The 115,343-nt window shown below is 52.8% G+C and carries 106 protein-coding genes and 6 tRNA genes (2 of these 112 cut by a window edge); 36 read left to right on the top strand and 76 right to left on the bottom strand.

Going from position 1 to position 115,343, the window contains the following annotated elements; all coding sequences use genetic code 11:
- The 9 genes from glmS to Q7K71_04600 all read right to left on the bottom strand — a co-directional run.
- Positions 1 to 1,170, bottom strand: the 5' portion of a protein-coding gene (gene glmS, locus Q7K71_04640; protein ID MDO8675385.1) for a glutamine--fructose-6-phosphate transaminase (isomerizing). 660 nt of this gene lie to the left of the window's left edge; only the first 1,170 of its 1,830 coding nucleotides appear in the window; its start codon is at positions 1,168 to 1,170; its stop codon lies off the left edge, out of view.
- Positions 1,171 to 1,172: 2 nt separating this feature from the next.
- Positions 1,173 to 1,418, bottom strand: a complete 246-nt coding sequence (locus Q7K71_04635; GenBank protein MDO8675384.1) for a 50S ribosomal protein L27 — start codon at positions 1,416 to 1,418, stop codon at positions 1,173 to 1,175.
- A 67-nt stretch (positions 1,419 to 1,485) separates the two neighbouring features.
- The gene (locus tag Q7K71_04630; protein MDO8675383.1) at positions 1,486 to 2,253 is read right to left on the bottom strand and encodes a thioredoxin domain-containing protein; all 768 of its coding nucleotides are present in this window, start codon (positions 2,251 to 2,253) and stop codon (positions 1,486 to 1,488) included.
- Between the two features lie 111 nt (positions 2,254 to 2,364).
- Positions 2,365 to 3,171: a serine hydrolase gene (locus tag Q7K71_04625; GenBank protein MDO8675382.1), complete on the bottom strand. Its 807-nt coding sequence runs from the start codon at positions 3,169 to 3,171 to the stop codon at positions 2,365 to 2,367.
- 7 nt (positions 3,172 to 3,178) lie between these two features.
- Positions 3,179 to 4,129 carry a hypothetical protein gene (locus tag Q7K71_04620; GenBank protein MDO8675381.1) on the bottom strand — a complete coding sequence of 317 codons (951 nt, stop codon included), beginning with the start codon at positions 4,127 to 4,129 and terminating at the stop codon, positions 3,179 to 3,181.
- 39 nt (positions 4,130 to 4,168) lie between these two features.
- Positions 4,169 to 4,912: a DNA alkylation repair protein gene (locus Q7K71_04615; GenBank protein ID MDO8675380.1), complete on the bottom strand. Its 744-nt coding sequence runs from the start codon at positions 4,910 to 4,912 to the stop codon at positions 4,169 to 4,171.
- 11 nt (positions 4,913 to 4,923) lie between these two features.
- Entirely contained in the window at positions 4,924 to 5,214 is a 291-nt protein-coding gene (locus Q7K71_04610) for a type II toxin-antitoxin system RelE/ParE family toxin (GenBank protein MDO8675379.1), read from the bottom strand.
- Positions 5,215 to 5,442, bottom strand: a complete 228-nt coding sequence (locus Q7K71_04605) for a ribbon-helix-helix protein, CopG family (GenBank protein ID MDO8675378.1) — start codon at positions 5,440 to 5,442, stop codon at positions 5,215 to 5,217.
- 74 nt (positions 5,443 to 5,516) lie between these two features.
- A tRNA-Glu gene (locus tag Q7K71_04600) sits at positions 5,517 to 5,591 on the bottom strand.
- 165 nt (positions 5,592 to 5,756) lie between these two features.
- On the opposite strand from Q7K71_04600, the gene Q7K71_04595 reads away from it, so the two are divergent.
- The 3 genes from Q7K71_04595 to Q7K71_04585 are packed head-to-tail and all read left to right on the top strand — an operon-like array spanning position 5,757 to position 9,421.
- Positions 5,757 to 6,941, top strand: coding sequence for an FIST N-terminal domain-containing protein (locus tag Q7K71_04595; protein ID MDO8675377.1), 1,185 nt, complete (start codon positions 5,757 to 5,759; stop codon positions 6,939 to 6,941).
- 3 nt (positions 6,942 to 6,944) lie between these two features.
- Positions 6,945 to 8,492: a GAF domain-containing sensor histidine kinase gene (locus Q7K71_04590; GenBank protein ID MDO8675376.1), complete on the top strand. Its 1,548-nt coding sequence runs from the start codon at positions 6,945 to 6,947 to the stop codon at positions 8,490 to 8,492.
- On the top strand, positions 8,489 to 9,421 hold the full coding sequence (locus Q7K71_04585) for a response regulator (GenBank protein MDO8675375.1): 933 nt from the start codon (positions 8,489 to 8,491) through the stop codon (positions 9,419 to 9,421). The genes Q7K71_04590 and Q7K71_04585 overlap by 4 nt, the downstream gene beginning before the upstream one ends.
- On the opposite strand, the gene Q7K71_04580 is transcribed toward Q7K71_04585, so the two are convergent.
- The 30 genes from Q7K71_04580 to Q7K71_04435 all read right to left on the bottom strand — a co-directional run bounded on the left by Q7K71_04580 (position 9,418) and on the right by Q7K71_04435 (position 52,924).
- The gene (locus Q7K71_04580; GenBank protein ID MDO8675374.1) at positions 9,418 to 9,759 is read right to left on the bottom strand and encodes a class III signal peptide-containing protein; all 342 of its coding nucleotides are present in this window, start codon (positions 9,757 to 9,759) and stop codon (positions 9,418 to 9,420) included. The genes Q7K71_04585 and Q7K71_04580 overlap by 4 nt on opposite strands.
- A 24-nt stretch (positions 9,760 to 9,783) precedes the next feature.
- Positions 9,784 to 10,437, bottom strand: coding sequence for a ribulose-phosphate 3-epimerase (gene rpe, locus Q7K71_04575; protein MDO8675373.1), 654 nt, complete (start codon positions 10,435 to 10,437; stop codon positions 9,784 to 9,786).
- Between the two features lie 20 nt (positions 10,438 to 10,457).
- A tRNA-Leu gene (locus Q7K71_04570) sits at positions 10,458 to 10,539 on the bottom strand.
- Positions 10,540 to 10,545: 6 nt separating this feature from the next.
- Positions 10,546 to 12,159, bottom strand: a complete 1,614-nt coding sequence (locus Q7K71_04565) for a CTP synthase (protein MDO8675372.1) — start codon at positions 12,157 to 12,159, stop codon at positions 10,546 to 10,548.
- A gap of 97 nt (positions 12,160 to 12,256) precedes the next feature.
- Positions 12,257 to 13,633 (bottom strand): amidophosphoribosyltransferase, encoded by a 1,377-nt coding sequence (purF, locus tag Q7K71_04560; GenBank protein ID MDO8675371.1) that lies wholly within the window; start codon positions 13,631 to 13,633, stop codon positions 12,257 to 12,259.
- Between the two features lie 2 nt (positions 13,634 to 13,635).
- Entirely contained in the window at positions 13,636 to 16,926 is a 3,291-nt protein-coding gene (gene carB, locus Q7K71_04555) for a carbamoyl-phosphate synthase large subunit (protein ID MDO8675370.1), read from the bottom strand.
- Entirely contained in the window at positions 16,919 to 18,016 is a 1,098-nt protein-coding gene (carA, locus tag Q7K71_04550) for a glutamine-hydrolyzing carbamoyl-phosphate synthase small subunit (GenBank protein MDO8675369.1), read from the bottom strand. The genes carB and carA overlap by 8 nt, the downstream gene beginning before the upstream one ends.
- Before the next feature lie 177 nt (positions 18,017 to 18,193).
- Positions 18,194 to 18,577, bottom strand: coding sequence for a Rid family detoxifying hydrolase (locus tag Q7K71_04545; protein ID MDO8675368.1), 384 nt, complete (start codon positions 18,575 to 18,577; stop codon positions 18,194 to 18,196).
- 13 nt (positions 18,578 to 18,590) lie between these two features.
- Positions 18,591 to 19,550 carry a class I SAM-dependent methyltransferase gene (locus Q7K71_04540; protein ID MDO8675367.1) on the bottom strand — a complete coding sequence of 320 codons (960 nt, stop codon included), beginning with the start codon at positions 19,548 to 19,550 and terminating at the stop codon, positions 18,591 to 18,593.
- On the bottom strand, positions 19,547 to 21,055 hold the full coding sequence (locus Q7K71_04535; GenBank protein ID MDO8675366.1) for a glycerol-3-phosphate dehydrogenase/oxidase: 1,509 nt from the start codon (positions 21,053 to 21,055) through the stop codon (positions 19,547 to 19,549). The genes Q7K71_04540 and Q7K71_04535 overlap by 4 nt, the downstream gene beginning before the upstream one ends.
- Positions 21,052 to 22,530 (bottom strand): glycerol kinase GlpK, encoded by a 1,479-nt coding sequence (glpK, locus tag Q7K71_04530; GenBank protein MDO8675365.1) that lies wholly within the window; start codon positions 22,528 to 22,530, stop codon positions 21,052 to 21,054. Before glpK ends, Q7K71_04535 begins: the two co-directional genes overlap by 4 nt.
- A 51-nt stretch (positions 22,531 to 22,581) precedes the next feature.
- Positions 22,582 to 23,079 carry a hypothetical protein gene (locus Q7K71_04525; GenBank protein MDO8675364.1) on the bottom strand — a complete coding sequence of 166 codons (498 nt, stop codon included), beginning with the start codon at positions 23,077 to 23,079 and terminating at the stop codon, positions 22,582 to 22,584.
- Positions 23,076 to 24,584 carry a glutamate synthase subunit beta gene (locus Q7K71_04520; protein MDO8675363.1) on the bottom strand — a complete coding sequence of 503 codons (1,509 nt, stop codon included), beginning with the start codon at positions 24,582 to 24,584 and terminating at the stop codon, positions 23,076 to 23,078. Before Q7K71_04520 ends, Q7K71_04525 begins: the two co-directional genes overlap by 4 nt.
- Entirely contained in the window at positions 24,577 to 29,076 is a 4,500-nt protein-coding gene (gltB, locus tag Q7K71_04515; GenBank protein MDO8675362.1) for a glutamate synthase large subunit, read from the bottom strand. The genes Q7K71_04520 and gltB overlap by 8 nt, the downstream gene beginning before the upstream one ends.
- Before the next feature lie 49 nt (positions 29,077 to 29,125).
- Complete coding sequence (locus Q7K71_04510) at positions 29,126 to 29,839, bottom strand: glycosyltransferase family 2 protein (protein MDO8675361.1); 714 nt, start codon at positions 29,837 to 29,839, stop codon at positions 29,126 to 29,128.
- Between the two features lie 3 nt (positions 29,840 to 29,842).
- Positions 29,843 to 31,480, bottom strand: a complete 1,638-nt coding sequence (locus Q7K71_04505) for an NAD+ synthase (protein MDO8675360.1) — start codon at positions 31,478 to 31,480, stop codon at positions 29,843 to 29,845.
- A 4-nt stretch (positions 31,481 to 31,484) separates the two neighbouring features.
- The gene (locus tag Q7K71_04500; GenBank protein MDO8675359.1) at positions 31,485 to 32,813 is read right to left on the bottom strand and encodes an AAA family ATPase; all 1,329 of its coding nucleotides are present in this window, start codon (positions 32,811 to 32,813) and stop codon (positions 31,485 to 31,487) included.
- A gap of 178 nt (positions 32,814 to 32,991) precedes the next feature.
- Positions 32,992 to 36,333 carry a hypothetical protein gene (locus Q7K71_04495; GenBank protein ID MDO8675358.1) on the bottom strand — a complete coding sequence of 1,114 codons (3,342 nt, stop codon included), beginning with the start codon at positions 36,331 to 36,333 and terminating at the stop codon, positions 32,992 to 32,994.
- 110 nt (positions 36,334 to 36,443) lie between these two features.
- Positions 36,444 to 38,468: a glutamine synthetase III gene (locus Q7K71_04490; protein ID MDO8675357.1), complete on the bottom strand. Its 2,025-nt coding sequence runs from the start codon at positions 38,466 to 38,468 to the stop codon at positions 36,444 to 36,446.
- 230 nt (positions 38,469 to 38,698) lie between these two features.
- Positions 38,699 to 39,040 (bottom strand): P-II family nitrogen regulator, encoded by a 342-nt coding sequence (locus Q7K71_04485; protein ID MDO8675356.1) that lies wholly within the window; start codon positions 39,038 to 39,040, stop codon positions 38,699 to 38,701.
- A gap of 47 nt (positions 39,041 to 39,087) precedes the next feature.
- Positions 39,088 to 40,326: an ammonium transporter gene (locus Q7K71_04480; GenBank protein ID MDO8675355.1), complete on the bottom strand. Its 1,239-nt coding sequence runs from the start codon at positions 40,324 to 40,326 to the stop codon at positions 39,088 to 39,090.
- 172 nt (positions 40,327 to 40,498) lie between these two features.
- On the bottom strand, positions 40,499 to 41,728 hold the full coding sequence (locus tag Q7K71_04475) for a GAF domain-containing protein (protein MDO8675354.1): 1,230 nt from the start codon (positions 41,726 to 41,728) through the stop codon (positions 40,499 to 40,501).
- Positions 41,729 to 41,797: 69 nt separating this feature from the next.
- The gene (locus Q7K71_04470; GenBank protein MDO8675353.1) at positions 41,798 to 42,829 is read right to left on the bottom strand and encodes a P-loop NTPase; all 1,032 of its coding nucleotides are present in this window, start codon (positions 42,827 to 42,829) and stop codon (positions 41,798 to 41,800) included.
- Between the two features lie 151 nt (positions 42,830 to 42,980).
- Positions 42,981 to 44,225, bottom strand: a complete 1,245-nt coding sequence (locus tag Q7K71_04465) for an ATP-binding protein (protein MDO8675352.1) — start codon at positions 44,223 to 44,225, stop codon at positions 42,981 to 42,983.
- A 139-nt stretch (positions 44,226 to 44,364) separates the two neighbouring features.
- Positions 44,365 to 45,198, bottom strand: a complete 834-nt coding sequence (locus tag Q7K71_04460; GenBank protein ID MDO8675351.1) for a hypothetical protein — start codon at positions 45,196 to 45,198, stop codon at positions 44,365 to 44,367.
- Positions 45,199 to 45,235: 37 nt separating this feature from the next.
- On the bottom strand, positions 45,236 to 45,844 hold the full coding sequence (locus Q7K71_04455) for a hypothetical protein (GenBank protein MDO8675350.1): 609 nt from the start codon (positions 45,842 to 45,844) through the stop codon (positions 45,236 to 45,238).
- An 8-nt stretch (positions 45,845 to 45,852) separates the two neighbouring features.
- Complete coding sequence (locus Q7K71_04450; protein MDO8675349.1) at positions 45,853 to 47,709, bottom strand: Eco57I restriction-modification methylase domain-containing protein; 1,857 nt, start codon at positions 47,707 to 47,709, stop codon at positions 45,853 to 45,855.
- Positions 47,710 to 47,723: 14 nt separating this feature from the next.
- Positions 47,724 to 49,535, bottom strand: coding sequence for a hypothetical protein (locus Q7K71_04445; protein MDO8675348.1), 1,812 nt, complete (start codon positions 49,533 to 49,535; stop codon positions 47,724 to 47,726).
- A 3-nt stretch (positions 49,536 to 49,538) separates the two neighbouring features.
- A complete protein-coding gene (locus tag Q7K71_04440; GenBank protein MDO8675347.1) occupies positions 49,539 to 52,736 on the bottom strand; it encodes a helicase-related protein in 3,198 nt (1,065 codons plus the stop codon).
- Complete coding sequence (locus Q7K71_04435) at positions 52,733 to 52,924, bottom strand: helix-turn-helix domain-containing protein (GenBank protein MDO8675346.1); 192 nt, start codon at positions 52,922 to 52,924, stop codon at positions 52,733 to 52,735. The genes Q7K71_04440 and Q7K71_04435 overlap by 4 nt, the downstream gene beginning before the upstream one ends.
- A gap of 206 nt (positions 52,925 to 53,130) precedes the next feature.
- Here Q7K71_04435 and Q7K71_04430 point away from each other — a divergent pair, with 206 nt between their 5' ends.
- The 5 genes from Q7K71_04430 (at position 53,131) to Q7K71_04410 (ending at position 58,858) form a co-directional block, all read left to right on the top strand.
- Complete coding sequence (locus Q7K71_04430; GenBank protein ID MDO8675345.1) at positions 53,131 to 53,652, top strand: NADH-quinone oxidoreductase subunit J; 522 nt, start codon at positions 53,131 to 53,133, stop codon at positions 53,650 to 53,652.
- Entirely contained in the window at positions 53,649 to 53,951 is a 303-nt protein-coding gene (gene nuoK / locus Q7K71_04425) for an NADH-quinone oxidoreductase subunit NuoK (GenBank protein ID MDO8675344.1), read from the top strand. Before Q7K71_04430 ends, nuoK begins: the two co-directional genes overlap by 4 nt.
- Positions 53,945 to 55,810, top strand: a complete 1,866-nt coding sequence (nuoL, locus tag Q7K71_04420; protein MDO8675343.1) for an NADH-quinone oxidoreductase subunit L — start codon at positions 53,945 to 53,947, stop codon at positions 55,808 to 55,810. Before nuoK ends, nuoL begins: the two co-directional genes overlap by 7 nt.
- Complete coding sequence (locus Q7K71_04415; GenBank protein ID MDO8675342.1) at positions 55,807 to 57,291, top strand: NADH-quinone oxidoreductase subunit M; 1,485 nt, start codon at positions 55,807 to 55,809, stop codon at positions 57,289 to 57,291. Before nuoL ends, Q7K71_04415 begins: the two co-directional genes overlap by 4 nt.
- A 118-nt stretch (positions 57,292 to 57,409) precedes the next feature.
- On the top strand, positions 57,410 to 58,858 hold the full coding sequence (locus Q7K71_04410; GenBank protein ID MDO8675341.1) for an NADH-quinone oxidoreductase subunit N: 1,449 nt from the start codon (positions 57,410 to 57,412) through the stop codon (positions 58,856 to 58,858).
- Positions 58,859 to 58,872: 14 nt separating this feature from the next.
- On the opposite strand, the gene Q7K71_04405 is transcribed toward Q7K71_04410, so the two are convergent.
- Both Q7K71_04405 and Q7K71_04400 read right to left on the bottom strand, forming a co-directional pair.
- Entirely contained in the window at positions 58,873 to 59,193 is a 321-nt protein-coding gene (locus tag Q7K71_04405; protein MDO8675340.1) for a helix-turn-helix transcriptional regulator, read from the bottom strand.
- 12 nt (positions 59,194 to 59,205) lie between these two features.
- Positions 59,206 to 59,559 carry a type II toxin-antitoxin system RelE/ParE family toxin gene (locus tag Q7K71_04400; protein MDO8675339.1) on the bottom strand — a complete coding sequence of 118 codons (354 nt, stop codon included), beginning with the start codon at positions 59,557 to 59,559 and terminating at the stop codon, positions 59,206 to 59,208.
- A 228-nt stretch (positions 59,560 to 59,787) separates the two neighbouring features.
- On the opposite strand from Q7K71_04400, the gene Q7K71_04395 reads away from it, so the two are divergent.
- Positions 59,788 to 59,982, top strand: a complete 195-nt coding sequence (locus Q7K71_04395) for a CPXCG motif-containing cysteine-rich protein (protein ID MDO8675338.1) — start codon at positions 59,788 to 59,790, stop codon at positions 59,980 to 59,982.
- Here Q7K71_04395 and Q7K71_04390 read toward each other — a convergent pair.
- The 17 genes from Q7K71_04390 to sucC all read right to left on the bottom strand — a co-directional run bounded on the left by Q7K71_04390 (position 59,963) and on the right by sucC (position 78,370).
- Positions 59,963 to 61,036 (bottom strand): sodium:proton antiporter, encoded by a 1,074-nt coding sequence (locus Q7K71_04390; GenBank protein ID MDO8675337.1) that lies wholly within the window; start codon positions 61,034 to 61,036, stop codon positions 59,963 to 59,965. The genes Q7K71_04395 and Q7K71_04390 overlap by 20 nt on opposite strands.
- 9 nt (positions 61,037 to 61,045) lie before the next feature.
- Positions 61,046 to 62,866 carry a glycoside hydrolase family 15 protein gene (locus Q7K71_04385; protein MDO8675336.1) on the bottom strand — a complete coding sequence of 607 codons (1,821 nt, stop codon included), beginning with the start codon at positions 62,864 to 62,866 and terminating at the stop codon, positions 61,046 to 61,048.
- Positions 62,863 to 63,657, bottom strand: a complete 795-nt coding sequence (gene otsB, locus Q7K71_04380) for a trehalose-phosphatase (GenBank protein MDO8675335.1) — start codon at positions 63,655 to 63,657, stop codon at positions 62,863 to 62,865. The genes Q7K71_04385 and otsB overlap by 4 nt, the downstream gene beginning before the upstream one ends.
- Complete coding sequence (locus Q7K71_04375; GenBank protein ID MDO8675334.1) at positions 63,654 to 65,912, bottom strand: trehalose-6-phosphate synthase; 2,259 nt, start codon at positions 65,910 to 65,912, stop codon at positions 63,654 to 63,656. The genes otsB and Q7K71_04375 overlap by 4 nt, the downstream gene beginning before the upstream one ends.
- Before the next feature lie 9 nt (positions 65,913 to 65,921).
- Positions 65,922 to 66,506 (bottom strand): NADH-quinone oxidoreductase subunit I, encoded by a 585-nt coding sequence (locus Q7K71_04370; GenBank protein ID MDO8675333.1) that lies wholly within the window; start codon positions 66,504 to 66,506, stop codon positions 65,922 to 65,924.
- 54 nt (positions 66,507 to 66,560) lie between these two features.
- Entirely contained in the window at positions 66,561 to 67,649 is a 1,089-nt protein-coding gene (locus Q7K71_04365) for an NADH-quinone oxidoreductase subunit H (protein ID MDO8675332.1), read from the bottom strand.
- A 3-nt stretch (positions 67,650 to 67,652) separates the two neighbouring features.
- The gene (locus Q7K71_04360; GenBank protein ID MDO8675331.1) at positions 67,653 to 69,224 is read right to left on the bottom strand and encodes a 2Fe-2S iron-sulfur cluster-binding protein; all 1,572 of its coding nucleotides are present in this window, start codon (positions 69,222 to 69,224) and stop codon (positions 67,653 to 67,655) included.
- Positions 69,212 to 70,471 (bottom strand): NADH-quinone oxidoreductase subunit NuoF, encoded by a 1,260-nt coding sequence (gene nuoF, locus Q7K71_04355; GenBank protein ID MDO8675330.1) that lies wholly within the window; start codon positions 70,469 to 70,471, stop codon positions 69,212 to 69,214. The genes Q7K71_04360 and nuoF overlap by 13 nt, the downstream gene beginning before the upstream one ends.
- An 88-nt stretch (positions 70,472 to 70,559) precedes the next feature.
- The gene (locus tag Q7K71_04350) at positions 70,560 to 71,024 is read right to left on the bottom strand and encodes an NAD(P)H-dependent oxidoreductase subunit E (GenBank protein ID MDO8675329.1); all 465 of its coding nucleotides are present in this window, start codon (positions 71,022 to 71,024) and stop codon (positions 70,560 to 70,562) included.
- 1 nt (position 71,025) lies between these two features.
- On the bottom strand, positions 71,026 to 72,351 hold the full coding sequence (locus Q7K71_04345; GenBank protein ID MDO8675328.1) for an NADH-quinone oxidoreductase subunit D: 1,326 nt from the start codon (positions 72,349 to 72,351) through the stop codon (positions 71,026 to 71,028).
- Positions 72,351 to 72,884 carry an NADH-quinone oxidoreductase subunit C gene (locus tag Q7K71_04340; GenBank protein ID MDO8675327.1) on the bottom strand — a complete coding sequence of 178 codons (534 nt, stop codon included), beginning with the start codon at positions 72,882 to 72,884 and terminating at the stop codon, positions 72,351 to 72,353. The genes Q7K71_04345 and Q7K71_04340 overlap by 1 nt, the downstream gene beginning before the upstream one ends.
- On the bottom strand, positions 72,881 to 73,447 hold the full coding sequence (gene nuoB / locus Q7K71_04335) for an NADH-quinone oxidoreductase subunit NuoB (protein MDO8675326.1): 567 nt from the start codon (positions 73,445 to 73,447) through the stop codon (positions 72,881 to 72,883). Before nuoB ends, Q7K71_04340 begins: the two co-directional genes overlap by 4 nt.
- Before the next feature lie 4 nt (positions 73,448 to 73,451).
- On the bottom strand, positions 73,452 to 73,805 hold the full coding sequence (locus Q7K71_04330) for an NADH-quinone oxidoreductase subunit A (protein ID MDO8675325.1): 354 nt from the start codon (positions 73,803 to 73,805) through the stop codon (positions 73,452 to 73,454).
- A gap of 77 nt (positions 73,806 to 73,882) precedes the next feature.
- Positions 73,883 to 74,980 (bottom strand): AAA family ATPase, encoded by a 1,098-nt coding sequence (locus Q7K71_04325; protein MDO8675324.1) that lies wholly within the window; start codon positions 74,978 to 74,980, stop codon positions 73,883 to 73,885.
- The gene (locus tag Q7K71_04320; protein MDO8675323.1) at positions 74,977 to 76,260 is read right to left on the bottom strand and encodes an ATP-binding protein; all 1,284 of its coding nucleotides are present in this window, start codon (positions 76,258 to 76,260) and stop codon (positions 74,977 to 74,979) included. Before Q7K71_04320 ends, Q7K71_04325 begins: the two co-directional genes overlap by 4 nt.
- Positions 76,261 to 76,311: 51 nt before the next feature.
- Positions 76,312 to 77,181, bottom strand: coding sequence for a succinate--CoA ligase subunit alpha (gene sucD, locus Q7K71_04315; protein ID MDO8675322.1), 870 nt, complete (start codon positions 77,179 to 77,181; stop codon positions 76,312 to 76,314).
- Between the two features lie 58 nt (positions 77,182 to 77,239).
- Positions 77,240 to 78,370 carry an ADP-forming succinate--CoA ligase subunit beta gene (gene sucC, locus Q7K71_04310; protein MDO8675321.1) on the bottom strand — a complete coding sequence of 377 codons (1,131 nt, stop codon included), beginning with the start codon at positions 78,368 to 78,370 and terminating at the stop codon, positions 77,240 to 77,242.
- A 164-nt stretch (positions 78,371 to 78,534) separates the two neighbouring features.
- Here sucC and Q7K71_04305 point away from each other — a divergent pair, with 164 nt between their 5' ends.
- Positions 78,535 to 80,184: a tetratricopeptide repeat protein gene (locus tag Q7K71_04305; GenBank protein MDO8675320.1), complete on the top strand. Its 1,650-nt coding sequence runs from the start codon at positions 78,535 to 78,537 to the stop codon at positions 80,182 to 80,184.
- Here Q7K71_04305 and Q7K71_04300 read toward each other — a convergent pair.
- Positions 80,162 to 80,821, bottom strand: coding sequence for a hypothetical protein (locus tag Q7K71_04300; protein MDO8675319.1), 660 nt, complete (start codon positions 80,819 to 80,821; stop codon positions 80,162 to 80,164). The genes Q7K71_04305 and Q7K71_04300 overlap by 23 nt on opposite strands.
- A 53-nt stretch (positions 80,822 to 80,874) precedes the next feature.
- Between Q7K71_04300 and Q7K71_04295 the strand changes: the two genes are divergently transcribed.
- On the top strand, positions 80,875 to 81,513 hold the full coding sequence (locus tag Q7K71_04295; GenBank protein MDO8675318.1) for a DedA family protein: 639 nt from the start codon (positions 80,875 to 80,877) through the stop codon (positions 81,511 to 81,513).
- Here the strand turns inward: Q7K71_04295 and Q7K71_04290 are convergent.
- The 16 genes from Q7K71_04290 to rpmH form a co-directional block, all read right to left on the bottom strand.
- The gene (locus tag Q7K71_04290) at positions 81,495 to 82,319 is read right to left on the bottom strand and encodes an FTR1 family protein (GenBank protein MDO8675317.1); all 825 of its coding nucleotides are present in this window, start codon (positions 82,317 to 82,319) and stop codon (positions 81,495 to 81,497) included. The two genes, Q7K71_04295 and Q7K71_04290, sit on opposite strands and share 19 nt — an antisense overlap.
- A gap of 1 nt (position 82,320) precedes the next feature.
- On the bottom strand, positions 82,321 to 83,709 hold the full coding sequence (locus Q7K71_04285; protein ID MDO8675316.1) for an HD domain-containing protein: 1,389 nt from the start codon (positions 83,707 to 83,709) through the stop codon (positions 82,321 to 82,323).
- Positions 83,710 to 83,736: 27 nt separating this feature from the next.
- Positions 83,737 to 84,342, bottom strand: a complete 606-nt coding sequence (locus Q7K71_04280; protein ID MDO8675315.1) for a hypothetical protein — start codon at positions 84,340 to 84,342, stop codon at positions 83,737 to 83,739.
- 9 nt (positions 84,343 to 84,351) lie between these two features.
- Positions 84,352 to 84,425: transfer RNA gene (locus Q7K71_04275), tRNA-Val, on the bottom strand.
- Between the two features lie 10 nt (positions 84,426 to 84,435).
- A tRNA-Leu gene (locus tag Q7K71_04270) sits at positions 84,436 to 84,519 on the bottom strand.
- 6 nt (positions 84,520 to 84,525) lie between these two features.
- A tRNA-Cys gene (locus tag Q7K71_04265) sits at positions 84,526 to 84,600 on the bottom strand.
- Between the two features lie 2 nt (positions 84,601 to 84,602).
- Complete coding sequence (locus Q7K71_04260) at positions 84,603 to 85,139, bottom strand: flavoprotein (protein ID MDO8675314.1); 537 nt, start codon at positions 85,137 to 85,139, stop codon at positions 84,603 to 84,605.
- Positions 85,139 to 85,378 carry a DNA-directed RNA polymerase subunit omega gene (gene rpoZ, locus Q7K71_04255; GenBank protein ID MDO8675313.1) on the bottom strand — a complete coding sequence of 80 codons (240 nt, stop codon included), beginning with the start codon at positions 85,376 to 85,378 and terminating at the stop codon, positions 85,139 to 85,141. Before rpoZ ends, Q7K71_04260 begins: the two co-directional genes overlap by 1 nt.
- Positions 85,379 to 85,493: 115 nt before the next feature.
- Positions 85,494 to 86,108 carry a guanylate kinase gene (gene gmk / locus Q7K71_04250; protein MDO8675312.1) on the bottom strand — a complete coding sequence of 205 codons (615 nt, stop codon included), beginning with the start codon at positions 86,106 to 86,108 and terminating at the stop codon, positions 85,494 to 85,496.
- Positions 86,098 to 86,919, bottom strand: coding sequence for a YicC/YloC family endoribonuclease (locus tag Q7K71_04245; GenBank protein MDO8675311.1), 822 nt, complete (start codon positions 86,917 to 86,919; stop codon positions 86,098 to 86,100). Before Q7K71_04245 ends, gmk begins: the two co-directional genes overlap by 11 nt.
- Positions 86,920 to 86,935: 16 nt before the next feature.
- The gene (locus Q7K71_04240) at positions 86,936 to 87,796 is read right to left on the bottom strand and encodes a ParB/RepB/Spo0J family partition protein (GenBank protein MDO8675310.1); all 861 of its coding nucleotides are present in this window, start codon (positions 87,794 to 87,796) and stop codon (positions 86,936 to 86,938) included.
- 106 nt (positions 87,797 to 87,902) lie between these two features.
- Positions 87,903 to 88,670, bottom strand: coding sequence for an AAA family ATPase (locus tag Q7K71_04235; protein ID MDO8675309.1), 768 nt, complete (start codon positions 88,668 to 88,670; stop codon positions 87,903 to 87,905).
- 22 nt (positions 88,671 to 88,692) lie between these two features.
- Positions 88,693 to 88,881, bottom strand: a complete 189-nt coding sequence (locus tag Q7K71_04230) for a Jag N-terminal domain-containing protein (GenBank protein MDO8675308.1) — start codon at positions 88,879 to 88,881, stop codon at positions 88,693 to 88,695.
- Position 88,882: 1 nt separating this feature from the next.
- On the bottom strand, positions 88,883 to 90,169 hold the full coding sequence (locus tag Q7K71_04225; GenBank protein ID MDO8675307.1) for a YidC/Oxa1 family insertase periplasmic-domain containing protein: 1,287 nt from the start codon (positions 90,167 to 90,169) through the stop codon (positions 88,883 to 88,885).
- 332 nt (positions 90,170 to 90,501) lie between these two features.
- Positions 90,502 to 90,720: a membrane protein insertion efficiency factor YidD gene (gene yidD, locus Q7K71_04220; GenBank protein MDO8675306.1), complete on the bottom strand. Its 219-nt coding sequence runs from the start codon at positions 90,718 to 90,720 to the stop codon at positions 90,502 to 90,504.
- A complete protein-coding gene (gene rpmH / locus Q7K71_04215) occupies positions 90,721 to 90,858 on the bottom strand; it encodes a 50S ribosomal protein L34 (GenBank protein ID MDO8675305.1) in 138 nt (45 codons plus the stop codon).
- Between the two features lie 159 nt (positions 90,859 to 91,017).
- Here rpmH and dnaA point away from each other — a divergent pair, with 159 nt between their 5' ends.
- From dnaA to gyrA, 5 genes are all read left to right on the top strand, one after another.
- Complete coding sequence (gene dnaA, locus Q7K71_04210; GenBank protein ID MDO8675304.1) at positions 91,018 to 92,346, top strand: chromosomal replication initiator protein DnaA; 1,329 nt, start codon at positions 91,018 to 91,020, stop codon at positions 92,344 to 92,346.
- Between the two features lie 154 nt (positions 92,347 to 92,500).
- Entirely contained in the window at positions 92,501 to 93,589 is a 1,089-nt protein-coding gene (gene dnaN, locus Q7K71_04205; GenBank protein ID MDO8675303.1) for a DNA polymerase III subunit beta, read from the top strand.
- Positions 93,590 to 93,616: 27 nt separating this feature from the next.
- The gene (locus Q7K71_04200) at positions 93,617 to 93,880 is read left to right on the top strand and encodes a hypothetical protein (GenBank protein MDO8675302.1); all 264 of its coding nucleotides are present in this window, start codon (positions 93,617 to 93,619) and stop codon (positions 93,878 to 93,880) included.
- Between the two features lie 16 nt (positions 93,881 to 93,896).
- On the top strand, positions 93,897 to 96,344 hold the full coding sequence (gene gyrB, locus Q7K71_04195; protein ID MDO8675301.1) for a DNA topoisomerase (ATP-hydrolyzing) subunit B: 2,448 nt from the start codon (positions 93,897 to 93,899) through the stop codon (positions 96,342 to 96,344).
- Positions 96,345 to 96,445: 101 nt separating this feature from the next.
- Positions 96,446 to 98,905, top strand: coding sequence for a DNA gyrase subunit A (gene gyrA, locus Q7K71_04190; GenBank protein ID MDO8675300.1), 2,460 nt, complete (start codon positions 96,446 to 96,448; stop codon positions 98,903 to 98,905).
- A gap of 4 nt (positions 98,906 to 98,909) precedes the next feature.
- Here the strand turns inward: gyrA and Q7K71_04185 are convergent.
- Positions 98,910 to 98,983: transfer RNA gene (locus Q7K71_04185), tRNA-Glu, on the bottom strand.
- Between the two features lie 83 nt (positions 98,984 to 99,066).
- Here Q7K71_04185 and Q7K71_04180 point away from each other — a divergent pair.
- The 20 genes from Q7K71_04180 to Q7K71_04085 all read left to right on the top strand — a co-directional run.
- The gene (locus Q7K71_04180; GenBank protein MDO8675299.1) at positions 99,067 to 99,702 is read left to right on the top strand and encodes a glutathione S-transferase family protein; all 636 of its coding nucleotides are present in this window, start codon (positions 99,067 to 99,069) and stop codon (positions 99,700 to 99,702) included.
- Between the two features lie 100 nt (positions 99,703 to 99,802).
- A complete protein-coding gene (locus Q7K71_04175) occupies positions 99,803 to 100,603 on the top strand; it encodes a carbon-nitrogen hydrolase family protein (GenBank protein ID MDO8675298.1) in 801 nt (266 codons plus the stop codon).
- Between the two features lies 1 nt (position 100,604).
- Positions 100,605 to 101,585, top strand: coding sequence for a malate dehydrogenase (locus Q7K71_04170; GenBank protein MDO8675297.1), 981 nt, complete (start codon positions 100,605 to 100,607; stop codon positions 101,583 to 101,585).
- A 169-nt stretch (positions 101,586 to 101,754) separates the two neighbouring features.
- Entirely contained in the window at positions 101,755 to 102,657 is a 903-nt protein-coding gene (locus Q7K71_04165) for a peptidyl-prolyl cis-trans isomerase (protein MDO8675296.1), read from the top strand.
- 32 nt (positions 102,658 to 102,689) lie between these two features.
- On the top strand, positions 102,690 to 103,544 hold the full coding sequence (cpaB, locus tag Q7K71_04160; protein MDO8675295.1) for a Flp pilus assembly protein CpaB: 855 nt from the start codon (positions 102,690 to 102,692) through the stop codon (positions 103,542 to 103,544).
- Between the two features lie 3 nt (positions 103,545 to 103,547).
- Entirely contained in the window at positions 103,548 to 105,194 is a 1,647-nt protein-coding gene (locus tag Q7K71_04155) for a TonB family protein (GenBank protein ID MDO8675294.1), read from the top strand.
- Positions 105,195 to 105,203: 9 nt separating this feature from the next.
- Positions 105,204 to 107,360, top strand: a complete 2,157-nt coding sequence (locus Q7K71_04150) for an ATPase, T2SS/T4P/T4SS family (protein ID MDO8675293.1) — start codon at positions 105,204 to 105,206, stop codon at positions 107,358 to 107,360.
- Complete coding sequence (locus Q7K71_04145) at positions 107,357 to 107,698, top strand: DUF192 domain-containing protein (protein ID MDO8675292.1); 342 nt, start codon at positions 107,357 to 107,359, stop codon at positions 107,696 to 107,698. The genes Q7K71_04150 and Q7K71_04145 overlap by 4 nt, the downstream gene beginning before the upstream one ends.
- Before the next feature lie 200 nt (positions 107,699 to 107,898).
- Entirely contained in the window at positions 107,899 to 109,203 is a 1,305-nt protein-coding gene (locus tag Q7K71_04140; GenBank protein ID MDO8675291.1) for a helix-turn-helix domain-containing protein, read from the top strand.
- Between the two features lie 68 nt (positions 109,204 to 109,271).
- A complete protein-coding gene (locus Q7K71_04135) occupies positions 109,272 to 109,424 on the top strand; it encodes a hypothetical protein (GenBank protein ID MDO8675290.1) in 153 nt (50 codons plus the stop codon).
- A gap of 33 nt (positions 109,425 to 109,457) precedes the next feature.
- The gene (locus Q7K71_04130) at positions 109,458 to 109,712 is read left to right on the top strand and encodes a hypothetical protein (protein MDO8675289.1); all 255 of its coding nucleotides are present in this window, start codon (positions 109,458 to 109,460) and stop codon (positions 109,710 to 109,712) included.
- A gap of 29 nt (positions 109,713 to 109,741) precedes the next feature.
- On the top strand, positions 109,742 to 110,116 hold the full coding sequence (locus Q7K71_04125) for a hypothetical protein (protein MDO8675288.1): 375 nt from the start codon (positions 109,742 to 109,744) through the stop codon (positions 110,114 to 110,116).
- 30 nt (positions 110,117 to 110,146) lie between these two features.
- On the top strand, positions 110,147 to 110,479 hold the full coding sequence (locus tag Q7K71_04120; GenBank protein ID MDO8675287.1) for a hypothetical protein: 333 nt from the start codon (positions 110,147 to 110,149) through the stop codon (positions 110,477 to 110,479).
- Between the two features lie 47 nt (positions 110,480 to 110,526).
- Positions 110,527 to 110,715: a hypothetical protein gene (locus Q7K71_04115; GenBank protein MDO8675286.1), complete on the top strand. Its 189-nt coding sequence runs from the start codon at positions 110,527 to 110,529 to the stop codon at positions 110,713 to 110,715.
- A gap of 13 nt (positions 110,716 to 110,728) precedes the next feature.
- Positions 110,729 to 111,136 (top strand): hypothetical protein, encoded by a 408-nt coding sequence (locus Q7K71_04110; protein ID MDO8675285.1) that lies wholly within the window; start codon positions 110,729 to 110,731, stop codon positions 111,134 to 111,136.
- Complete coding sequence (locus Q7K71_04105; protein ID MDO8675284.1) at positions 111,126 to 111,470, top strand: hypothetical protein; 345 nt, start codon at positions 111,126 to 111,128, stop codon at positions 111,468 to 111,470. Before Q7K71_04110 ends, Q7K71_04105 begins: the two co-directional genes overlap by 11 nt.
- A gap of 38 nt (positions 111,471 to 111,508) precedes the next feature.
- Positions 111,509 to 111,841 carry a hypothetical protein gene (locus Q7K71_04100; GenBank protein ID MDO8675283.1) on the top strand — a complete coding sequence of 111 codons (333 nt, stop codon included), beginning with the start codon at positions 111,509 to 111,511 and terminating at the stop codon, positions 111,839 to 111,841.
- The gene (locus Q7K71_04095; GenBank protein ID MDO8675282.1) at positions 111,838 to 113,295 is read left to right on the top strand and encodes a hypothetical protein; all 1,458 of its coding nucleotides are present in this window, start codon (positions 111,838 to 111,840) and stop codon (positions 113,293 to 113,295) included. The genes Q7K71_04100 and Q7K71_04095 overlap by 4 nt, the downstream gene beginning before the upstream one ends.
- Complete coding sequence (locus tag Q7K71_04090) at positions 113,292 to 113,543, top strand: hypothetical protein (GenBank protein ID MDO8675281.1); 252 nt, start codon at positions 113,292 to 113,294, stop codon at positions 113,541 to 113,543. The genes Q7K71_04095 and Q7K71_04090 overlap by 4 nt, the downstream gene beginning before the upstream one ends.
- A gap of 2 nt (positions 113,544 to 113,545) precedes the next feature.
- Positions 113,546 to 115,343: the 5' portion of a hypothetical protein gene (locus tag Q7K71_04085; GenBank protein MDO8675280.1), read on the top strand. The gene runs 1,295 nt beyond the window's last position; the window shows 1,798 of its 3,093 coding nt (coding positions 1–1,798); the start codon lies at positions 113,546 to 113,548; its stop codon lies beyond the right edge, outside the window.

The following is a 115,343-nucleotide window of genomic DNA, read 5'->3' as shown; positions in this document are numbered from 1 at the left end:
GTACAGCACCCCGTCGGACTCACGCGCCAGCGACGAGCCGATGACATTGCACACGGCAATGACCCTGGCCCCTTTGGCTTTGGCCTCGCGCAGGGCGGCCAGGGTATCCGCGGTCTCACCCGACTGACTGACCGCAATGACAAGCGTATTTTTATCCACGATGGGGTCGCGGTAACGGAATTCACTGGACGTATCCACCTCAACCGGCAAACGGGCCCAATGTTCCATGGCGTATTTGCCGACCAGCCCCGCGTGATACGCCGTGCCGCAGGCCACGATCATCACCTTGCGCAGGCGCGCCAATACACCGTCGGAAATGGCCAGCCCTTGCAGGTCCAAACGGCCGCCCTTGACACGCGCAGCGAGCATGGCCGCCAAGACCGCGGGCTGTTCATGAATTTCCTTTAACATGAAATGCGCGTACCCGTCCTTCTGGGCAGACCCGGAGGAAAAAGATACGGTGTCAATTTTCGCCGGCACTTTTTTGCCGTCAAACGTCATCACATTAACTTTATCTTTGGTCAAGACCGCCATTTGTCCGTCTTTGAGGTAGATCACACGGCGGGTGCGCTGCAGAATGGCGGGCACGTCGGAGGCGATGAAATTCTCCTGGTCGCCCACCCCGACGATCAGCGGTGACCCGACGCGCGCGGCCACCAGCATGTCCGGATGATCAGAGCTGATGATCCCTAGGGCGAACGCGCCTTTGAGATGGCGCACGGCCTTTCGCACGGCCGCAACGAGATCGCCCTTATAAACAGAGGCGATCAGATGCGCGATGACCTCGGTATCGGTTTCGGAAATGAATTTGCAGCCCTGTTTTTTCAGGGACTCTTTGAGGGCCAGGTAATTTTCAATGATGCCGTTGTGGACGACGGCGATGCGGTTTTTACCGTCGGTATGCGGATGCGCGTTGCGGTCGCTGGGCAAACCGTGGGTGGCCCAGCGGGTATGGGAAATGCCCACCCGGGCCAAAGGCACGTGCCGCGCGCGGATGAGCTCTTCTAAATTGCGGATCTTGCCTTTGGATTTACGGACGACCAAACCGGCGTCGCGGCATAACAGGCCGACACCGCTGGAATCATACCCGCGGTATTCGAGCTTCTTAAGCCCCTCGACCAAAACGGGCAACGCGTCCTTGGTGCCGACATAGCCGATGATTCCGCACATAGTTACGCTGGTTTGATGTTGATGAGCGTGATGACGGCTTTGTAGCCGTTCTTCTTGCGGGTAAAATAGACCTCTCCGTCACAGGCCGCTGTGAGAGAGGCGCGGCCGATGACGTTAAGCCCCGGCTTCCAACGGTCCCCCTGACGGGTCAAGATAGTGCCGGAGGTGACCTTCTGGCCGCCTGACACCTTGATCCCGCGGGTTTCAACATAATATTTGCTTGTAATGCCGCCGACACGACCGCCCATAATAATGCTCCTTAATTGAAATTTGAGCCCTTAATATACAATAAAACAGCTTTTTTGCAATCAAAAGTTACTTACCGGCCAAGAGGGCATCGATCTGGGCCTTAAAACCGTTGAAGTCGCGCGCCGTGGTCTTTTTGCCGTTGATATAAAAAGTCGGCGTGCCGCGCACGTCCACCTGCGCTCCCAGGTCCATGTCCGCCTTGATCTGGGCCTCGTAGCGGGCGTCATTATTTTTAAGGTCGTCCGTCAACTTCTGTTCATTGAGCCCCAGTTGTTTGACATACTCTTTCATTTTGTCCGCGCTGACGTTGGCACCGTTGGCCAAAAGCAATTCCACCATCTCAATATACTTGCCCTGCTCATGGGCGGCCATGGCCACTTTCGCGGCAGGACGCGCGTTGGGATGGAAATTCAAAGGAAAATTCTTGATGATGAAATTGACCTTGTCCGGATAGGCCTTGAGCGCTTCCTTGACCGGCGGATAGAACCGGTTGCAGAACGGGCATTGCAGGTCAACAAACTGCACAATGGTCACGGGCGCGTCCTTTTTGCCTACGACTACTGAATTCCCGACGGGGATCGTATAAACCTTGTTGTGGTCTTCCGATGGGGGCTGCTGCCCTGCCGACGGACCCTTTTCCAGAGCCGCCAAACGGACGTTGATGGCGTCCAGCTTGCGGCCGATGTCATTCTGTTTGGCAACGACCGATTCGGCTTTTTCAACCAGCGGCATCATGGCCACCTTCATGGCATTGCCAACACCGGACAATAACCCGGCCCCGAACAAAACAGCGATCAAAACAACCAGCAAAACGATAACGACATTATTTTTCATTGACCCCTCCATATACCCCATCAGCTAATAAAAATCATCTTACCTCAAAACAGGCAAAACCACAAGGTAGGGACAGGTTTCACCTGCCTACCGGCAGGCAGGAACCTGTCCCTACAGATCTGTTTTGCCATAACGCTCGATCATGAATTTGATGTCTTCCCAGCGTTTGCGGCACCCGAACACCGCGATGATGCAGGTATGGCCGCCTTTGTTAAAATATCCCACAAAACAGGACCGGGCCTGCCGGGTGTAACCGGTCTTGCCGTACACGTCCCTTTTCCAGTTTAAAAATAATGACTTGTTATGGGACTTGAGAAAATGCCTGCGCCCGTCCTTGGAATAAATAACGCGGTATTTGAAAATGAGGACCTTTCTGAAAAAATTGTTTTTAAGGGCTTCCTTAAAAATGCGGGCCATGTCACGGGCGGTTGAATATTGTCTGGTCTTGGACGGCAAACCGTGGGAATTGGCGAAACGGGTGTGCCGGGCGCCGAGGGCCCTGGCACGCCGGTTCATCAGGACGACGAATTTCGCTTCGGAGCCGGCTACGGCCTCGGCCAGGACAATGCTGGCATCATTGGCGGATTTTAAGACCACCCCGTAGAGCAGATCGCGCACCCGGTAGCGTTCGCCGGCCTTGAGGCCAAGCTTGGTCGGCTGGACCCGGGTGGCCCGCTCGGACACGGTGACATAGCTCTCAAGCGGCAATTTTTCCAGGACCAGAAGCACGGTCATGATCTTGGCGGTGCTCGCCGGGAATATCCAGCGGTTGGGGCTTTTGGCGTAATAAGTACGGCCGTCGGTCGCGTCCCACAAAAACGCGGATGTGGCAGTGATGCCGCGGGCCGAGGCCTCGGAGGGACAGACCAGGGCAATGGCCAGCGCCAACAATAATATGCGACGACACAATTTCATCATGATCCATTCACGGGCGGGCACGGGGGCCCGCCCCTACGCTCGCCAGCGCGGCCTGATGCACACATTCCAGGGCCTTGGCAACGCCGGCCGTGGGCATCAGCAAAGAGCCCTGCGCCAGATTCACATGCCATCCGCCCTTGCCCTCGGTGATCACGACGCGAATGTTCTGCAATAAATGCTCTTCATTGACCAGGACATGGACCATGGCTGTCTTGCGTTTGGGGTCGTAGAGAAAATCTTTGCACACCACCGCGATGCCGTCGGCCGAGTGGTCGGGCATGGAAAAACGGTCGGGATCAAAACGCTCCATCACATAATGCTGCACGGCAACGTCCTCCTTGCGCGCGACCTCGGCATGTTCTTTTTTAACCAGCGTAAGTTCATAAAATTCCTTTTGTCCGCCCTCGGTCCATTTGCGCTCAAACTTGGTGTCATAACGCGCCGGGACTTTTTCCAGGCGAAGGTCAAACCCGGTGCCGGGCACATTGTCCGTTATCCATCCGGCGTACGGGCGGTGGTCGGTGACGATCTTTAAGGTCCCCTTGTCGCGCAGGCGATTGTTGGCCAGGCGCAGGAACGCTGTGTCAAACAACCGGTGCTTGACGCCGGATTTTTTCGGCCACGGCGGCGGAAAAAGGCAATGGATGAACCGGACGGTCTTGGGCGCGAACAAAAACTCAAACCCCGGACGCACATCCATACGCAGAACACGCGCGTTCACAGCGCCGGCGCGGCCGATCTTCCTCAACGTGCGCTGGATGCGTTCGCAATACTCCTCAAAACCGACATAATTGACCTGCGGATTTTCCGTGCTCAAACGCGCCAGATATTCTCCGTTGCCGAAACCTATTTCCACTTCCACAGGCCGGTCATTGCCGAAAATTTTTTCCCAATGGGCGGGACGGGACAGGGCCTGATGGTCCAAAAACGGCTTAAGAGAAATGTAAAACGGCTTCATGTCCCCCTATTATATTGAAATCCAATCCCGACGCCAGTATTAATGTCGGACTTGTCCAAGCAAATAGGCCTGCCGCCGGGCTTGAGGAAAATGTTCAATGGCATAGCGCAGCGCGGTGCGCGGCATGTTTTTGTAATGGCGATGCAGGAATTTTTCCAGAATGTCCCGGGAAACGTGCTTGCCTGTCTCGCGCAGCATCCACCCCACGGCCTTGTGGATAAGATCATGCTCGTCTTTAAAAAGGATCCGGGCGACCATGAACGCCTCCCGGGCGCTTTTGCGGCGGATAAAATAAAACGTGGCCACCATGGCCGCCCGGCGCTCCCACAAATTTTTGGAACGCGCCAGGCGCATCAAAACATCGATCCCCTGCCGTCCCTGTCCATAAAGATACGCGCCGAGGATCTGCGGGGCGGTCAGGTCCACCAGGTCCCAGTTATTGACGCGCTTGAGATTTTTCAGGTAAAAAACGGCGATGCGTTCACGGTCAGCGCCCTGTGCCCTTTCAAATTTCCCGACGAGAATGATCAGCGCGGTCAGCCGCTCCTCGTGGACGGGGCTTTGCAGCAAAACGGCGATGTCTTTGAGGGGCAGGGCGGAAAATGACCGGGCAACAACACGCTGGGTCGGGACCGTGATGCCCAAAAACTGGTCACCTTGGGCATATTGGCCGGGTCCGATCTTGAAAAATGCGGCAAGGGTCTTTGCCTTGGCAGGCGAAGCGCGGCGTTTGAGCGCCGCGCGCAGTTGGACGGCAGATGCGCTATATGGAAGACATGTCAAAAATCGCTCAATTATGCTTTGACTGGTTTAGTTAAGCGAACCAATGCTTGAGGATAAACGCTCTTACGATGTCCAATTTTGAGAATAATGACTTGCCTGCCTTCAATGCGATAAATGACCCTGTAATCACCGACCCGCAATTTACGATGACCACGCAAACTTTTGCGTAATGGCAGGCCGTAGCTGATGGGGTCTGCTAAAAGACGCGTCTCGATCGCTCGTTGAATGCGTCCTTTTATATTGGCAGGAATGCCACCTAGATCATCCGGTATCTCATGATGATAGATCGGCCGATAATCCATTTACCCCCAAACCTCATCATGGGAAAGGGACTTTTTGTGAGAAAAAGTGGTTTCACGTTTTTGAGCGATTTTCTGCCATTGGCCATCTTCATAGATATTCAAGGCCTCTTTGATCAAATCCCGTGCCATGGTGGACAAAGACACCCCCTGCGCCTTGGCCAAATGATCGACCCCCTTCATGAGGGTTGGTTCCAACACGACGTTCAATCTTGGGTTTTTAGTAGCCATATTCTTATCCTCCTAAAGAAAGTGTATCATAAGTGATGAACTATGGCAAACGAAAATTCTGCGGCGTAGCAGAGTAGCCCCAACCGGATTTGAACCGGTGTTTTCTGCCTGAGAAGCAGACGTCCTGGACCAGGCTAGACGATGGGGCCTCGTAAAATTCGCTTTGCTCATCACGAGGCCAATCCCGTGATGCCGTAAGGCATTTTACGGGATGGGGCCAAAATTTTGTGAAAGGGAATATAAAATATAACACACGCCCATTTAACGTCAACAAGTTATTGACCCCCGCCGTCCCCGTCTATAGAATGTCATCTATGCCGACACACATCGCCATCGGCGCCAGCCAGGCCGCGGACCCGCAGGAAGCCGCCTACCAGGCCTGCATGGCGGCCAAGAACAGCCTCAACAGCGCGCAGACGGACCTGGTCCTCCTTTTTACCGGCGAAAACTGCGCCCGCGACGAGGTCTTAAACGTCATCCACACCATTTTGCGGCCCAAACGGCTCACGGGTGCTTGCGCCGGCGCGATCATCGCCCCTGACGGCATTTTAAAGAACGGGCTCGTCCTTTTGGCCGTCAATTCCGACGAGATCTCTTTCGGCCTGGCCGCGGTCAACACGCCGGCTTCCGCCGACCTGCGCCAGGCCGGGTTTGAGCTGGGGCGCAAACTCACCGGCGACCTCAAATCCGCCGGCCGCCAGGCAGGCATCATCTTCACCGACGGGATGTCCCAAAACAATTCCCTGCTGGTGCGCGGCATCCAGGAGGTCCTGGGGTCCGGCTTTCCTTTGCTCGGGGCGGTCAGCAGCGACGATTTCAAATTCAAGAACAGGTGCTCGTTCCACCAGAAACAGCGGCTCGCCAACGCGACCGTGGGCCTCTTGATCGGCGGCGCGCACGTGGCCGTGGGCAGCCGGCACGGGTTCAAACCCCTGGGCAAACCGCGTTTCATCACCAAGGCCGAAGGCCATGTCCTGCGCACCATCGACGACAAACCGGCGGTGGGGCTCTACGAAGAATTTTTGGGGAATGAAGCGCGGGACCTCAAGAAAAATGTCTTTGCCTCCCACGTCCTGCTTTACCCTCTGGGCATTTATCTGGAGGACGAACGCCAATACCTGCTCAAAAATGCCGTTGACATATTGGACGACGGGAGTATTGTATGTCAGGGAGAAGTTCCCGAGGGTGCGGAAGTGCATTTGATGATCGGCAACCGCGATTCCTGCGTGCAAAGCGCCATTGACGCGGCCCAGGAAGTCAAGGACGGCCTGGCCGGCAAACAGCCCAAATTCGTCCTGATCATCGAGTCCATGGCCAGGCACAGGATCCTCGGCCGGCGCTCCTGGCTGGAAATACAGGCGGTCAAAGACGTCCTGGGATACACGACTCCTCTTATCGGCATGTATGCTTTCGGGGAAATTTCCCCGTTCGGGTCCCTGGATAATGTCAAAAACACGCACATGCACAACGAAACCATCCTGATCGTTGCTATCGGCTGACCTATGGCGGATATCACGCTCACCCTGCCGCAAACATTCCTCCTGTTAGTCACGGTGCTCATCGCGATCCTGGCCGGCGCCGGATACCTGCTCGCCCAGATGGCCGGCAAGGACGAAACCATCCGGCAAATGCAAAACGCGCACAATAAACTGATGCGCTCTTTCAATGAACTCGACGAGCAGGCCAAACTCATCGTCCGCACGGACCTGGAGCTCAACAGGGCCCACGAAGAACTCGACAAGCGCCTCAACGGCCTCAACGCCCTGCAGCGCACCTCGCGCCAGATCAGCCAGGCCCTCAACGAAAACGAAATTTACAAAAAACTAAAACCGTCCCTGTTCGACGAACTGGGCTTCACGCGCGTTTTGGTCGCTTCTCTCGAGGAGGGCCAGACCATGAGGCCGCGGGTGACCATCGGGTTTGACGCGCCCCAGGCCGACACCATGCTCACCCAATTGCTTGAGGACGAGCATTTCAAGACCGCGCTGGGCGAAAGCCACACCTTCTCCTCCATCAACGTTTCCCGAAAAACCAAGGAGAAACTCGTCGCCATCTTTGAAGCCGAACATTTTGTCCTCTCTCCCATCCTCACGCAAAACGGCTGCATCGGGTTCGTCTTCGTGGGCAACCGCTACACGGCGCCGGCCGTGACCCAGGGTGACGAAGAACTCATCGCCATTTTAGCCAGCCAGATCGGCCAGAGCATTGAGAACGCCCAACTGTTCGAAAAAGTGTTCCGCTCCAGCCAGGAACTGGAACTCAAGGTCAAAGAACGCACCAAACAATTGGCCCTGGCCTTGGAACAGGTCAAAGAGATCAGCCAAAAGAAAACCGAATTCATCTCGGCGGTGTCCCACGAATTGAGGACGCCCCTGACCTCCATCAAGGGATACGCCTCCATCCTCATGACCGGAAAGATCGGCGAGGTCCCCCTGGCGGTCAAGGAACGCCTGGCCAAGATCAACACCCATTCGGACAACCTGGTGAACCTGATCAACAATCTTCTGGACATCGCGCGCATCGAATCCGGCAGGGTCGAGATGAAATTCGCCCTGCACAGCGTGCGCTCGGTCGTGGACAATATCGTCGATCTGCTCAGCCCCCAGATCAGCGGTAAAAACATACAGCTCAACGTCAACATTCCCCTTGCCGTCGAAGAATTCTACGTGGACATTTCCCAGGCGGAAAGGATCTTCATCAATTTGCTGAGCAACGCCATCAAGTTCACCCCCAAAAAAGGGACCATCACGGTTGCGGCGTCGTCGGCCCTGAAGCGCGGGATCATCACCTTTTCGGTATCGGACACCGGTATCGGCATCGCCGAAGACGACCTTAAAAAATTGTTCGACGAATTTTACCGCGTGGAAAATGAGATCAACCAGAGCGTCAAGGGCACGGGACTGGGGCTGGCCCTGGCCAAAAACATCGTCGAGGCCCATCATGGCAAAATATGGGTCAACAGCCAGCCGGGCGTCGGGACGACGTTCACCTTCACCCTGCCTGCTTCCCAAAAGGCCTACGACGACATGGGGGGAGACCAACAAAAATGATGCGCAAAGCTAAGGTCCTCGTCATAGACGATGACCCCGACATCCTGGACGTCCTGCAGTTGACCCTCAACGAACATTACACGGTCTTTGCCGCCAACAACGGCACGGAAGGCCTCGAATTGGTCAAGGCCAAGGCGCCGGACATCATCATCACGGACTATATGATGCCTGTCATGAACGGGCCGGAATTCTGCCGGAATTTAAGGAAGGACATCCTCCTGCAGCATTTGCCGGTCATCATGCTTACCGGCAAAGGCGAGACCAAGGACATGGTCACCGGCATTGAATCCGGCGCCGACGATTACCTGATCAAACCCTTCGACCCCGAGACCTTGCTGGCGCGCATCCGCATGATCCTCAAACGCACCTCCCGTTCTTTGGACGCCAGCCCGCTGACCCATTTGCCGGGCAATTCTTCCATCATGGAAGAATTGCAAAACCGCATCGATTCCGGCAAGACGTTCGCCGTCGGATACGCGGATCTGGACAAATTCAAGATCTACAACGATGCCTACGGGTTTGAACGCGGCGACGAGCTCATCCGCACCGCCGCCCGCGTGCTCATTGACAGCGTCCGGCAAGTGTGCGGGGCAGAAGGGTTTGTGGGCCATATCGGCGGGGATGATTTTGTTTTTATCTGTGACGACGAAAAAGCGGACGCGGTCAGCCAGAAGGTTATTGATGCCTTTGACGCCGCGGTCCCGGCCTTTTACAATGAAAAGGACCGCAAAGCCGAATTCATCACAGGCAAGGACCGCCAGGGCAATCCCACCAGGGCCGCCTTCGTCGCGATCTCCATCGGCATTGTCAGCAACCGCGGGCAAAAGATCACCCACGTGGCCCAGATCGGCGAGATCGGCGCGGAACTCAAAAAATACGCAAAGAGTTTAGATAGAAGTAACTACGTGCGCGACCAGAGGAAGGCCTAGGGACAGGGCGCTTGGCCGGCACCGGGACCGCCAGGGCAATCATTACCGCCAAAGGCGGGCGCGGGGCATTGACAGGTGCGGAATTTCTGGCTGACGCCGGGAGGACAGGCTGAGTAGTCGCACCAGCCACCGTCGATGGGATCGGGTTTTTCCCCCATGATGACGCGGGTCACATTATTGTAATACCCTTCGGAGGAATCGCGCGCTTGGGGAAGCAAATATCTGAAAGCGGCCAAAACCGCCGCGGCCACAATGCCGAATAAAAGCAGATATTCCAGCGCGGTTTGCCCTGAGCCATGTCGAAGGGTCTGCCCGATTTTTGAACGGGTGAATTTCATAGGCAATTTAAATATACCATATCCCTACAGGGCTTTCAAACCAGCCACAACCCCTTTAAGGTCTTTGGAGCCGTACAAATAACTCGCCGTGATCAGCACCCGCGCCCCGGCCTTGACGCATAAAGGCGCCGTGTCCCCGTTGATCCCCCCGTCGACACCGATGTCCCCTTGGAAGGTCTTTGCTAAATGTTCGATCTTCGGCAGCGCCTGGGGCATGAACTTCTGGCCCGCGTAACCGGGGTTGACCGACATAACAAGGACCCCGTCGCAGTCCCCCAGGACATCAGTGATCAAAGGCGTGCCCGGGTTGATGACGATATGGGCCTTTTTCCCCAAAGACCTGATCTTCTTTAAGTCCGCGCGCAATTTGCCCGCGTCAATGCTGTCGACGTAACACTCAACCTGGATCTGGATAATGTCCGCCCCGGCTTTCACGTAGGCCTCGATGTAGTCCCAGGGATGCTCGATCATCAGGTGCGCTTCCACGGGCAAACGCGTGTGCCTGCGCACGGCCTCGACGATGACCGGGCCGATGGTTAGATTCGGCACAAAATGGCCGTCCATGACATCAACGTGGAAACGGTCCACGCCGGCGTCCTCGCTCTTCTTGATCTCGTCCGCCAGATGGGCAAAATCAGCGGCGAGAATGCTTGCGGAAACTTCAATGAGTTTTTTCATAAAAAATGCGTGGATAAAAATGCGCGGGGAGGGAATTGAACCCTCACGCCTTACGGCATACGCCCCTCAAACGTACGCGTCTACCAATTCCGCCACCCGCGCGTATATTTATTTATCTCCCTTTGTCTGCTTCAGTGCCGCGGCGATAAATTCCCGGAACAAAGGATGGGCCGCGTCGGGTTTGGACTTGAATTCCGGATGGAATTGACAGCCGACGAACCAGGGATGGTCTTTGATCTCAATGATCTCCACCAGGTCCCGCTCCGGATTAATGCCGGCAAACACCAGGCCGGCCTCTTCCATCTGGACGCGGTAATGGTTGTTGAACTCATAACGGTGCCGGTGGCGTTCGGAGATCTTTGACGTCTTATAGGCCTCAAAACTGTTGGTCCCCTTCTCAAGGGAACATGGATAGGCCCCCAGACGCATGGACGCCCCCATGTTCTCCACCTGCTTTTGTTCTTCAAGCAAACTGATGACCGGCTGGGGCGTTTGTTTGTCAAATTCCGTCGAATTGGCGTTCTTAAGGTCGCAGACGTTGCGGGCGAATTCAATGGTGGCGATCTGCATGCCCAAACAGATCCCGAAAAACGGGATCTTGTTCTCGCGCACATACCCGACGGCGTTGATCTTTCCCTCAATACCGCGCGAACCAAAGCCCCCGGGGATCAAGACCCCCTGGATGCCTTTCAGGATCTTTTTAGGGTCATGCTTTTCCAGTTCCTCGGAATCGACCTTGACGATGATCACCCGCGCGTTGTTGGCGATGCCGCCGTGCACCAGCGCCTCATAAATGGACTTGTACGCGTCCTGCAGGGTGATGTATTTGCCCACGACCGCGATCCTGACCTCTTTGGCGGGACTGCGCAGGCGCTTGACCACGCCCTCTTCCCAGCTTTTGATCCCTTTGTCCGGCAATTTGATGTTGAGTTTCTTGAGGATCAGCTCATCGAGTTTTTGTTTCTTCAAGGCCACGGGAACTTCATAAATGTGTTTGACGTCAATGGCCTCAATGACGGCCTCCACGTCCACGTTGCAAAACAGCGCTATCTTCTCCCTCTGGTCCTGGGAAATGGGCCGTTCGGTGCGGCACATCAGGATCTGCGGGATGATGCCGATCTCGCGCAGGCGCCCGACGCTGTGCTGGGTGGGTTTGGTTTTCTGTTCGCCGGCGGACTTGATATAAGGCAGCAGGGTGACGTGAATATTCAGGGCATACCCTTCGCCCAATTCCCAGCGCAGCTGGCGGATGGCTTCCAGGAACGGCAGGCTCTCAATGTCCCCGACGGTGCCGCCGATCTCAACGATGGTGACATCCACGTCATTGCCCTTGGAGACCTTCTTGATGCGTTCCTTGATCTCATCGGTGATGTGCGGGATGATCTGCACCGTCTTGCCCAGGTAATCACCGCGGCGTTCCTTGGTGATGACCGCATAATACACCTTGCCCGCGGTGATGTTGCTGTCCTTGGACAACACCGTGTTGGAGAAACGCTCGTAGTGGCCAAGGTCCAGGTCGGTCTCGGCCCCGTCCTCGGTGACATACACCTCGCCGTGCTGGTAAGGGTTCATGGTGCCCGGGTCCACGTTCAAATACGGGTCGCATTTAATGATGGCGGCCTTCAGGCCCCGGGCCTCCAGCAGTTTACCGATGGAGGCCGCGGCAATGCCTTTTCCTAAGCTCGACACCACACCACCGGTGATAAAAATGTATTTACTCATATTGATTGCCGTGTCCGACGACCAAGAAAGTACTGCTCAAGCCTTTTACCTTTGCCTAAACTGGAAACTACTCCACCGGTGATAAAAATGTATTTGCTCACTGTTTCTCCATCATCAATTTATCGGCGTTGGGCGGGATATGCAGAGGATATTTGCCGGTAAAACACGACGTGCAGAAGTCCCCCTTGTTCTTCATCACCGACATCATCCCCTCCAAACTCAAATAAGCCAGGGAATCCACCTTGATGAAATCCGCGATCTCCTGGACTGACTTGTTGTGCGCGATCAATTCCCTGGTGCTGGGAAAATCAATGCCGTAAAAACACGGGGAAATGATGGGCGGGCAGGAAATGCGCATATGGATCTCTTTGGCCCCAGCCTCGCGGATCTCTTCAATGCGGTTGCGGGACGTGGTTCCGCGCACGATGGAATCTTCGACCACGATGATCCTTTTTCCCTTGATCATTTCCCGGATGGGATTGAGTTTGACGCGCACCCGGAATTCACGCAAAAATTGCGTGGGCTGGATGAAGGTGCGCCCGATGTAATGGTTGCGGATCATCCCGATCTCAAAGGGCATTTTCAATTCCTGGGCATAGCCCAGGGCCGCGTAATTGCCTGAATCCGGGATGCCCATGACAAAATCGGCTTTTGCCGGATGCTCCCTGGCCAATTGCGCGCCCAGGCGCTTGCGCACCTGATAAACGTTGTCGCCGAAAATATGGCTGTCGGGACGGGCAAAATAAATGTTCTCAAAAACGCAATGCGCCCTGACGGCTTTTTTAGCGCCGGGCAAAAACACGGATTCAATCTTATTGCCCTTGATGATGACCACTTCACCCGGCTCTATCTCGCGGACGAATTCCGCTTTCATCAGGTCGAACGCGCAGCTTTCGCTGGCCAAAATATACCCATCGCCCAACTTCCCCAGCGACAACGGCCGAAATCCGTGGGGATCGCGCGCGCCGATGAGGGTGTCCTCGACGAGGAAGATCAGCGAGAACGCGCCTTTCAACTGCGAGAGAACATTCACAAACCATTGTTTCAGATCACCATTGGGGGCCTTGGCCAGCAAGTGGACAATGACCTCGGAATCCATGGACGTCTGGAAAATGGCCCCCTCTTCTTCCAGACGGGAATACAATTCCTCGGTATTGGTCAAATTCCCGTTATGGGCGATGGCCATGGGTTTCTTGCGGTGAGTGACCACGATGGGCTGTACGTTCTTGGCCGCCGAGGCGCCCGTCGTGGAATAGCGCGTGTGGGCGATGGCCACATGGCCTTTCAATTTCCCGATCGTGCTCTCGTCAAAATTGTCCACCGCCAGGCCCATTTTCTTGATGACATGGGTTTCCTTGCCGTCATAGGTCACGATGCCGGCGGATTCCTCCCCGCGGTGCTGCAGGGCATACAGGCCCAAAAAGGCCATTTGCGACGCTTCTTTATGATGGCTGATGCCTACAATGCCGCACATAATTATCCTGCTCCTGCGACCGTACGGGCGACCCGGCGGGTCGTCCCTGTGCGCCGATAAAGATTCTGCAGTGATTCGACGGTGAATTCGTCTTTGATGCCGGCTTCAATGCCGTTGACCGCGGCCCAGGCGCCCTGCAGTGTTGTGATACAGGGGATGTTGTGCAAAATGGCCGCCGCCCGTATGGCGCGCATGTCCGACTGGCTTTTTGGTCCAGAAGGAGTATTGATGATTAAATTTATCTCATTTTTCTTGAGCAATGTCAACGCGTTATTTTCCCCTTCGTGATGCTTGTCCGCGACCGTGACCGTGACCCCGTCGGCGCGCAACACTTCGGCCGTGCCCCTGGTCGCGAAAAGTTTGAATCCCAGGCCTTCCAACTTCCTGGCGACGGCGGCGACCTGGCGTTTGTCTGCTTCGTTGACGCTGATAAAAACGCTCCCCACCTGCGGCAGGGCCTGGCCGGCACAAATTTGGGACTTGGCAAAGGCCACGCCAAAAGTCGGGGCAATGCCCATGACCTCGCCGGTGCTTTTCATTTCCGGGCCAAGGATAATGTCCACGCCGGAAAAACGGCTGAACGGCAGCACCGATTCCTTGACACAAACGTATTTTAACTTGCCGGGGTCGGGCAGGTCAAAATCACCCAGTTTCTTGCCTGCCATGATCTGCGCGGCCACCTTGGCCAAAGGCACGCCGGTGGCCTTGCTGACAAAAGGCGCCGTGCGCGAGGCGCGCGGATTGACCTCCAGCACATAGACCCGGCCGCCCTTGACCGCGAACTGTATGTTCAAAAGGCCGATGACGTTAAGGACCTTGGCCAAACGCACGGTATGGTCCTTGATGACGGCCACAACGTTTTCGCTCAAGGTATGCGGCGGCAGCACGCAGGCCGAGTCCCCGGAATGGATGCCCGCGTTCTCAATATGCTCCATGATCCCGGCCACATAGACATCTGTGCCGTCGCTGATCGCGTCCACGTCCACTTCCTGCGCGTCTTCCAAAAATTTATCAATGAGCACGGGGTGCCCGCGCGAGACGCTATGCAGCTCGTCCAGAAACGCCTTGAGGAATTCTTCATCATAAACAATGCGCATGGCGCGCCCGCCCAAAACATAAGAAGGCCTGACCAAAACCGGATAGCCGATCGAGCCCGCCGCGGCCAGGGTCTCTTCCTTGGTCGTGGCCGACGCATTGGCCGGCTGGTCGATCTTCAATTCATTGATGAGCGCCGCGAAGCGTTCGCGATTCTCCGCCAGATCGATGGAATCAACGGACGTGCCGATGATGGGCACCCCGGCCTGCTGCAGGCGCCGGGCCAGGTTCAACGGCGTCTGTCCGCCGAACTGGACAATGACCCCGTCGGGTTTTTCCACGTCCACCACGTTCATCACGTCCTCAAAGGTCAGCGGCTCAAAATACAAACGGTCGGAGGTGTCATAATCGGTGGAAACGGTCTCCGGGTTGGAATTGACCATGATGGTCTCAAACCCCATCTCTTTGAGCGCGAAGGACGCGTGGCAGCAGCAATAATCAAATTCAATGCCCTGGCCGATGCGGTTGGGGCCGCCGCCTAAGATCATGATCTTCTTTCGGGGCCCTTGTTCGGCCAGCCGCTTTTGTGCGTTCAAAAGCGCCTCGTCCTCGGTCTCATACGTTGAATAATAATACGGGGTATAGGCCTCAAATTCCGCGGCACAGGTGTCCACCAGTTTGAACGTGGCCACGATGCCCAATTCCTTGCGCAGGGCCCGGACATCTTTTTCACTGCGGTCCATCAGTTCCGCCAATTGCGCGTCGGAAAACCCGTTTGCTTTGGCGCGGCGCAACAACGAAGAATTCAATGTCCCTCCCGCAGTGACCGCGGCCTTTATTTCATTCTCCAGTTCCAGGATCTGGGCGATCTGGTCAATGAACCACACGTCGATCCGGCTTAAGGCCGCCACCTCGTCGATGGTGATGCTTTTTTGCAAAGCGTATTTGAGGTAAAAAACGCGCGAGGCATTGGGCTCTTTCAAACGCAGGCGTATTTTTTCATCCTCGATGTAACGGTAGTCCTGTTTGTTGTCCAGGCCGGCATGGTCGATCTCCAGGCCCCTCAAGCCCTTTTGCAGGGCTTCTTTGAAGGTGCGGCCGATGGCCATGGTCTCCCCCACGCTTTTCATCTGCACGCCCAGGATGTCCTTGGCTTCGGGGAATTTCTCAAAAGTAAAACGCGGGATCTTGACCACACAATAATCAATGGTCGGCTCAAAACACGCCGGGGTCTCGCGGGTGATGTCGTTTTGGATCTCATCAAGCGTATAACCCACGGCCAGTTTGGCGGCGAATTTGGCAATGGGAAAGCCCGTGGCCTTGCTGGCCAGCGCCGAGGAACGCGACACGCGCGGGTTCATTTCAATGACGACCATGCGCCCGTTCTTGGGATCAACGGCGAACTGGATGTTGGACCCGCCGGTCTCAACGCCGATCTCGCGGATGAGCCGTATTGAAGCGTCCCGCATGTTCTGGTACTCCACGTCCGTCAGGGTCTGCACCGGGGCAACCGTGATGCTGTCCCCGGTGTGCACGCCCATGGGGTCCATATTCTCGATGGAACAAATGATGACCACATTGTCTGCGGCATCACGCATGACTTCCAGTTCATATTCTTTCCACCCCTCAATGCTCTCCTCAATGAGAATTTCGTGGATCATACTGCTCTCGATCCCCAGCGCCGCAACGCGCTCAAATTCTTCCATGTCAGGCGCGATCCCGCCGCCGGTGCCGCCCAGGGTGAAGCTCGGGCGGACAATGCAGGGAAAGCCGATCTGGCTGACCGCTTTCTTGGCTTCTTCCAAATTGTGGGCAAAAACACTTTTGGGCACGTCAAGACCGACCTTGAGGGCCGCGGCCTTGAATTCACTGCGGTCTTCGGCTTTTTTGATCACATCATGTTTCGCGCCCAGCATTTGGACCCCGTATTTCTCCAGGATACCCTGCTCGTGCAATTGCATCGCTAAATTCAACGCCGTCTGTCCGCCCAAGGTTGGTAAAATAGCGTCGGGCCGCTCTTTGCGGATGATGTATTCCAGGAATTCCGGGGTCAATGGTTCAATGTAGGTGGCATCCGCTATTCCAGGGTCGGTCATGATGGTGGCGGGATTGGAATTGACCAGAACAACGCTGAAGCCCTCTTCTTTGAGCGCTTTGCAGGCCTGGGACCCGGAATAATCAAACTCGCACGCCTGGCCGATGACGATGGGCCCCGCGCCGATGATCAAAATTTTCTTTATGTCCGTGCGTTTAGGCATTCTTTTTATGGACGTCGATCATGTCGAGAAATTGTTTGAACAAATACCGCGCGTCATGCGGGCCGGGCGCCGCTTCAGGGTGGTATTGAATGGAAAAAACCGGGAATTTCTTGTGGCGCAGGCCCTCGCCGGTATGGTCATTGAGATTGGCGTGGATCATTTCGGCTTCGGCGGGGTCCAAACTTTTTGTGTCCACGCAAAAACCATGGTTCTGCGACGTGATGCCGATGCGCTGGCCTTCAAGGTCCTTGACCGGATGATTGGCGCCGTGATGACCGAATTTCAATTTATACGTTTTTCCGCCCAGCGCGAGCCCCAGGATCTGGTTGCCTAAACAGATGCCGAAAACCGGCAATTTGCCGATGCTTTGTTTGACGGTGTCGATCACATAGGTCACGACCGCCGGATCGCCGGGGCCGTTGGAGAGAAAAAGCCCGTCGGGTTTGATGGCCAAAATGTCTTTGATCGTTGCGGTCGCCGGAAAAACATGGGTTTCGCATCCTAAGTCCGCGAAGATGCGCAAAATGTTCCATTTGATGCCGCAGTCAATGGCCGCGATCTTATAGCGGCGGGGACCTTTGGCCTTCCACACGTATTTTTTGGGCGTCGTGACGCCGCGCACAAGATCCGCGCCTTCCATGGACGGCAAGGCATCGAGTTTTGCCTGCAAACTTTTAGGATCAAAATCCTCCGTTGAAATGATCGCTTTCATGGCGCCGGCCATGCGCAAATGGCGGGTCAAGGCGCGGGTGTCGACACCTTCCCTCGCGATGATCGGGTTCTGGTTGAGGTATTCGGTCAGGGACCTGGTGGCGCGCCAGTTGGAGGGCCTGCGGCAGAATTCTTTGGCCACGAACCCTTTGACGTGGATCTTGTCGCTTTCCACGTCGTCGTTATTGACGCCGGTATTTCCGATGAGGGGATAGGTCATCACGACGATCTGGCCGGTATAAGAAGGGTCGGTGAGAATTTCCTGATACCCGGTCATCGCCGTGTTAAAAACGGCCTCTCCCGCGGTTTCTCCGGTTTGCCCTAAAACATGCCCCCGAAAAGCCGCGCCGTCTTGCAGATATAGGATGGCTTCTGTCATACATGGTTGGGGACACAAAACTTAATTCCCAGCTAAATACATGGCAAGAATTAAGTATTGTGTCCCCATATATTTGTGGGATAACGTCACAATATAGACAATTGACCGCCGAATGTCAAGCATGGATAAAGGGATAAAGTTAGCACCTGCCTTCTTGAAAGAAGGCAGGTGCTACCTTTATTGAATCTGCGCTACAACTTCGATCTCGACGAGCGAGTCCTTGGGGATGCGGGAAACCTGAAGGGTACTGCGCGCCGGCGCAATGGCGGCCTTGAAATATTTGGCGTACACCTCGTTCATGCCGGCAAAATCATTGAGGTCTTTGAGGAACACGGTGGCCTTGACCACCTTATCCAGCGACGACCCGGCTGTGCCCAAGACCGCGATCAAATTCTGAATGACCTGTTCGGTCTGTTCCTTGATGCCGCCGGGAACCATGTTGCCCTGTTTATCCAACGGGATCTGTCCGGCAGTATAAACGAGACCGCCGATGGCTACCGCCTGATTGTACGGCCCCACCGGCAGCGATACTTTATCGGTTTTGATGACCTTCTTGTTCATGACGGCTCCTTGTCTATGTGAATGAAACCAGGGCGGCTGCCAGATGGCTCTCTTTGCTTGTGCCGCTTCCCGGAAAATCCTTGTCCTGGCCCAAGGCCCTCATCCCCTTAACCTTCAAACCACGGGATACGGCGGCTATTTTAACATATTTCGTCAGGTCCGCATAGGTCAGGGCGCTGCAGTTGGTGGAAACAAAAAGATATCCGCCGGGACCCAAGACCCCAAGCGCCGCCTCAACCAAACGCGGCATGTCTTTTTTGACCTGAAAGGCCTTGCCCTCATGGCGGGCAAAAGACGGCGGATCCAGGACAATGACATCAAAGCGCTCCCCCCGTTTGGCCAGACGTTCGCAATAACGCACGGCATCCGCGCGCACGAATTCTCCTGATGCCGGGGTTAAACCGTTGAGAGCGTCATTGGCCCGGCCGCGTTCGAGGACTTTCTTGCTGACATCCACGTTGACGACAGCGGCAGCGCCGGACGCGCGGGCATGCACGCCGAAAGAACAGGTGTACGCGAAGGTGTTCAGCAGCCGCTTGCCTTTGGCCAGCCCGGCGACGAGGCAGCGATTGGCGCGCATGTCCAAAAACAATCCTGTGTTTAACGTATCATTCAGGTCCACATGGAATTGGACGCCCCGTTCCCTGACAATGGTCCGGGGCCCGTCTCTATCAACGATCACATATACTTTAAATGCATCCGGCGTCGCGGCGGCAGAGGCACTGCGGTCCTTTAAAATAAAATACTCGCAAGGAAAATGGTCCGACAGAAAATCCCGCAGCCAGTCGGCGCGCTTTAACCACGCCGTCTCAAAAATATGGGCGCAAAAATGCGCACTGTACTGTTCCAGAGTCAGTCCCGGCAAGCCATCGCCCGCGCCATTGACCAGGCGTATAGCGTCGGTGGTCTTCCTTAAAGACGCGCGTTTACCGACGGCAGAAACTAAACGTTTGAACGCTTCGTCGCGGGTCATGTGTCCCTTAACATTTCTTCAATGGTCAAACGGCATTGGCGGGTGGGACAATCCGTATAGACAAGACCAAGGCGGCGCTCAAACACGTCCTCAACAGTGCGGGCCATTTCAACCTTGATCGCGTAGACGACCTGCGCGCGGATGGCCGGCGAACAGGAGCACAATTTCTCTTTTAAAGAAGGGTCTTGGCGGGTCAGGGTAAGGACATCGGCAAAACGGCTGCCGTAAACGCCCATCAGATGCTCAACAATGTCTATGCCGACGCTGTAATGCTCTGCCGCGGCCTTGGCGTCCTCCTGCCCCTGCTCGGGACTGCCATACAAAGGATGTTGGTCACCAGTGCCCAGGCGCCGCCCGGCCTCGGGCAGGACCTTGGCCACGCATTCGCGGGCAATGGCACGGTAGGTCGTATATTTACCACCCAGCACATAATAGACGCCGGACAATGCGCGCTTGATGACATGCCGGCGTGACACCTGCGATGGCGTGCCGCGGTCATAGACCAGGGGCCGGATGCCCGCGAAGGTCATGATCACGTTCTCTTTTTGAAGTGTTCGGCCGGACAGGATACGGTTTGCCTCGCCCAGCAGATACGCAACATCGTCCTCGTCACAGCGGACATCATCAGGATTATCGGCATGATCCGTATCGGTCGTGCCGATGAGGGTGTTGCCTTTGAAAGGAATAATAAAAATGACCCTTTTGCCGGTACGCGTCGGGACCAAAAGCGCGCGATCGCTCAAACGGCCGCGGTAAACGACATGCGCACCCTTGGTGCCCCTTAAACAGGGTTTGGCGCGCGGCGCGTCTTTATGAAGAATCATGTCCGACCACGGCCCCGCGGCCACAACGATTTGCCGCGCTAAAACGTCAAATGAGGTCCCAGCCCGGGCGTCCTGCACGCGGGCCCCGACGGTGCGGTCGTTGTTCTTTAAAAATCCTGTCACCTCAACATGGTTGGCCGCGTGCGCGCCGTGCTTGTCCGCCATCAGCACGTTTTCCAGGCAAAGCCGGGCATCGTCCATCTGCGCATCAAAATATTCAACCCCGCCCACAAGCCCTTCGGGGTTGATGCCCGCAACGTGCCGGATCACCTCTTTTTTGCTTAAAGTCCGGCGTCCTCCCAGCGTATAAGCGCCGCTTAAAGCATCATACAGCCACACCCCCAAACGCATCTGCCACAAACCCCGGGGGTCGCCGCGGTAAACCGGAATGATGAACGCCATGGGTTTGACCAGATGCGGCGCGCTTTTCCACTGGATATAGCGTTCTTTGAGCGATTCAGCGACGAGGTCAAACTCAAGATGTTCCAGGTAACGCAAACCGCCGTGCATCAATTTTGTACTTTTGCTGGAGGTGCCGCCGGCAAAATCGCCTTTTTCCAAAAGCGCCACCGACGCCCCGGTTGAAGCGGCCAGATAAGCGATGGCCGCACCATTGATGCCCCCGCCGATGACAAGCAGATCGTAAGTTTTTCTGGAAAAACGTTTGAGGTCGCGGATCATGCCATGGTCTTCCGGACAGCTTTTTGCCACCCTTCATATTTGGCTTGCGCGACTTTCAAAGGCATGGCGGGTCTGAAGATCCGCTCAACCGTCTGCATCGCCGTAATGTCTTTAGGGCGCCACAACCCGACGGTGATCCCCGCGAGATACGCAACACCCGCGGCCGTTGAGTCCAGTAATTTCGGCCGCACCACGGGAATGCCCAAAAGGTCGGATTGGAATTGCATCAAAAGATCATTGGCGGCCGCCCCGCCGTCCACCCGCAAACGGCGGATGGGACAATACAGCGACTTGCGCATCAGGGTAAAAATATCCCTGGTCTGATACGCGATGGCTTCCAGCGCGGCGCGGACAATATGCGCGCGCATACTGCCGCGGGTCAGGCCCGTGATGGTCCCGCGGGCCTGCGGGTCCCAATACGGGGCGCCCAGGCCTGTGAAAGCCGGAACAAAATACACGCCCCCGCTGTCCTTGACACTGGCCGCCAGACGTTCGCTCGACGCGGAATCGGGAATGATCTTCAATCCGTCGCGCAGCCATTGCACCACCGCGCCGGCAACGAACACCGCGCCCTCCAGGGCATACACCGGTTTTCCCAAAGCATCGCAGGCCACGGTCGTCAATAACCCGTCGGAAGAACGGACCGGCTGTTTGCCCGTATTCAAAACCATGAAACAACCGGTCCCATAGGTATTCTTGATGGTGCCGGCTTCCCAGCATCCCTGGCCGTAGAGCGCGGCCTGCTGGTCCCCCATGATCGCGGTGATGGGAATACCGGCAGGCAATCCGGCAACGCCGGCCGTGAGCCCGAACACGCAGCCCGAGGGCTTCACCTGCGGCAATACCGACGGGGGAATACCGAAAATATCCAACAGGGAACGGCTCCATTTTTGGGAATTGATATCAAACAGCATAGTGCGCGAGGCGTTGGTGGGATCTGTGGCATGGACCTTGCCGTTGGTGAGTTTCCACAAAAGCCAGCTATCCACGGTGCCGAAACATACGCGTCCCCGGGCGGCCTTGCGTTTAAGCCCGGGAACATGGTCCAGGATCCATCGAATTTTCGTGGCGCTAAAATACGGGTCTAAAACAAGCCCAGTCGCGCGACGGATGAAGGCCGCCCTGCGGCGCAATGCGGGAGCCGCGCAGAGATCGGCGGTGCGCCGGCATTGCCAAACAATGGCGTGATAAAAGGGTTTGCCTGTGACACGGTCCCAAAGGATGGTTGTTTCGCGCTGGTTCGTGATCCCTATGGCAGTGATGCGTTTGGGATCAATGCGGCCCCGGGCAACAGCCTTGCGGATGACCCGCGCGCAGGACGACCAGATCTCGTCGGCATCATGCTCCACCCATCCGGGTTTTGGATAATATTGTTTGAATTCCTGATACGCCCTCGCGCGGACATGCCCCTTGCTGTCAAAAATGAACGCGCGCGAACCCGTGGTCCCCTGATCGATGGCCAATACATATTCCATGCGGTTATTATAACAAAAGCAGTGCGGGCGGGAAAAACAGAAGAAGATATTTTACGGCATCTGCTGCAAAGCGGCTTTGGCGCCTTCGTGGTCGTAAAAAGAGAGGGATTTTTTGTAATATTCTTTGGCTTTCGCCGTGTCCGCGAAACCGTTGCGTTCGATCTCGCCGAGCAGGAAATAGGCCTGGCCCAAGAACATGACGTCCTTGGTCTTGTCAAAACCATCAACCGCCTTGAGCAATTGTTCGCGCGCCTCGGCCAGGACCTTTCGGCCCTTGTCCTTTTGGCCGCTCTTAAAAAGCGATACGCCGTTGCCGAAAAGGATGCTCCCGTAATTCAGCTGGCGCGACGGGGCCGCGTCCAGGGCGATCGCCTGGCGCATGAGCGACAAGCCCCTGTCCATCCGTCCCGCGTCAACGGCCGCTACGGCCTGATTTTCCATCTGGTCGGCCTGCTGTGTGCGGGAAGCGTCGCCCTGCACGGGCGCCTGTTCGTCGGAAAGCACGGGTACGGCGAAAAAAAAGAGAAATATTAAGAACCAGCGGATCATTTCTTCACCGCCTTGGCCGCCAGATAACGGTGCGCCCCTTCGGCAGCGGCGCGTCCTTCCTGGATGGCCCACACGACCAGCGACTGGCCGCGGGTCATGTCCCCCGCGGTAAAAATACCGGGAACATTGGTCATCTTGTCGGCGTCGGCAGTGACATTGCCTCTGGCGTCCAAAACAACACCCAACTCTTCCAGCATGCCTTTTTTGACAGGCCCCGTAAAACCCATGGCCAGCAAAAGCATGTCGCAATCCATGTCAAATCCCGATCCGGGGATCTCCTGCATGATCATTTTGCCTGCCCCGCCTACGGCGGGGCCCGTGGCCGGGTCTTTGGTCCACTGCAGGCGCACGCCGTGCAATTTCTTTAATTTGCCGTCGACGCCGCTCAAACGTTTGGTCATGATCGAATAATCGCGGACAACGCCTTCCTCGTGCGACGTGGACGTGCGCAGGATGAACGCCCAGTTGGGCCAGGGATTGTCCATCGCGCGCTGCTCCGGCGGTTTAGGCATCAGTTCAAATTGATGCACGGATGCCGCGCCCTGGCGGTTGACCGTGCCCAAGCAGTCGGAGCCCGTGTCCCCGCCGCCTAAGATCACCACTTTTTTACCCTTGGCTGTCACGGGTCCCTGATCGTGCGGCCGGACCTGCAAAATATTCTCCGCGTACCTGGCCATGTACCCGTCGATAGGATAATTGTTGTTGCGCAAATTCTGCTGGGGCAGAAAATACATGGCCTGATACACGCCTTCCAGCTCGCGGCCCGGGATGGGCAATTCGCGGGGACTTTCCGCGCCGCCGCACAAAACAATGGCATCGTATTGGGCGGCCAATTCTTTGGCGTTGACATTGACCCCGATGTATTGGCCGGTCTTGAAGGCGACCCCTTCCGCGGCCATGCGGTTGACGCGCCGTTCAACGATCCATTTTTCCAGTTTAAAATCAGGGATCCCCAGCGTCAAAAGTCCGCCGATGACCTCGTTTTTTTCATAGACAACGACCTTGTGTCCTTTTTTATTGAGTTGGTCCGCGCAGGCCAGTCCCGCCGGGCCCGAGCCGATGACCGCGACCTTCATGCCGGTGCGGTGCTTAGGGGGCTGGGGCTTGATCCATCCCTTGTTATACGCGTGCTCAACGATGGCCAGCTCAATGTTCTTGATGGTCACGGCCGGGGCATTGATCCCCAGGACGCAGGCGTTCTCGCAGGGCGCCGGACAGATGCGTCCGGTGAATTCCGGAAAATTATTGGTCTTATGCAGGCGCTCAATGGCCTCATCCCAGCGGTCACGGAAAACAAGGTCGTTCCAGTCGGGGATGATGTTGCCGATGGGACAGCCGCTCTGGCAGAACGGCACGCCGCAATCCATGCACCGCCCGCCCTGGACGCGCAGGTCTTTCTCGGCGGGCAGGTCAATGAATTCCTTAAAATGTTTGACGCGCTGGGTCACCGGCTCTTTTTTGTATTCCTGCCGGCCATGTTTCATGAACCCTTTGATGTCACCCATTGGCGGCCTCTTCCAGGACCCGGCGGTAATCGCGCGGGAACACCTTGACGAACTGCGGCAAAATGCCCTCCCAACCTTTCAGGACCCCTTCTGCCACCGCACTGCCGGTATGGTTCAAATGCCGCTCGATCAAATTTTTAAGTTCGGCGATGTCTTGCTCTTCCTCGACGGGAAGCAGGTCCACCATGCCTGTGTTGCAGTTTTTCCCAAACGCATGGTCCTTGTCCCAGACATAGGCAATGCCGCCGCTCATGCCCGCGGCAAAATTCCTGCCCGTCGGGCCCAACACAACGACCCTGCCGCCGGTCATATACTCGCACCCGTGATCGCCCACACCCTCAACAACGGCATCGGCGCCGGAGTTGCGCACGGCAAAACGCTCGCCGGCCAGGCCGCGCAGGAACATGGTGCCCATGATCGCACCGTACAGCACGACATTGCCGACGATGATGTTCTGCTCCGGAACGAACTTGGCCCCCTTCGGGGGAAAAATGACGATCCGTCCGCCGGAAAGGCCTTTGCCCGTATAATCATTGGCCTCGCCTTCCAGGGTCAAAGAAACCCCGTGCGCTAAAAACGCGCCGAAACTCTGGCCCGCCGACCCCTCAAATTTGATCTGGATGGTATCGTCCGGTAACCCCGCCAAACCGTATTTGCGGGCGATGACCGATGACAACATGGTCCCCACCGTGCGGTTGGTGTTCTTGATGGGGTTCGCCAAGCGCACGGGCGTCTTGTTTTCAATGGCGTCCTTACAGCGTTCGATCAGGGTGTTGTCCAATGCCTTTTCCAAACCATGGTCCTGGGTGCCCGTGTGACGGATGGCCGTGCCCTTGGGAACGTCGGGTTTGTGCAAAATGTTGGTCAGGTCAACACCTTTGGCCTTCCAATGGTCAATGGTGTCCCTGGCGTCCAGCATGTCCACGCGGCCGACTAAGTCCTCAAATTTCCGAACACCCAATTCCGCCATGATCTCGCGCGCTTCCTCGGCGATGAATGTGAAAAAGTTCATCACGTATTCCGGCTTGCCTTCAAATTTCTTTCTTAACTCGGGATCCTGGGTCGCGATACCGACGGAACAGGTGTTCAAATGGCATTTGCGCAACAGGATGCACCCCAGGGTCACCAGTGCGGCCGTGGAAAACCCGAATTCGTCGGCGCCAAGCATGGCGGCGATGACAACGTCCCTGCCGGTCTTCAACTGCCCGTCGGTCTGCACGCGGATGCGGCCGCGCAGATCGTTCATGACCAAAACCTGCTGGGTCTCGGCAATGCCCAATTCCATCGGCAGGCCGCCGTGTTTGATGGACGTTTGCGGAGACGCGCCGGTGCCGCCCTCAAACCCGGAAATGAGCACGTGGTCCGCCTTGCCTTTGGACACGCCAGCGGCAACAGTGCCCACCCCGACCTCGGCGACCAATTTGACGCTGATCATGGCCTGCGGATTGGCATTTTTAAGGTCATGGATCAGCTGGGCCAGATCCTCAATGGAATAAATGTCGTGATGCGGCGGCGGGGAGATAAGCCCCACCCCCGGCATGGTGTAGCGTGTCTTGGCGATCTCTTTGGAAACCTTGTGCCCGGGCAATTGGCCGCCCTCGCCGGGCTTGGCGCCCTGCGCCATCTTGATCTGCAATTGGTCCGCGTTGACCAGATATTCAATGGTGGCCCCGAAACGGCCCTGCGCCACCTGCTTGATGCGGCTGCGCTTGCTGTCGCCGTTAGGTTCTTTCTTGAAACGTTCAGGGTCTTCCCCGCCTTCGCCGGTGTTGGAAAAACCGCCCAGACGGTTCATGGCAATGGCCAGCGTTTCATGCGCTTCCTTGGAAATGGACCCGTAACTCATGGCCCCGGTCGCGAAACGCTGGACAATGGCGGAGGCCGGTTCAACCTCGTCGATGGAGATGGGATGGCCGGTCTTAAATTTCAAAAGCCCGCGGATATTGGCCAGGCCCCTGTTTTGCTCATTGATCGTTTTGGCGTATTGCTTAAAGACCCTGTAATCGCCGCTTTTGGTTGAATGCTGCAAAAGCGCGATCGTCTGCGGGTTGAGCTGGTGGAATTCCCCTTCCTGACGCCAGTAATAATCCCCGCCCTCCTCAAGCATATGGTCTTCGCCTGGAAAAACAGGATACCCCTGGGCATGGCGTTTTAAGACCTCCTGGGCGACAACGGCAATGCCGATGCCGCCGATCCTCGAGGGGGTCGCGGTAAAATATTTCTCCACCAAATCGTCCCCCAGCCCCACGGCCTCAAAGATCTGGGCCCCGCAATAGGACTGGATGGTGGAGATGCCCATCTTGGAAATAATTTTATACAGTCCTTTATGGCAGGCCTTGAGGAAATTCTTCTCGGCGTCCTTCCAAGCGATCTTTTCCTCAAGTTTTTCCCCGTCGATGAGCGCCTCAATGGTCTCAAAAGCCAGATACGGATTGACGGCATTGGCCCCGTAACCGATCAGGGCTGCGAAGTGGTGCATTTCCCTCGCCTCGCCGGTCTCGACGACGATGCTGGCCCTGGTGCGCGTGCCCCGGCGAACCAAATGATGGTGCAGCCCCGCGCAAGCCAGCAAAGCCGGTATGGGCGCGTTCTTCGCGTTCATCGTCCGGTCGGAAAGGACAAAAATGCTGATGCCCGCGGCAATGCCTTCGTCCGCTTTTGCGAACAAGGTCTCCAGCGCGGCCTCCATGCCCTTGGCCCCGTCTTCTTTCTTAAAAACAATGGGCAGGACAGCGCTTTTGAGATTGCCGGTATTGACATGGGCGATCTTTTCCAGCTCTTCGTTGGTCAGGGTCGGCCGCTGGATCCACAGGCGATGACAATGGGCCGGTGTCTCGTCGAGTAAATTGCCCTCGGCCCCCAGCATCATGTCCTCGGCCATGATGATCTCTTCACGGATGGCGTCGGTGGGCGGGTTGGTGACCTGTGCGAACAACTGTTTAAAATAACTGTATAGCAATTGCGGCCGGTCGGAGAGCACGGCCAAAGGCGTGTCCGCGCCCATGGACCCTGTGGCCTCTTCCCCCAACAAAGCCATAGGCATCAAAATTATTTTAATGTCTTCCAGCGTATAGCCGAAGGCGCGCTGGCGTTCAAGGAGCGTCTTGGTGTTAAGGCCATGGACTTTTTTGGGTTGAGGCAGTGTGCGCAGATCAACGATATTGTCCTTGAGCCATTGTCCGTACGGCTGGCGGGACGCGGCCTGGTCCTTGATCTCTTTGTCGTCAATGATGCGACCTTCTTTAGTATCCACCAAAAACATCTTGCCCGGCTGCAAACGGCCCTTGGTGATGATCGTCTCTGCCGCGACCGGCAAAACACCCGCTTCGGAAGCCATGATGACAAGGTCGTCGGTGGTGACGATATAACGTGACGGGCGCAGGCCGTTGCGGTCCAGCACCGCACCGACGTAGCGCCCGTCGGAAAACGCGATGGAAGCCGGCCCGTCCCACGGTTCCATCAGACAGGAATGGTATTCGTAGAACGCGCGCTTTTTGGGGTCCATGTCCTGGTGGGCGCTCCACGCTTCCGGGATCATCATCATGACCGCGTGCGGCAAAGAACGGCCGGACAAGACGAGCATCTCCAGCACATTGTCAAACGTGGCGGTGTCCGAACCATGCGGCACCACAATGGACAGGACCTTTTCCAGATCGTCGCCGAAAGCCCTGGAAACAAATTGCTTTTCGCGGGCATGGATCCAGTTGATGTTGCCGCGCAGGGTGTTGATCTCCCCGTTATGGGCGATCATCCGGTAGGGATGCGCCAAAGCCCAGCTGGGGAACGTATTGGTTGAATAGCGCGAGTGGATGAGCGCGATGGCGGAAGTCATCAGCGGGTCAGCCAGGTCCAGGAAAAAGCGGTCCAGCTGCTCGGACATGAGCTGGCCTTTGTACACCAGGGTATGGCTGTTCAAACTGCAGAAATAGTAATAATTTTTCTGGGGCAGTGTGGAATAATAGACCTTGTTCCACAGCCGTTTGCGGATGACGTAAAGTTTGCGGTCAAAATCCTCCGCCTTGGTCTTCCTGCCGCGGGCGATGAACAATTGTTTGAATACCGGCTCGACGGAACGGGCCACGCGCCCGATCTTTGTTGAGTCATGCGGCACTTCGCGCCAGCCCAAAAGTTTCTGGCCTTCTTCATGGATGATATGCTCGGTCCACCCTTCAATGGTGTTGCGGTCTTCCGAGTTGGGCGGCAAAAAAACAAGCCCGGCGCTGTAATCGCCCGCGGGCGGCAGGGTGATGTCTTTTTTAGCCATTTCCTTGCGCAAAAAAGCATCGGGCATCTGGATCATGATGCCCGCACCGTCCCCGGTTTCGGGATCACAGCCGCAGGCCCCGCGATGGGTCAAATTTTCCAGGATCTGGATGCCGGAACGGATAATATCATGGGTCTTGCGGCCCTTGATATTAACAATAAAACCGACCCCGCAGCTGTCGTGCTCATTTTGCGGATCGTAGAGTCCCTGTTTGGGCGGTAAAGACATTCTCTTCCCCATTTATCCCATTATTACGACGAGACAAAACCTTCATATTTTAACTTTTTCTACCTAAAATACAATTAAAATTGAAGCGCTGGTACAGGATGGGCCAGAACATTTGCAATGCCGTGCCCCAGCGGATCTTCTTGCCTTCTTGGCGGGTGCGGGCCGCGTAATGGATGGGGACCTCCTTGATGAAGAGGCCTTTTTGGATGAATTTGACCGTGATCTCGGTCTCAAAGGCAAAATTGCGGGCATTCATGGTAATGCCTTCCAGGGCTTTGCGGGTGAACGCCTTGTAACAGGTGTTGATGTCGGTGATCACTGCCCCGTAAAGCCAACGGAACATGGTATTGGAAACGTTATTGGCGAAGCGATCGATCCGGGACATGTTCTGGATATTGCCCAAAAATCGTGAGCCATAGACCACCTGGGCCCGGTCTTCAAGGATCGGTTGCAAAAGCCCGGGATACTGCGCGGGATCATATTCCAGATCCGCGTCCTGGATGAGCAAAATATCGCCGGACGCCTGCTTCATTCCCGTCCTGATGGCCCCGGCCTTGCCCTGATTGGCCTGATGGATGATCGTGATAGGTGAGTGGCCGGCCCAACTTTTCAGCGCCTGCTCTGTCCCGTCGGTGGATCCGTCATTGACCACAATGATCTCGCGAGTCAAACCGCCGGGCAAAGGCACAGCCAGGACTTTTTCAAGGACAGCGCCGATGGTGACGGCCTCGTTATAGGCCGGGATGATGATGGAAAGCGTCACGGTTTATTCCCTGTAGCGGTTGGTGATGGGCAGGCGCCAGTCCCTGCCGAAGGCGCGAGAGGTAATCTTCACCCCGGGCGGGGCTTGGCGGCGCTTATACTCGTTGCTGTCCACGAGCCGCGCCGTCTTTTGAACATATTTTAAGGGTAGGGTCGTGCCGGCAATATCCTGGACCGACCGGTGGCCCTCCACATAAGCGGACAGCACGCGGTCCAGGTCCGCGTAAGCACCCAGGGTTTGTTCATCAGTTTGACCCGGCCTTAACTCCGCCGACGGGGCGCGCAGGACAACACTCTTGGGAATGATCGATTCCCCGCTTCGGATATTACGCCAACGCGCCAATTCATAGACCCTGGTCTTGAAAATATCTTTCAGCACCGCGAACCCGCCGGACATGTCGCCGTAAAGCGTACAATAGCCGACCGCCATTTCACTCTTGTTGCCGGTGGTCAGGACAAGCCATCCGAATTTATTGGAAAATGCCATGAGGAGATTGCCGCGGATGCGCGCCTGCAGGTTTTCCTCGGCAGTGCCTGGTGATCCACCGTTGAAATGGCCTCCGGCCCTATCGGGCCGTAGGCCCGGAGGGCCTTTGAGCGCCTTAAGGAACGCGGCAAAAACGGCCTTGATGGGAATTTCCTTGAACTCAATGCCGAGGTTACGCGCCAGCCGGCTCGCGTCGGCGCGCGTCGCCTTCACGTTAAATGGGGACGGCATGGAGATCCCGACGACATTGTCCTTGCCCAAAGCATCCACGGCGATGATGGCCACCAGGGCGGAATCAATGCCACCGCTTAGGCCAACCGCGACCTTGGCAAACCCGTTCTTGCGCACATAATCGCGCGTTCCGGTAACCAGGGCATTGTATATTTCCTCATTTTCATCCATGAGCGGCAAAACGCCGCCTGCCGTCTTCGTGCAATCCGTGAGCAAAAGATCTTCACTGAACTGTTTGGCCCGGGCCGCGACCTTGCCGTCAACAGCGATGACCATGCTGGCCCCGTCAAAGACCAATTCATCCTGCCCGCCGACCATGTTCACATACACCATGGGAATTTTGGTCTCCCGCACGCGGCGGCGCAGCAACGCTTCGCGCACACGCGGCTTGCCGGTCTCATAAGGCGAAGAGGAAATGTTGATCATGACCGCGGGCCTGCGTTTAGCCTGAACCGCATACACGCTTTTATTCACCCAGATGTCCTCGCAAATATTAACAGCGATGGTCACGCCTTTGAGCGTAAAGATCCCCTCGTCGGTGCCGGGCGTAAAATACCGGCGCTCGTCAAAAACCCCGTAATTGGGCAGTTCCCGTTTGCGGTACACGCCTTTGAGCGCACCGTCCACGATGAACGCGGCGGCATTATAGATCCGGCCCGCCCCGTCGGTATCCACAAAACCGACGATCGCCGCGATGCCGGTCATCTTCTTGACCAAAGCATCCAGGGCCTTGACCGTGTTGGCGACAAAATGTTTCTTAAAAAGCAGGTCTTCAGGAGGATACCCGCACAGGGCCAGTTCAGGAAAAACGACCAGGTCTGCTTTGGCCTGGCGGGCGCGGGCGGCATAGTCGGCGATCATGCGGGCATTGCCCGCAAGGTCTCCGACGACGGCATTCATCTGGGCGATGGCTATTTTTAACATTTTCCTAATTTCCCGCTGTCTGCGCGTGCGTTGTTCCTTCGATGCAAAACACCGCGTACAGCGGCACAGATTTTATATTATTCTCGAACCCAAAATTCCTTGCCGATATCCTTATCGCGTAAGGCGGGGAATACATTTTCTTATACACCGACAAACTCCTGGACTTAGTGTGCGCGCTGGCTTTGACTTCCACAGGAATGATCTTGTCTCGATCTTGAATAATAAAATCTATTTCGGCAGTATGGGCGGAATCCCAATAATAAAGATCGTTCCAATTGACCCGCAACTGGTCCGCCACATAATTCTCAGCGATCGCGCCTATAAAAGTATTGTTGCTTTCAATGGGTGTTAAAATATTGTGCGTCGACATCCCCGACTTTAAGGTCAACAACCCGACATCCCCCATATACAATTTAAAGCTTGAAAAATCCTGATGGACCGCCAGCGGCGATTGCCCGCGTTCAACCTTGTTGCATTTAATGACCAGCCCGGCGGCGCACAACCAGTCGATCGATGCTCCAAATATCGAAGCAGAACCGCCGCGCTGAACAACCTTGTATTGGAATTTCCTGTTATCCTTGGCCAACTGGGCCGGTATGGATTGGAACGCCGCCATTATTTTTGTCGTTTCCCCAGGAGTAGCATATTTTGCCATATCCGCTATATAGGTGTCAACGATCAGCGATTGCACATTGGCCGCGTCCAATAACCGATGGCTCTTGCAATACTCATTGATAACGGCCGGCATCCCCCCGACAATTAAATACTCCTTATACAAACTTAAGCCCGCGTCATGAAGCATGGAGGACAACGGCCTGTTATCCGCGTAACAAGCGCGTATTTCGTTTGCCAACGGCTCTCTGCCCATTGCCCATAAGAATTCTTCCATGTCCAACGGATACATATGCAGCAGGTCAACCTTCCCGACAGGAAAAGAATATTTCTCCCGGTTAAGCGCGACGCCCAAAAGGCTTCCTGCCGCGATAATATGATATTCGGGGGCGCTCTCACAGAAATACTTTAAAGAGGTCAACACCCGCTCGCACGATTGGATCTCATCAAAAAAAATAAGCGTTTTCCCGGGGACTATTTTTTGTTTATAAAACATTTCCAAACAATTGATAATGTGTTGCGGTGAAATATCATTATTGAAATCCGCGGCAACGGTCAAATTCGTTTCAAGATTAACATAAATGATATTCTCATAATTGTTCCGGCCGAACTCATCAATAACATAGGTCTTGCCCACCTGTCTTGCCCCATACATGAGCAAAGGCTGACGCCGGCCGCTATTCTTCCATTGAAGTAATTTTATAGTGATTTTTCGTTTCATAATAAGAAACTTACCATATTAATGCAGTTAAGTCAAGTAAAGTATGTCTAAATCATACTTTAATTGAATTAAGTATATAAATAAAAACCATCGCCAGGCGTATGCCCAACGAAGGGATAATGTTTAGCAGTTAGAGAAACGTATTCCCTCCCCCTTGTGGGGAGGGTACGGGAGGGGGTTATATCTTCGCCTGCTGCATTCCTGCAACCTGCAGTTCGGAGAGTAACGGGGTGGCCATGGCGGGCTTGATCTCGAGGATGATCGGCACCAAGCCGTCGAGCTTGATGTTTTCTAGGTCCTGCTGACTGACCGGCAGCGGCACGCCCTTGCCGTCGCGCCTGATCTGCAAATTCAAGTTCGCGGCGTTCATGTCAATACCGCCTCGAGTGAACGGTTTGGTAACATCAGCCACTGCGGCTTTATCCGCACCCGTCATCGCCGCGTTGGTGTGATCACGATTAAGCGCCTCAATACCCTGTCTCCATGTAAGTTCTTGTAAACCAGGCAATGTTACTTCTATGCTTGCCTGACCTTGACCGTTGCCCCTCCACACTATGCGAGTATTCTTTTTCTCAAGATTTAATTCAACTTTCAATGTGCCAGCTAATTGTCTCTCAGGAGACCCCATCCGTACCAATTCATAGGTTGTTACTCTTCCCGTAATACTGGGCCCCCACCTCAATTCAAGCTGATTCGGATCAATGACCGTGCCAGCCGTCATCGCCGCGTCTATTGGTCGAACGCTGAATCTGTACAGCGCGCTTGAAAGATAACGCTCATTCCCTTGGCCATCATAATCAATAACAAATTGACGGCCGGTGTCTACTATTGCTCGGGCTGGTGACAATAAGTGTTGGACGATTTCTTCCACATTCTCCGGAGAGAACTCCAAGTAGTGCCCATATTGCACATTGATACGTTGTCTGATGTCCTCTGCCACCGTCATCGCCGCGTCGGGCTTGGCAGAAGAAGCCAATTCTGCAATGAATTTAGGATCATAGTTCCTCGCCGCAATAATGGCCGGAACGGTGGCTTCAATGCTCCCGAATGGAAAATGGTTTGGCCATGGAGCTTTGGTGTCCTGCCCATAAGCTTCTGTAACCGCACCGGATCCTTGTTGCAAGAAATTCAAGGTCCGAAATAATTCCTGCGCCTCTGCCCGCCGGCCAAGCAGGCTAAGTGCGGCAGCTGCTTCCGCGTTCCCCTTTCCCCATAATGAAGAAGCGCCCTTCCAGCGCGATACCCCTTTGTAGGTGATGCCGTTTACCGTCACCGTACTTAAATTTTTCAGGAGCCAATCGATCCCTCGCGCAAAATCCCGAGGATTTAATCCGGCAACATGGGCCATTACAGGGGCCAGGTATTGCGTATACCCCCATTGTTCATTATCAGAGGTCAAAAGCTGTTCTGTTGCAAAATTTTCATAGCCGGCCTGATAACGACCCAGTTTAGCATCCCACATTTTATTCTGGATCCAAAATATAATTTTATCGGCGCGTGATTTCAGGCCACCCACATCGAGGCTGTTGCGATATTTCTCGAGAATGGCCCTGTGTTTGTGTTGCTGGTTGTTAAACACATTATAAAGCTGGTAATAAAACGCAAAAGCCCGCTCATTGTGTTCGGTTGTGGCCCGGCGCGATCCTGAAGCAGTGACCACAAACCCGTAATTGTTACGGTCCTGAAACAGTCCGTTGAGAAAACGAGACACGCCAACAGAGGCTTTTAACAAATCTTCAGCTAGACCAGCATCGGAAGTTTGCTCCAAAAGGTTTAAGAAGGCATGGCCGAGCACTGCCGCGGGGCCGACCTGGCTTTGAGTTTGCTCCGCTAGTTTTGTTGCTGGATCACCGGTTTGGGTCATATACCCGTCAAACCAGACATTCCCGTTCCGGCGCAATCGCAGAATTGCCTTTGCCAAACGTTCAGCTGTTGCAATGTCTCCCATGGCTAAAAAAGCTTGAATGGCCTGCCCCTGGTTATACATCCAGGTCACTCCGCTGGATGGATCTGCCTGATGAAGACCGGTGAATGAAGCAATAAGCCCGTTTGTGTTGATCTGTGCTTTAAGCCAGTTGGCGGCTTTGGTAGCATCCAAAGTCTTTGCTGGCTGGTTTTGCTGAATAGAAAAAATATTTAATGCATCTACAGGTTCTGTAAGCAATAGGCCAGCACCGCCGGCCAAAAGACCCACCGCCTCTCTGCGGCTCATCATCGCCGCGTCGGGCTCTTCCAAAGCCACTGCAGCCATGTCCATTTTATTTGCAATATCTTCCCGAATAGTCGAGGCCTGCGCAAAGTCAACAGAGGTAACCCTGCTTATTTGTGCCTGGTCAAACCCTCTTGTTCCCCCCGAAAAATACTTCCTGGGAATGACCTGTTTGGTGTATTTGTCGGTGTCTTCCTTGATATAATTGTAGACGCCTTTTTTGAAGGCCTGGAGGTAGCGCTGGTAAATGCCCTCTATGTCGTCCTTGGACTGGATTCCCGCCTTCGCGGGAATGACAGAGGTATACTCCATTCCTTTGAGTTTCGCTTTATCGGCATAGATCTTGCCTAATAGTGATTCTTTTAAGGCCCGTTTGTACCAGGCGGCTAAGATCATGCCGGAGTAGACCTGGCGGAGCATGGCGAAGTTCTTGCCTTCATTGACTTCTTTCTCAAGGGCGGGGAGGATCACTTCGCGGACGATTTGGGAGCCGAGGGCATTGACTTGCTTGTCTCCCCCCTCCCTGACCCTCCCCACAGAGGGGGAGAGAATAGTATTTTTGTTAAGCGCTAAATAATCCTCTTCCAGCATGACCTTCAGATGGTTCTTTAAGACATAAGCGGTATTGCCCTTTTCATAGATAACGGCATTGTCCGGGACGATCCAGACCTTGTTGAAGGTGTTGACCCGGATGTTGGTGTTGCCGTATTGCTTAAAGGCCTGTTCATAGACCTTATCCCAGAACTTCTGGCCAAGGCCTTGTTCGGGGTATATCAGGGATGCTGTGATCTGCTTAAGCAGATAGTCCTGGGAGAGAAGATCACGTCCCATCTCGGTTTTGCCGAAATCATCCTTGATAATGCGGTCTTTCTCATAAGGAGAGAGGTTCACCCACTGATTTTCATCGGGAACAGCCAAGGAGGCCAGGAAATACTTGATCAATTTCTTGTATTCTTCCTGTTTCTCTTGCCCAGCGAGGTTGGAATCGCCTTTATGGATGATAAAGTCGAACTTAAGGGCATTGTCCGGGTGAATGGTGATACCTTTAAGGTGGGCGGGGGTAAATTCAGGGCTTAAGGACACCATGACGCCGGGCTCAGGCATGTAGGGGCGATTAATAATCGCCCGTACGTCAGCATAGGCCGGCATGGGGCCAAAGGTATTAAGCAAAAAGGCGGCAACAAAAACAACATTCAGGGATTTTTTAATCATACCAAGTATGTGCTTAGTCGGGATTTTATCTAAGGCTATCTTAGGAAAATGTTCTAAGGCTATCGAGAAAAAGTATAACACATATTTTTTGATCGGCAAGCCGACGACAACAATAGTTATAACTTTATTATTTGCAATTAGTTACAACAGAAAAATAAAAGGTGGATCCTTTCGAATCCACCTTCTTGGTCATGCCATTGCAATATTTCCTACGCATTCATCAAAAGCATTTCCGCGTAGGACGGCAAAGGCCACAGATTGGCCGGGACCAGCGCTTCCAGAGCATCCACGGCCTCACGCAGTTTGACCATACCGGCATTGGTCTTGGCCGCGTCATGTGCGGTCAAAGCCGCGTCCAAACCATCAGCGCAGGACAAGGCCTCATCCACCAGCCGGGAGACCTCCTTAAGCAATTTCTTGACGCCTGTGGTTTTGCCGCCGCTGCCCACGGTCTTGATCGTTTCGGCCAATTCCATTTGATAGGAAACGGCCGCGGGGATCAATTGCGTGCGCGCCATGGTGGACGCGCAATCGCCCTCGAGGGCGACCACGGTCTTGTAAGCGTGTTTATTGATCTCATAGCGGGACGCGAGCTCTTTTTCCGATAAAACGCCGTGCTTGACGAGCACCCGGATGTTCTTTTTTTCCTTGAGGACTTCCAGGGCTTCGGGCGTATTTTTCAAATTGGGCAAACCGCGCTTCTTGGCCTCGGCATGCCACTCGGGAATGTAATTGTCCCCGTTGAACAGCACGCGCTTGTGTTTCTTGATGATCTCCTGCAGGACCTTCTGCAAAGAAGCGTTGAAATCCTTACCGGCTTTCTTGTCGGCTTCCAGTTGGTCGCAGATGTCGCTGATGGCGTCCGCGACGATGGTGTTGAGCACCATGTTGGCGGCGGAAGGGTTCTGGTTGGAACCGACCGCGCGGAATTCAAATTTAGCGCCGGTGAAAGCGAACGGCGAGGTGCGGTTGCGGTCGGTGGTGTCTCTGGCCAAAGGAGGCAGGGAATCAACGCCGACATGCAGAATACCGCCCTGTTTGGAGGATTTGGCCCCTCCCTTTTCGATCTGCTCGCAAATATCGTATAACTGCTCGCCCAAAAAGATGGAAACGATGGCCGGGGGCGCTTCATTGGCGCCCAAACGGTGATCATTGCCGGCGGAAGCGACCGAGGCGCGCAAAAGATCGGCATAGGTGTCCACCGCCTTGATGATCGCGCACAAAGTGGTCAAGAATTTGGCGTTCTCGTGCGGGGTCTTTCCCGGATAAAGCCAGTTCTTTCCGTCGGGACCGACAACAGACCAATTGTTGTGCTTGCCGGAACCATTGATGCCGGCGAACGGTTTTTCATGCAATAAACAGACAAGCCCGCGCTTGTCGGCCAGGGTGCGCATGATCTCCATCATCATCATGTGATGGTCAATGCCGGTGTTGAGATCTTCGTAGATCGGGGCGATCTCATACTGGGCCGGGGCCACTTCATTGTGGCGTGTTTTTGCCGGGACCGCGAGTTTCCACAGGGTGCGGTCCAGGTCTTCCATGAACGCCATGATGCGCGGTTTGATGGCGCCGAAATAATGGTCTTCCTGTTGCTGGTGTTTGGCCGGCTTGAGACCGAAGAGCGTGCGGCCGGTCTCGATCAGGTCCAAACGGGCCTGAAAATGGGCCTTGTCAATAAGGAAATATTCCTGCTCGGGGCCGACGGTGCAGTAAGCACGTTTGCCCTTGGTGTCAATGCCGAACAGTTCGGCCAGACGGCAGATCTGTTTGGAGAGGGCTTTCATGGAACGCAATAAAGGCGTCTTTTTGTCCAGGGCTTCGCCGTGATAGCCGATGTAAAACGTCGGGATGCACAACGTCGCGCCTTCCGGGCCTTCTTTGATAAAAGCCGGGGATGTCGGGTCCCAGCCAGTATAACCGCGGGCCTCAAAAGTCGCGCGCAAGCCCCCCGACGGGAACGAAGACGCGTCCGGTTCGCCCTGGATGAGCTCTTTGCCGGAAAAACTTAAAACAACGCCCCCTTGGCCGTCCCAGGCGATAAAAGAATCGTGCTTTTCAGCGGTCGTGCCAGTCAAGGGCTGGAACCAGTGCGTAAAGTGGGTGGCCCCCTTGGCAATGGCCCATTTCTTCATGGCCTCGGCCACTTCGTCAGCAATGCCCTGGTCTAATTTGCCGCCTTCTTGAATGGTCCGGGCAATGGATTCATAGGCCTTGGGCGAAAGGACTTCCTTCATTACCTTCAGGCCAAAGACGTTCTCGCCGAAATGTTCCGGCAAGGTCTCGCTGAAATTCCGGCACCCGCAATCGTCGCTGTGATTTTCCATGATCTCCTCAGAAATGCGTTTGTTCATACCCACCTCTCTGTATTTATCATATGGGACCCCTCAAACACATTTTCCCCCAAATTTGAGGCATATTACCTTTGGGGGAAAAATGTGTCAAGAACTAAAAACAGGTCAAAGCCCTACCCGATGGCCTTGGACCCTTCTTCACCGGTGCGGATACGGATGCAGCGCGGCAGGTCCACGACGAAGATCTTGCCGTCGCCGATCTTGCCCGTGCGGGCACCTTTGATGATGGCCTTGACCGTCGGCTCAACGAAGTCCTCGTTGACCGCGATATCTATCCGGACCTTGCGCAACAAATTACCGATTTCCTTGACCCCGCGGTAAAACTCATCCACGCCGATCTGGCGGCCGTGACCCAGGACTTCGGACACGGTGATGAGGTTCACCTGCGCGGCGTATAATTCTTTTTTAACTTCCTCCAGCCGGTGCGGCTGGATGATGGCAGTGACCAATTTCATTGATATCCTCCCTTCGTAGAGACGCAAAATTTTGCGTCTCTACATCATTAATCTAAAATCGTATAAGCGCGTTCGTGATGCTGGGTCAGATCCAGGCCCATGATCTCTTCTTCCTGCGCAACACGAATGCCGATGACCTTATCCACGACAAAACAGATCACGAACGTGGCAATGGCCGTATAAGCGATCGTGGTGGCGCAAGCGATAAACTGGATCCAAACCTGTCCGGGATTGCCCAACAGCAAACCATCCGCGCCGGCAGAATTCACCAGTTTGGTGGCAAAAAGACCCGTGGCCATGGCCCCCCAGAAACCGCCGATGGCGTGCACGCCGAACGCATCCAGGGTATCATCATAACCTAATTTCGGCTTCACAATGCTCACCATAAAGAAGCTGAACACGCTGGCCAGGGCCCCGATCCAAAGCGCCCCTGTCAGATCCACGAAACCGCAAGCAGGAGTGATGGCGACCAAACCAACCACGGCGCCGGAAGCAGCACCCAGCGTCGTGGGTTTGCCCGCGAAGATCCACTCCATCACGCACCAGCTAAGGACTGCCATAGCGGTGGCTGTATTGGTGGCCACAAACGCATGAGCGGCCAAACCATTGGCGGCCAGGGCAGAACCGGCATTGAAACCGAACCAGCCAAACCACAATAAGGATGCCCCTAAGACAACAAAGGGTACATTATGCATGCCCGGCTTCTCTACTCCCACGCGCTTCCCTAAATATAAAGCGGTGACCAAACCGGCAACGCCCGCGTTAATATGAACGACGGTACCGCCGGCGAAGTCCAAGGCGCCCATACTGCGCAAAAACCCTCCGACGCCCCAAACCATATGCGCGATCGGGCAATACACAAAGGTCAGCCACAAGGCCGTGAAAGCCAAGAACGCGGGAAATTTCATGCGTTCGGCAAAAGAGCCGATGATCAAGGCCGGGGTGATCACCGCAAACATGGCCTGGAAGATCATGAACGCCAGGTGCGGAATGGTCCCCGCGTAATCCATGTTTGGATCTTGTCCGACGCCTTTGAGCATGAACCAGTCCAAGCCCCCCATAAAAGGACTGCCTTTGCCGAAGGCCAGGCTGTAACCGTACACAACCCATAAGACGCTGACCAGCGCCAAACAGATAAAACATTGCATCAAAACACCCAGAACGTTTTTACGCCGGACCATGCCTCCGTAAAATAAGGCCAAACCTGGCGCCGTCATCAGCAAAACCAGGGCTGACGCAACCAGTACCCACGCCGTATCTCCGGCATTGATCGGATTTGTTCCCATTACGTTCACCCTCCCTTTTACTTTTGGTTAATACGGATAAAATAAAAAATCCTCCGGCGCTTTTAGCGGCCAGAGGACTATCTTTGTCCTTTACTGCTGTCCGGGACATCCATGCCCCGAACGGACCAAATTTCAAACTACAAATGGAAGTATACCGGATAAAAAAAAGCTGTCAAGAAATATTTTTTTGCAGATCCGCCATGAGGATGATGGATTCGGCGATGTCCTTCATGCTCCGGCAGGTGTCCATGCTCTTTTTATGGATGAGCCGGTAGGCGGCATCTTCCGAAAGGCGGTTCATCGTCATCAGGATGCCTTTGGCGCGTTCCACGAGTTTGCGGGTCTCTAGGGCTTCCCTGGCCTTGAGGGCCTCCTCCATCAATTTGGTGTTCTCCACCGCGACCGCGGCCTGGTTGGCCACGATCTGCAGGACATCAATTTCTTCGCCGGTAAAATGATGGGGCTCCTTGGTGTACACGTTGATGACCCCGATGGCCTTGTCCTTGACGATCATGGGCACGGCCACCATGGACGTGAGCCCTTCCTTGACCGCGAGGTCGCGGTAAAAATATTTCTCATCGTGGCGCACGTCCTCAACCACCAGGGGCCGGCGGGTCTTGATGACCGTGCCGATGAGGCTGTTCTCCACCTTCACATCGGGCTTGCGCTTATACTCCTCGCTCAAACTCTGTGTGGCCTTGATGGACAAATGAACGCCCTTGTCATCCAGCAGCATGATGGAACAAATCTTGGAATTGAGCATCCCGGCGGTGACGACCACGATAAGATTTAAGATCTCATCCAGATAACGCTCGGAGGTGATGGACTGGCTGACCTTGACCAGGGAATCGAACTGCAGGGCCTTTTGTTTGGTCTCTTCATACAGCCGCGCGTGTTCAATGACGCCTCCGACCTGTTTGGCGATGGTCTTAATGAGATCGAGCGTGGCCCTGGCATAATCCTGTTGGCGCTTATGCTGGACATTGACAACGCCGATGGCCTTTCCCTTATAGATGATGGGCACGGACAAAAAGGCCTCGTAGCGGTCTTCAGGCAAAACGTCAAAACTTTTAAAGCGCGGGTCCTTATAAGCGTGTGTTTTGATGGCCACAGGCTTGTTCTCGCGGGCAACCCAGCCGGTGATGCCTTCCCCGATCTTCAAAATGACCTTGCCCAGTTCTTTCTGGTGCGCGGTCTTGGAAGCCATCAGCACCAAATTCTCTTTTTTTCCGTCAAAAAGATAAATGAAAACAGAGTCCGCCCCGGTCATCGCGGTAACGATCTTGACGACCTCGTGCAGGGTGATGGCCAGGTCCAGCTCGGACGAGGCGATGTCCGCCACAGTGCGCAGGATCTTCAGCTCTTCAGCGGCGGCGATATTTAATTTTTTATTTTTAGCCATGTCGAAAGTATATCACAGACAGAATTAAGGGGACACAATACTTAATTCAACCGTTTAAAGTATCAGGAATTAAGTATTGTGTCCCCATAATTCAAACATGGAATAGGGATAGATACCTGAAGAATGGCCGTCGTTCCATGTGATGCTCAAGGCATAATTGCCCAGCGGCACGATTTCTTTGGGAGCAATGTCAGGGCGTATTTTCGCAGGGGCGATCAATTTCTGTCCGGTCAATTCACTCACGCATAAAGCGCACATGCAATTCAAACGCAGGTCGCGATTTTTCACCTGCACCTGCCTGCCGTCGGCAAATTTCAAATGGATATGCTCTGCGTCAAAACTGACCTCGGGAAGCTGCTCTTTGGCCTGTGCCTGTGCCTTGACCGCGTCCAACATCGCTTGCGCGCCCTGGTCCATATAGGACTCCAGAGCAAGGTCCGCGATCAACGGGATCTCCACCAGCGTCTTGACGCCGAAACGTTTTTCCAGCGCATGCTCGCCGCCAAACAGATAATGCTTTGTCTGGCAGGATCCGCAGACAAAATAGGCCATGTTATCAACGATGCCTAAAATGGGAACGCTCACCTTCTCAAACATCAGGATCCCGCGCGCCACGTCCACCAGCGACAAGGTCTGGCGGGTGGTGACGATCACAGCGCCCGTCAGGCGCGCGGACTGGGTGATGGTCAACTGCACGTCCCCTGTCCCGGGCGGCATGTCAACGATCAGATAATCCAGTTCGCCCCAGTCGGTCTGAAGCATCATCTGCTGGATATACCGGGTGACGATGGGCCCGCGCATCACAGCCGGCGCGTCCCCCAGCAAAAAACCAAAGGACATCAATTTGAGCCCCTGGGATTCAACAGGAACGATCATCCGGAATTCATTGGAAAGGACCTTAACGCCGGAGGTCAGGTTAAACAGCGTTGGAAGGGATGGTCCGTGGATGTCGGCATCCAAAAGTCCTGTTTTAAAGCCCTGTTGGCATAAAGAACGCGCAAATCCCGCGGCAACAGTGGATTTGCCCACCCCGCCTTTGCAGGAAGAGACGGCGATGACATGCTTGACCTTGGTCAGGCCGAATGAGTTCTTTATTTCCAAGCCACAACCTCCCAATGTCCGCCTTTATCAGGGCCAACCCTCTTAAGCACGCCTTTGGCCTTCAATGCGTCCAAATGCTTCCGAACCACGGAATCATTGATCTCAAGCTTACTCGCAATATCATGGCGGGATATCAATGGGTTCCGCCTGATCAAATCCAAAACCATAGCTTGTTTGGGGGTAATTTTCTGGCCCCTGTTTCTGGCCCCTGTTTCTGGCCCCCTTGCTGACCACCATCCTCCGGCTTAGGATTATGAAATACCGTCACAAAACTGGCCCCGGCTTCCTCATATGTCGGCTCGGGCAATCCCCACTCCTTACACCACTGAATGATCTTGCTTGTCCCCGATCCAACATCTTCAGCATATTTGATCCAGAAAAACGCCTTGGCAATAAGCGGATTGCGCGGAACTGAATCATGTTTTCCTTTTAACTTCTCCAGTGTTAATGGTGGCGGTAAAAGCCCCGGATTCCATATCTCCAAGCGATCATCAAAGATCCTCACCTGAACCTTGCCCGGACTACTGTAGTCTCTATGCGCCAAAGCATTGGCCAAAGCCTCTCTTATAGCTTCCTCCGGATACAGCCATTTTTCCTGACGTTGTAGTTTCCCAGGTTGTATCCATGCCCTCATCGGGATATGGTCATAAATAAAACCTTCAGCCTTTTTAAGAAGCGTGATCGCATCCCCGCCAATCGTTTTAAAATCAAGCATGGGTCTGGTTTCATCTAAGCCCTTAAATCGAACCGCTTTTAGCTCAGATTGTAAAAAGAAATTCTGTGTGTCTTTACCAAACAACAAAATAGCTCCATTGGTTAGCTTGTCATTCTTTACGAGTTTAAGCTTTCGCAAAATATCCGTCACCGACAAACCCTCAGCAATGCTTAAGCCCCTTTCCCGTTTAGCTTCTTTAATAAATGCCAAAAGCTTTTCTCTGCTGACATCCGAGATCTTTGCGCCATCACAGATCTGCTCATCAAAATAGTGTTTACCCTTATGTTTCTCCAGGATCAGCCCTTCGTATTCATCCTTGCCCATTTGCCGGGTCGAAGGCCCCACACGCTTATATGGCCGGCCATCGGCCAGGACCAATCTATCCTTGGACTGTTTGACTTCAATAACAATAACCTGTTTGCCTTTAATCTTTTTGACCGTGATCTTCGGCTGGATTTTCGGATCAGTATGTTGAGCGATACGATTAACCAGACCTTCTACCGTACCTTTACCAATCTGAACACCTATGCCCTCTCCAGTCTTCGATATGCCTACAAACAATCGTCCACCCTCGGTATTAGCAAAAGCTGTTATGCTTTCGATGATCTCATGGATCTGCGACAGCGATGGCTTCCATTCGACAGTCGTCGATTCACCAAAACCGATTGATTTCAATGACATTGTTTTCACTTACTCCTCTCCCCGGCCATCCCCCACTTTAACCTCGGCGGTGGATTTTTTGAATTCGATTGTTTCGGATTCTTTATGCGTCATCAAAATTTCCTATTCCAACCATCTGATTAAGGGGACGTCCCAACTTTCAGAAGTTTATTTTTAAAATTTCTTTTTTTCTTTCCATGCTTTTCCAATCATTAATCGCGCCATCAAAATCAAACACGCCAGAAGGTGAAAATCCCGTCAATTCGCTATAGGTATTTAGAGCCATTTTGCTAACAAATAAGCTCTTTTCATTTTCTTCTTTCATGAGAGATACGAGAGTGTCAAAAAGCTTTTCTTTGTCTATTTGATCTTTATACTGCGATGTCCTTATATTCCTTAATAGACAGGCGGCTCTGGCGCGTTCAGTCCATATCCTTTCAGTCAGATGATGAAATACATTTTTTGCATCGTAACCTGTAGGCGGTTCGAGCCCCCAAGCACAAGCAGGAATATTTGGCTGAGTTATAAATTTACATATAGAAATAGGCTGTTCTATGGTTGGTATCATAATACGTGGGTCATAAATTTCTTCTAGTCTTTCTGTCTCGACAGAAATCTTTTTCTTTATTTCGGAACTATTTTCTTTTTTTCCCCAAGATAATAATTCCTCATAGCTTTGTCGTTGGCCGCCATACTTATTATGCCAAGATGACAAATCTCCTAACTGTGAAATCTTAGCAACATTAAATATAAAAGATTGCCCTTCCAGCGAGACTATTTTTAAAGGTACGAGTTGAATTTCTAATCGTTGGATCTCTCGCTCTAAGCTTGCAATGCGACTGTCTTTTTGAATCAATTCTCGAACATAATTTTGATTGTCTTGTTTTAATTGTGATCGATCGTTCCAGATAGTTATTCCGCAGTAAAGCAACGAAAAAATACCCGCAACTATTGCTACTTGAACTGATGCTTTTTCATAGAATTTTTGTGCCATGACGTTTTTTTCTTCTCTCTAGATTTAACGATTAATCCTACCCACAGACTCGAAGACGTCCCCGAAAATTCTCCGAACGAACCTCAATAAAACCATTTTCTGCTGCAAAATTTAATAGTTTAACGAAATCTTCCCCAATGCTATTATCAGGATCGGAGTGATATTGTTTTTTCATGACCTTTTCATATAACTCTTTCAATATAGAAAATAAATATTGAATGGCCTCGCCAACATCTTTCCCTACAATGTCGGCTTCTTTCCAAATTTTCTTTGTATCTAAAACACCATTCTTATCATGATGAAAAAAAACTTTATCACGAATGTGTTTTAATTTCCCAGCCAAATCTTTCAAAGAATCAATTTTTTGTTCTGAATATATCTCTAACGATTTAATTTCGCCTACTTCTAGAATATACCAAAATGAAGCGACATCACTGTGTTTATCAAGCACATTAATGGCGTTTCTTAACATGTCACCAAAAAAGGCAACCGGCATTATTTTAAAAAAATTTTGGCCTAAAACATAGATCCTTTTTCCTTCTACATATTGCTCAAAGGCTTCTATCGTTTTCCACTCCCACAAAGCATGAAAAATCGAATCAATATTTCTTTGTATCGCTTTCTGGTATCTTGTATCTTCTTCCATCTTTATTATCATTTACCCACACTTTCCTCAACGATCTTAATCTCCTCGTCCGTCAGGCCATAAAGCGCATAGACCATTTGATCAATTTGACGCTCGTATTCTTTTATTTTATCTTGCGTCTGTTTGTTATCCTGAGCCAATGATAAAATCTTATCCGCAAGATCAATTATGGGCTTTTGATTAGAAGGTTGACCGCATACTATTGGGATATCCATCAATGGTACCTTATCTACCTGAAATTGATTTCCTTGGAGCTTCCCCTTATGCAGTAACCAAAAAACAGTGACTTTAGAATTCAAGATCGCCAGGAGATATTTAAAATCAATTCTGTTTGTCTTAATAATCAAGAATGCCCTAGACACATAGCACGGAAAATTTACCAAGGAAAAGGATGGTATTGCACATTTACGAATAGAAAATATTTTTTGACCAAGAAAATTTTCTTCATCACGGGTTCTGTGTAAACCATATGGTTTATTTACAGATGTAATTATTTTTTTAAATTTATCTAAGTGTTTTTTTATATTTGGATAAAGGCTAATTTTATCGTTAGCGTCAGCCCCGGTATAAACAATCCAATGCCTATTGGATTTATTGGCATAATATCTTGCGATTTCCCGAGTCGTATAATATGGTTTTATTAAATTTAATTCCTTGTTGCTCCATTTGATTCGTGTTTTTTCTATTTCACTTAAGACAAAAACACCATCACCAACACCAATTTTTCCATTCAGCTTTTCCAAATGTGATTTGGCGACAAAATCCTGCATTACATCAATCCCACTAAATATTTCGTGATCCATTAAATTAAAACAACCTGCACTCTTTATCCTATCTAATATCCTGCCAATGGTGGGGTGGATAAATTTAATATAACCTTCTAAATAGGAGGATCTTCTAATTGAAACTTTAAATTTCTCAAATCGATGATTTAATAATTCATGGGGTTCATTTAAAAAACTTGTTAACAACGTTCCGTCGGCATTATTATCAAGTAGCTTGGCATACTTCAAATCATATTCTGGTGATTCGTTATCCTTAAGAACTACAAAAACCATTGTTTGGATTCCCGCAGAAAAAATTTTATAATCTCCAAAATCAATAAAATCAATAATACGGCCATACTTAATTATTTTATTTCTAAACTTAGATGCACCATCGTTCGTAACCCAATTATTTGTAGCAATAAATGTCATTACCCCATGATTTCTCAAAATATCCAACCCTTCAGAACCAAACAAATACCATATGTCCATTTTACCCTGATAACAATCCGACTTTCTCAGCCCGTCAAAGGCATGTCTATTCACATCTTCTTTAATATACGGTGGATTCGCAATTACAACATCGAAACCGCCCTTCTCTTCAAATACATCGGCAAAGTGGAGCTTCCAAAGAAAAAAAGGTTTTGTATTTGTCTTCTTAAACTCCTCAAGTTTTTTAAGCTCTGAATTTTTCCCTTGTTCCTTAAGGGTAGCCTCAATAAGATCCCATTCGAGCTTTTCAATCTGTTTCTTAAGATCATCCTTCTTTTGGGTCGTCTCAAAGAATTCTTTATGCAGGCGCTTTAACTCGTCCGCTTTCTTCTTTGCATTGCTGAAAACATCAAACAACCCAGTATCGTCATGAGCCTTCTTCCCAGACTGGTTGAGGCTCTTAATCTGATTATTTATTTTCTTTAGTTCTACTTTTATCTCCTCTTTCCTTATATTGGTCAGTTTATTATCCTGATGAAGTTTAATATACTCACTCGATAGAGTGTTCTGTTTTTCCTTGAGATCTTCAACCTGTTTTTCCTTATCGAAATTAACAGCAAAAATTAGCTTGTCATCAAACAGCTTTACACCCTCAAACTCTTCCGACAAGCTATTGCCCTGCATTATCTTGTAGTCCAAATTTGGTAACGGCTTAATCTGCTTAATGTCGTCCTCATCCACAACAAGCGACAGCCACAAACGAAGCTTGGCGATTTCAACAGCACCCGGTCAATGTCCACACCATAAAGCGAATTTTGAATACAATCACGTTTGAAATTATAAATCGTACGACTTGGATCCTTAAGATAACTTGAAAGCGTATTCCGATTGCGAACAATCTCTGTCATCATGCCTACTGGGAAAGCACCCGAACCAATAGCAGGGTCGCAAACTTTAATGTTGGCTAAAGATCTATCAATTATTTCTGCGTTTTGTTCAATGCTAACTGGCAATTTGGGTTTGGCGTATCTCCCTTTATAATCCGGATTCTGTTCAATCTTTTCAGCATATAGCGCTTCGTGCTCAACGGCCATCTCTCCATACTTAATAAATTTTTCCAGATCTTCTTGTAAAACCTTCCCATGAAGTTCCATATCTAAATAATTAACTAAACTTTGCACACACATGTAGTGAACAATTTCACGAGGAGTATAATAAACTCCCAATTTTTTATTAGCCTCCTGCTCCTTGCTCTTTTCCCCGGAACGGACTGCTTCTGCCCATTCATTAAATCTACTTGGCGTTATCGCTCCAAGCTTTTCAAATATTTTTCCTAACACTTCAGGATCAATGGCCACTTCCTTTTCAAGTGGCTCATCTTCTTTAACTGTAAAATTATACCGGTCAAAAATATCTAAAATACCGTCACCAATATCGCCTTCTTTAGTTTTCCTTTCATTCGAGAATAAATCGTCGGGTAAAAGAACATCAGTATGAACCCAGTCATAATTATTGATTGGATCAAATAGACCGCCGTTTAAAAAAGGAATTTTACAGTTGAAGCGACTGTAAAAATCATGATCTCGTTCACGGGCAAGGGCTTCATAAAATAACGGTTCTAAAATATCGTTAAAAAAGTTCCTATAATCGCTGTGTTTTTTATCAAAGAGTTGACGTAAAAAATTTTTAGGCCCGGAACCCCAATCTGCATCGCGTTCGACACCGAACCAACCTTTTTTTTGTAAAAAATAAAGAAAAACAATCTGCCCGAGTAGCTTCTTTGCAAAGTCAACAGTATCCACGCCCTTAGCAATAAAATCTTTCTTGATCTTCGGGTCTTGTTTAACCACATCATCGAGAGTTTCTTTAACCCGCAAAAACAGGTCACGATATTTCTCAAAGAACTCTTTTGTGACTTTTTCAATATTGAATGCTTCTTCAAAAAAATTCAGGGTAGGGTTATGCTCATCATCCTGAACGATCGGGGCCAAACGACTCTTGGCTGTGTGGCTGTTTTCATTAGCCCCGACAAGGAAAGACCATCTACGCGCCGGGGTGAATTCTTCTTTGACCTTTACCTTCCCGGATTTCCCCTCGGTAAACTTGTACTCCATTTTGATCAGGGAAAACCGCCAATCCTCCGAGTTTGGGGAAACGAAAGCAACCAGACCAGCATCTTTTTGATCACGATCTTTGAGATAGCGAGCAACGAAATTGCGCTGTGCGGTGCGGGCCCTCTCCAAAGAAGTTTTCTTTTGAAGATAGACAATCAAGACATCTATCTTCTTATCTTCCGGGTCGGTAAAAGTTCCAAGCCGTTCATATGACTTAACGTATCCGCGAAATGCATCTGGGATATAAGCCCCACTTAACTGAAATGCCTTTGATTCATCAATCTGATTGCAGAGATTCTTTGCAAATAGAAAAAATTTATTTTTATCAAATGCTCTTTCCAAAGTATCCTTAATAATTTTGTGGCTTGTATTTTTATCCATACATTATCCGGCGATTAAATATTCCGATAATATGACTTCTCTTTTTCCAAATACTTGCGCATGATCTTCAACAAAATGTCCCTCGAGAAGCTTCGCCGGTATATTTGCCTGTAAACGGGCGAGGATTCGCAGGGGATTAACTCCCTTTTTAAGCTCATCATTTAAGGCCTGAAGTGTTTTCTTGGTTGTCTGCTTAGGTAGAGCGCCCTCTTCCAATTGTGTGCGAACTTTTTTAAGGTAATACTCCTGGTCATCAGTAAATTGCCTACTGTCTTTTAAGGTGGCCTTTATAATCCTAAGGACTTGCGTCGCGCTATCCCGGCCGCCCCGCAATTTAACCTCGGGCAACTCCTCGGTGGTGGCATAAATAAACGCCTGTTTATTCTGAGCTAAAAGCTCATAAAAATTCTTGTTATCAATCTTGCCTTTAGGGGCATCTTTCCCACTCTCTAAAGTTTTAGCTGCTGACATAAAGTCAAGTTCCTGCGATTTCTCGTTACCCCCCGCAATAAAAAATTTCTCGATCTTTCCACGTCTAAAATATGTCAGTAGTGAATTAACTTTTTCACCGTTGGCTCGCGCGGTTCTTGATTTTCTGGGGAGCCGCTTGATTTTCTCAAACATCTCCGGATCTTGATCCCGAATAGTCTTAATAACATACAGATACTTCAATTCGCTCTCTTCGCCGTCATCTTCACCGGTAATAGTCCTCTTAGAAGTTAACCGATTAAATAGCTCATGCTGTTCTATGGGCTCTCCTTCGGTTAGAAGACGAGCATCGGATCCAAGCATGGAGATAAACGCATTAATCTTGGCCTCGGCCGCTTCTCTGAGCTTAATCTGATCGTTAGCTTGTTTGGTGGGGAAAAAGGTGAACGTATAAATTACGTCAAATTTAGTATCAACTCGATTGACGCGGCCAACTCTTTGCATCATCCGGGTAGGATTCCATGGAATATCATAATTGATAACCACATTGGATCGATGCAAGTTAACACCTTCGGAGAGAACCTCTGTTGATACTAAAATCCGGTAATCGTCCTTTGGATGTTTAACTTTCGCATCAAAGTTATCAATCACCTTCTCGCGGATAACCTCGCCTGATGCCCCAGTAAAACAAAGCGTGGTATTGGGAAATTTAATCTCAATATTTTTTGCTAAATATTCAGCCGTTTCTTTGGATTCCGTAAAAATGATGAGTTTATTTTTCTTTAGGATTTGATTGCTGGCAAGCCGGTCAAGAAAAGCCAATAGCTTCGGATCTCGTTTAACCGTGCTCCAAATTTTATGAATTTCTTTTAATATATCCAGATCACTCTTTAAATCTTTTAGCAACCCTTCTTTGAAATCACCACTCTTAAACTTCTCCGCCTTACCTTCATCAATAAGGCGCTGAACAGCCGCGTCATCATCGTTTTCCAAAAACTCAAATACTTTGTTGCTGTGTTTTTTGCTCACATAGACGTTGCCACCGTCAAATTCTTTAATGAATTGCTCATAGGAATAAATAAAACGATCAAGGGTATTTCTAAAAGCAAAAAAACTACTCTCCAACCGTTTGACCATCAGAATCTTCATAAATTTTCCCATGTTTCTTTGGGATAATTTCTCTGGTTGAGACACTTCCCCTTTGTAATAAAGCATCGGAGTGTAGCGGGCGTATTTAAATTTATGAGCGATCAACTCAATAGTTCGACTGAATACCAAATCTTCCTCATCATTAAGTTCATAAAAAAGTGGCTCTGGTTTCTCGACATCGGGAAATTTGAGTTTATGCTTTGCCAAATCCTCACCAAAGTATTTTATAATCTCTGAACGGGTGCGACGAACCATTAAATACTTCAACACCTTTTCCCGGATCTCTCTGGCGTTTTCCTTAACGGTCTTAATATATTCCGAATAATCTCGCTGACGATCCAAAACCTTTAATCGCCTATCAAGGCCGTTAAAAAACTTCTCCAAATCGGGGAGGTTTGGAATTGTGCTTTTTCTCGCTTTTTGGAACAACTTAATTTGACTTAAAATATCCTTGGGTGAGTTATTGTAAGGTGTGGCTGTAACGAGAATAACCCGCTTGCCACGGCATACCTCAGCCAATTTTTCATAGGTCATGTTGCTCTCAGTACGGAACCGGTGGGCTTCATCAATAATAATATTCGTAAATTTATCAGTCCCAGCTTCGACAAGGGCGTCCAATTTACCAATCGACTCAAAGTGCGCGTGAACCCGGAAGTCATCAAAAACATTAGGCCAAGAGCCGGGATTATTTTTCTCAAGCAAAATAGGCGGTGCTATGACCAAGGTTCTGCCATCAAGCTGGCTGGCAAGCATTGCTGAAATATATGTTTTCCCAAGGCCAACTACGTCTGAGATGAAGACACCACCATACTCTTCAAGGATCTTTTTGGCGTTAAGAACTGCCTGCTCTTGATATTCAAATTTTTTGAATTCGATGGGTAGATAGCGATAGAAAACTTCGTCGGACTGATTTAATTCATCCTTAAAGTACTCGTATAAAAATTTCAAGTACAGATCATGTGGGGAAATCGCATCATTGAGCCATGTTCTTGTGTTAACCGTCTCAATATATTTCTCTGAAATATCAACTGAATCCTTCCAGAGATCCTCAAACTTCTCCAAAGCAAACTTTACATCCCTGCTATCCTTCAACTCAACGTTAAACTCAAGATTTTCATGGAGGCCTGCATACGAAAAATTGCTTGAACCAGTGATCACCCGACCAAAATCTTCACTCTTAGATTGATCTTTACGAATGATATAAACCTTGGCGTGAATATCCTGCGAAGGATACGCGCGAATTTCAAGCTTGCCATTTTTTATGAATTCAATGAACTTCTGGACGCCAATCTCTGTTTCCGCATTATCTTCCGACTCCTCCATTTCCCGGGCGACTTCATCCGCAAACGCGTCCTTTGTTTCTTTATGGGAAAACGCGAGCGCCAACTGCTGCTCTTTCGCCTCAATCAATAGATCGTGTGTCTGTTTATTTACGTTGATCCCGACTAAAATCCGAATCTTTTCGACTTTCTCAAGCGACTGGTACAAGTGATAAAAACCGCTAGTTCTGAAGTATCCAACCAACACATCAAAAAACTTAGTGTTATTCGCCAAAGTAATTTTAAATCGATCAAGAAGGGTACGTCCCTTTTCATTAGTAAAAAATGTTAAATCTGTACTCATTGCTTCATCTTTCTTTTTCTGGGGTTAGCCAGCAAACGGTTGATGTCACCCTTCCTAAACCGCCAATGCCCGCCGATTTTGATGGCTGGGATTTTCTTTTCACGCACAAGACGCCGTATAGTATACGGATTAAGTTTTAAAGCCCGCGCTACTTCTGCGACGGTGTAAACTTCTGGAATTTTGGTCATAATATTCCTCACATTTTGTCACACATTATAACATCTGATCCTTTGATGGCAATTGTAATTGTGTCAGGGATCCAATACATGGGGTTCCTTGTCTGGATTCCCGACAGAAACTTTCGGGAATGACAAATTTTCTCTCTATCCGCTGAAAAAATACAACAATAGCACAATATTCTTGACAATATGACGGTTATTTCTATATTGAGCATATGCCTGCCCTTTTCTTTTATCTCTTTGCGGCTGTTTTGGTCCTGGCAAGCCTTGCCGTCATTCTGGCGCGAAACCCCCTCTACAATGTCCTGGCCCTGGTCGTCGCCATCTTTGCCCTGTCTTCTCTTTTTGTCCTTTTAGAGGCCTTTTTTGTCGGGATCATCCTGATATTGGTCTACGCGGGGGCGGTCCTCGTTTTCTTCCTGTTTGTGGTCATGTGCCTGAACCTTAACGCGGCCACGATCACATCGGTCCAACAAAGCCGTTTTCGGTTGCTTGGAGGGGTTGTCGGGCTCATGTTCGCCTCCTCATTCTTTTTGGCCGTCAAAAGTTTCATCGCGGCCCAGACCATGGGCCCTTCTTCGGTCCGCGGGACCATTGAAACCATCGGCAGGGTCCTCTTTACGGATTATCTGCTTCCCTTTGAATTGACATCGCTTCTTCTGCTGATCGCGATCTTCGGGATCGTTTCATTGGCCCAGGGAGCATTCAATACGGGCAAGGAAGCGGGGAACCAATGATCGGGCTTGGACACTATCTCCTCTTGAGCGGCATTGTCTTCTCCGTCGGTATTGTGGGCGTCATCACAAGCCGCAACGTGCTCAAGGTCCTCTTGTCCCTGGAACTTCTTTTGGCCGCTTCAAACCTTGTTTTTGTCGCCTTTTCCAAATTCAACGGGGATTATGCCGGACAATTGATCGTCTTTTTTGTCATTCTTGTCGCCGCCGCGGAAGTCGCCATAGGGCTTGCCATCATTGTCCTGATGTACCGCCGCCTTGCCACGATCCAGGCCGATGAATTGAAGGAAATGAAATGGTAGACCCGTCCTTGGTTTGGATAGCGTATTTTGCGCCGCTAACCGCCTGTGTCCTCATTACCCTTTTTTTCCTGCGTTCTAAAACATGGAGTTCATTATTAGCCATTGCCGGCATCCTCATTTCTTTTGTTTGTACGATTTTAGTCGCGGCACAAATATTCCAATCCCATCCCCCCGTTGAATTCCAGCAGTCCCTGACATGGATACGGCTTGACACGCTGACCATTGACTTCGGATTTCTCGTCAATCCGCTGGCGGTCATGATGCTTTTGGTCGTCACCGGTGTGGGCAGCGCCATTTTTATCTATTCCAGGGGCTATATGGCCGAGGACCCGGGCAGCCCCAGGTTCTTCGCGTTCTTGAGTTTGTTCGCCTTCTCCATGACAGGCATTGTCCTGGCCAACAACTTGATTCAACTGTTCATCTCCTGGGAACTGGTGGGCTTAAGCTCCTATCTGCTCATCGGTTTCTGGTATCACAAGCCCTCTGCCGCGGATGCCGGGGTCAAGGCGTTCATGGTCAATCGCTTTGCGGATTTTGGATTTCTCTGCGGGATCCTTTTGTTGTGGAGCATCTCCGATATCGGCCACGGCCGCAGTTTTGTTTTTACGGACCTGGCCCGGGCTGTTCCTCATTTAGACCCTCATCTGCTGATGGTGGCCGCATTGCTGCTGTTCTGCGGTGTCGTCGGTAAATCCGCCCAGGTCCCCTTGCACGTGTGGCTGCCGGATGCTATGGAGGGCCCCACGCCCGTCAGCGCGCTCATTCACGCGGCAACGATGGTGGCGGCAGGTATTTATCTGTTGGCGCGCACGTTCTTTATTTTTGAGCCCTTGACCGCGGCGCTCACCGTCATTGCCTATGTCGGCGGGATCACGGCGCTGTTGGCCGCGACCCTCGCCATTGTTGAAAATGATATTAAGCGCATCCTCGCCTATTCAACGCTTAGCCAATTGGGTCTGATGGTCATGGCTTTGGGCTTGTCCGGCCCCATGCAAGGCATGTATCATTTAACGACCCATGCCTTTTTCAAGGCCCTGCTCTTTTTGGGTGCCGGTAGCGTGCTCTGTGCTCTTCATCACGAGCAGAATATCTGGAACATGCGCGGGCTTTTGGCAAAAATGCCCATCACCGGCGTCACCTTCATGATCGGAACGCTCGCTTTGTGCGGTATCTTTCCTTTAAGCGGTTTTTGGAGCAAGGACGAGATCCTGGCCCTGGCATCACAACACAATGTCCTGCTCTATTGGATGGCGACGGTCACGTCGCTGTTGACTGCTTTTTACATGGGCCGCCTGTTCTGGACCGCCTTTTGGAGCAAGCCCTTCGACGTTGCTCAGGGCAAGCCCGCCGCGTCTGATCACGCCCATGAGTCCCCGGCGGTGATGACCTACCCTTTGATCTTTTTAGCCATTCTTTCGGTCGTCGGAGGTTTTATCGGTATTCCCAACTTCCTGTATCCGCAGGAAGCGCACGAAGGACTTAATATGAGGGTCGCTTTAATCTCTTCCTTGGTTGCCGTGTTAGGGTTAGGGCTCTCGTATATGATCTACAGCAAGCACCCCAGCCGCGACCCGCTGGAAACAAAACTCGGATCCTTCTATTCTGTTTTAAAAAATAAATACTATTTTGACGTTGTCTACGGGTGGTATGTGGACCGCGTCCAGCAAAGCTTTGCCGTCCTTTTATCGTGGTTTGAAAAAACTTTCATTGTGGGCTTCGGAGTTCATGGCCTGACAGCTGCGGCAAAAGCCGGCGGCAGGACCCTTCGCTATCTGCAAACCGGTCTGGTCCAATTCTATGCTTTGATTTTTGTTCTGGGCGTCATTGCCCTGTTTTTTGCGCTGGTCATACAATTATGATGGTTCCTGATCTTTCCTGGATCCTTTTACTGCCCTTGGCGGGCTTAGGCCTGCTTTTCATGGTCGGGTCTGACAAGACCTCTTCGATCCGCAGGATCTCTACGGCTGCCGTGCTTCTGCCTTTCCTTTTATCTGTTTGGGTGTTGGCTGCTTACGATCACGCGGCAGGCGGTTTTCAATTCGTTCAGAAAATCCCCTGGGTCGCCCCGCTCGGCATCTCATACCATGTCGGGGTCGACGGGATCAATTCCCTGCTCTTGCTGCTCTTAGGGGTCGTTTCTTTCGCCGCCCTCCTCGTCAGCGGCTCCATCAAGGAGCGGGTCAAAGAATATTACATCCTTTTATTGATCACAGTCATCGGCACCTACGGCGCCTTCCTCTCCCTGGATATTTTCTTTTTCTATTTCTTCCACGAAGTCGCGGCCATCCCGGTCTTTTTAATGATCGCCATTTGGGGGTCCGAGCGTCGTGAATACGCCGCCATGAAATTGACCCTTTATCTGATCGCCGGCGCGACCCTGGCCCTGATCGGGCTCATTGCCTTATATCTTGCGACCGGCTTGCAGACATTTGATCTGGTCCAAATCCAGCAGTATTTAGCAGCCAATCCTTTGCCGATCAGCGTTCAAAACTGGGTCTTCCCTCTGATCGTCGTCGGATTTGGCGTAACGCTGACCCTCTGGCCTTTTTATACCTGGGCTCCGGTGGGGTATGCGGAAGCGCCCACAGCCATCAGCATGCTGCACGCCGGTGTGCTCAAAAAAATGGGCGCTTATGCCATTATCCGCTTCGCCATTCAATTGATGCCCGAGGCCGCCCATACCTGGATGCCCGTCATCGCCGCCCTGGCCGTCGTCAATATCCTTTTCTGCGGATTAGTCGCCCTGACCCAGCGGGACCTCAAATATATTTTGGGGTATTCCAGCTGCAGCCACATGGGCTACATCCTGCTGGGCCTGGCCTGTTTTAATGTGATCGGCATTAACGGTGTGGTGTTTTTGATGTTCGCCCACGGCATCATGGCGGCGCTCGCCTTCGCGTTGACCGGATTTATCGCCGATCAAACCAGGACCCGCAATTTGGATGAATGGGGCGGCCTGGCCAAACAGATGCCGTTTGTGGCCACGTGTTTTGCCATGGCAGCCCTCGCCTCCGCGGGCGTACCCGGATTCGCGAATTTTGTCTCGGAGATCATGATCCTCTTAGGCGCGTGGGACCAATACCGTTTATATACCGTCCTGGCTGTCCTGGGCGTCGTGCTCACGGCCATTTATATGCTCAAAGCCATCCGCCTCGGTTTCCAAGGGCCGCTGAATCCCCGTTGTTCCAAACTGTTGGATGCCCAAACACCTCTGGCAAAATTGCCCTTTGCGCTGTTATTGGCCGTATTGATCCTCGCCGGATGTTTTCCGTCGCTGATCTTGAATCACATTGACTCAAGCACAAAAGCGATTGTCGAGAGTAGTCGTATTAAATATTGAATGTCATTCCGCTTGTCACCCCCGAATGTTTTAGTCGGGGGTCCAGACACTAATGCACTGGATGCCCGACAGAAGCATTCGGGCATGACAAAAGGGTGACAAAATATGAAAGAACGCTATGTTCCCCGTCATTGACTGGAACTTAATTTCATTGGAGTTGCTCATCGCCCTGATCATCGCGGCCCTGATGGTGATGGACATCTTGTTGCCGAAAAATACACAAAAGGACTGGCTCGGCATTTCAAGTTTCATCGCCCTCTCCGGCCTCATTGCCTTCTGGCTCACCCAGCACGATCTCGCCGGAACAACGTTCGGCGGGATGTTTGTGATGGATTCCCTGGCCTGGTTTTTTAAAATGTTCTTCCTGCTGGCCATGGTCTTCGTTTTTGTCATGACCCAGCAATACTTCAAGTCCTTAGGGGGACGGCGCAACGAATTCTATTTATTATTGTGGCTGACGTTGATCGGAATGTGCCTTGTTGCGTCTTCCGCGGATTTCCTTTTGCTCTTTATTGCGATCGAAATACTCACCATTTCCCTGTACGTCATGACCGCTTATCTGAAAAGCGATAAACTTTCCATTGAAGCGGGCATGAAATATTTGATCCTGGGCGCTTTGTCGTCGGGCTTCTTCCTCTACGGCATGAGTTTTCTCTATGGCGTCACCCACTCCACGCGCTTTGATGCCATCCAGGTGTTTGCCGCCACCCATGCCATGACCCCCATGATGGCGTTTGGCCTGGTCCTCGTTTTTGCGGCTGTGGGTTTCAAGATCGCGGCTGTTCCTTTTCATATGTGGGTCCCGGATGTCTATCAGGGCGCCCCGACGCCGGTGACGGCCCTGTTGTCCGTCGGGTCCAAAGCCGCAGGATTCGTGGTCCTCATCCGCCTTTTCTTCGGCGTCTTTGCTCCCTGGCACATGGAGTTGAGTTTGATGCTGGCTGTTCTTTCCGCCATCACCATGACCTACGGCAATCTGGTGGCCATGTTCCAGACGAATATCAAAAGATTGCTGGGCTATTCCAGCATCAGCCATGCCGGTTATCTTCTCATGGGTGCTGCCACGGGAACGATCCTTGGAGCGTCGGCGATCAATTTCTATCTGTTGGGGTATTTGTTCACGAATCTTGCGGCGTTCCTGGTCATTGTCCTGTTTTCCATTGCCGCAAAAGGCGATGACATTGAAGATTACGCGGGGCTTTCCAAGCGTTCAGGCATTTTGGCCTGCACCATGCTTTTGGCGCTGGTCTCGTTGGCAGGCGTGCCGCCATTGGCCGGATTCTTCGGGAAATTCACCTTACTGATGGCGGCGGTCAACAGCGGATTGGTATGGCTGGCGCTCATTGCGGTGGTCAATATCGTAATCTCAACCTACTACTACCTGATGGTCGTCAAACGCGTTTATGTTGACGCGCCTCGCACAACTTCCCCCATCCCCGTATCCTTGCCCATGCGCCTGGTCCTCGGAGTTGCCATCGTCGGCATCGTCGGCATCGGGATCTTCCAAGGCCCCTTCCTTGACGCGGCCATCACCGCCGTCAAAGGAATGTCCCTCATCCATCCATAACGCAAAAAACCGCCTTAAACAGAATGGGTCATTGCCCGGGTTATTTTCTTATGGATCTGGGGATTTAATTTAACAACCCCGATCCTGACGGTCATGCCGATCCCCAATAACACTTTCTCTAACGTAGCCACACTGCTGAACTCGCCGCTCTCGATCTTAGAAATATGCTGTTGAGATACTTTGATCTGCTCAGCTAGATCCGCTTGGGTGAGATTCTGCTTAATACGATAATCAATGATTTTCTTAACAATGGCATACTTCTGCTGCTCAAGTTCGTGCAGTTCCTTGAAATAAGGATTCTTCAATTTCTCCTGAAGATGTTCTCTAACGGTCATTTCTTTCATATGTCACCCATTGTGCTTCCCGATATAAAGAATTCTTCTCTCTTTGGCTAATTCAACCTCTATCTTAGGGGCCTTTTGCCGTTTCTTTACAAAACCATTTGTAAAAATGATCTTGTTGCCATGATAAAAGAAATATAAAATTCTTACTTTCCCTTCAATCCCTACAAACCGAAGCTCATAAATCTCACCGCCTAAAAAATCCGCGTGCGGCTTTGGTAAACTCTTCCCATAATCCTCTAATAACCCCACCACCTCAAAATACTTTTGCTGCGTTCTTTCATGCAAAGAATCAATAAACTCCTCAACGGGCCTTCTCCCTGCATCGGTTTGATAATAAATACATGTAAATTTACTCATTCTGCTACCTACTAAAGTATACAACTATATGGTTGTATTTGCAAGTTCATTATTTTAACTTCCGTGGCAATTCTATCAAAAACGGGGATTATTAAACAGAAGCGGCGGGGATGAAACGTATGTGGTAGCTTCTTTTATTAATTCTGCACATTTATTGTATAAAATCAAGCTATAAAATCTGGGGCCCTTTCCTTGACGCGGCCATGGCCACGGGAGTATTATTAAATTATGCCTCTGGAACATGACGAAAACTTTGTGTGTCCTTACTGCGGCCAGGACAACACGCTTATGGTGGACACGACCGGTGGGTCCGAACAACGGCTGGTGGTGGATTGCGAGGTCTGCTGTGCGCCCATCGTGGTGAAGGTCAAGGTCCGCGGCGGGGAGATCATGGGGATCGACGTCAGGAAAGAGAACGAGTAGGTTTCAATAAACGGATCACGATCCAGATAAACGCCCCGGTCAGGACTAGGTTAAGCGCCAAGCTTAAGATGGCCAGGGTGTTTTCGTAGCCGCCCAGGCCATAGCCGATGGCGATGAGCAAAATCGCGGCCCCCACTTCCCCGCGGGGGAACATCGCAACACCCAAAGCCATCCGTTCTTTCAAAGAGGCCTCTGTCTTGTAGCAAAAAACCAGGAATAATTTCCCGACGTTCGCCAATATTGTCAGGATCAGCACATGCCCTGCCGTTTGCGCCAGGGAAGCCGATCCGGCAACGATCTTTGGAAAGGTCAGCCCGACTAACAGCATGAACGCTCCCTTGATGACAGCGTCCAAAGATATCCTGGGGGACGGTCCTTCAAGATTCTGATCCGCGGGCAGGCGCAGTAAACATCCCCACACGAAGGCCGGAACCAGCACTCCCAAATGAATGTGCGTTGCCTGCTCAACCAGAAAAACCATGCCCGTTAAGACAAACGCGTAAACAGAAAGCCAAATTGTTCTGACCGGCCATGGAATGGCGCCCTGCCAACGGAATGACGCGAATAACAATACACCGACCAGGATAAGCGCCGCGATCGCCTTCCATTCAAACCCGTACATGATGATCGCAAGCGGCGTTAATAACAGGATGGTCGCCAGATCATCCAGGACAGCCAGGACCCGCGCTTTCTTAAAGACCCAGCCGGCGGAAAGACCCGCCGCCGTCATCATCGCGAAAAGAACGCCGGCGGACGTGGGCGCCGAAGAAAGCCCTGACAATAACGCCGGCTTCCAATGGCTATTGACAAAGACCACAAAATATCCAAACCACAGGACCGCCGGGAGCACCGCGGCCGCCGTGGCGATCAGAGAATCCCGTCCATAGCTCCCCACACTTCTCTTCTCAACGGAAAATTCTCGCCCCACATCCATCATGATATAAGCCAGGCATACGGACGCGCTGAAGGTCAAGATCCCGCGGACCTGAAAAAAATCAACAAATTGGCCTGAAATGATTCCGAGAATTAAGAGGGAGGAAAAAATGAGGACCATGTCTGGGTATTATTTTATCCGTTTCCTGGACGCGTCGCTCCAGTCATATTGCGTTTCCAGAACAAAAATGGTCTGGATAAAGGCCAGGTGGGAATACCCCTGGGGGAAATTGCCCGTCAAACGTCCGGTGTCTGTCTCTATGTCTTCAGAAAAAAGCCCGAATCTGTTGGCATGAGACATGATCTTCTCCAGCATATCGCGCGCCTCCTGTTCATGCCCGATCAGGTACAGCGCGTTGATCATCCAAAACGTACACACGATAAAGGCGTTTTGCGGCTTGCCGAATTCATCAGGGGCTTTGTAACGCAGGACAAAACCGTCCTTGGTCAACACTTGATGCGTATTAAGCACCGTGCTCACCATGCGGGGATCGTCCTTGTTCAGGAAGCCATAGTGAAGCATCAAGAGGTTGGAAGCGTCCAATTCCTTGCCGCCATAATACATCACAAAACTTTTTAACTCATCATCCCATCCATTCTTTAAAATATCCTCCTTGATCTCCTCCGCCACCTTTAAGAATCCCGCGACATAACGCGTCTTGCCGATGAATTGGGCGATCTTTGCCGCCCTGTCCATCGCGACCCAGCTCATGAGCTTGGAATGGACAAAATGCCGCAGGGATCCCCTGCGTTCCCATATGCCGCTGTCCGGCTCTTTCCATATTTTTTCCACATTTTTGACCAAAGAACGCACCACCGTCCAGGTTTCTTCATTCAATAACAGGTCACTGCGGGAATCAACGACAAATGAAGTGTAGATCGTCTCGATCAGCTCCCCGTACACGTCATTTTGTTTCTGTTTATAGGCGGCATTGCCGACGCGCACCGGACGCGATCCCTCATACCCGCTCAAATGGTCCAGGGTCCTTTCCTCAAGCTTCTCTTCCCCGTTAATGCCGTACACCACTAAAATGTTGTAATCTTTAACGAGCATCCGGTTCAGGATGAAATTGATATACCTCAACGAGGTCCTGGCATGTCCGATGCGGGAATACAGATCAATGATCATGGACGCGTCCCTCACCCAGCAATAACGGTAATCCCAGTTGCGGTCTTTCCCGATGATCTCCGGTAGGGACGTTGTCGGCGCGGCAATGACCGCGCCGGTGCGTTGGAACATGGACAGTTTGAGCGTGATGATCGAACGCAGGAGCATCTCCTGGTATTTCCCGGGAACTTTTGTCCGATAAACCCAATCCAGCCAATAACTTTTTGTCCGTTCGTATTCCATCAATATTTTATCCTGGGTCACCGGGTCCATTTTCTCGTGATAGGACAAAAGAAAATAAGCCGGTCCTTTAAGCTCAATTTCCCTGTCCTGCATGATGTCATTCATGTTGAAATTTGTATAAAGATAATAACTGTTGTATTCGCCCTGAACGGACGTTACTTTTAAATATTCAGGATGCGGGGTCAATTGGGCCTCGCTCAAGCCGTAATTAGGTCTGGGTTTAAATTCAACAATGATCTTGGGGTTTCCCCGGACCAGATGAACATCCCGGTGGATCTCGGCCGGACAATAAACCTGTCCAATATGAGGACTGAAACGGGGCATATAATCCCTCACCTCAAATACCCCGTCCTTGGTCGTAAAAACTGTTTTGATGATAGGAGTGTGATACAGATAGGACTGCTCAACATTTAAAATGTCTTTTGCCCAAATTTTAAAATGTCCCCCTTTTTGTTCATCGAGAATACGCGCGAACACGGAAGAAGAGTCAAAAAAAGGCAGGCATAGCCAATCAATGGAACAGTCCTCATTGACCAATGCCGCGCTGGTGCAGTTGCCGATGATGCCATAATTCAAGTTTTTGGGGGACCCCGCGGTCATTCCTTCCTCCTTAAGCCCAAGATCGCCTTCAACAGGACAATGACCTCGTTCTGGTCTTTCACATGATACTCCGCGGCCGTTGCGCCTTCGCCGACCTTGATGGTGATGCCCCTGCCTGTAAGGGCTTTGAACGCATCCTCGTCCGTCCGGTCATCCCCGATATAAACGACAGCTGGCATCGTCCCGCAGGCCTTTTGATGCTCGCCCAAGAGCCATGCAACGGCCCGGCCCTTGTCCCAATCAATGAGCGGCTTTATTTCAAAAACCTTCTTGCCCGAACTGACGCGCACTTCCCCCCTGGCCACGAAGGGTTTCGTGATGTCCTCCAGCAAACGTTTGATGGGGTCTTCCGACCGGGGACTGACAAGGCGGTAGTGCACGCTCAACGTGATACCCTTGTCCTCAACGAACGCACCTTCGAAAGAAGAGATGGCCTTGCCGATCTCTTCCTTCAAGAGACCCAGAACTTCCCCGGTCCGCGCAAGATCGAAATTCCCGAAAACGAAATCGGGAACGTCCATTTCAAGGCCGTGATTGCCGACATAACTAATATTGCTGACACCGGTGAGCTCCTTGATGTCCGCGAGCGCCCTGCCGCTGACAACGCAGACCTTGCACGCGGGGGCCGCAGCCAGGTCCTGCAAGAGCGACCGCATCGCGGAGGCGAGTACGGCCTTCTCCGGCCTCTGTGCGATCGGCGCCAGCGTGCCGTCATAATCCAAAAAAAGGACCAGCTCTCTGCCGGCGACGCGGCCCTTTAACGCATCCAGAGCGTCGAAAATTTGCGTCATGCGGAAGGTTCCTCGCCCTCGATCCGGACCTGGGTCAATTGTCCCACCAGTTCGCCGGCCCAGCGGTAAATATTGTTGTCTTTGATGATATCGCGCATGCGCTTCATGCGCTCGGCCTGTTCCTTGTCCGGCATTTCCAGGGCCTGCTTGAGTGCCTCCGACATCTGACCGACATCATAAGGATTGACGATCAGCGCGTCCTTCAATTCCCTGGAAGCCCCGGTGAACTGGCTTAGGACCAGCACTCCTTGCTCATCATCGCGCGCCGCAATGAATTCCTTGGCGACCAGGTTCATCCCGTCGTGCAAGGACGTCACCATGCACACGTCCGCGGCCTTATAAAACGGGATGATGTCCTTGTGGCTGTGGTGTTTCATCAACAGCAGGATGGGCTGCCAGTTCTTTGTTTTGAACTTCGCGTTGATGCGCTCGGTCTCCTTGACGATCTCATCGATGAATTCCTTATACTTGGGGATCATGATGCGGCTCGGGGCCCCCAATTCGACAAAGGTGAGTTTTCCCTTGAAGGCCGAATGATTGTCCAGCAGGTTCTCGATGGCCCGAAACCTTTCCACGATGCCCTTGGTATAATCCAGCCGGTCCACTCCCACACCAAGCCATTGGGCCTGGATGCCGTGGGGTTTCAGCAGGCCCTCTTTTGTGGATGGGGTCTGGGGCTGGGCCCCGTCGGCGGGATTGAAATCGATGCTGATGGCAAACGGCTTGATCCATGTGGTGTGGCCCTCACGATTGACGGTAAAATGCTCATAATCAATGCGGCATTCGAGGAACCGGTCCACGGATTCGATAAAGTTATTGCAATGGAATTGCGTATGGAAACCGATAAGGTCCGCGCCGAGCATGCCCTGCAAAAGGTCTTTGCGCCATGGACAAATGCCGAACGATTCCGGATTCGGCCACGGAATGTGCCAGAAGATCGCCACCCGCGCATCCGGCCTTGCCGTTTTGATCAAACGCGGCAGCAACGCAAAATGATAATCCTGTATCAAAATATAAGGCCCCTCCACCCCGTCGATCTCTTGCAGGACCGCGTCGGCAAACTTCTTGTTGACGGCCTTGTAATCGGCCCAGTCCTTGCTCCTGAAAATGGGCCGGGTATGCGCGATATGGCACAAAGGCCATAGTCCTTCATTAGAAAATCCGGAATAAAATCCTTCTTCCACGTCCTTGTCCACCCATACGCGCCGCAGGGTGTATTTCGGCTCCTGCACAGGGACCCTGACCTTATCGTTCTTGTCGACCGTTTCCCTGTCCGCGTCACCCGAGCCCTGCGCGATCCATGTGCCTCCGCAGGCATTGAGCACCGGCTCAAGGGCCGTGACCAAGCCGCTGGCCGGGACAATGCACTCGATCCGATTGCCGTTATGAATATGCATGTACGGCTCCCTGTTGGAGACCACGAACAGCGGCTTGTCCTTAAGCTTGAGCCGTACCACCTCCTTCAAACGCTCCGGCGTCCATCGGGATTCCGAAGAATACCGCAAACGGGCCTCTTCCTCGGCGGCAAATCTGGCCATCTCCAAACTTTTGGCCATTTGTGTGATCTCCTGGGCCAAAGGGCCCAGCAGCAATTCTCCCTTGGCATCCAGCCTGGGAACAGATTCACCTTTGCGGATCCTCCTGATCCATTCGGTGGTTTTCTTGATGGGGGCCATCACGTTGAGATAAATAAGAAGAAACGTCGCTAATGTGATCAGGAATGCCTGGATAGAGGCCCGCCAAAAACTGTTGATCCAGAGGCGGTGGATGCGTTCCTGGATATAACCGGCATCATAAAAGATCGACAGAACGCGCGTGACCTCGTTGTCCGCCAGGATCGGAATGGCATACACATATAATGCCTCGTTCCCGAAGCCCATAAAACTGCCGTGCTCCCCGCCTGAACGCTCAACGTCCTGGACCCCCTGCGCCCAGAAGCCCGGGTCTTTTTCCAGCCGCGGACGGATCTCCGTGGATGCGACGATCAAATTTTCCCGGACATCATGAATGGCGATGCCAACCAGCCGTTCACGATTAGAAAACCTGTCCACCATGCTCTGAAGGGCCTGAACATTATCAGCCGATAATAACGGCTCAACCGCGATCTTGAGGCTGTCGGCAAAAACACCGGCCCTTTTTTCCAATTCTCCCTTGAGACGGTCTTCTTCCTGCCTGACCTGCCAGAATGAGAACACGAGCGCGACCAGGGCCACAATACCGACCAAGAAACACACAAGTCTCAACGTTATTCTCATTACCCTCCTTTACTCTTCCATCAGCCGCTTTTTGTCGTAAATCATGCTTTCGCGGGAATATTCAGCGATATCGAGCCGGCCGGTGTCCATGCGGATGGCATCTTCCGGGCAGACCTCCACGCAAAAACCGCAGTAGACGCATTTGCCCAGATCCAGGATGAATTCGGCTGGGTATTTCTCAATGTTGGGGTCCGGGTGTTCGGCCGCCGTGATCTCAATGCAGCGGGCGGGGCAGACGGTCTCGCACATCATGCAGGCCACACACCGGGGAGAACCGTCCTCGCGTTTCGTCAGCCGGTGGCGCGTCCTTGTCCGGCTGGCCAAAGGCCGGGTCTGTTCGGGATATTGACACGTGACCGCGGCGGGAATTTCCTTAAAAAGGCCGACGGCATGAAAAACGTGCAGGGTGAAGTTGCGGAAGAAATGTTTGGAGGTCAGATAGATGCCGCTGACCACCGACGGGATATAGGTATTCTCCCACCATGTCAATTCACGGCGGTTCTTGTTCTTCCACGCCCGCTTCATCTGGGCCAAGCGCAAAAAAGCAAAAGGCCCTTTGACATCAAAATATTTCTCAAGTTCCGGGTGTTCCATGAATTCACCTTTCCGCCAAAGGCGGATCCGCCTCTGGCGGAAAAAATCATACTCTTATAAAATTTTAAATACTATAAGCACAATTGCCGTGACCGCGATGTTAACCAGGGATGCCGGAAGCAATATCTGCCATCCTAAACGCATCAGTTGGTCATAACGGAATCTCGGCAGGGTCCAGCGCACAGCCATTAACATCCCGATAAAGAAAGTCAGTTTGGCAAAGAACGCCAAAACCCCTAAGCCCGCGACAGCCAGATGCGGCAGCGCGGCAAAGCTCCCCCACGGGAAGTGAAATCCATCCGGATGCAGATAAGGCACCTGCCATCCGCCCAAAAACAAGGTCGTCATGAGGGCGGAAACCAGGACTGTTTCCACCAAATCGGCCATAAAGAACATGCCGAATTTCATGCCGCTGTATTCCACGAAATAGCCGACGATCTCCGACTCCCCCTCGGGAAGGTCAAACGGGGTGCGTTTGGTCTCGGCCGTGGCCGCGGTCAAAAATAAAATAAAGGCCAGCGGCTGGACAAAGACCCCCCATTTGGGAAGCCAGCCACCCATCAGATATTCCCCTTGAGCGCGGACCAGCGCTTGAAGGTCCAGCGTGTTATAGACCATGATGACGCCCATGATGGCCGCCCCCATGGTGATCTCATACGCGATCATCTGGGCGGCGCCGCGCATCCCGCCCAAAAAAGCATAATTATTATTGGAAGAAAACCCGGCCAGCACCACGCCATAAACGCTCATGGACATCATGGCAAAAATAAAAAGAAGGGCAATGTTGATATTCGCGGCCTGAAGTTCAATGACCTTGGTCCCCACGATCAGCTGATCGCCGATGGGGATGGCCGCAAAACCGACCAGAGCGAACGTGATGGATAAATAAGGGGCAATATTGAACAGGAACTTGTTGGCGCCCTGTGGGATGAATTCCTCTTTGCTAAGCATTTTGAGCACGTCGGCGATGGCGTGAAAAAGGCCCAGAGCCTTGAAGCCGAAAATGGACGCGCGGTTAGCGCCGATGCGGTCCTGCATCACCGCGCTTTGCTTGCGCTCAACCCAGGTCAACAGCCCGGCGATGCCGAACATCATTGATATCGTACCGCAGGCCAATATCAGTTTGATCCAAATGTCTTGCATGGTTTATTTTTTTAAGATCATTCCTTGATCGCCGATCTTCTCATAAGACATCCCCGCAAACCCGGCAACGGTTTTGACGATGTCATCAAATACGTCCTGGGGACCTTTGTAAGAAAGCGGGGCCCCCAATTGTCCGGCGACAAAGGACACGATCTCCCAATCACCTTTGGATTCGCCCAACGGAAAGAATGCCGGCCGGATGCGCTGCACCCTCTGCTGGCAATTGGTGAATGTCCCGTCTTTTTCCGCGTAAACACTGCTGGGCAGGTTCAAATGGGCATAGCCGCAGGTGTCGTTGATATTGCTGCCCTGAAAAACAAAAAGTTTGGTCTTCTTGGCGATTTGCGCGACGGTCTCTTTGCCGAATAGCTTGACCAGGTCATGGCCGAACACATAAAGAAGGTCAAGTTCTCCCTGCTTTGCTTTTTGCACGATGGTCTGCGCGTCTGCCTGGGCCCCAAGGATGGACGCTGCGCCGGCCGTGTTGGGATTCTTGTCCGCTTTGATAAGGAAATCATCACTATCACCCGGTTTTTCAGGCACCCTGAAATCCACGTGCGCTTTAAGGGTGTCTTTGAACAATTTGCGGATAACGAACAGGTCTTCATTGGTCAGTTGGGCCGAGGCCAAAACCCCAATGCGCTCCGCCTTGGTGGATTGGATCGTTTCGGCGACCCGTTCCATCGCCTCGCCCCATTCAACGATCTTGTCCAAGTATTGCGGGGACAGGATACGGTTCTCGTCAATAAAATGGTAATTGTACCGTCCGCTGTCGCAGATCCAGTAATTGTTGACGTCGGGGTTGTGCCGCGGCTTTAAGCGCATCACGCGCTCTTTTTTCTCTGTGTGCGGCCGCGACTTGTCCCAATCAATGTCAATATTGCACCCCATGCTGCAGCCCGGACACACGGATTTGGTGTGGTCCAGATACCAAACACGGCATTTGAAGCGGAAGTCCTTGTCGGTCAAAGCACCGACCGGGCAAATATCAACGACGTTCCCGGAATATTTGTTGTCCAGCTCTTTGCCGGGATAAACATCCAGCTGTGAATGATCACCGCGGTCAAAAACCCCGAATTCGCTGGTCTTGGTGATCGTATCCGTAAAACGCACACAGCGGGTGCAGAGGATGCAGCGTTCCTGGTCCAGCATCACCGTCGGGCCGATGGAAAAGGCCTTTTTTTCTTTTTTGACCTTCACAGACGCCAGACGGCTATCGTACTGGCCATGTTCCATATAGTAATCCTGGAGCTTGCACTCCCCGGCCTGGTCACACACCGGGCAGTCCAGCGGATGATTGACGAGCAAAAATTCCAATACGTTTTTACGGGCTTCAAGAACTTTGGGGGAAGTCGTCTTAACAACCATGCCCGCGGCCACCGGCGTATAGCAGGCGATCTGCAGTTTGGGCTGTTTTTCAACTTCCACCATGCAGATGCGGCAATTGCCGGCCACAGGCAGGGCCGGATGATAACAGTAACGGGGAATTTCAATTCCCAATTTCTCCGCGGCCTGGATAATTGTTGTCCCGGCCGGGACCTCTATCTTTTGTCCGTCAATGGTCAGATTCGGCATACTCTCTCTTTGATCTTGTTTTCAAACTCTTCGCGGAATTTGGAGACATAACTGCCGACGGACATGGTCACCGCGTCGCCAAAAGCGCAGATCGTGTTGCCGCCGATATTGCCGATGATCCCCGGAAGATTGGCCAGATCATGCGGCCGCGCTCCCCCTTGATAAAGTTTTTTCAAATTGTTGTAGACCCATCCGCTGCCCTCGCGGCAGGGCGAACACTGGCCGCAGGATTCATGCGCGAAAAACCGCGCCGCGACCATGGCTGCCCAGACCATGTCCGTGGTGTCATCCATGACGATGATCCCGCCGGAGCCGGCCATGGAGCCGATCGCTTTTAAGGAATCAAAATCCATTTTCACATCAATTTCATCCGCGGTCAGGACCGGAGCTGATATTCCCCCGGGGATAACGGCTTTGAGTTTCCTGCCGTTGGGGATCCCTCCGGCATGCTCATAGATGATTGCGCGCAGGGTGATGCCGTTGGGCAGTTCATAAACCCCGGGTTTATTCACATGCCCGCTCACGCAAAAAAGCCGGTTCCCGCCATTTTTGGGAGAGCCCAATTTGGCGAACCATTCACCGCCGTTGGCAATGATGGGCCCCACGCAGGAGAGGGTCTCAACATTGTTGATCACCGTCGGGCATCCAAATAATCCCACCACCGCGGGAAACGGCGGCTTAAGGCGGGGAAATCCTTTTTTGCCTTCCAGCGATTCCAAAAGCGCTGTTTCCTCCCCGCAAATGTATGCCCCGGCCCCCGGATGCACGACCACATCAAGATCAAACGTCGTTCCCATGATCCCCTTGCCCAAATACCCCGATGAATTTGCCTCGTCGATCGCGGCTTGCAGGGTCTGCATGGATTTGACGTATTCGCCGCGGACATACACATAGGCCTTGTGACTTGCGATGGCATAGCAGGTGATGATGATCCCTTCAAGCAGGGCGTGGGGATCTTTTTCAAAAATGTATTTATCCTTGAACGTGCCCGGCTCGCCTTCATCCCCGTTGACGACCAAATATTTCGGTTTCGGGTTGGCCTGCGGGATAAAGCCCCACTTCATCCCCGTCGGGAAACCTGCCCCTCCGAGCCCCCGCAGATTGGACTTTTTGATCTCATCAATGACTTGGGGCCCCGTCATTTTGGTCAAGGCCTTGCGGGCCGCCTGATAACCCTTGTTTTTAAGATAGGTCTCAAGGCGGTGCGAATTTTCCAGGCCGAAATTTCTGGTGAGGACTTTTTCCATAACAATCCTTGTCATTCCCGAATGCTTTTATCGGGAATCCAGTGCACTGGACCCCCGACTAAAACATTCGGGGGTGACACCTTCGGTGTCATTTATTCTTATCGATCAACTCATCGATCTTCTTTTTGTTCAAGAAACCCCTGTATTCCTTGTTGTACTGCATCATGGGCGCTAACTCGCACGCCCCCAGGCACTCCACCACGCTCAAACTGAACTTTCCGTCGGGAGTTGTTTCCCCGGACTTGATCCCCAGGCGCGTTTTAAGATGTTCAATGATGTCCTCGCCTCCGAGCAAGGCGCAGGACGTGGTCTGACAGACCGAAAAATGGCATTTGCCTTTTTTTGTTTGATGGAACAAATGGTAAAAAGAAACCGCTTCATGGACGTGGACCACGGGAATGCCCAAATACCGGGAAACGTCCTGTTCCGACTCCGGGGAGATCAACCCCTCCTTCTCCTGGATCGCGTGCAGAACAGGCAAAAGCGCGGCCTGTTTTTGCTCATACTGACCTGCGATCTTGTCCAATTGTCGTAACAGATCTGTGGTGAACATTTTATCTATCCAGCTCGCCCGCGATCATGTTGACGGACCCGAATGTGGAGACCATGTCTGCCATCATGCCGCCGACCAGACATTTGGGCAGCGCGGCCATGATCGGGAAACACGGCGGATGGACGCGCACCCTCCAGGGAAGGTCCCTGCCGTCACTGACAATATAAAATCCCAATTCTCCATTGGCCCCTTCCACGGGGAAATAAACCTCTCCGACGGGAGGACGGATCCCGTGGCCATACATGACCAGCTTAAAGTGGTTCATCAAACCCTCAATATTGCCGTAGGTATTTTCTTTGGCGGGCAGGACAACGTCTTTTTGATCCGCGTTGATGGCATCGTGATATCTCTTTGTCCCTCCCTGCAACGTGGGATCCAGATCAACCTCATCTTCAATGAGATCTTCGGTTTGTCCCATCTTGGCGCGGTCAACCATCTGGGCGGCAGGGACCAAACAGCCCGTTAACTCGCCGGAAACGGCCCCATCGGGGATCTGCTGGAAGCATTGCTCGATCATCCGCAAGCTTTGCTCCATCTCTGCCATGCGGACAAAATAACGGTCCAGATTGTCCCCCGTGGTCCCGGTGGGGACTTCAAAATCCAGGCGGTCATAGATGAGATACGGATTGGCCTTGCGGACATCATAGGCAACGCCTGTGGACCTTAAGAATGGACCCGTGATCCCGTAGGCGATCGCGTCGTCGGCAGAGATCGTGCCGATGCCCTTCATGCGGTCAAAAAAAATGCGGTTGCGGGTCAATAGCTCATCCACCTCAATGAGGACTTTGCGGACGTCCGCGATCTTCTGGAAGGCCTTGTCAACGAAGCCCGCGGTCAGATCGGCCTTGACCCCGCCGATACGGACATAAGAAATGGTCAGACGGGCGCCGGTGATCTCTTCCACCAGTTCATACAAATATTCGCGGGCCTTGATCATATACAAAAACACCGACATGGCCCCCAGCTCCATGGCGGAAGCGCCGATGCAGGTCAGATGGTCGGTGACGCGCGAGATCTCGCTCATGATGACGCGGATGTATTTCGCGCGTTCCGGGACATCAATGCCCAGCAATTTCTCAACGGTCATCGCGAAACCGACGTTATTGATAAGCGGAGAAACGTAATTCAGCCGGTCGGTGTAGGGAAAGCACTGGGCGTACATGACCGTTTCGCACATTTTCTCAAAGGCCCGGTGCAGATACCCGATCTCAACGTCCACGCCTTTGATCTTCTCGCCTTCCAATTCCATGATCAAGCGGATGACCCCGTGCATCGCCGGGTGCGAAGGGCCTACGTTCAACAGCATGTTGCGCGTCTGGGTTACCATCAGTTCTGTGGTCCGATCAGCGGTTGACGTTTATTGAACGGATAATCCTTGCGCAGGGCATGCCCCTGGAATTCTTCATACATCAGGATCCGTTTCAAATTCGGGTGGCCTTTGAATTGAATGCCGAACATGTCCCACGCTTCCCGTTCATACCAATCAGCGCTCGGCCAAAGGCCTGTCAGCGTATCCACCTCGGGGTCCTTCTCGTCCACAGGGACCTTGATGCGAAGCCGATGGTTATGTTTGAGGGAATAAAAATGATAAACAACTTCAAAACGGAATTCTTTTTGGACCCTTCCGCCGGCGAAAAACAGATAATCCACTGCCGTCAGGTCCATCAGGAAATTGAAATCCAGTTCCGGCGCTGTTTTCAAAAATTTGGCAACGGCCAACAAGGCGCCGGGGCGGATGACAAGCGTTTCGTCCCCCCTGAAAGCATGGGTCTCCACGACCTCCTGTGAAAATTGTTCCTGGACTCTTTGCAAGGGCGTCAATATTCCCTGTTCCTTGGATGTCGTAAGGTTGGGTGTCATGGCGAGGATTCTATGTGTTTGATATGTTGCTCAATGGAATATCCCTGGCTTAATTCGGCAGGCCGGCCTGTTTTGGTGCGCGGGTCATATAAGGTCCTTGACTGCTCCCCTTTTTGGATCTTCTCCTGGAGTTTCATCAAGCCATCAATGACGTTCTCCGGACGAGGAGGACAGCCGGGGATATAAATGTCCACGGGAATGATGGTGTCAATGCCCATGACGGTTGAATAATTGTCGTAAAACCCTCCGGTGCAGGTGCAAACCCCGAAGGCCACCACCCATTTCGGTTCGCACATCTGGTCATGAATGGTCTTTAAGACCGGGGCCATTTTGTGGCTGATCGTCCCGACGACAAAAAGGACGTCCGATTGCCGGGGGGAAAAACGCGGAAAACCCGCGCCGAAACGGTCCACATCATAGTGGGAGGCGGCGGTGGACATATACTCCATGCCGCAGCAGGCCGTAACGAACGGGTATTGGAAAATGGAATACTTGCGCGCCCAACCCAGAGCATCTTTGATCGTCGAAGTCAAGAAACCGGTCGGGGAACTTAAGAAAGACATGTGCTCACCCCCACTCTAATGCTCTTTTTTTCCAAACATACCAGAAACCCAGGGCCACAAACCCCAGGAAAACAGCCATCTCCGCCAGCCCGAAAACACCCAATTCCCTAAACAGGACAGCCCAGGGAAAAAGAAAGACCAGCTCAACGTCAAACACGATAAAAAGCATCGCCACAATATAGAAATGCACCGGCATGTTCCCTCCTGGCAAAGCAAAGGGCTCCATGCCGCATTCAAAGGGCTTTGATTTCGCTTCACTGGGGACTTTGGGACTAAGGAACTTCGGTAAGGTCAGTAAAAGCGCGGCAATGGCCAATGCAGATAGGAAAGCGAATATAATTGCAATATACTCTATCATTTGATTAATTTAAATAATAACGAACGAATAGTCAAGAATTTACTCATAAAGAGGCCCCGCCTATGGCGGGGCAGGGTTTACAGGTTCTCGAGGATCATGTCCACATTGACATGGCCTTTGATCAAGCGGTGGGCTTCATGGATCTTGTCTTTGTCGGTCTTCTGGATCTTGCAGGTGAGGTTTTCAATGGCCGCGGCAATGGTGTAGGTGTCGGCTTCACAGCAAAGCACGGGGATATGGCTGTCCTTAAGGAGGCCCGCGATCTTGTCATCCGGGATAAGCCCTCCGGTCAGGATAAGCCCCGCGACCTTAATATTGCGGCCTTCCTGTAAAAGGTAGGAACTGACCGCCACCAAAATATTGTCCACGCGGTCGCCGGAGGTGATGACCAGGGCCCCCTCGCGCAAATGGCCCATCATATTATGGGGCTCCATGGCCGCGACAATGACGTCATAAACGCGGGCCTGCAAATTTTCCACGCCGGAAAACACTTTCAGGTCCAGACGCTCCTTGATCTGCTCAACCGTGGGCGCGCTCAACAGTTCCGTTTCCGGAATAACGCCCAAAAGCCGTATGCCCTTATTGGCCAGCCCCCTGCCGACGATGTTCTTGATCTTTTCCAGTTTTTCCGGGATGACCTTGTTGACGATAACGCCCAAAACCGGGACCCCGCGCAGGTCAAAGAGGGCCTTGTTGAGCATGATCTCGTCAATGCTGCGGCCGATGCCGCCCTGGGACACGATGATGACGTTGGAACCCAAAAGCGCGGCCACGTCCGCGTTGGAACAGTCAATGACCGCCCCCACGCCCGCGTGGCCGGTGCCCTCAACGATGATGGCGTCTTTGCCTTTGGTCAGAGTGTGGAACGACTTTAAGATCTTTTCCTGGAGGACTTCCTTTTGGGGATTGAGGATGTATTTCTCGGTGTAGCCGCGGCCCACGGTGATGGGGCTCATGTCATTGATGCGTTTGGCGCAGTGATAGACCTCGCCGATGAGGTAGGAATCCTTGTCCACCGGCGCGCCGCCGATGGAAACGGTTTCCTGGCCGACGGGCTTCATGAACGCGGTGCGGATCTTGCGTTCCTGAAAATTTTTATACAGCCCCAGCGCCAGGGTGGTCTTGCCCGCGTTCTGATGGATGGCGGAAATAAAAATATTTTTAAGTTTTTTCATGCCCTGATCGTCCCCTTTTCCGCGTTCCCACAAAGTGAATACGGAAGGACAAGAACATCCTTAGAATAAAAATACGGCTCTTCAACGGAAGCAACCAGGACACCAATGCCGCATTGTTTTGGGTAGGCTTCACGAAAAGCCGTAAGACCGCGGATGTCTGCGGAAGTGATCTTTGCTTTACATTTGATCTCAACCGGCCAGAGAATCCCATCCCGCTCTATCACTAAATCCACTTCAGCGCCGCTGTGCGCGCGCCAATGAAAAAAATTGACCGGCGAAACAACAGCGGAAAACATCCTCTTGATCTCTAAGACAACGTGTGTCTCAAATATAGCCCCCAAGAATGGCTGTGTAGCGAGCGCCTCCGGGGATGAAACACGGGTGAGATAACAAGCTAATCCCGTGTCGGTGAGGTAGCCTTTGCCTTTATTGCTCAAACGCTTAACCAAATTTCCGTGATAAGGCGGAAGTTCGAACCATTGATAAGTCGCTTTTAAGATGTTCAGCCACCGCGAAGCGGTTTGCGGGGTGATCCCCAACTCCCTGCCCAGATGGCTATAATTGACTTCCTGCGCTGTCAACGCGGCAGCAAGGCCAAAGAATCGGCTGAATGTTTGCTGATCGGAGACCTCCGCGATAACGCGGATGTCCCGCTCCACATAGGTGCGGATATATGACTGAAAATAATCCGCCAATAGATCATCCGGCAGGTCTAAAGTCCCCGGATAACCGCCTCTCCAAAGCATTTTAAAAAGATTCCCACGCGCTTGCACGGCGCCGGAACGTCTCAATTGATCCAATGAAACCGCCCCCTTGCCCGCGCGCAGTATTTCCTCAAACCAAAAACACAATGCGGGACTGAATTTCCCAAGGCGTTCCGGGACGCTCATGGCATCCATATCAACAATGGCCACGCGGCCGGCCATGCTCTCGCTGATGGACTTAATCACAGAGAGATTTTGCGATCCGGTCAAGAAAAACTGCCCCGGCGTGCGATCTTGATCGATCTTCTTTTTGATAATGGGCAGCAATTCCGGCGAATATTGGATCTCATCGAGGATCAGCGGGGTTTTGTTTTGCTGAAGGAAAAATTCCGGATCCCGGCGCGCGCCAAGGTCATCGGTCACCGGATCAAAAACGATATGCCGGGCATTTTTCCCGAAAAGGTAAGCCAGAAGAGTGCTCTTGCCAACCTGGCGGGCGCCGGTAACAACGATCACAGGGAAATGTTCTTTTAATTTTTTAAGCTTGGATTCAATGATCCTGTGGCGATATTTCATACTTGAATTATAGTGTTACCATCATCAAAAATCAAGCAAAATATCAGTGGGTTATTTGATCTTCGCCAGGAGGGCTTGGGGAATTTCGTCGGGGAAATCAATGACGGTGACGCCGGCGTCTTTGAGCATCTGCATCTTGGCCTCGGCCGTGCTGTCGCCCGAGGAAATGATGGCGCCGGCATGGCCCATGCGCTTGCCCGCGGGCGCGGTGCGCCCGACGATAAAGGCCACCACCGGTTTAGTAACATGGTCTTTGATGAACTGCGCGGCCGTTTGTTCGTCGTCGCCGCCGATCTCGCCGACCATGACGATGGCGCCGGTGTCCGGGTCTTCCTGGAACATCTTGAGCGCCTCTACGAAACGCGTGCCGATGATGGGGTCTCCCCCCAGGCCAACGCAGGTGCTCTGGCCCATGTCATTGGCGGAAAGGTTGAAAACAACCTCATAGGTCAGCGTGCCGCTGCGCGACACGACCCCGACATTACCCGGCTTGTGGATGTGTCCGGGCATAATGCCGATCTTGCATTTTCCCGGCGAGATAAGCCCCGGGCAGTTGGGGCCGATCAGCCGCGAATGACTGCCGACTAAGGCCTTTTTGACCTCCACCATGTCTAAGACCGGGATCCCTTCGGTGATGCAGACGATCAGATCAATGCCCGCGGCAATGTCCTCAAGCATGGCGTCTTTGGCAAATTTGGCCGGCACATAAATGACCGCGGCATCACAGCCGGTCTTGTCCTTGGCCTCTTTGACGGAATTAAAGACCGGAATGCCCTGCACGTCCTGGCCGCCTTTGCCCGGGGTCACGCCGCCGACGACCTTGGTCCCGTATTCCAGCATTTGTTTGGCGTGAAAAGAGCCGTCACGGCCGGTGATGCCTTGGACAATGACACGCGTGTTTTGATCGATTAAAATGGACATATTATTTGTACGGGCGAATCTTGTATTCGCCCTTTTAGGGCGATCACAAGGATCGCCCCTACTTTGCTAATTTTACCGCTTCCATGACCGCCTGACGCATGGACGTGAACGGGTTCAGCCCTGACTTGCTCAATATCTCCCTGGCCTCGCGCTCATTGGTGCCGGTCAGGCGCACGACCAAAGGCACGGGAATTTTGATCTGCTTGCGCGCGGCCAAAATGCCGTTGGCGATGTCGTCGCAGCGGGTGATGCCGCCGAAAATATTCATCAGGACGACCTTGACGTCTTTGTTGCGCAAAATGATCTTGAACGCGCTCAAGACCTTTTCGGGATTGGAACTGCCGCCGACGTCCAGAAAATTGGCCGGCTGTCCGCCCAAAAGTTTGATGGCATCCATGGTGCCCATGGCCAGGCCCGCGCCGTTGACGATGCACCCCACATTGCCTTCCAGTTTGACGAAGCTCAAGCCCTTTTCCTTGGCCTCCATCTCGTCCGCGTCGTCGTATTGGAGATCGCGCAGGCCGCGGATCTTTTCCTGACGGAAAAGCGCGTTGTCGTCAATGATGATCTTGGCGTCCGCGGCCATCCAATTGCCCTCTCTGTTGATGACAAACGGGTTGATCTCCGCCAGCGAGCAGTCCTTTTCAAAAAAAAGTTTCAGGAGCCGGGCAATGATCACCGTGGCGCTTTGCTGCAGGCGGACGTCGGAAAACAATTGCGCCGCGACCAGGGCCCAGCGGGATTCATCCAGGGTCTTTTGCCCCTGCGTATAAAACTTCAATATTTTCTCAGGACTGGTCCTGGCGGTCTCTTCAATGTCCACCCCGCCGTCAGCCGAGGCAATGATGACCGCGTCACCCCTGACATTGTCAATGGTCACCGCGACATAATACTCTTTTTTGATGTCAATGGCTTTGGCCACCAGCAGACGGTCAACGCTATAGCCCTTGATGGTCAAATTTTTAATGCGGTTGAATTCTAAGATCAGGGACGCTTCATCGGCAACGACCTTCACCCCGCCGGCCTTGCCCCGGCCGCCGACCAAGACCTGGGCCTTGACCACGACGGGAAACCCGGTCTTGCGGGCAATGGCCACGGCCTCCTGCGATGTGGCGGCAACGTCCCCAGTCGCAGTCGGAATACCATACTCGGTAAATAAGCTTCTTGCTTGGTATTCATGAATTTTCATACAACCCCTCCGCCATCGAAGGAACAGGGAATATTGGGAATGCCGTATTCAGCGAATAAATCTCTGGCTTGATATTCGTGGATCTTCATGAGATTTTTAAATATATCACGATTTGCCCATTTTACGGTATAAAAATTACCGTTTTGCAGTAAAATAAATGACCGATGAAGATCAACAACCCCCGCACGTTCACCCTCCTTGCCGTGACCCTTCTGGTCATCGTCGGCGCGTGCGCCTACATCAACTGCCTGCCCAATGCCATGTTCTGGGATGACGACGATTTCATCCTCAAGAACAGGTTCATCAAGGAGTGGCGCCATTTCCCTGAATTCTTCACCCAAAACCTGGTGGCCGGCTCTTATCTGGTCAGCAATTACTGGCGTCCGCTGTTATTGACCGTCTTTGCGGCCGAATGGCATTGGTGGCAGAATTGGGTGTACGGATGGCACGCCATCAGTGTCGGGGCGCATATTGGCGCTGGCATCACGCTGTATTTTTTGTTAAACCGGCTTTTCGGCCGCCGGGCGCTTTCACTGATCACGGCCGTGCTTTTTGTCGCCCATCCGGTCCATAACGAAGCCGTTGTCTACGTCAACAGTCTGGGCGATTCCCTGGCTTCGGTCTTCATTTTCAGCGGCCTCATCCTTTACGTCCGGTTCCGCCAGTCAAAGGTCAGCGCGTTTTTAAGCCCCCCCTATTACCTGGGCCTCCTGATGCTCCCTCTGGGCATCATGTCCAAGGAAACCGGTTTTGTCCTGGCCGCGCTTATTCCTTTCACCGACTTCCTGCTTTTAAACAGCGGCTCTTTTTTCAAACGCTTGTCGCGGACCTTGACGACGTGCTGGCCTTTTTTAGTCCTCGCTGTTGTCTACGTCATCTTGCGCGCCACGGTCCTGAACTTCTCAAACAGTTTTAACTTTTACAACGCGGACAACGCGTTCACGACGGACATGGGCTTGCGGCTGTTGACCTTCTTTAAAGCCATGAGCCAATACGCCGGATTTTTATTTTTCCCCCACGACCTGCGCGTGGAACGCCAGCTGCCCTGGGCCCAGTCCTTCTTCGAGCCCGACGTTCTTTTCGGCGGAGCTTTGGTTGCTGGAATGCTTTGGGCGGGGTTACGATGCTGGCAAAAAAAGCCCCTGGTCAGTTACGGCATCGGTTGGTTTTTCATCGCCATCGCCCCCGCATCCAACGTGCTTGTGCCCATCAACGCCGTCTTGTATGAACATTTTTTATACCTGCCCATGATCGGCGTGGTGTTGATCGTCGTGGACGCGGCCATGGAATGGGGGCGCCGGAAAAATTTGGGGCCGACCCTCCTGAAGGTCCTAGTCCTTGTGCTCATCATTTTTATCGGCATTAATGTACGCCGTAACCTGGACTGGCGCACGTCCATCATATTTTATGAAAAACTGGTCAAGACGGCGCCGGACAGCTACCGTGTCATTAATAATCTGGGGATGGAATACGCCAACAAAGGCATTCATGACAAGGCCGAGACGATCTACCTCAAAGCCATTGCCCTGAACCCGGAAAATCCCGTGGCCTATCACAATATCGCCGGAACGTACCGCGACACCGGGCGCACGGCGCTGGCCCTTGAAAATTTCAAAAAGGCCATTGCCCTGGATCCAAGATTTATCTTTTCCTACCGGTCGCTGGCACAATTGTATTTTCAATTGGGGAATTGGGAAGAGGCAAAAAAATATCTTGAAGTCGTGGCGCGCTCCGACCCCGAGGACCAAAGCGTCCAGCAGGCCCTGCGGATGATCAATGAAGCGCTGCGGGCTAAAGCACGCGCTCTCCCCTGACAATGTCCGGCAGGGGTTTTGTGTCAATGCGCAGGCCGCCGTCGTGTTCGATCCTGATGGTATAAAAATATCCCGGGATAAAAACAGCCCCCGGCGCCTCGATCTGCACGTTCTTGATGCCCGCCTTGTCCGCGGCTTCTTTGTCAAACGCGTAATCCCAAAAACGCCGCCAAAACCCTTGTTCGGCCGCATCGCTCTTGTCCGTAATTTTATATCCGCCGGGGACCTCATTCAAATACGTGATCGGGTATTCTTTGGTCTTTTCGCCGTCGAGCATGAAGGCCTTCCAGAAAAGATACACGCTTTTTCCTTTTAGGGCGTTGCCCGCGGCCACGAAACGGTCATCAAAACGCACCACCAGCGACTGGAATTGGATGACATTGCCGGGGAAGGTGAAATATTTGGACGCGAGCGGACGGCCGCGGGTGTCGTATTCTAAAAACTTGATCGTCGTAAAATTCTTTTTCAGCTCCTCGTTATAGTTGACCCCGACCACCAGGACTTCGGCCGCGCGCGAATCCGCCTCAAGGCGGGCAATGATCTCCCGCAGGACCTTCTGCTCGTAAAAATGCTGGGCCAGCCAGGCGCCCGCCGTGACCACAATAAGAATGATGACAATGTATTTAAATTTTTTCATGGCACAGGCCCCTGGCTTTGGTTATGATTCTCTTGGTCATTATAGGAGAATTTGTGGACATCATCAAACAATGCCTGGATTTTTTCATCCATCTGGACGCCTACATCGGTGCCATCGCCGCTGCTTGGGGGATCTGGACCTACGCCCTGCTTTTTTTGATCATCTTTTGCGAAACAGGGCTGGTGGTCCTGCCGTTATTGCCGGGCGATTCCCTGTTGTTCGTGCTGGGGGCCCTGGCCGCCAAGGGCGTTCTACGCATGGACATTCTCTGGGTGCTGTTGGCTGTTGCCGCGGTTTTGGGCGATGCCGTCAACTATTATATCGGCGCCTGGTGCGCCACAAAAATATTCAGTGATCGCCACGTCCGTTTCCTTAAAACGGAACATCTGGAAAAAACCAAGAAATTCTACGCGAAATACGGCAATAAAACGATCATCCTGGCGCGTTTTTTGCCCATCATCCGCACCTTTGCCCCGTTTTTGGCCGGCGTCGGGGCCATGCCCTACCGCCGCTTTGCCCTTTACAACATCACGGGCGGCATCCTATGGGTCAGCGTCGGATTGGGCGCCGGCTATCTGTTCGGGGGCCTTGCCTTTGTCGCGAAAAACTTTTCTTGGGTCGTCCTGGGCATCGTCGTGATCTCCATGATCCCCGCAATCTGGGAATATATCAATCACCGAACGAGGGGTTGAGGCGAGCGATGGCGGCCGCAGATATTTAAAAAAGTCCCCAACGTCAACAGGGTCAGGCCGTACATCAAAATTTGCATCCCCGACGGGCGCGCGGTATAGCCCGTCAGCACGCCCAACACCCGTCCTGCCATGCTCTCCTGGGACATGATCCGTGTGGTGTCCCAGATGACCGGAATGATCTCAGGCACCTTGCCCGCCGCCGTCAGATAACCAAAAGCGTGGGACACCATGCCCGCCGTCAGCAGGATCAGCATCCAGCTGGTCACCCCGAAGATCTGCCTCGTCGGAACTTTCATGAGCCCATAATAAATGATGAGGCCGAGGATCGCGCCGGCACAGCCCCCGATGAAAAATCCGACGCCAAGATCGAACACCTTGCCGCCCGTGACCAAAGCGCTGTAGATGAACATGACGATCTCTGAACCCTCCCTTAAAACGGAGAGCCCGACGACCACGGCCAGCGTATAGATGGGCTTTTCCTTTTTGGTGACCGCCTGTCCGATCTCCTTGAACTCCCTGGTCAACTCGTGGGCGTGACGGGCCATCCAGATGACTGTCCAGCCGATCAAGGCGGCCGCTGTCAGAAGAATGGCGGCGTTCATCACTTCCTGCCCCATGCCCTGGAAGGCCTGAGAGATGCGGTCGGCAAAAAATGCGACGAGCGCCGACCCTCCGACCCCGCCGAAAAACCCCACCCATACCCATTGGGTGCGCTTGGCAAGCCCACGGGTGGCGGCCATCAGGATGCCGAGGATCAGCGCAATTTCTAAAACTTCCCGGAAAATGATCAGGGCAATGGCGAACATGTCAAAGGACCTCGGGCTCTTCGGCCAGAACTTTCAGGAAAGCGTCCACCACATCGGGGCGGAACTGTGTGCCGCGGTTCTTGACCAATTGCTCAACGGCCGCTTCGCGGGGCAGGGCCTTGCGGTAAGAGCGGGTGGACGTCATGGCATCGTAACTATCGGCAACGGTGACGATGGCGACCAAAAGCGGGATCTGCTCGCCCGCCAAGCCGTCGGGATAACCCTGGCCATCAAAACGTTCGTGATGATTGCGGATGACGGCCAGCATGGTCTTGTCCTGCAGAATGGGCTTAAGGATCTGCTCGCCCAGCACCGGGTGCAGTTTAATGGCCTTCCACTCTTCCTCATCGAGCTTCCCGGGCTTGTTCAAAACGCTGTCGCGCACCCCGACCTTGCCGATATCATGCAGAAGCGTAATGTTGCTGAACACTTCCATGATCTGGGGGTCTATGCCCATTTTTGAAGCGATCTTTTGGGAAAAATACGCCACGGATTCGGAATGTCCCAGCGTGTACTGGTCGCGCACTTCCAGGACGGTGACCAAGGACTTGACGGTGTCAAAAAAATAACTGACCAGCTTCTTGCGGGAAACATCCAGGCTTTTGGCCATGGCATTAAAAGAGTCCGCTAATTCGCCGATCTCATCCCCGCGCGTGATCCGCACCTGATGATGCAAATTGCCCTCGGCGATCGTGCGGGTGCCGGCAATGAGCTGGCGGATGGGGGCCACGACGCGCGAAGAGATCAAAAACCCCAGCGCCAGGGCAAAAATAATGCCCGCGGCCAGGGTGATCAGCACCCTGACCATGACCTCTTTTTCCATGGCATAAATGTCGCTGGCCTCAATGTCCACGCCCAAAACAGCGATGGGCCGGCCCAGGGCGTCACGGATGGGCGCGTAACCGGAAAGGGTCTTGCCCCACTCGTCGACCTCCAGCTTCTTGTCGGCGGAAGGCCTGTCAAGGCCGCTCAGCAATTCCGGAAAACGTCCGGCGTTATACGGTTCGCCGGGGCTGGAGGAGCGCTCATGCCGGCCAAAATCCGGGTCCGCCACAAAATGCCAGATATCGGACGCGTCGGTTTTTGTCAGGATATAAACAAATTTGACCTGTTCGTTGGCGGCCTTGATGCGACTTAACTGGTCGATGATGTGCTGGTATTCCGGGGTCTTGACCCCCTCCATGTTGAGGGGGATGTTGCGGACCTCGTTGGCGTCCACGATCAAAGCCGCGGTCTGGGCAATGACCTTGAGCCGCTCGCGGATGCCTTCAAACTGGGACCGGAACGTGAACTGATAAATGAGGATGCCGCTTAAAAAAACAAGGGCCGTCATCGACAGGACGATGGCGGCCGTGGTGCGAAAGGCAAAAGAGTGAAAAATATTTCTCATAAAAATAAATGGACCCGACAAGGCTCCTCAGCCGGGAATGACCAATAATTTTTGAATCAAATCTTCAGTGGAAGAATCCAACCATTGCTTAAACTTCGTATTATGAAATTCTAGCGTTGCAATGCCATGTTGGGACCGCTGGTTATTTCCTTTGCTTCTGGTGTCTGTATGAGGGTATACGGAGACCTTTTGGGGAGCAATATTCAAGAAATCGGACCAATATTTCCGAGCTTCCTCTAAAGAAAATTCTTTATAAACACGAACGTATAAAAATAATCGTTTATCATCAACCTTGCAAACTTCTCTCAGGAAATTCAAAAAAACCTTCAACATACGGTGGTCTAAGTTGGCTATCCGAATAGCATCTTTCCCTTTATTACCCTCAGCCCAATATAGAAGCAATCCGGCGGCCAAGAGTTCTTTCTCTCTGGAAGAAAATCTATCGGGAATAATAAACGGGTCGCCTTGACGATTTTGCTTAATGTAAGCACTATCTCTCCAGGAGCGTCGGGCAATATCAAATTTCTTAAGCCAATAAAAAACTTTTGCGTGCGTAACATTTAATTCGTCGGCCACCTCCATCATGGACAGGCGGCGTTCACAATACAACTCTTTAAGCTTTTGTTCTTGCATAAAATAAAATGGACTCGACAAGGCTCGAACTTGTGACCTTCACGATGTCAACGTGACGCTCTAACCAACTGAGCTACGAGTCCGGATCATTTATGGGCGGGGAGGGACTTGAACCCTCATGACCTTACGGCCACAGGATTTTAAGTCCTGCGCGTATTCCAGTTCCGCCACCCGCCCAATCTTTGGAGGCGACGAGCGGAATCGAACCGCTGAATAGTGGTTTTGCAGACCACTGCCTTACCACTTGGCTACGTCGCCGTTTAGATCTTCAAAACCGCTTTGACGATATCGTCCACGTCGGCCAGGTGACCCACCCCTTCGCTGCCGCAGGCGAGTTTGCCTTTGACCGGCTCAATGAACCGGACGCCGTGTTTCTTCAATTGAGCGCGGTTTTCCTGAACAATGGCGTTGGCATACATCTCATCGTTCATGGCCGGCGCGAGCAGAATGGGTGCCCGCACGGTCATGGCCAAAGCGGACAAAAGGTCGTCCGCGAAACCATGCGCGATCTTGGCCATGATGTTCGCCGTGGCCGGCGCAATGACCAAAACATCGGCTTGGCGGGACAATTCAATGTGCCCCATCCGCCATCCATCAGCGTCGAACATGCTCCCATAAATTTCTTTGCCGGAAAGGACTGACAGGGTCAGAGGCGTGATGAATTGGTTGGCCTCTGCGGTCATGACCACCGTGACGTCGCGGCCTTTTTCCCGCAAACGGCGGATGATGTCCCCTGCTTTATACGCGGCAATGCTGCCGCAAACCCCCAAAACAATTCTTTTTGGTTTCTGGACCATCAGAACCTTTTCTTGGACTTGGCGGCCTTTTCCATTTCCTCGGCGGACTCTTTATCCATGACCTTGCCGGCAAGGATCTCTTCCAGGGCAATGGTGGCCAATTTCTGGTTGCTGGATGTTTTGATCAGGGCCGCGCCTGTTTCGGAAAGTTCCAGCGCCCGCTTGGACGCGAGACGCACCAAACGATAAACCCCCCATTTGGCTCTGGGCAACAATTCTTCCAACGGTTGATACGCCATGTGTACTCCCCTAAATGAGCCCTGCTTATGCGGGGCGAATTTATCTCGAGGCCAAAGGCCGAGAGATCTGAATTTTTGAACCCTTAGTGTATACTATGCCCTTGGGTATTGTCAATCAATGCCCGCAAAGCTCGCCGCGGACAATGCGCTCCAATTGACGGACCGCACGGTCCAATCGTCCATTGACCACCACATGATCATAATGCCTGGCTTCTTTGAGTTCCCGTCCGGCCACCTTGAGACGAACATCCAGGGTCGCACGGTTTTCGGAAGCGCGCTTGGTCAGCCGATCACGCAGCGCTTTCATCGACGGGGTCTTGATAAAAATATTGAGCGCGTCGGGAAATTCTTTTCGCACCACGGCCGCGCCTTTGACGTCAATGCACAAAAGCACGTGCGCCCCCTTGTTCAAAAGCGTCCGCACCTGGCGTCTGGGCGTCCCGTAATAATTGCCGAAAACCTTCTGCCACTCCAAAAAGTGTCCCCGGCGTATTTTATGCTGGAACAGAGCTGGGGTTAAAAACAGATAATCGCGGCCGTGTTTCTCGCCGGGACGACGGGACCTTGTGGTCGCGGAAATGGACTTGACCAAGGCGCCTTTCAGGCGGGGGCTGTCCAGCAGGCGGTTATGGAGCGTGGTTTTTCCTGAACCCGACGGACCGGATATAATAACAATTCTTCCTTGCCTTCGACCTTCGACCTTCGACCTTCGAGCTCTGTTATTCGACATTATTAGCTTGCTCGCGGATCTTTTCCACCTTGCTCTTCAGGGCGATCACCGCCCCCGCGACGTCCTTGTCCTGCACTTTCGAGCCGATGGTGTTGGTTTCCCTTTGCATTTCCTGGGCAATAAAATCCATCTTCTTGCCGGCACCCTCGCTTTGCCTTAAAAGGACCCTGGCCTCGTCGATGTAGTGGGTCAGCCGGGCCAGTTCTTCGTTGATGTCATTGCTCTTTTGATAAGAGGTGAATTCTTCCCGGCTTGAGGTCTTTTTCTTTTCTTTTAAAAGCGCGTTCGAGCGCGCCTTGATCAATACGATCTGCTTGAGCATGCGTTTGAGTTGGCCGCTGATGTCCGCGCACAGGGCCTTGCCTTCGCGGCGGCGCATGGCCACCACCCCGGCCACGGCTTTGGCAAGCCCCTTCTCAACGGCCGGCCAAAGCGTGTGGGCCTCGACGAACATCTCCTTGGTCTCCACCACCCCGGGCAGGCGCAGGATGTCCGCGGCCGACAGCCCGTCGCTGACCTTGAATTCCCTGGCGATCTGGCGGGCGAAACCGCGGTAGCGGGTCACCGCGTCGTGGTTCAGCCGGATGATCATGTGCGGCTTGTCGGTGATCTTGACCGTCACGGTCACCCGCCCCCGGCGGATGCCCTTGGCCACCATCTTGTGGATCTTCTCCTCGAACGACGAAAATCCCGACGGCAAATAAAACGCCACGTCCAGATACCGGTGATTGACGGTCTTGACCTCGACGGAGGCCTTCACCTTGCCCGCCGCCGCTTCGCTTGCCCCAAAACCTGTCATGCCTGTGATCATAGATTTTCCTATTCTTTTATTTACGAAGAACCCCCAAAATACGGTCCAGGTCGTCGAGGGAATAATATTCGATAACCACCCTGCCCTTGTTCTTGCGGTCCTCGACCATGACCCTGGTCCCCAAAATGCGGCTCATTTCCTCCTCAAGGATCTGGATGTCGCGGTCTTTGGACCGGCCCGCTTTCTTCTTTCCCGACGCTGGCGCGCCATGAGATTTGACCAGGGCCTCGGTCTGGCGCACGGAAAGATTTTTAGCAATAATTTTTTGGGCCAATGCCTTCTGGGTCCTCGGGTCTTCAATGCTCAACAGCGCGCGGGCATGTCCGACGGAGATCTTGCCGGCCGCGACCTGTTCCTGGATCTCCAAAGGCAGGCGCAGCAAACGCAGCAGGTTGGTCACCGTGCTGCGGTCTTTGCCGATGGACCCGGCCACGGTTTCCTGGGTGAACTGGAATTCGTCCACCAAACGCTTGAACCCCTGCGCTTCCTCAATGGGATTCAGCTCCTCGCGCTGGATGTTCTCCACCAGGGCCAGGACCAGGGCTTCGCGATCGGTGACGTTTTTAACGATGACCGGGACCTGGTCAAAATTGAGTTTGCGTGCCGCCCTTAACCGCCGCTCACCCGCGATCACTTCATACCCGGAACCCGCTTTGCGGACCAGGATGGGCTGAAGCAGTCCTTTTTCCTTAATAGAAGCGATCAGCTCTGCCAGTTTACCTTCATCATAGTTCTGCCGTGGCTGTAAGCGATTGTCTTTAATAATGGAGGTTTTAAGATATAACACCCCTTCTCCGCCTGAATCTTCCAGACTGGACATTTCTTTCTTCTGCGGGATAAGAGCGGCTAACCCTTTACCCAACGCTTTATTTTCCATTCTGGTTCTCCATACGTTTTTTATCTCTGTAGGGGCCGGCCCCCGTGCCGGCCCAACATTATCCATTTCCGGGCGGGCACAGGGCCCGCCCCTACAAACACATATATTATATATTATTCCATGACAAAAATTCTTGCGCTAATTCTTTATATTTTACCGCTCCGACCGATGTCTCGTCATAATAGTTGATCGGCTTGCCAAAGCTGGGTGCCTCGCTTAAACGGACATTGCGCGGGATAATGGTTTTGTAGACCTTGTCCTTAAAATAATTTTTGACCTCATTAATGACCTCGTTGGTCAAGTTCGTGCGGAAATCCGCCATGGTCATCAAAACCCCCTCCACAGCCAGATCGGCATTAAGCCCGTCCTTGATCAGGCCGATCGTATTCAGGAGCTGGGAAACCCCTTCAAGGGCATAGAATTCACATTGAATAGGGATCAGGATCGAGTCCGCGGCCACCAAGGCATTAAGGGTCAAAAGCCCCAAAGATGGCGGAGAATCAATAAAAATGAAGTCGTAATCGGATCTTACGCTGTCCAGGGCTTTTTTCAGCCTGGTTTCCCTGGAGAGGGCGCCAACCAATTCAATCTCCGCGCCGGTTAAGTTGATATTACAGGGGGCAATATCCAGATTGGAAAATTTGGTCTTCTGAACAATGTCCTTAATGCCGGCTTTGTGGAGTAGAACATCATAAATAGAGGCCTTGATGTCATTCTTATTGACCCCGGACCCGCTCGTGGTGTTGCCCTGGGGGTCCATATCCACCAAAAGGATCCTCTTGCCCAAAACAGCAAGGGCGGCCGAAAGGTTAACCGATGTTGTGGTCTTGCCCGTGCCGCCCTTTTGATTGCAGATCGCTATGGTTTTAGCCATGGGTTTCACGTGAAACGTTCGTCTATTTCTTCAGAGCAACCTTGATCTTAGCTAATTTTGCCCCACGCATTCCAAAAAGACCCTTTTCTTCCTCACAAACCACCTTAACGTCCATTTTTTCCTTAGGGACATGCAATTCGGCCACAGCTTTCTGGATGGCTTCTTCTACCGTAGTTCCCTCAAATTCTTTGGCATTGCCATTGATAACCATATTACACCTTAACCTTGGTCATTTTCCACTGGGTTATGGCGGAAAAGAGATAGAACATCGTAAAGTATAAAGACAGCCCGCTGGCGAATTTATAGAATATAAACCCGATAAAGACCGGGAAAAACACCGTCATCATCTTTTGCTGCATGGCCTGTGTTTGATCGGTGGCCACCATGCTCTTGGCGGATAATTTCTGCTGAACGAACATCACGCCGCCCATCAATATGGGTAATATATTAAGCTCATTACCCAAAAATGGCAATTGAAAAGGAAGAATAAAGAGGCGGTCCGGCTGGGAAAGGTCTTTGATCCACAAAAACCCCTTGCCTTGAAAATAATACGCCCGCCACAGCACCTGATACATGGCCATGAAGACCGGCATCTGCAGCAGCATCGGCAGGCATCCGCCCAGCGGATTGATCTTTTCTCGACGGTAAATCTCTATGACTTCCGCGTTTAGTTTCTTCGGGTCGCTCTTATATTTCTCTCTCAGGGCATTGATCTTCGGCTGGGCCGCCTGCATCTTGCGCATGGACATCATGCTTTTAAGGGTCAGCGGATAGGTCAGGCCGTAAAAAAGGACGCTGATCAGAATAATGGTCATGCCCCAGCTCTTGACGATCTTTTGAATAAAGACGCCTGACCAGTATACCCCCTTGGCAACGGCATCCATGGCCCCAAGATTAAAGAAAGCCACGATCTTCTCAAAATCTTTGTTGTACTTTTTCATCAAGACAATATCCTGGGGGCCGGCGAATATTGTGAATGTGTAGGAGGCCTTTGCTCCGGGGGCCAGAAAGGAGACCTTCGGCACAAGAACCATATCAAGACGGTCCTTGCTAACCGCTTTAATTTCATATCCTTTTGTTTCAAATTCCGGTCTGACCAATACGGCAGAATAGTGATCACGAAATCCCGCCCATTTCACCATGCCGGATACGTTTTTATCCTCTTTGGCATTAAATTGAAACGCGCTGGATTTGCGGAACGCTTTGCTGGCGGACAACACAGAATATTCGTCCAGCATGGTTTCCCGATTATCATGAGCAATGATGGACGCGTCAATCGTGAAGGCATTGAAAGCGATGTTTTCCAGATTGGAGATTTTATTCAGATTGGAAATTTCAATAAAGGCCAAAAACGTATGGTCATCAAGCTTCTTAAACGTTTTTGAAATACGGACGTTGTTGGTTGTGAGTTCATAGGCGATCCCGTCTTTACTGCGTCCGGATTCAGCAAAGGCCAGGGAGGAGAAGCCCTTGACCGCAACAAGATCAGTCAGGGGCATGGCTTTTGATCCAGAGAATTTTATATTGTGGAGTATCCCGCCCACATTTGATAATTCTGCATGAACAATGGGGGTTTCAATCTTGTAGATTTCTGGTTTTATTTGTTGATTCGTGGGGGCTTCTTGATTATTTGTCGGAATGTTCGACAATAAGGGAGAATCTGTGCTAACTTCTTTTACATCAATACTTTGTGTGTTGTTTACAGGCTTTGTCCTGTTGGGGGCGATAAAAATGGCTTCGTACCCAAATAAGACCACTATAGACAAAACAATGGCTAAAAATGTTCTTTGTTCCATATTAATTCTCCGTACGGGCACGGCATGCCGTGCCCCTACACAGGATCATAGCCGCCCGTAGAAAGAGGGGAGCAGCGTAAAATACGTCCGAGCGCCTGAAGGCTTCCTTTAAAGGCCCCGTGTTTGCGGATGGCTTCTTCGCCATAGCAGGAACATGAGGGACAAAAACGGCATGCCCCGCCGAAGGCGGGGACCCAAAAACGGCTGAAGAACCGGTACGCTTGAATGATAAAAATAAGGCCCTGGGCAACCATCTAGGGGATCAGCTTGTTGCGGCCCTTGGCGCGGCGGCGCTTGAGGACGTTACGCCCGTCGGAGGTGGCCATGCGTTTGCGGAATCCGTGTCTTTTTTTCCCGACAATGTTGGTCGGGGTCTTTAAATGTTTTTTCATAGTTCGGCAATTATAACATGGGGCATGTTGAAGTCAAGGTTTTTGGCTCGGTCCAAAAAAGACGTTGCAATGAAAAAGTGCTCTGTTATAATGCGTCCCATAAAGAAGGGGCCGTGTCCCCAGCTGTGGATAACTTGTGATTGATTCAGACCATTGGCTATGACCCTCCTCGACATTTGGAACAAGGCCCAGGCGGACATTAAAACCGCCGTCGGCGAAACCTCCTACGATACCTGGCTGGCCAACCTCAAGGCCCTTGAAAAAGCGCCCGGCACGCTCGTGCTGCAAGCGCCGGACGAATTTTTCAAAGGATGGATCGTTGAACATTACGCCGGGGTCATTGAACGCTCCCTCAAAGGAGAGGGAAGGGCCATTGCCGTTGAATTTGAGGTCAATCCCGGGCTCCTGAACAAGCCCACCCAGGAAAAATTGGGAAGCTTTGAACGCAATTTCCAGAGGGACGGCCAGAGCTCAAACCTCAACCCCCGGCTTGTCTTTGACCATTTTGTCGTAGGCCCCTCCAACCGTTTTGCCTTCGCGGCGGCCCAGGCCGTCGCCGAATCGCCGGCCAAGGCCTATAATCCGTTTTTCATCTACGGGCCCGTGGGTTTGGGCAAGACCCATTTGATGCAGGCCATCACGCACCAGGTGCAAAAGCTCCACCCATCGCTTAAGATCTGCTATTTGTCGTCCGAGCAATTCACCAATGAGCTCATCAATGCCATCCGCCACCGCAACACGGAAAGTTTCCGGCAAAAATACCGCAACATTGACGTGCTTTTGATCGATGACATCCATTTCATCGCCGGCAAGGAAAGCACGCAGGAGGAATTCTTTCACACGTTCAACACCCTGCACGACCATCGCAAGCAGATCGTCATTTGCTCGGACAGGCCGCCCAAGGAGATCGCCAATCTCGAGGAGCGCCTGGTGTCGCGTTTCGCGTGGGGACTGATCACCGACATCCAGCCGCCGGATTTTGAAACGCGGGTCGCTATTTTAAGGAAAAAGCTGGACCTGGAGTCCGTCCAGGTCCCCGACGAAGTTGTGCTGTTCATTGCCCAGGAGATCAAAACCAATATCCGGGAACTGGAGGGGGCTCTGATCCGTGTTGTGGCCTACGCGCTTTTGGAAGAAAAACCCATCATCTTAAGCACGGCCAAGCAGGTGCTCAAAGATATGGTCAAAGAAACCATCAAAACCATCAGTGTGGAAATGGTGCAAAAAGAGGTGGCCTCGTTTTTTAACATCGCCGTGCAGGACCTGAAAACCAAAAAACGGCACAAGAGCATCATCATCCCGCGGCAGATCGCCATGTACCTGGCGCGCAAACTGACAACGCATTCGCTTCCTGAGATCGGGGGCGCTTTTGGCGGCAAAGACCACACCACGATCCTGCACGCGTTCAAAAAGATCGAAAACGACCTGACAACGAACGCGGAAACCAAAAAGATCGTTGAGCGATTAAGTTTGGTATTATTAGAGTAGGGGGTTGTCCACAGGGTTATACACAGCTGTGAATAACATAACCATATCATTACCAACAGTTTTTATCTCTAATTCAATTTATCCACAACCCTTACTAATACGACTGCTATTTGAATTTAGCCCAATTTAATAAAAACAGCATGAGGATGTGAATATGAAAATCAAGGTGAATAAGGAAGAACTGCTGGCCGGTATCGGGGTGGTGGGTAATATTGTTTCTCAAAAAACAACCCTTCCTATATTATCCAACATGCTTTTAGAGGTCCAGGACGATATTTTAAAGATGAACACAACAGATCTGGATATCGGGATTTCCTGTGAATTGCCTGTCCACATCCTTGAACAAGGGGCGATCACGGTCCCGGCCAAGAAATTCAGCGATATTATCCGTGAGTTACCCAGTGGGGAAGTTGTGATCTACACCCGCAAGAACAACCAGATCGAAATTGAAGGGGTCAACTGCCAGTTTAAACTCAACGGATTGGCTAAAGACGAATTCCCAAAATTCCCTGAATTTAAGGAAAAGGATACGGTCCTGATCAAACAAAGCGATCTGAAAGAAATGATACGGCTGACGTCATTCGCTGTTTCTTATGAAGAATCCAGGTATGTGCTCAACGGTATTTTATTGGAGGTCTCCGGGGACACGGCGCGCATGGTGGCGACCGACGGGCGGCGTTTGGCGAAGATCGAAAAGAAACTCGTGGCGCCGTACGGCAAAGACATTAATATCATTCTACCGATCAAAGCGGTCGGAGAGATCAACCGCAACTTGAAAGATAGCGGGAATTGTTCGATTACGGTCGGTACAAACCAGGTCCTTTTTAATATCGACGGCGTTTTGATCGCCACCCGCATCATTGAAGGGGAATTCCCCAACTATAAGCAGGTCGTTCCCAAAGAGATCGCCGCGAAAGTCAAGGTCAAGACACAGGACCTTTTGGCCGCCATCCGGCGGGCCAACCTTTTATCCACCCGGGATTTTCAGGCCATCAAATTTGAGTTGTTCAAGGAAAAGCTTGTGATCTCCAAATCCACGCCGGACGTCGGGGAAAGCCGCGAAGAAGTGGCGGTGGAATACGGGCACAATGAGATCATGGCCGGGTTCAACCCTCAGTTTTTCATTGACGTCCTTAAAAACATCGCCGACGAGCGCATTGAAATGGAATTTTTGGGGCCGGACAAGCCGTGTGTGATACGCCTGCGGGATTATTTGTATCTGGCTTTGCCGATGCGGCTATAATGTCATTTTTGATTTTTCTGTTGCGCCATGGCTGCCATTAAAGATATCATTGCCAATGTTATCCACGACATGTCCGCGGGTTCCCGCAAGGACCTGGCCGCGTTGTGGCAGGGCATTTGTCCTCAAGGAACACAGGTGGTTGATCTTAAGGAAGGCGTCGCTTTCATTCATGTGGACAGCTCGGCGCGCCTCGTGCACTTGAATGCCCGGCGCGGCGTCCTGCTGAAAACCATTCAGGCCCAATGCCCGCAGGTGAAGGAATTGAAGTTTAAAGTCGGTAAGGTGGCATAACAAATTAAGGGAACATATGAAGACCGAAGAAAAAAAAGAAAAGACCCCTAAGGTCAAAACGGCAAAATACACGGCCGAGAACATCCAGGTCCTCGAGGGCCTGGAGGCGGTGCGGATGCGTCCGGCCATGTATATCGGGGACACGTTCAGCCGCGGACTGCACCATTTGGTCTATGAGGCCGTGGACAATTCCATCGACGAGGCCCTGGCCGGCCACTGCAGCAGCATTGAGGTCACCGTCCACCAGAACGAGAGCATCTCCGTCGTGGACAACGGCCGCGGCATTCCGGTGGACATCCATAAGACCGAGAAAAAACCCGCGGTGGAGGTGGTGTTGACCACCCTGCACTCCGGCGGAAAATTTGACAAGGACTCGTATAAGGTTTCCGGAGGCCTGCACGGGGTCGGCATCAGCTGCGTGAACGCGCTCTCCGAATGGTTTGAGGTCGAGGTCAAGCGTGAGGGGGCCATTTATCACATGCGCTTTGAACGCGGCAAGACCGTGTCCAAACTGACCACCATCGGCAAAACCAAGACCACGGGGACCAAGGTCACGTTCAAACCGGACAGGACGATCTTCAAGGAGGTTTATTCTTTCTCTTATGACATCCTGGCCAAGCGCATGAGGGAGCTGGCATTTTTGAACAAAGGCATTTCGATCAAACTGATCGACCAGCGCGCCGGCAAGGCCAAGGAAAACGAATTTCTTTTTAAAGGCGGCATTGTTTCGTTCGTGGAACACCTTTCGCAGAACAAGACGCCCCTGCACAATAAGGTGTTTTATTTTGAAAAGGAAAAAGACAATACCGGCGTTGAAGTGGCCATGCAATACAACGACAGTTATAACGAGACGGTGTTCTCCTACGCCAACAGCATCAATACCGTCGAGGGGGGCACGCACCTTTCGGGGTTCCGTTCAGCGCTGACGCGCGCCATCAACAATTATGCCAAGGCCAAGAAACTGCTCAAGGACGACATCGGCATTTCCGGCGACGACACCCGTGAAGGCCTGGTGGCGGTCATTTCCATCAAGCTCCCGTCCCCGCAATTCGAGGGCCAGACCAAAACGAAATTGGGCAATTCCGAGGTGGACGGCCTGGTGGCGTCCCTGACGCTGGAGGCGCTCACGGGATTCTTTGAGGAAAACCCGTCGGTGGCCAACAAGATCATTGACAAGGTCATTGTCGCGGCCCGCGCCCGCGAAGCCGCGCGCAAGGCGCGCGAACTGACCCGCCGCAAGGGCGCTTTGGACAGCGGAGGACTGCCCGGCAAGCTCGCGGACTGCTCCGAGAAAGACCCGTCGCTTTGTGAAGTTTATCTGGTGGAGGGCGATTCCGCCGGCGGCTCCGCCAAACAGGGCCGCAACCGCGCGTTCCAGGCCATCCTGCCGCTCAAAGGAAAGATCCTCAACGTTGAAAAATCGCGGCTGGACAAGATCCTGTCCAACGAAGAGATCCGCACCATCATCACCGCCCTGGGGGCCGGGGTCGGCGAGGAATTCAACGTGGAAAAATTGCGTTATCACAAGATCATTTTGATGTGCGACGCCGATGTTGACGGGTCGCATATCCGCACGCTCATCCTGACGCTGTTGTACCGCCAGATGCCCCAGCTCATTGAGGGCGGCTACGTTTACATCGCCCAGCCGCCCCTTTACAAGGTCAGCCGGGGCAAACGGGAAGAATACATCCAGACCGAAAAGGAAATGAATGACCTGATCCTGGACCTGGGCACCGAGGGCATGCGGCTGACCAAGATCGAGGACAAAAAGACCTACACGCCCGCGCAGTTAAAGGACATCCTGCAAGCGCTGGTTGAATTGGAGTCCATCGTCGAGCGCCTGAAGAGGCGCGGGGTTGATTTTACCGCGTTCGCCGTAAAATACAACGCCAAGACCAAGAAAATGCCCCGGTATCTGGTCAAATCCGCCGGCGCAGAGCAGTATGTTTATGATGACAAAGAATTGGCCGAGATCACCAAGGACGACGAAGAGACCCAGTATGTCGAGATCTTTGAGTCCGAAGAGACCGAAGAGATCCAGGCCCGGCTGGACAAGTTTGACCTGTTTTTGCAGGATTATGAGCGCAAAAACGAAGAGCAGGTGCTGTTGGCCAAGGACAAGAAAGAAAAGGTCAAGGTCAAGGACATTTTAAAGCCCTTGTTGATCGTTGAGGACGAGAAGGCCAAAACAGAGCTCATGTCCATCGCGGACCTGATGGAGTTCGTGCGCGCGGCCGCCAAAAAAGGCATGCACATCCAGCGCTATAAGGGTCTGGGGGAAATGAATCCGCAGCAATTGTGGGAGACGACCATGGACCCCGAGCGGCGCACGTTATTGAAGGTTGCCCTCGAGGATGCCGTGGAGGTGGACAAGACCTTCGCGATGCTCATGGGGGATGAAGTCGAGCCAAGGCGTGCGTTCATCGAGAGCTACGCCCACGAGGTGAAGAATTTAGATATTTAATGCAGAATTATGGAATTATGGGGACACAATACTTAATTCCTGCGGTTCTACGACTGAATTAAGTATTGTGTCCCCATAATTCTGCAATTGAAAGGGTTGTTATGTCGCGCGATTTGAACAAAAAAGAAAAGATCGTTCCTGTTTACATCGAAGAGGAAATGAAGAAGTCCTATCTGGCCTATTCGATGTCCGTCATCGTGGGCCGGGCCCTGCCGGACGTGCGCGATGGCTTAAAGCCCGTTCACCGGCGCATCCTGTACGCGATGAAGGATTTGAACCTTGAACACAACAAGCCCTACAAGAAAAGCGCGCGCATCGTCGGTGAGGTCTTAGGCAAGTACCACCCCCACGGTGATTCCGCGGTCTATGACACCATGGTGCGCATGGTGCAGGACTTTTCCCTGCGTTATCCTTTGATCGACGGGCAGGGCAATTTCGGGTCCATTGACGGGGACGCGGCCGCGGCGATGCGTTACACCGAGGCCCGCATGGCGTCCGTTGCCGAGGACATGATGGGGGACATTGACAAGCAGACCGTTGATTTTTCGCCGAATTTTGATGGGTCGCTCGAGGAGCCGGACATTTTGCCGGGCATGGTCCCCAACCTGCTGGTCAACGGCTCTTCGGGCATCGCGGTGGGCATGGCCACCAATATGGCGCCGCACAATCTGGGTGAGGTCATCGACGGCATCGTCCATCTGCTTGATAACCCGGACGCGGTGGTCAAGGACCTGATGAAATTCGTCAAGGGGCCTGATTTTCCGACGGGAGGCATCATTTGCGGCCGCGAGGGCATTGCCGGCGCGTACAACACGGGCCGGGGCAAGGTGCTCATCCGCGCCAAGGTCTCCATTGAACAGCAGAAAGGCAACAAGGAAACGATCATCATTGATGAGGTGCCTTATCAGGTCAACAAGGCCAACCTGATCACGGCCATCGCGGACCTGGTGCAGAACAAACAGATCGACGGCATCACCGATATCCGCGACGAAAGCGACAAGGATGGCATCCGTGTTGTCATTGAACTGCGCCGGGACGTTAACCCCGACATCGTCCTGAACTACCTTTATAAGCACACGCAGATGGAGGTGACCTTCGGCATCATCAATCTGGCGCTGGTCAACCGGTCGCCTAAGGTCCTCAACCTCAAACAATTGATGGGCCATTATATCGGGCACCGCCGCGTCGTCATCCGCCGGCGCACGCAGTTCGACCTGGACAAAGCGGTACGCCGTGCCCATATTCTGGAAGGTTTAAAGACCGCGTTCAAGCATCTCGACGAGATCATTAAGACCATCCGCGCGTCCAAGACCACGGCCGACGCCAAGGAAGCGCTGATCAAGAAATTTGACCTTTCCGACGCGCAGGCGCAGGCGATCCTGGAAATGCAATTGCAGCGTTTGGCCGCGCTCGAGAGGGACAAGATCGAGGCCGAGTACCAGCAGCTGCTCAAAGACATCGACGATTACCGCGCCATCCTGGCTTCCGACGAGAAAGTGGACGCGCTCATCAAGGACGAGCTGGCGCAATTGAAGAAAAAGTACGCGGATGAGCGGCGCACCGCGATCGCCGGCAGGGCCGAGGACATCGCCATCGAGGACATGATCGCCGACGAGGACATGGCCATCACCATCACCAACAAGGGCTATATCAAGCGCCTGTCCGTGGATGCCTACCATTCGCAGAAACGCGGGGGCAAGGGCGTCACGGCCATGACGACCGCGGAAGAGGATTTTGTCGAGCGCATGTTCGTCGCGTCGTCCAAGGACCACCTGCTCATTTTTTCCAATGCCGGGACCGTGCGCTGGCTCAAGGTGTATGAGATCCCCGTCGCCTCACGCGCGGCCAAGGGCAAGGCCATTGTCAATTTGCTTTCGTTCAAGCCCGAAGAAAAGATCAGCGCCATTGTGGCGGTCAAGGAATTCCGCGAAGACCAGCACCTGGTTTTTGCCACCAAATTCGGCCTGGTCAAAAAAACCGCCTTGTCCGCGTTCGGCAATCCGCGCAAAGGAGGCATCGTCGGCATCGGCCTGGAAAAGGAGGATGAGCTGATCGGTGTGGCTTTAAGCAACGGCAAAGAGGACGTTCTTCTGGCCACGCGCCAGGGCATCTCCCTGCGTTTTCCCGAGAAGCAATTGCGCGACATGGGCCGTTCGGCCAAGGGCGTGCACGGCATCCATCTTGACAAGGGCGATTTTTGCGTGGCGATGCTGGTCTTTGCGCCGGACGTGGATAAGACGGGCGCGAAACTCTTGACGGTGTGCGAATTGGGGTATGCCAAAAGATCGGACTTTGCCGACTACCGCACCCAATCGCGTGCCGGCAAAGGGATCATCAACGTGAAGGTGACCGAGAAAAACGGCCCCGTGGTCGCTGTTTTGTCCGTCATGGACGAGGACCAGATCATGGCGGTGACCAAGAAGGGCATGGTCGTGCGCTCTTCCCCCTCGGAGATCCGGGAGACCGGCCGCAGCGCGCAGGGGGTCCGGCTCATCAGTTTGCAGGCCAAGGACATGGTCAGTTCCATCGCCCACGTCGTCGTCGGTAAAGAGGACGAATAAAGAACGACCCCAACGGGATTTGAACCCGTGCTGCAAGCTTGAAAAGCTTGTGTCCTGACCAGGCTAGACGATGGGGTCGAAAAAACAAGAAGGGCAAAAATGATTGCCCTAATTATAGTAACCCTCACCTCTTCGTCAAGAAGAAAAATCGAGGAAACCCCATGTTAACGATTTACGGCTCCGACCTTTCAGGCCCGGCCATTAAGGTGCGCCTGGCCGCCAGCTGGATGGGCATCGAGCACAAATGGCAACTCGTCAATTTGCGCGAGGGCGAGCAAAAAAACGAATGGTTCCTGAAAATAAACCCCGTCGGCAAGGTGCCGGCCATTGACGACGACGGATTTCATCTTTTTGAAAGCAATGCCATTTGCAAATATCTGGCCTCAAAACACAACTCCCCCCTGTACCCACAAGACCTCAAACAAAGGGCGGTCATTGATCAGTGGGTTGATTTTATTTCATTCCATATCAATGCCCACCTGGCCACGGTCGTCTATAGCCGGGTCTTTGCCCCACGTTTCGGCCGGCCCGTGAATGAACAATCTCTGGCAGACGCGCTCAAATTTCTGGACGCGCAGCTCCCTGTCATTGAAAAACAATTGTCGGTGCATAAACATGTTGTCGGTGAGAGCCTTACCCTCGCCGACATTGTTCTGTTCGCGATGCTTGAGCCCGTGGAAATGGCGAATTTCAGTTTAAGTCCGTATCCGCACCTGGGCGCATGGCGTCAGGAATTGAAAGAACAGCCGTTTTATACCAAATGTTATAAGGAATACGGGGAAATGTTGAAAAAATGACACCGAAGGTGTCACCCCCGAATGTTTTTGTCGGGGGTCCAGGGAGGGCATGTTCTGGATTCCCGACAGAAGCATTCGGGAATGACAGAAGCGGACAACGATGAAAATTGCATTAATTCAATTCAATGCCGGGTTGGATAAAAATGACAATATTGCCCGCGCTTTCGTTTTTGTCCGCCGCGCCGTTGAGAACGGGGCGCAGTTCGTTTTGCTTCCCGAGATCTATAATTTCCGCGGGGACGTGCGCGATCAGCCCCTGGTCGCTTGCGTCAGCGAAAAGGTCCCGGGGGCTTCCGTCGAGCCATTCATGAAATTGGCTCGCGCCAAAGGCGTTTTTATCCTTGCCGGCTCGGTTTTTGAAAAGGCCCCGGGGGGTAAGGCCTACAATACGTCTGTTTTGATCGATGATCGCGGCAGGGTGGCGGCGAAGTACCGCAAGATCCATTTATTCGACGCCCGGCTGGGCGGTCAGGCGATCCGTGAATCCGACTGCTTTTGTCCGGGCCGTATTGGCATCAAAGCGCGGGTCGGCAAATTTACCGTCGGGCTATCGGTGTGCTATGACCTGCGCTTTCCCGATCTTTATCTGGGTTACGGCGCTTCGGGGGTTGATATCATCACCGTTCCGTCGTGTTTTACTAAAAAGACGGGACAGGCCCACTGGGAAATTTTATTGAGGGCGCGCGCCATTGAGAATTTGTGCTATGTTCTGGCCTCCAACCAGGTCGGCATGGACGCGCGCGGTATTGCGGCGTACGGCAACAGCATGGTGGTGGGCCCGTGGGGCAACGTGATCGCGCGCGGATCTGACAACAAGGAAGAAATTGTTTACGCGCAAATTAAGATGGAAGAAATAAAAAAGGCAAGAGCGGTCTTGCCGGGAATTATTAAAAGGAAGTGATATGTCCAAGCAAATAACAGTTGCCGTTACCGGAGCCGCCGGGCATATCGGCTACGCGCTTTTGTTCCGCATTGCCGCCGGGGAAATGTTCGGCAAAGACACCCGCATTGATTTGCGTTTGCTGGAATTGGAGGGCGCCCTGCCGGCTTTGCGGGGCGTTGTCATGGAACTTGACGATTGCGCTTTTCCTTTATTGAATTCCGTGACCATCACGTCGGACCCCAAGACCGCTTTCAAAGGAGCTGACTTTGTACTTCTCGTTGGCAGCGTTGTGCGCAAGGAAGGCATGGAGCGTGGCGATCTGTTGAAGATCAACGGCGGGGTTTTTATAGAACAGGGCAAGGCGCTTTCCCAGGCGGCCAAGCCGACGTGCAGGATCCTGGTCGTCGGCAATCCCTGCAACACCAATGCCTATATCGCCAAGACCGTTTGCACCAGCATCCCGGCGAAGAATTTTTTCGCCATGACCATGCTGGACCAGAACCGCGCCGCGGCGCAATTGGCCCAAAAGGCCTCTGTTGCCATCGCCTCCGTCGGCAGGGTGGCCATCTGGGGCAATCATTCGGCGACGCAATACCCCGATTTTTATAATGCCGTCATTAACGGCCGTCCGGTGACGGAAGTCATTACTGACAAGGCGTGGCTGGAAGGCGCGTTCATTGAGACCGTGCAAAAGCGCGGGGCCGCCATCATCAAGGCCAGGGGGCTTTCTTCCGCGGCTTCCGCGGCCAACGCGGCGGTGGACACGCTGCGCAATATCATGACCCCAACACCTGCCGGCGCGTTCTTTTCAGCCGCGGTCGCTTCGGACGGCAGTTACGGCATCCCGCAAGGCATCATGTTCGGTTTTCCTTTGCGTTCCAACGGACAGGACTGGGAGATCGTTCAGGGCCTCAACCACAACGATTTTGCTAAAGCCAGGATCAAGATCACCCTGGATGAGCTTTTAAGTGAAAAACAGGCGGTTGATGCGATTTTATGAGCGGCTTGTTGACACAGTAAAAATTTAATATATTATATTAAGTGTTGGTAGAATTAGGGTTGCTGAAAAAGTGTTAAAAAATCGTGGTAAAAATGGCCGCAAAACTTGCATTTTTGACATTTAACGGATATACTTACCCTTATATTATTAAGGATACCGGGAGGACTGGATGAAGAGAGCATTTTGCTGGACACGGATGGCCGCAGTTTTTTTATTCACAATTATTTTTACAGGGTGTGATCTTTTTAGTCCTCCCAAGAAAGCCCCGGCTCCGGCCCCAAGCGCGGCTGAAACATCTTCCCCTATCCCTAAAGACGTCCTTGTCCGCGTGGGCGGATGGACGTTGACCGGGTCGCAATTTGAAGAACGCCTTAAACTCCTTAAAGAAGGCCTGCCTGATTTTGACGCCACCAAGCCCGGGTCCAAAGAAGCGCTTCTCAATGAACTCATTCGCCAGCAGCTGTTGGTCAAGGACGCCGAAAATTCCGGCCTCGCCCGGGAAAGCGACATCACCGAGGCGGTGGAGGATTTCCGCCGCACGCTTTTGGTGCAAAAATTAGCCAATCAATTGACCAAGGACATTGTTGCCGACGAGAAAGAGGCCCAGGAATATTATGACCAGAACAAAGACCTTTTTGTTGAGCCAGTGCAGTATACCGTACGCGAAATCATGGTTGCCGACGAAACCGCGGCCAAGAACATTTTAGTCCAACTCCTGCAGGGCGCGGATTTTGCTGAAACGGCCAAGGCCCAGTCCAAGGCCAAGACCGCTTCCGGCGGTGGAGCGTTACCGGCATTCACCAAAGCTCCTTTTGAAGCCATGCAAAGTGCCATTGCCAATTTGGATGCCGGCGGCGTCAGCTCCGTGTTCAAAGGGCCCGAGGGCTTTTATATCGTTAAGGTGGACAGTAAAAAAGGCGGGGCGATGAAGCCCTTTGCCGGGGTCAAACAGGATTTGATCGCCGGTTTAACGCTGCGCAAACAGCAAAAGGCCATTTTGGACCACATCAATCAATTGGCCGAGAAAACCAAGGTCGAGATCAATCAAGAGCTTTTGGCCCCGGCGAAATAAACACGGGCGTTCAAAAGCGCGGAGGAAATAGCATGGCTATTGAAAACCGCAGGCAAATCCTGCTCATTGTCTTCGCGGTCGCGGCGGGCATCATGGCGACCGTCATGACCAGCAGTTACGTTAAAAACAGCATTGAGGCGCGTACCACGCAATTGGCCGAGGAATATGAGGCCAAGCAAAAAGAGGTCGTCACCCAGATCAAGCAGGACAGCGACCAGAAAATGGCCGCGTTGGGCCAGGAGCTTGAGCGCGTCAAGACCGAGCAGACGGAAGTGATCAAAAAACAGATGGCCGCCTTGCAGCAAACGGGCCAGAAGGGTCCGGCGGGGGAGAGAAGGCGCAGCAAGACCTCTTTGGCGATCAAAACGCCGGAGGGCAAGCGCGCGGTCACGGTCATGATCGATTCCCTGTCCGCGGTCGGCGGGCTTCTCAATGCCGGGGATTTTGTGGACATCATCGCCCATTTGAGCGTTCCGGTGTCCAGCTATGCCAGCGGCCCCGAGGCCAAAAAGAACAGCAATACAGTGACCGCCATGATCTTTCAGGACCTGCAGGTTCTGGCTGTCAATACCAATTTGGATGAGCCGGGTTATTATGATGAACAGCAGACCGCGCCGTCTTTGAAAGTGACGTTTGCCGTGGACCCCCAGGAAGCCGGGCTGTTGGCGTTCGCGGACATCAACGGTAAATTGGAACTCGCCTTGCGCTCTCCCAACGAGCGCGAACACCAGATGGTCAAGGCGTCCACGTGGAAGACGCTGGCGGATTATGTTTTGCAAAATCAGGGTGCTAATATCCGCGTTCCGGATGACCCCGGTGAGAGCAGGACCAAGGAGTCGATCGAAAAGCCGTACATTCAGATCTTCAAGGGCGGCAAGGAGCTTTAACCCATGAAAAAGAATTTTTTATACGCCGGTTTGGTGATCGCTTGTGTGGTGATGCCCGTTTTTGCCGGGGATGAGCAGACGCAAAATATTGATATGATCACCGGGGACCTGGAGACCATTGAGGTCAAGAATCTCACCCGCCTGTCAGTCACCGACCCCTCGGTGGCGGATGTCAGCGACGCGAAACCGGACAAGGTCCTGATCCTGGCCAAAAAATCGGGCCAGACCGCGATCTTTGTGTGGGATGATGACGGCAAGCGCGCGATCACCGTGCGGGTGGCCGGCGAGGACCTCAAGGCCCTGAAAGAGCGCATTTCGAACGTCATGGCCAAGGCGGGCATTAAGGGCGTGACCGTTGAAGAAAATCTGATGGAAGGCAAGATCGTCCTTTCCGGCGCCGTCACCAAAGCAGATAAGGCGGTGCTGGAAAAATTCACCGATCCCTATGCCGCCAATGTCATCAACCTCACCATGGAAGAGACCAGCGACGATCTGGTGCAGGTGGACATGCAGATCACGGAATTGAACACCACGCTCAATAAGAACATCGGTTTTGAATGGACCAACGCGGATGCTTCGGACAGCAGCCGCGCGGTCGCATTGAAGTATAATGAATCTTTGCCGACCACCAACGGAAGCGTGAAAGATTTCTTCAAGATCGGTGATTTCAACCGCACCAGCGCCATCATGTCGGTGGTCAACGCTTTGGTGGAAGAAGGCAAAGGCCGCGTGCTTTCCAATCCGCGATTAGTCGTTGTCAGCGGCAAGGAAGCCAGCTTCCTCGTCGGCGGTGAGATCCCCATCCGCACCACCACGACCAGCGCCAGCGGCGGCAGCACACAGGAAAATATCCAATTCAAGCAATACGGGGTCAATCTGACCATCACTCCGGCGGTGCGCGACGGAAAGGTGGATGTTTTGCTGAAAGTCGAGATCAGGGACATTGATAAAGCCAACAAGGTCGGCAATGACGTGGCGTTTTTGACCCGCGAGGCCCAGACACAGTTATATTTGGATAACGGCCAGACCATTGTCCTGGCGGGATTGATCAAGCACAATGACGGGGACAGCGTCAAGAGGGTGCCGTTCTTCAGCAGCATTCCGATCGTGGGGATGCTGTTCCGCAACCGCAGCACTCCGACCGTCAATACCGATACGGAGCTGGTGATCACGCTGACACCGACCATCCTTAAAGACAAGAAGTACGCGGCCCAGGAGACCGTCTATCCTTCCAAAGCCCTGCATAACTTTCAAAGCGAGACCAACGCGCGTTTTGACAAGAGACCGTTGAATTTTGGGGCAACCCCCCCGGCCAAAGCGCCGGTGGTGGTCGTTCCCGTCACAGGAATGGCCGCGTATGTCCGTTTGGTGCAGATGAAGATCTCCCAGTCGATCGCTTATCCCTATGAGGCCCTGCAGAAAAACTGGCAGGGAACAGTGAAGTTGAGATTGCGCATCGCCAAGGACGGGTCTTTGTCTGAAGCCGTGGTCGTGGAGCCCTCCGGACACGACGTATTTGACCAGGACGCTTTGAATACCGCCAAAATAGCGGCCCCGTTCGCCGCGTTCCCGCCGGATATGGCCGGAAATGACCTGGTTGTGACGATCCCCATTGTCTATAGTCATGGCGGCGCCCCCTCCTCCTCGTAATCACAGCCTATGTCCTGCAGAGTCATAACGGTTTTCAGCAATAAAGGCGGCGTCGGCAAGACCTTTGTCGGCGTCAACATCGCGACCGCCCTGGCCCTTAAGGCCAAGAAAACCCTGATCGTGGACCTGGACGTGCAGGCCGGTCAGGACATGGCCCGCATGCTCAATCTTGTCCCCACGCAATCCCTCGTTGATCTTCTGGCGGCCGTTGAAAAGGACGAGAAACCCGACATCATCCGCGGTTATGTCCTGCGCCATGCCAGCGGCCTGGAGTTCCTGCCCGGCGTCACGCATATCCGCCAGACCGGACACATCACGGCCGACAATATCCGTCCTTTTTTAAAGAAGGCGGCGTTGATCTATGATTACATTGTCGTGGATGCCGGCAGCGCCTTCAGCGAAATGCTCATCAGCGTTCTGGATTCTTCCAATTTAATTCTTCTCGTCGCGACGCCGGACATTTTGGCTGTTTATCAGGTCAAGGCGACGCTCGACATCCTTCAGAGCCTGCACTATCCTTTAAAGATGGTCAAACTCATTCTCAACCGCGCTGAAAGCCGCGGCGGGGTGGCCTGGCAGGAGGTCAAGTCGGCGCTGGCCTGCGACATTTTCGCCCTCGTTCCCTCCGACGGGAAGACCGTCGGCCTGGCGCTCAACCGCGGGGTCCCCTGCGTCATGGACAGCCCCAAAGCCCGCGTGTCCGAGTCATTTTTTGAGATTGCCGGCAAACTCGAAGTTGAAGACATGTATGTGCAGGCCTCGGACGTCATCAAGGTGCGCGCGGCGGACACGCAGGCCCAGAAGGGCAATGAGTTCTGGGAAAAATTCGGCATTGCCCCCGGATCCTCATCGCCCGTCACGATCTATAGGCAGGAAGAGGACGAGGTCATCAAACTTAAAAAAGCCATCCATCAGCGTCTGGTTGAGCGCATGAACGTGCAGAAGATCTCGCCCGAGGCGCTTTCCGACCCGGCACAGGCCGCCAATATCCGCAAGGCCGCGGCCAAGATCGTTTCCGAATTGCTGGCCGAGGCCGCCGGCGCTTTCATCGCTTCGCATGAGGAGCGCTCGCGTTTGGTGCGTGAGATCGTCAATGAAGCCCTCGGCCTGGGGCCGCTGGAGGATTTTCTGGCCGACCCGGAGATCAACGACATCATGGTCAACAACAAGGATGAGATCTTCGTCGAGAAACGCGGCAAGATCATTTTGACCAACAAGCGCTTCATTTCCAACGACCAGGTGCGCGCCACCATTGACCGCATCATCGCTCCCCTGGGCCGGCGCGTGGACGAGAGCGCCCCGATGGTGGACGCCCGATTGCCCGACGGCTCGCGCATCAACGCCATCATCCCCCCGCTGTCGCTGGGCGGGCCCATGATCACCATCCGCAAGTTTGCCCAGGAGCGCTACACCGTTGACGACCTTTTAAATAAATTCCATTCCCTGTCCCAGCCCATGGTGGATTTTCTGAACGCCTGCGTCATCGGCCGCAAGAACGTGATCGTTTCCGGCGGCACCGGCGCGGGCAAGACAACACTGCTCAATATCGTTTCGCAATTCATTCCGGACAATGAGCGCATCATCACCATTGAAGACGCGGCGGAACTGCGTTTGGTGAAAAGTCATTGGGCGCGCCTGGAGTCCAAGCCGCCCAACATTGAAGGCCGCGGACGCGTGACCATCCGGGACCTGTTCATCAACACCTTGCGCATGCGGCCCGACCGCATCATCATCGGCGAATGCCGCGGCCCGGAAGTCCTGGACATGCTCCAGGCCATGAACACCGGCCACGACGGGTCTTTGACGACCCTGCACGCCAATTCCCCGCGCGATGTGCTCTCGCGCATGAGCTCCATGGTGCTTCTTTCCGGCATTGAACTGCCCATCCGCGCCATTTATGAAATGGCGGCCTCCGCCATCAACATCATTATCCAAATTTCCCGTTTTTCCGACGGGTCGCGCAAGATCACGGCGATCTCCGAGCTGACCGGAAAAATAGTCGAGGGCCTTCCGGAGCTCAAGGACGTATTCATTTTTAAACAAAAAGGCATCAATGCCGACGGCGTGGTGCTGGGCGAATACAGCGCCACCGGCTTTGTGCCCAAATGTTTCGAGGACTTCCAGACCAGAGGCATTCCGCTGTCCAAGGCCGTCTTTAACGTATGACCATCCGTAATTTGACCCGCGGCACGCTGATCGCCGAGACCGGTTCGCTGGCGAAAACTCCCCTCAAACGCATGACCGGACTGCTGGGCCGCGGGGCGCTCAATTCCGGCGAAGCGCTGGTCATCACCCCCTGCCGCAGCATCCACATGCTGTTCATGAAATTCCCGCTGGACGTCATTTTTATTGACCGCGCGAACACGGCGGTGGGCCTGTGCCCCGACATCCGGCCTTTTCAATTTTCTCCATTCTTCCTGCAAGCCCACAGCGCCATTGAGACCTCTGCCGGCACCATTGCCGCCTCCCAAACACACATGGGCGATAATATTCAAATCGGTTGAAATAATATCTTAAATGATGTCTAATAATTATTAAGGGCGGGTCCTGTCTTCGGTTTCCCCCACCGTGCTCGTTCCTGCGCGGACATTAAGGAACCCGGCCTGCTCACTGGCTCGCAGGCGCGCTAAGCGGTCCGGCTTATTCGCCGGACCAGCGCCCCGCACCACGAAAATGTCCAGTCTGGACATTATTGGGGGTTTCTATGGGCGTTGTTTATAAACTCACCGAAGACGTTGTTTCCTTTATTATTGAACGCAAACAGGAAACTCCCCGTCTGTCCTGCCGGGAGATCGCCGGCTTGGTCCATGAACGGCATCAAAAGGTCGTTTCTAAGTCATCGGTCCATGATGTCTTAAAAGAACATGGCGTGGTCATCCCTCGCGGCCGAAAACCCAAGATCAAATTCCAGATCCCCCCGGAGAAGAAACAGCAATTGTTCGCCAATGTCGTGCCTGGCGTGATCTTCCAACCCCCACCGCCTGCCCCAAAACTCATAGAGCAGGCCCCGCGTGTTGTGGAACAAGCCCCCAGCCCGTTGGTCAGGGGCGAAGTCCAGGAACGCATGGGCGAGATTTTCATTAAAGCCACTTTTTGGGATATTTTCCCCCGTCCTGTATGGGGGATCAAGAAACTGGAAGACATTAAGTCATTAAATCTGAATAACTTACGAGAAGAATGGGAGTATATATCCACCGTGGTTGAACGTTTAAAGATCGATCTGGAAGACGGTTCTTGTGTTGAGATGGACAGCCGTTTTCAGGCCCTTGGTCCTAGCAGGGCTATTTTTCCCGCAGGCATTGAGCGCTGTATCCAGGACACCGCAGATTGTATCCTTAATAATATCAATCCTTTATGCATACGCTCCTTGGGGGAGAATGCTACGGACGCCTTGATCCTTAGTTTTTTTCAGGCCTGTGAGGGCGTGGCTGGTAAAGGCATGACACGGGCATCCTTGTTGGGCGCAGGAGGAATTGTCCTGGCTCAATTTTCCTGTTCCCCCCGTCAAAAAAAGAATGTCATTCTTGGAATGCCAAGAAATCTAGAAGTGGAGCAGAATAACCATAAATTACGATATATAAGGCTAGAAATGGATGGATATGATAAGAATATGTCAGTTTTATCAAATTTTAGCCCACATATATCAAATGATGAAATTGCGCGTATCTTCAAAGACCGCCATCCTCCGGTTCAAATCAACATGTCCCCCCTGGCGGATAGTTTGCGGGGGGATATTGCGGACCAGCCGGCATGGGTTTTGGCCCGGCTTCAAGCCCGTGCGCGCGCCTTTTTCCCGTCCGATTTTGGGCAGGATGCCTTTGAGTCGGTTTTGGCCCTTAAAGGGGTTATTGAGCAGGGCAGACACATAACCCTTCTGGCCCCTGCCTCTTATGCGCACATTGCTTTTCTGCGGCAGGCCGCGGATAATGTCAATGCCCTGAATATCCGCGATGAGAACGGGCGCCGGGTCCTGTGTCAGATAGCGTCGGAAAACAACGCGAATTTTTAGGTCGAAGGGTTGACATCCCTTATTTTATATGGCATACTTCCTTTATCTTTCATGTAGGAGCAGCCGCGATGATCCTTAGGAACATCAAAGGACAAAATCTCATCGAATACGCGATCGTCGTGGCCTTGGTGTCCGCTGCTATGGCGGCCATGAGCACCTACGTGTTCCGTTCCGTGCAGGCCACCCAGAAGGCGGTGACGCAGGAGATCGCCAACGAATAACAAAGCATCTTAAATACATCAGGAGGCATTTATATGTTCAGGAAAATGAAGACAAAAGGTCAGAGCACGGTGGAGTATATCTTGCTTGCGACCGCGGTCATCGGCGCGATGATCTTTTTTACCACCGGCCCGAATTCGGCACTGACGGGCCGTTTGGGCAATACCCTTAACTCAACCGCCGACAGCATCGGGAGCATAAGCAACCGTTTGGTGAACAGCCAGGGGGCAACCGCTAACGGAGTAACTCCCGCGCCGGGCGTCACGGTGGACCCGACGGCCGGATTTTAAAGAAACAACATCCATAAATGGAGGAACATATGTTTAGAAATTTATTTAAAAATACCAGAGGACAAACCCCTCGACTTCGCTCGGGGCAGAACACCGCGGAATACGCGCTGTTGATCGCCCTGGTCGTCGCGGGCGTCATCGCGATGCAGACCTATGCCCAGCGTTCTTTGCAGGCAAGGATGCACGATGCCAGCCAGTATCTGGCCAGCCAGACCAACGCCATCGGCAACCAAACGCAGTATGAACCGTATTACCTGGAAAGCGATTATACCAGCACCCGTAACGCCCAAGAGAACAAGCGTCAGGGCGTGGGTCTGGTCGCCGCGGACTCAACGACCAACCGCAGCAGGACCGGTACCCAGCAGTCAACGTACAGCACCGACGGGACAGGCGGCGGCGACTAAAATAAAATCGTATCTTAAGGAGGATGTTCTATGTTGACTTATTTTAGCCAAAAAAGAGGGCAAAGCACCCTTGAATACGCGGTGCTGACCGTCATCATCATCGGCGCGCTGTTGTCCATCCAGTTTTACATCAAGCGCGGCGTGCAGGGCCGTTTAAAGAGCGCTGCCGACGATATCGGCGACCAGTATTCGGTGGGCAATACCAACGTCATCAAGACCACCAACACGTCCAGCACGAGCCGTGAGACGTTCGGTGTGGACGGACAGGGCGTTTCCGCGACCGGATTGATCGGTCCCGAAACCACCAATACGTCGGAAAGATCGGTGATCGTCAACACCGAGCAGGAATATATGGGCAGATGACCCCCGGTGGGGGTCCCTTAGTGGTTTCTAAATCGTAGGGAGCGCGTATGATGAAGACAAAAGGCCAGAGCACGGTGGAGTATATTTTGTTGGTCACCGCGGTGATCGCGGTGATCATCCTGTTCACCGGGCCCGGCGGGGCGTTTCGGAACAAACTTTCCGATACCATCAATAAAACCACCGATGGCATGGAGGACATGGCCAACCGTCTGATGAGGGCGACCAACCCTCAATAGCTGGGAGAACTTCATGGCGCGCGGCATAAACGGCCAAAATGGCCAGAGTTCCCTTCCCGAATACGTGGTGACGTTTTTTTTAGTCGTTGCCACGGCCGTGGCCATGACGGTCTATATCCAGCGCTCCATTCAGGCCAAGATCAAAGACAGCAGAGATTATATGGTCAACGTTGCCGCCAATGAATGCGGCCCTGATTGCAGGGCCGCGGCCGGGATCAGCGGAAGCGGCATTCCCCGCGAGTATGAACCGTATTACGGCAAAGTCGATTCCCGGACCAGCCGTAACAGCGATGTCAGGACCGGCTTGGCCGGCGGCGCGGACAGGCAATTTCGCAAAATAACCAATGAAACCATTGAAACGACCAGCAATAGCGAACAACTTCCGCCCGGGGCCGCGGCCGGGGACCGGTATGGGAAATAAAGGCCAGACCGTCGTTGAGTATATTGTTCTGATCGGGATCATCACGGTCGCGCTTTTTTATATGGGGCCTTTGTTCAAGCGGGGCGTGCAGAGTTTGGTGAAGGTGACCTCCGACCAGATCGGCGCTCAACAGAATGCCGACCAGGATTTCCTGGACGCCGATGACCCGGGCGCGACCGGGGGATATCTGGTGGGGGCAAATACACAGGTCACGGGCCATGTCAGCAAAAATGTTGTAACGCCCGGCTGGGGCGGCGTTGCCGATATTACCGTGAATGAGACCACGAATACGACGTCCGATTCGCAGACGAATCTCGGGAAATTGAACCAGTAGGGGCGACCCGCCGGGTCGCCCGTACAGTCGGAGAAAGCATGGTGTTCAAATATTTTCAAAGACATCGCAGAGATCACCGGGCGCAAAGCATACTTGAGTTCACGGTCCTGACCATTATCATCATCGCGGTCTTTTTGAGCATGAGCAGTTATGTCAAGCGCGGCATGCAAGGCAGATGGAAGAGCGCCGTTGACGATTTTGCCGACCAGTATGATCCCCAGCAGACCAATTCCACCACCCAATATACAGCCGCCACCGAATCCGACACAACGATCACGACGTTGAGCAATACCACCTTTCGTAATGATAACACTCGCTCGTCGGAACAACGTAACAGTTACATGCAAGTCGGTCAGGACGGTGCATTTTGAAAGGACAGGCCCTTCGACATTGCTCAGGGCAGGCCGTCATAGAACTGGCGATCTTCGGCGCCATCATCATTTTTGTGCTGGGCGCCATCATCCGTTCCGCGGTTTCTTCGGGCCAGGGCCAGGACGCCTCCTTAAAGGCCATGCGCAACGCCCTTGTGCAGTCCTCCAAAAGCACTCCCGGCGACACCAGCCGCATCAGCCCTTCCATGCTTTATCTGGAAGACCGGTTGAGCCCGGATTTCGGCAAATACGGATCCACCGAGCGCGCGCCGTTCACGGCCCAGGGATCGGGCAGCATGACCAACCTGCTCATGTATCCGATGGACATGTCGGAATTGCAGGACCCCAGACATGTCCCCGTTATGGACATGTTCATCAACGGTAAACATTTCACCTTCTCGATGGCGCGGCTTGTGTATAAAAGATTTTTGGGCTCCAGCGGCGGTCCGGTGCATTCCGCGAAAGCTGGACTTGTTGAGACCACAACCTATGTGGCCCCTGTTTCCTTTTCCTGTCCGGAGGAGGACCCTGGTTGCGAGGGCCCGGCCCCTCCTGTGCCGATCGTCCATGATCCGCCGCAGCGCGGCGGTTGGGATTCTTCATGCAAAAGTGGCCGCGGATGCCCGATCTTTTATCAAACCGTCGTCAACATGGAGGACGGCAATGAGATCAGTGAGGATGCCAGCGATGAGATCAGGCAGGAGGCCCTGGAAAAAAGGTTTTGTGTTTCCTCCGGCCAGTGTCCGGGGCTTTTGACAGGGCCGGAACGCTTTGACCTCAACCATGATGACAACCTTTCCAATGATCCCCCCTCGTCTTTGTACGCGAACATGACCTGGCAGTGGAGGGGTGTGCAGGCCATGGACGATAATGAGGATGACGGTAAGCCCTTGCACATTGATGCCGACCATGGCTCCTACCCTTCCTTTGACGTGGACGGAGACGGCCAGGAGGAAACGATCTATCAGGTGGATTATAACGACGATGGCATTGCCACCGGGGCCGTGGTGTTCGATTCCCAGGAAGGCGACCTTGATATGACCAGTCCGGATGCCGCTGTCGGCAAAGTAGGGCTTTTGAATGATATGGCGATCTATACCAAGCCGGCTTTTGGTTCAGCCAAAGGCAATCATCTTTTGATAAATCAGGGCAAGGCGTATGATCTCGATGGAAAATTCATCCGCTCGGTCAACCGCAAGGACCAGGTGGACTTAGTCGAGCGGAAAATACAATTGTCCAATGACACGGGGCGCATGTGTGGGGGTATCGGCGTGCCCAGTGAAGTGCCCGCTGTCGAGGTGTGCGGTGGCTGTTTTTCCGTCAACAATATCGCCAGGACCTGTTTCGACAGCGCCAGCAAGATTTTGTACGTGCGTTCGCGGATGCTGGACCAGCAGGGGCATTTTTGGAAAACGGACGCGTCGGGGCAATTGCGTTTGGGGGGAGCGCCATGACAAGGGGGAGGAAATTCAACGGGCAGTCTACTATTGAATTCGTGTTCGCCATGATCGCGGCCATGTTTTTGCTTTACGGCATGGTCCAGGTGTTCCGCTGGGTCGGTATGGACGTGGCCAAGCGTCAGTACGCATACGATGCTTCTTTTAACACAGCGATCACCACGGGGAACCTGGAACGGTTGCAATCGAACGCTTATCACCCCTCGAGGATCAACGCTTCTCCCGGGGTGGATCTGGGGCAGTGACTATGAAAAATTATAAAGGGCAAGCCGCCCTCGTTCTTATTTTACTGGCCGCCATCGCGCTCATCTTTTTTGCCGTCACGCTCAACTGGGGACGCGTGTCGCAGATCAAGAACATGACGACCACGGCAGCCACCAATGCGGCCGCCAACACTGTTTCGGGCATTGCCAGTTATGGCGAGTCCCTGATCCAAAGCTCGCTGGGCGGGGGCTTTGAAAAGTCCGGTTTCGCGCGCTGGGTTGTCGTTGCTCTTAGCTTCATTGCCGCCGCCCTTATTATATATTTTACAGCCGGGGCCGGCACCCATCTTGCGGCCGTCATGATCACTTTAGCCATAGGGGGAGCGGCCGCCACACTGATCACGGTCTATAATGATGTGAAGACCGTGAAGGCCTTCAACCAAATGCATACCAAATTGCCCCTCAAGGACCGGTTTTTGGAACAGGGCTTGTCCGCCGGCGCGCAAAGTTTGGTCTCGGACCAGGGCAAGATCATTGATTATTTTGACATCAATACCAACGGGAAATTCGGGCCCGCTTCCGACGATAAGATCGGCCGGTATGGATTTTTTTATACCGAACGCCTGAAAGCCCTTAAAAGAGCGATGTCAGGCATGGACCTTACCGTTTTCCTGGATGGGTTAGGCACCTTGCTGGGAGAAATAACAGAGGCCTGCCCGAAAAATCCGGATGGCACGCCCAACAGTGATCCGCATTGCAACAAGTGCTGTGTGCCCCTGACCTTCAACGGCAAGCGCCTGCGGCCCGCCAGTTGTCTGCTTACCGTGCCGGCCCAATGCGCGGCAGCGGACCCATCCTTTCCGTTTATTTATGACCCCACCTATCCGAAATATTCCGGCGGCACAAGTTTTCTGGCCACGTTCGGGGTTGACGTAGAAAAGAAAGTGTTCAAGGATCGCCAAGCTGAGGCCAAAGGCATATTTTCCCTGTTCTGGGACATGGGTGACATGCGCAATACCGGCGATGGCCTAAGGATCCCGGGCCCCGGCGGTGTCAGGGACTATCGCAGGCCGGATAAGGTTAAGATCTCTCAAATTTTTCATGCGGTGGGCCCGGACCCAAATGACCCAGATTGCGTGAACCCGGATAGTCCGCTCTGCTCACGGGCCCCCTTTTGTGCGGATAAGCCCGGTCTTGACCCGAACGGGTTCTGGTGGAGAGAAGGGGCAGACCAGTATTGTTCCACCACATGGCCGTATAATGAATGTCCCAGAAACGCCTGCACCAGAACTTCCTGCCCCAAGTGCACGCCGGCCACAGCCGCGGACTGGCCGGAAGACCCGATGGACGACATCGTTTATTCCCTGAAAGGGTTCTACGCCTGGGCCAAACTGCTTTTAGCGCAGGATGATGACACTTTGAGGGCCAATTTGAAGGAATGGTATCCGGAAGCCGCGGTGTGGATCGGCCCCGAATGCGACGGCAGCAATGCCCTGATCTGCCAGGAGGGCGGCGGGGTTTTGTATCGATTTGAGAACAGGTTGACGGCCTGGCGGCTGACATTGACGGCCTGGCTCAACAGCGACGAGGATGACGTGACCACGGATGATCTTTTGAAGGATTATCACGACAGGGGACTGTTCCTTGGTATAACACCGTATGTTTTTCCGCAGTTCAATGCCTGGTGCATGCCGCGTGAGAGCGACCCTCAATATGCGCAAATGACCCCCGATGAGATTGATTATACCAAAACCTTTGACACCTGTCCCGGCTGCTATTCCAACCCCGGCCAATTCAAAGGCAACCCGTGGGGATCGCTGAACAGCGTCATCGCATGCCTGG

Source organism: Candidatus Omnitrophota bacterium (genome assembly GCA_030650275.1).
GTDB lineage: Bacteria > Omnitrophota > Gorgyraeia > Zapsychrales > Fredricksoniimonadaceae > JACPXN01.
The sequence above is the reverse complement of the archived record's forward strand: the minus strand, read 5'-3'. Positions and strand labels throughout refer to the sequence as shown.

Coding starts and splice junctions, on each gene's coding strand:
- Q7K71_04635 (MDO8675384.1), bottom strand. CDS start 1,418: ATGGGCGGTCGTGTCGGCGGCATTACAAGCAAATATTATGTTGAAACC.
- Q7K71_04630 (MDO8675383.1), bottom strand. CDS start 2,253: ATGAAAAATAATGTCGTTATCGTTTTGCTGGTTGTTTTGATCGCTGTT.
- Q7K71_04625 (MDO8675382.1), bottom strand. CDS start 3,171: ATGATGAAATTGTGTCGTCGCATATTATTGTTGGCGCTGGCCATTGCC.
- Q7K71_04620 (MDO8675381.1), bottom strand. CDS start 4,129: ATGAAGCCGTTTTACATTTCTCTTAAGCCGTTTTTGGACCATCAGGCC.
- Q7K71_04610 (MDO8675379.1), bottom strand. CDS start 5,214: ATGGATTATCGGCCGATCTATCATCATGAGATACCGGATGATCTAGGT.
- Q7K71_04605 (MDO8675378.1), bottom strand. CDS start 5,442: ATGGCTACTAAAAACCCAAGATTGAACGTCGTGTTGGAACCAACCCTC.
- Q7K71_04595 (MDO8675377.1), top strand. CDS start 5,757: ATGCCGACACACATCGCCATCGGCGCCAGCCAGGCCGCGGACCCGCAG.
- Q7K71_04590 (MDO8675376.1), top strand. CDS start 6,945: ATGGCGGATATCACGCTCACCCTGCCGCAAACATTCCTCCTGTTAGTC.
- Q7K71_04585 (MDO8675375.1), top strand. CDS start 8,489: ATGATGCGCAAAGCTAAGGTCCTCGTCATAGACGATGACCCCGACATC.
- Q7K71_04580 (MDO8675374.1), bottom strand. CDS start 9,759: ATGAAATTCACCCGTTCAAAAATCGGGCAGACCCTTCGACATGGCTCA.
- rpe (MDO8675373.1), bottom strand. CDS start 10,437: ATGAAAAAACTCATTGAAGTTTCCGCAAGCATTCTCGCCGCTGATTTT.
- Q7K71_04565 (MDO8675372.1), bottom strand. CDS start 12,159: ATGAGTAAATACATTTTTATCACCGGTGGTGTGGTGTCGAGCTTAGGA.
- purF (MDO8675371.1), bottom strand. CDS start 13,633: ATGTGCGGCATTGTAGGCATCAGCCATCATAAAGAAGCGTCGCAAATG.
- carB (MDO8675370.1), bottom strand. CDS start 16,926: ATGCCTAAACGCACGGACATAAAGAAAATTTTGATCATCGGCGCGGGG.
- carA (MDO8675369.1), bottom strand. CDS start 18,016: ATGACAGAAGCCATCCTATATCTGCAAGACGGCGCGGCTTTTCGGGGG.
- Q7K71_04545 (MDO8675368.1), bottom strand. CDS start 18,577: ATGAACAAGAAGGTCATCAAAACCGATAAAGTATCGCTGCCGGTGGGG.
- Q7K71_04540 (MDO8675367.1), bottom strand. CDS start 19,550: ATGACCCGCGACGAAGCGTTCAAACGTTTAGTTTCTGCCGTCGGTAAA.
- Q7K71_04535 (MDO8675366.1), bottom strand. CDS start 21,055: ATGATCCGCGACCTCAAACGTTTTTCCAGAAAAACTTACGATCTGCTT.
- glpK (MDO8675365.1), bottom strand. CDS start 22,530: ATGGAATATGTATTGGCCATCGATCAGGGGACCACGGGTTCGCGCGCG.
- Q7K71_04525 (MDO8675364.1), bottom strand. CDS start 23,079: ATGATCCGCTGGTTCTTAATATTTCTCTTTTTTTTCGCCGTACCCGTG.
- Q7K71_04520 (MDO8675363.1), bottom strand. CDS start 24,584: ATGGGTGACATCAAAGGGTTCATGAAACATGGCCGGCAGGAATACAAA.
- gltB (MDO8675362.1), bottom strand. CDS start 29,076: ATGTCTTTACCGCCCAAACAGGGACTCTACGATCCGCAAAATGAGCAC.
- Q7K71_04505 (MDO8675360.1), bottom strand. CDS start 31,480: ATGTTAAAAATAGCCATCGCCCAGATGAATGCCGTCGTCGGAGACCTT.
- Q7K71_04500 (MDO8675359.1), bottom strand. CDS start 32,813: ATGAAACGAAAAATCACTATAAAATTACTTCAATGGAAGAATAGCGGC.
- Q7K71_04490 (MDO8675357.1), bottom strand. CDS start 38,468: ATGAAGGAAGTCCTTTCGCCCAAGGCCTATGAATCCATTGCCCGGACC.
- Q7K71_04485 (MDO8675356.1), bottom strand. CDS start 39,040: ATGAAATTGGTCACTGCCATCATCCAGCCGCACCGGCTGGAGGAAGTT.
- Q7K71_04480 (MDO8675355.1), bottom strand. CDS start 40,326: ATGGGAACAAATCCGATCAATGCCGGAGATACGGCGTGGGTACTGGTT.
- Q7K71_04475 (MDO8675354.1), bottom strand. CDS start 41,728: ATGGCTAAAAATAAAAAATTAAATATCGCCGCCGCTGAAGAGCTGAAG.
- Q7K71_04465 (MDO8675352.1), bottom strand. CDS start 44,225: ATGTCATTGAAATCAATCGGTTTTGGTGAATCGACGACTGTCGAATGG.
- Q7K71_04460 (MDO8675351.1), bottom strand. CDS start 45,198: ATGGCACAAAAATTCTATGAAAAAGCATCAGTTCAAGTAGCAATAGTT.
- Q7K71_04455 (MDO8675350.1), bottom strand. CDS start 45,844: ATGGAAGAAGATACAAGATACCAGAAAGCGATACAAAGAAATATTGAT.
- Q7K71_04445 (MDO8675348.1), bottom strand. CDS start 49,535: ATGGATAAAAATACAAGCCACAAAATTATTAAGGATACTTTGGAAAGA.
- Q7K71_04440 (MDO8675347.1), bottom strand. CDS start 52,736: ATGAGTACAGATTTAACATTTTTTACTAATGAAAAGGGACGTACCCTT.
- Q7K71_04435 (MDO8675346.1), bottom strand. CDS start 52,924: ATGACCAAAATTCCAGAAGTTTACACCGTCGCAGAAGTAGCGCGGGCT.
- Q7K71_04430 (MDO8675345.1), top strand. CDS start 53,131: ATGCCTGCCCTTTTCTTTTATCTCTTTGCGGCTGTTTTGGTCCTGGCA.
- nuoK (MDO8675344.1), top strand. CDS start 53,649: ATGATCGGGCTTGGACACTATCTCCTCTTGAGCGGCATTGTCTTCTCC.
- nuoL (MDO8675343.1), top strand. CDS start 53,945: ATGGTAGACCCGTCCTTGGTTTGGATAGCGTATTTTGCGCCGCTAACC.
- Q7K71_04415 (MDO8675342.1), top strand. CDS start 55,807: ATGATGGTTCCTGATCTTTCCTGGATCCTTTTACTGCCCTTGGCGGGC.
- Q7K71_04410 (MDO8675341.1), top strand. CDS start 57,410: ATGTTCCCCGTCATTGACTGGAACTTAATTTCATTGGAGTTGCTCATC.
- Q7K71_04405 (MDO8675340.1), bottom strand. CDS start 59,193: ATGACCGTTAGAGAACATCTTCAGGAGAAATTGAAGAATCCTTATTTC.
- Q7K71_04400 (MDO8675339.1), bottom strand. CDS start 59,559: ATGAGTAAATTTACATGTATTTATTATCAAACCGATGCAGGGAGAAGG.
- Q7K71_04395 (MDO8675338.1), top strand. CDS start 59,788: ATGCCTCTGGAACATGACGAAAACTTTGTGTGTCCTTACTGCGGCCAG.
- Q7K71_04390 (MDO8675337.1), bottom strand. CDS start 61,036: ATGGTCCTCATTTTTTCCTCCCTCTTAATTCTCGGAATCATTTCAGGC.
- Q7K71_04385 (MDO8675336.1), bottom strand. CDS start 62,866: ATGACCGCGGGGTCCCCCAAAAACTTGAATTATGGCATCATCGGCAAC.
- otsB (MDO8675335.1), bottom strand. CDS start 63,657: ATGACGCAAATTTTCGACGCTCTGGATGCGTTAAAGGGCCGCGTCGCC.
- Q7K71_04375 (MDO8675334.1), bottom strand. CDS start 65,912: ATGAGAATAACGTTGAGACTTGTGTGTTTCTTGGTCGGTATTGTGGCC.
- Q7K71_04370 (MDO8675333.1), bottom strand. CDS start 66,506: ATGGAACACCCGGAACTTGAGAAATATTTTGATGTCAAAGGGCCTTTT.
- Q7K71_04365 (MDO8675332.1), bottom strand. CDS start 67,649: ATGCAAGACATTTGGATCAAACTGATATTGGCCTGCGGTACGATATCA.
- Q7K71_04360 (MDO8675331.1), bottom strand. CDS start 69,224: ATGCCGAATCTGACCATTGACGGACAAAAGATAGAGGTCCCGGCCGGG.
- nuoF (MDO8675330.1), bottom strand. CDS start 70,471: ATGGAAAAAGTCCTCACCAGAAATTTCGGCCTGGAAAATTCGCACCGC.
- Q7K71_04350 (MDO8675329.1), bottom strand. CDS start 71,024: ATGTTCACCACAGATCTGTTACGACAATTGGACAAGATCGCAGGTCAG.
- Q7K71_04345 (MDO8675328.1), bottom strand. CDS start 72,351: ATGGTAACCCAGACGCGCAACATGCTGTTGAACGTAGGCCCTTCGCAC.
- Q7K71_04340 (MDO8675327.1), bottom strand. CDS start 72,884: ATGACACCCAACCTTACGACATCCAAGGAACAGGGAATATTGACGCCC.
- nuoB (MDO8675326.1), bottom strand. CDS start 73,447: ATGTCTTTCTTAAGTTCCCCGACCGGTTTCTTGACTTCGACGATCAAA.
- Q7K71_04330 (MDO8675325.1), bottom strand. CDS start 73,805: ATGATAGAGTATATTGCAATTATATTCGCTTTCCTATCTGCATTGGCC.
- Q7K71_04325 (MDO8675324.1), bottom strand. CDS start 74,980: ATGAAAAAACTTAAAAATATTTTTATTTCCGCCATCCATCAGAACGCG.
- Q7K71_04320 (MDO8675323.1), bottom strand. CDS start 76,260: ATGAAATATCGCCACAGGATCATTGAATCCAAGCTTAAAAAATTAAAA.
- sucD (MDO8675322.1), bottom strand. CDS start 77,181: ATGTCCATTTTAATCGATCAAAACACGCGTGTCATTGTCCAAGGCATC.
- sucC (MDO8675321.1), bottom strand. CDS start 78,370: ATGAAAATTCATGAATACCAAGCAAGAAGCTTATTTACCGAGTATGGT.
- Q7K71_04305 (MDO8675320.1), top strand. CDS start 78,535: ATGAAGATCAACAACCCCCGCACGTTCACCCTCCTTGCCGTGACCCTT.
- Q7K71_04300 (MDO8675319.1), bottom strand. CDS start 80,821: ATGAAAAAATTTAAATACATTGTCATCATTCTTATTGTGGTCACGGCG.
- Q7K71_04290 (MDO8675317.1), bottom strand. CDS start 82,319: ATGTTCGCCATTGCCCTGATCATTTTCCGGGAAGTTTTAGAAATTGCG.
- Q7K71_04285 (MDO8675316.1), bottom strand. CDS start 83,709: ATGAGAAATATTTTTCACTCTTTTGCCTTTCGCACCACGGCCGCCATC.
- Q7K71_04280 (MDO8675315.1), bottom strand. CDS start 84,342: ATGCAAGAACAAAAGCTTAAAGAGTTGTATTGTGAACGCCGCCTGTCC.
- Q7K71_04260 (MDO8675314.1), bottom strand. CDS start 85,139: ATGGTCCAGAAACCAAAAAGAATTGTTTTGGGGGTTTGCGGCAGCATT.
- rpoZ (MDO8675313.1), bottom strand. CDS start 85,378: ATGGCGTATCAACCGTTGGAAGAATTGTTGCCCAGAGCCAAATGGGGG.
- gmk (MDO8675312.1), bottom strand. CDS start 86,108: ATGTCGAATAACAGAGCTCGAAGGTCGAAGGTCGAAGGTCGAAGGCAA.
- Q7K71_04245 (MDO8675311.1), bottom strand. CDS start 86,919: ATGATCACAGGCATGACAGGTTTTGGGGCAAGCGAAGCGGCGGCGGGC.
- Q7K71_04240 (MDO8675310.1), bottom strand. CDS start 87,796: ATGGAAAATAAAGCGTTGGGTAAAGGGTTAGCCGCTCTTATCCCGCAG.
- Q7K71_04235 (MDO8675309.1), bottom strand. CDS start 88,670: ATGGCTAAAACCATAGCGATCTGCAATCAAAAGGGCGGCACGGGCAAG.
- Q7K71_04230 (MDO8675308.1), bottom strand. CDS start 88,881: ATGGTTATCAATGGCAATGCCAAAGAATTTGAGGGAACTACGGTAGAA.
- Q7K71_04225 (MDO8675307.1), bottom strand. CDS start 90,169: ATGCCCCTGACTGATCTTGTTGCGGTCAAGGGCTTCTCCTCCCTGGCC.
- yidD (MDO8675306.1), bottom strand. CDS start 90,720: ATGGTTGCCCAGGGCCTTATTTTTATCATTCAAGCGTACCGGTTCTTC.
- rpmH (MDO8675305.1), bottom strand. CDS start 90,858: ATGAAAAAACATTTAAAGACCCCGACCAACATTGTCGGGAAAAAAAGA.
- dnaA (MDO8675304.1), top strand. CDS start 91,018: ATGACCCTCCTCGACATTTGGAACAAGGCCCAGGCGGACATTAAAACC.
- dnaN (MDO8675303.1), top strand. CDS start 92,501: ATGAAAATCAAGGTGAATAAGGAAGAACTGCTGGCCGGTATCGGGGTG.
- Q7K71_04200 (MDO8675302.1), top strand. CDS start 93,617: ATGGCTGCCATTAAAGATATCATTGCCAATGTTATCCACGACATGTCC.
- gyrB (MDO8675301.1), top strand. CDS start 93,897: ATGAAGACCGAAGAAAAAAAAGAAAAGACCCCTAAGGTCAAAACGGCA.
- gyrA (MDO8675300.1), top strand. CDS start 96,446: ATGTCGCGCGATTTGAACAAAAAAGAAAAGATCGTTCCTGTTTACATC.
- Q7K71_04180 (MDO8675299.1), top strand. CDS start 99,067: ATGTTAACGATTTACGGCTCCGACCTTTCAGGCCCGGCCATTAAGGTG.
- Q7K71_04175 (MDO8675298.1), top strand. CDS start 99,803: ATGAAAATTGCATTAATTCAATTCAATGCCGGGTTGGATAAAAATGAC.
- Q7K71_04170 (MDO8675297.1), top strand. CDS start 100,605: ATGTCCAAGCAAATAACAGTTGCCGTTACCGGAGCCGCCGGGCATATC.
- Q7K71_04165 (MDO8675296.1), top strand. CDS start 101,755: ATGAAGAGAGCATTTTGCTGGACACGGATGGCCGCAGTTTTTTTATTC.
- cpaB (MDO8675295.1), top strand. CDS start 102,690: ATGGCTATTGAAAACCGCAGGCAAATCCTGCTCATTGTCTTCGCGGTC.
- Q7K71_04155 (MDO8675294.1), top strand. CDS start 103,548: ATGAAAAAGAATTTTTTATACGCCGGTTTGGTGATCGCTTGTGTGGTG.
- Q7K71_04150 (MDO8675293.1), top strand. CDS start 105,204: ATGTCCTGCAGAGTCATAACGGTTTTCAGCAATAAAGGCGGCGTCGGC.
- Q7K71_04145 (MDO8675292.1), top strand. CDS start 107,357: ATGACCATCCGTAATTTGACCCGCGGCACGCTGATCGCCGAGACCGGT.
- Q7K71_04140 (MDO8675291.1), top strand. CDS start 107,899: ATGGGCGTTGTTTATAAACTCACCGAAGACGTTGTTTCCTTTATTATT.
- Q7K71_04135 (MDO8675290.1), top strand. CDS start 109,272: ATGATCCTTAGGAACATCAAAGGACAAAATCTCATCGAATACGCGATC.
- Q7K71_04130 (MDO8675289.1), top strand. CDS start 109,458: ATGTTCAGGAAAATGAAGACAAAAGGTCAGAGCACGGTGGAGTATATC.
- Q7K71_04125 (MDO8675288.1), top strand. CDS start 109,742: ATGTTTAGAAATTTATTTAAAAATACCAGAGGACAAACCCCTCGACTT.
- Q7K71_04120 (MDO8675287.1), top strand. CDS start 110,147: ATGTTGACTTATTTTAGCCAAAAAAGAGGGCAAAGCACCCTTGAATAC.
- Q7K71_04115 (MDO8675286.1), top strand. CDS start 110,527: ATGATGAAGACAAAAGGCCAGAGCACGGTGGAGTATATTTTGTTGGTC.
- Q7K71_04110 (MDO8675285.1), top strand. CDS start 110,729: ATGGCGCGCGGCATAAACGGCCAAAATGGCCAGAGTTCCCTTCCCGAA.
- Q7K71_04105 (MDO8675284.1), top strand. CDS start 111,126: ATGGGAAATAAAGGCCAGACCGTCGTTGAGTATATTGTTCTGATCGGG.
- Q7K71_04100 (MDO8675283.1), top strand. CDS start 111,509: ATGGTGTTCAAATATTTTCAAAGACATCGCAGAGATCACCGGGCGCAA.
- Q7K71_04090 (MDO8675281.1), top strand. CDS start 113,292: ATGACAAGGGGGAGGAAATTCAACGGGCAGTCTACTATTGAATTCGTG.